A 115,343-nucleotide genomic window follows, 5' to 3' on the forward strand; every position below is an offset into this window, starting at 1 on the left:
AAGAGAAAGTAAATGGTGGGTCGTACTGGACTTGAACCAGTGACCCTCGCCTTGTAAGGGCGATGCTCTCCCAACTGAGCTAACGACCCATTAAGAATTTAGATATGAACACCATTAGGGAATAATGGTGGGTCGTACTGGACTTGAACCAGTGACCCTCGCCTTGTAAGGGCGATGCTCTCCCAACTGAGCTAACGACCCATATCTAAAACAACTCATTGCTGCGTTGTTGTGGGGCGCTATTATAGATAGAGTTGTAAATGTGTCAACACTTGAATGAGTAAAAATGTGTTAGGTGCAGCTTTTATAAACAATCACATGGGCTTTGTGTGTGTTTTGATGAACAATTGCACAGTTTTAGTTATTTATTAGATGCTAAGTAAGCAATAAAAAGATCAACTTTATAGTTTACTTTTTATATATACGAAAAGATCGCTCGGTTATAGCTAGTTTGCCCAAATTATAAAAAATAGTGAGGGCTCTGAAACCAGATAATTTAAGCTGCATTAAAAGTGTTAAGCAGCCCAGTAGGGGAGAGTGCTATTTTAACGGCTATATTTTCTTAATCTTATTTTGCATATAAATGTATACCTTTTATAAGACGAGTAAGAGCATCGACAATGCAAACTCATGCATTGATCATGAAAAGGTATCGATGTTTGTCAAAGTGTTTAAAATATCTTCTCGATGGACTGTTATTTAGTCAGCTTGTTGAAATTTAAATCATTTAAATAAACATCGATAAAAAACAGTTGACTTTATTTGGGGGGCTGCATAGAATGCGCCCCGCACTCAGCGATACACAGCCAAGGTTAATTGGTAGTGTATATGCAAGTCGGGGCTATAGCTCAGCTGGGAGAGCGCTTCGCTGGCAGCGAAGAGGTCTGCGGTTCGATCCCGCATAGCTCCACCAGATTTGCATAGTGTTTGTCCTAGGGTTGCAGTTTTCTGCGTCCCCATCGTCTAGAGGCCTAGGACACCGCCCTTTCACGGCGGTAACAGGGGTTCGAATCCCCTTGGGGACGCCACTTACTCTAAGTAAGTGAGCAATGCCAATAAAATAAATATGTTAGTCTCGAGTACTTGCGTGTTATTTTAGTAACCTTAACTCCGATATGAGTCAAACTATCATTTAATGTCCTAGTGACACATTTTGTGTCCCCATCGTCTAGAGGCCTAGGACACCGCCCTTTCACGGCGGTAACAGGGGTTCGAATCCCCTTGGGGACGCCACTTATTTAAGTAGTTTATGTATAGTGGGGCGGTGAACACCGCGCAATCTATGCACGACGTTATCAAGAGTACGAATCTCTTGGGGACACCACTTACTTTAAGTACTGTGTTATTAAAAACTCGTCTGAATCGAGTCTAACTATTCAGTTGTCCTAGTGACACATTTTGTGTCCCCATCGTCTAGAGGCCTAGGACACCGCCCTTTCACGGCGGTAACAGGGGTTCGAATCCCCTTGGGGACGCCACTTACTAAAGTGTTGTGTTATTAAAAGCTCGTCTGAATCGAGTTTAACTATTCAGTTGTCCTAGTGACACATTTTGTGTCCCCATCGTCTAGAGGCCTAGGACACCGCCCTTTCACGGCGGTAACAGGGGTTCGAATCCCCTTGGGGACGCCACTTATCTAAGTAGGTTATGTGTAGTGGGGCGGTGAACACCGCGCAATCTATGCACGACGTTATCAAGAGTACGAATCTCTTGGGGACGCCACTTACTAAAAGTGTTGTGTTATTAAAAGCTCGTCTGAATCGAGTCTAACTATTCAGTTGTCCTAGTGACACAGAAACTTTCTGTTTAAGCTAAGGCCATTCGCCTCGCAGGCTCGGTCTCATCTTACGCAGAAATAGCAAATCAGTGATTTGCAAACCAATTTCTGCGTCCCCATCGTCTAGAGGCCTAGGACACCGCCCTTTCACGGCGGTAACAGGGGTTCGAATCCCCTTGGGGACGCCACTTATTCAAGTAGGTTATGTGTAGTGGGGCGGTGAACACCGCGCAATCTATGCACGACGTTATCAAGAGTACGAATCTCTTGGGGACGCCACTTATTAAAAGTGTTGTGTTATTAAAAGCTCGTCTGAATCGAGTCTAACTATTCAGTTGTCCTAGTGACACAGAAACTTTCTGTTTAAGCTAAGGCCATTCGCCTCGCAGGCTCGGTCTCATCTCACGCAGAAATAGCAAATCAGTGATTTGCAAACCAATTTCTGCGTCCCCATCGTCTAGAGGCCTAGGACACCGCCCTTTCACGGCGGTAACAGGGGTTCGAATCCCCTTGGGGACGCCACTTACTTTAAGTAAGTTAACGTGTTATCAAGATTATCCTTCATAATCTATCTTCAACGAGAAGATTATTTTTTCAAATTAAAACCACTCATACTCTAATTTATATTCAGAGCATAACTTTTTACACTCCGAATTTTTTAATTCTTACAGATCACTTTTACAGATCATTCTAATACTTTATAATATTTAGCAACTCATCAGCTAACCATAAGGAAATTAAAATGTTAGCTAAACGTGTTGTACTCATACTAATTTCTTTAGTCATTACTGCTTGCTCAGACTCAAATGAGGGGGTAGCGCTAGGAACGCTTGAGCGTGAGCGTGTGATCCATCCTGCAACGACTAACGAAATACTGATCGATTTACCCGTCTCAGCAGGCCAGTTGGTCGAAAAAGGGCAGGTGATTGCAAAGTTCGATGCCGAACTACAACAAGCGATTGTTGCTAAAGCACAAGCTCAATTAGCTCAAGCCACTGCATTTCTTGATAAAACCTTGAATGGTGCTCGCCCCGAAGAAGTTGCTGCCGCATCAGCCAAAGTAGCAGCAGCTAATGCTGCATATACGCAAAGCGAAGCTAATTTTCGCCGTGCAAAAACCTTAGTTAAAGATAAACTCGCAAGCCAAGAAACCTTAGACAGTGCAACCGCTGCACGAGATGAGACTTTCGCTAATTTAGAATCAGCAAAGCAGAACTTAAATGAGTTAACAAATGGTTCTCGCGTTGAAGATATTAATAGTGCTAAAGCGCAAGTTCAGGCGGCAGAAGCAGAACTAAAAGTACAGCAAAAATACCTCTCAGATCTGACAATTAAAGCGATGCGTGCTGGCAGGGTCGATAATTTACCGTGGCACGTAGGTGAGCGAGTTACCAAAGGCAGCCCAGTCGTTATAATTCAAGCAAACAGCGCACCATACGCGCGCGTATATATCCCTGAACCATATCGTGCCAAGCTTAATCAGGGCATGACACTTACGGTTCGTGTCGATGGCATAGATAAAGATATTCAGGGTGAACTGACCTGGATTGCCACAGAGCCAGCGTTCACGCCTTTTTATGCCCTTAATCAGGAAGAACGTGCGCGATTAATGTATCTTGCTGAGGTAACACTACCCACAAGTGAAAATAATTTACCGACAGGCGTACCTGCTCAAGTGATTATGCCATGACTGAATCGGTGATCCATGCCAAAAGTTTGGTAAAACAATTTGGCGATTTAAAAGCGATTGATAACCTTGATCTAGACGTTGAGCAAGGGCAAATTTATGGCTTTTTGGGCCCTAATGGCTGTGGTAAGACGACTGCAATCCGTATGCTTACGGGGCTATTGAAGCCAACCTCAGGTGATGTCAATGTGCTTGGCTTGAGTCTGCCAAAAGATGCTGAAAAGCTCAGAACACAACTCGGTTATATGACGCAAAAGTTTTCACTTTATAGTGACTTGACCGTACTTGAAAACTTAAAGTTCATGGCGGCGCTTTACCCGTTTAAAAAGCAGCAAAAACAACAAAGAATTGACGAATTGCTCCATACCTATGGTCTTGATCAAAGAGTCGATCAAATGGCCGGAAGTATGAGTGGGGGCCAACGGCAGCGCTTAGCATTGGCTGCTGCAGTGATTAATAAACCGAAAATTTTATTTCTTGATGAACCAACATCGGCAGTCGATCCACAAAATCGCCGTGATTTTTGGGAAACACTGTTTGATTTAAGTAATGCCGGTACCACGATATTAGTCACCACTCATTACATGGATGAAGCTGAGCGTTGTCATCGTTTAGCCATTTTAGAATCTGGTATTAAACGCGCGGATGGCTCTCCAAAGCAATTAATGACAGACATGCACGCTCATGTTGTAGAGATCGCAGGGGCGCAAACCAGAGAATTAAAAAAACAACTCGCAACAATCGACCATGTTATCTCGGCAACTCAGTTAGGTGCACAGCTGCGAGTATTAGTGAAAAAAGATGTTCAAGACCCCGTTGAGTTCATAAAACAGCAATCATTCTGTCAGGATACGTGGCAAGTAAATAGTGTGCGTCCAAGCCTTGAAGACGTGTTTGTCACCTGTACAGGGCAGGGCAGACAATGAATATTATGACTTCATTAAGCCGGATAAAAGCAATTGTAAGCAAAGAATTATTACAATTACGCCGCGATAGAATGACATTTGCGATGGTGGTGATGATCCCCCTTATCCAACTGATTCTATTTGGTTACGCAATTAACACCAACGTTAAAGATATCCCTGTTGCTGTGGTCGATCATAGCCAAACCGCCCTCAGTCGCATTTTAGTACAAACAGTATCGGCGACAAATGTAGTTAAAGTGACGGATTATTACGACAGTATAGAGCAGGCACAAACAGCAATCGCCAGTGCGAAAGTGCGTGCTGTGCTGTTTATACCCCACGATGTGGCAAACCGACTTGCTCAGCACCCAACCGTTGGTTTTGGTTTGCCTGATGGCAGTAATGAGTTGTTGGTCAGGCCAATTGCACATTGGTTAGTGGATGGCTCAGATACAATGGTAGCGTCGAGCATAAAATCGCTGCGCAATATGCCGCTTGCAGAGCTTCTCGATAAGCCTGCGAATAGAACGTATCCAACCTTTGAGACGACCTTATTTTATAACCCAGAGCAACGCTCAGCGGTGAATATTGTGCCAGGTTTAGCTGCTGTTATTTTAACCATGACGATGATTATGTTTACTTCTGCTGCCATTGTTAAAGAACAAGAGCGAGGTAATATGGAGCTTTTAATCACCTTACCGTTAAGCTCACTTGAATTAATGATTGGTAAAGTGGTGCCTTATATCTTCATTGGTTTTATTCAGTTATTTATTATATTAGGTATGGGTAAGCTTTTGTTTCATATTCCTTTTGGAGGTGGTTTAGTCGCATTGGTTGTCGCAACCTTTGCTTTTATATGTGCCAGTTTAGTGCTTGGCTTAGTACTTTCGACCATCGCTAAAAACCAGCTTCAAGCAATGCAAATGACAATTTTCATTCTGTTACCCTCGATTTTATTGTCGGGCTTTGTATTTCCTTATGAAGGCATGCCAAAGGTGGCCCAGTGGCTTGCTGAGTGCTTACCTGCAACTCACTATTTAAGGTTAATAAGAGGAATAGTGTTAAAAGATGTCAATTTAATAAGTATGAGCAGCGATTTACTTTGGCTAACAGCTTTCACGTTTTTTGGTTTAGCGGTTGCTGCCTTCCGGTTTAAGAAAACCCTTGATTAAACTAGGCAATTTTTAACAATTGTGCTTAACTAAAGATAATTTTATCTTTTGTAAAGTAGATTTCAGCGTGCAGCAAGTAGTTTGGGGATTGTTATTATTTGCAGTATTTAATAGTCATGCAAAAACCATTAATTTAGCTCATACAATGAAGCATGAAAACTTTAGTCAGTTGTTCGGTAAGCTTGCAGAGCAAAGTGGTTTGACAATTCACTCAGTTTTAGTTGATCAAAAAGCGTTAAAAGTGCGCTTGGTGCAAAATGCACATACTTCTAACATGACTGATGTTATTATTGTACCCGCAGATCACCTAGGGCTTAGTGAGTATGCTAACTTTAGTGAGATCCCTACTTCTTTAATCGCTCAAACAACAGATAAACGAACTTTAGATACAGCAAGGGTGTCAGGAAAGCTAATCGGCATTCCTATAATACAAGGTAACCACCTGCTACTTTTTTATAACTCTAAATTTATAAAATCTCCTGTTACCGATTGGCAAGATATTGAAAAATTGAAACCTACATTGCCAAGCCACGTAAAATTAATAACGTGGAGTTTCATGGAAATGTATTGGTTTATTCCATTTTTAAGTGCTTTTGAAGGTAATTTGATAGCTGACGGCCAAGCTCAACTTAACACACCTTCTATGCATGATGCGCTACGTTTTGTTTGGGGGTTAAATGCGCGAGACATTGTTGATAGTCAGTGTGACTATGCGTGTTCTCATCAAGCATTTCAGCAACAAAAAGCCGCGTTTATTGTTAACGGAGCATGGGCACTCAACACTTATCAGCAAGCACTTGGTGAAAATCTGTCAGTGCAACCTTTGCCTTCTCTCAATGGGCGAGTGATGCAACCTTACTATTCAACCTTTGTTCTTGCCTTTCCAAACGATAGCCTTAATGGCCCAAATAAAGATAATTTACGTAAGTTTGCTAAGTTGGCTCAAGAAGCATCTTTTCAGCGCTTAATCTGGCAGGAAATTAGTGATATACCTGTAAATATGGAGGTGTTAGAGCATCTTAAAAACGAACAAGGGACTGTATTTGGCACTTTAGTTGATGCTTTAAAAGAAACAAAGCCTATGCCCTCAACGGCAACCATGATAATTGTTTGGGAGGTGCTTAATAAAGGTTTTTCACGTTTTGGCAGTGGAGCGTTAACAGCTGAACAAACGGGGCAATTTATGCAAGGCCTTGCTGAACGTTCAATTGCAAATGATGGGGTGCAATGAAAAACCCTCGTTTTAGTCGGGCACTGTTTTTTAGTGTGTTACTACTTGTTATCACCCCATTACTCATACTTGCTGCTTTGATGATAGGGCGTTTCTATTTAAATTCAATCGAGCAAGCAAACACCAGTTTGCAATGGCAAGCAAGAAATAACGCAGCAAGCTTAGAGCAATTATTTTTTAAACTTGAAAAGAATAGCCAGGTACTTAGCAATACAAAGGCAATTGCGGAACTGCCTGACAAAGTAGTTTATTCACAGTTTGCACTCATGCAGTTACAGGGATTTGTGAATACTAACCCGCAAATAAGTGCTGCGATTGTGATAGATAATCAAGGCTTTATAGTCGAAGGTTACCCAATAACATCGCTAACACTTAATTATTCACTGACCAAACAAATTTTAGAAAACAGCCAAATTCTAGATAATCAAAACACGATTCAAGTTTTGGATAACGTACACCTTAATGAACTTTTTACTCAACAAGACACAAAGCATAGTGCCTTGTTAGCGATTACTTCAACACTGTTAAATGAGCAAGACTCACTTAGTGAGCCAATTAAAAAAACAGGTGTCTTAGTATCATTTATTCCTTTGTCAGAGGCCGTTAAGTGGCTTGCGAAACATAATGAACAACCTCTTTATCAAACGGGTAAGCAAGTTCAGTTGAAGGTGAAAGAGCAAGTCTTATACAGCTTAGGGGATGCTTTAGATAAAGCTCAATTGTCATCAGAAGCGACTATTAATCGTGTGATATTTGACAATGCCTTGAGCCCTTTACTTTTTAAGATAAATGAAACTGAATCAGCCTATACAACCGCGGTCAAACAAACCGCTGTGATGGCAGCAGGGTTGATTATCACGTTGTTTATAATCTCATTTCTTCTCGTTCGTTGGTTAACTCTGCGGCTGCATAATCCATTAAATCGTATTGCAGCAATAAGTCGGGAGTTTGCGTTAGGGAATTACAAACAAGTTCAAAATAACTTTCACTATCAAGAGTTTAAAGATATTGCAGATTCCCTCAATAGTATGGCCGAAACTATTGATATACAAATTACGTCATTACAATTAGAGAAAATTAGGGCAGAGCACTCAGAGCAAGTTAAAAGTCAGTTTTTGGCAAACATGAGCCATGAAATTAGAACGCCAATGAATGGGATTGTAGGGTTTTTGCAGTTACTAAATAAAAGTGAGTTAAGCCAAGAGCAAACTGACTTTGTTAGGCAAATTAATAATTGCAGTGATGTTTTACTAACCGTTATTAATGACATTCTTGACTTCTCGAAAATTGAAGCCAATAAAATTGAGCTTGAGCAGCGCCAATGTGATTTAGTCGCTCTGTGCAATGATCTTATTTTATTGTTTAAACCTAGTTGTGATGCCAAAGGGATCGTATGTCGGCTTGATGTCGATAAACTTGAAATTTTAACCGTTGAGTGTGATGAGATACGTGTTAAACAAGTGCTGATCAACTTACTCTCCAATGCAGTAAAATTCACAAAGCAAGGAGAAATCACCTTATCACTTAATGTGGTTCATCAAAGCAATGAAAAAACAAGGGTTGAATTTGCTGTAAAAGACACCGGTATAGGTATTGCTGAAGATAAAATTAACGCGTTATTTAACCCCTTTGTTCAAGCTCAGAGCAATATAACTAGAGAATATGGCGGTACAGGCCTTGGGCTTGCTATAAGCAAAGGCTTAATCGACTTAATGGAAGGGGAAATAAACATTAATAGTGAGCTTGGTAAGGGCACTATTTTTACAATTCAAGTCGATTTTGAAACAGTTTTAGAAGGCCTTAATATACAGCAAGCTGAGCAAACGGCTGATAGGTCAAGGAATGATTTTTCTGTGGTAGAAAAACCACTCCTAATTGCAGAAGACAATCCTATTAACCAAATTGTGATTACAAAATATTTAGCACAATTAGGGCTTAAATATGAACTTGCGGATAACGGACAAGTAGCGTGCGAGAAAGCATCAAATAAAGAGTACGCTTTAATCCTAATGGATATTCAAATGCCTGTAATGGATGGTTTAACGGCAAGCAAGATTTTGCTAAATAAAAAGGGTTTTAATACACCTATTATTGCTGTCAGCGCGAACGCAATGAAAGAGGATATAAATAAAAGCATTGCGATGGGGATCAGTGACCATATTGCTAAACCAATTAACTTTGAGGAATTGGAGCTAGCATTAGCAAAGTGGCTATTTCAGCAAAATTAACAGCAGAAATAGCCATTTCAATTAAAACGCGTTATTGTCTTTTTTCTGAATAAGCTCAATTGCATAGCCATCAGGGTCTTTAACAAAAGCAATTTCAGTTGTGCCACCTTTTACAGGGCCTGGCTCACGGCTAACATTACCGCCAGCAGCTTTAATGTCGTCGCATGCTTTATAAATGTCATCAAACTCGATAGCAATATGGCCATATGCATTACCTAGATCATAGCTATCAGTATCCCAGTTATAAGTAAGCTCAAGCACAGTTGTATCTTTTTCGTCACCATAACCGACAAAAGCAAGGGTGTAGCGGTACTCTTCATTGTCTGCACGGCGCAGTTCTTTCATACCTAATACCTGCGTATAAAATTCAATTGATTTGTCTAAATCAGCAACGCGAAGCATTGTGTGTAATAAGCGCATTTTAAGCATCCTCTTTCTTGTCTTTAGATTCGCACAACTCTAATAACGCAGTAAGGCTGCGTATTAAAACTCTCAAAAATGGATTATAAGTTATTTCGATTGCTTGAACAGTAACATTGAGACAAAGCGTAAAGCGTTTGATACGTAAAGGGTGAAGTTATGCAGCAATGAATAGGTATTGCTGCATAACAATGAGGTATTCGCGGTATAAGCGAAAGCTTAGCTTTTCACTTTACCTTTAAGTACATAAATTTCGCCATCAAAGCTCCCTTGAATTGTCAGACCCTGCCCCGCCAATTCTTTAAGGTATTCGATATGTTCATTAGTGATATGCTGCCCTGGTACTAAAAGTGGGATACCGGGAGGGTAAGGCGTCACTAATCCAGCACAAATTCGGTTGTTACTTTTACTAATTGGTACAGATTCACGTTCGCCATAAAACGCATCACTTGGAATACAGGCTAAGTCTATAGCAGGCAGATTCTCTGGTAAGCGAGCGCGTCTCATTGAGGTGGCAAGTTTTACTTTACCGCTATCCAGTTTCTTAAGCGCATTGTAAAGGCGAATGATCTTCGAGCGCGTGCCGCCAAGAGTCAGTAAAACTAAAATGGTGCTGTGTGTGTATTTTTCGATTTCAAGGCCTATTTCATCTAACAGGAATTTATGAATATCTTTAAGTGAATAAGGTAACTCACTAATATCAATAAGAATTTTTAGGGGGTCATGACCCATGTTATCGCCACTAAAATGTGGGAATATATCCATGAAATCTTGCTTATCGAGCACTTTTATATGTTTTAGTGAAGCCATTTGCTGCTTAAATTCTGCAACGTGATTCAGCAGGGCATTCAGTAATTTATAACCTTCCATCTCTAATTGTTTTTGGCATACATCCAGCGAGGCAATGAGTTGATATTTTGGCGAGGTGCTGGCGTAAATACTGTAGATCTCACGGAAAAAATCGGCATCGAAATCAGGGTCGTTAACATGAATGTAAGACGCCTGAGAGAACGCTGAAACTACTTTATGTGCCGAATGGGTAACATAGTCTGCGCCAGCATTTATAGCTGAGTAGTGGCGTAAACTCGGATGAAAAAGCGAGTAAGCAAACCACGCTTCGTCGATAAACACTTTAATACCGTGCTGATGTGCAAATTCAACCACTTGTTTTAAATCGCTAAGCAGGCCATCGTAGGTACAGCCAGTTAAAACCAATAATTTAGCATCGGTGTTTTGTTCAATCGCTTGTTTGATGTCGGCCAGTGAAGGGGGCGCGAAAATACCATATTTAGGATTTAAAATACTCGACAAATAGATAGGTAAACTAGCCGACTGCAAAATTCCGTAATGTACTGATTTATGGCAGTTTCGGTCGATGATCACCTTGTCGCCTTTACGCAGTAAAGTTTGCAAAATAATCTTATTTGAAGTGGATGAGCCATTAGTTACAAAGTACGTATGTTTTACTTCAAAAGTCGCCGCTGCTGATTCTTGAGAGCGGCCTATGGTGTTGGTGCTGTCTGATAATGAGCCAAGCGAGTCGACAGAAACCGACAGGTCGCCAACAAAGACATTACGACCATAAAACTGATAAAAGTCTTTAATATACGGAGAGTTTCTAAAGCTAGCGCCGCCACTGTGACCAGGTGTGTGCCATGAATCGTTCGATTCACCGACATAACGACGGTAAGCGGTCCAAAATGGGGTTTCTGAACGGTCATCAAAGTCATTGATCATATAGCCCAAGATTGCTTCAGGGTCTGAAATGACCTCGTCTTTAAAAAAGAAAGATTCAATTTCTTCTGACTCGTTGACTATCTCCAAGCCTTTCGTATCGTCACCGATAACATAGACAGGCAGCTCAAGGCGTATGCCTTTTAATTGCTCGATAAAGCGACTATAGGTGCGCTCGCCATTGTTCAGTACATCCCAACTAAGTACCACAGCTTGAATATCGCCATCTTCCTCTACACATTTCAACGCTTGCTTGAGCTCACTGCATTCAATAATGTCGATATCTACATCATTACGCTCAAAATTAGGGATTGTTTTTTCTAGGTTCGTTGAAAGCTCTTGCAAGGTGGCAGGATCTTGCTCAATTAACAAGATACGAAGTAAAGGTAACATAGCAACTCTCATAAAAATTTCACATTACTCAACAGCATAACGAAAGGATTGGAGCTTGTGAAATTAATACTTTGATATTTTTGTTCCGATACAGGTTGTGCTTTTTTGCTAGGGCAATGTTTTACAAAGTGACCTTTTAAAAAAGCGTTATAAGAATCTACAACTATACTTATAGGCTTTTTCCGCGCGTTAGTCGCAGACAGTTGAAATTACATGTTCTTGCTGTAAAAGTAATTGCTTAAGTAAAAGATTAATAAAGCACTGAGTGAATAAAGGGCATTTACTCTGCTAAATAGTAGGATGACTTCCTACTAGAAAAAATGCTCATGTAAAGAGTGAGTGTAAAAGCCACTCAGCCATGTACAGATAAAAATAAAGATAAGCCTGCGAAGGAGAATAAAACATGGCGAATTTTGCCAATTTTAAAACCGTAGTCATCTCAATATTGTTTGCGTTTTATACAAACGCGGTTATTGCAGATGAAATATCAAAATCAAACAACAGTCAGAAGTCGATAGCCAAAGCGACTGAATTCGTTACCCAGCATAAAGGAACCTTTAATGGTAAAAAGCTGAAATACAAAGCTGTAGCCGGTGAAACTTATTTATTAAACAAAAACGAAGAGCCTACTGCAGCTATCTTTTCATTTGATTACATTGCCGCAGACGACAACAAGAACAGACCGATTACATTTATTTGGAATGGTGGCCCAGGCTCATCGTCTAATTGGTTACATATGGGCGCATATGGTCCTAAACGAGTCGTTGTACCAAGTGATGCAACGGATCCTCGGTTGGCTCCTTACGAATTAAAAGATGCGTCAGAGACGATACTTGATGTGACTGATATGGTGTTTGTGGACCCTGTTGGTACAGGTTACTCGCGCGCCTTAGGTGACACTGACAGCAAGGCCTTTTGGGGCTTAAATCAAGATGCAGCCTCTATTGCTGATTTTATTGCCCAGTGGTTAACAAAAGAAAATCGCTGGAATGCGCCAATATTTTTATTGGGAGAGAGCTATGGTACAACTCGAGCAGCAGCGGTTTCTAAAGTACTGATGGATAAACACCTGATTAATGTAAATGGCATTATTTTTGTGTCACAAGCTTTAGACTATCAAGGTTCAAGCCCTTATGTTGATGACAACATCATTTCTTACATTACTTACATACCCACACTTGCTGCAACTGCTTGGCATCATAAAAAAGTAGACACATCTGGAGATTTTGAAGCTTTTATTGATGCGAGCCGACAATTTGCTGTTGATGAATTATTACCAGCATTATTTAAGGGTAATGCGCTTAGTAAAGCTGACAGAAAGCAAATTGTTGACGGCCTTCACCGTTATACAGGGCTAAGCAAACAATATATTGAGCAGGTTGATTTACGTATTAATGCCTTTAGATTCGCTAAAGAGTTATTGCGTGATGAGGGAGTCGCCATCGGCTTTCTTGATGGACGTTATAAGCTTGATGAACGAGACGATTTAACCGCGGCTCCTGAGCAAGATGCGTCAAAAGTGATAGGGCCAGCATATAAAGCGGCACTGATGAAATACATGCGCACAGATTTAAACATACAGTGGAAAAGAAAATACTTAAACCCTGGCGATCCTGAGTTATCAGATAACTGGCGCTGGCGCACTGCTCCTGATGGACAAGGATGGGAGCCAAGATACGTCAATACAGCGCCAGATTTATCTTATGTGCTTCGCAGCAATCCACAAATGAAAGTGATGGTTGCCTCAGGGTATTACGATATTGTCACGCCATTTTTTGATGCAGAATACACCTTGAACAGACACGGTATATACGCTGATAAAATTGACTATCACTATTATCACGGCGGTCACATGATGTATGTTCATGAACCAGCAAGAGTATCGCTGTTAAATGATACGCGAGAGTTTATTAAAAAGCAGGTGAGCCAAAACCCACGATAATGGCTAGGCGCATTGTGCCAAACCCTGTGTTTGGCACAATGTATAAAATGAGCTTATGGAGTGATCGAAAAGGTTAAGAATGTTACACATATAGCGCCTAAAAACGATTAACCATTGGTGCTCACCGACCATATTTGTTGTCAATGTTTGCCAATATCTGCCATAATTAATGACTGTAAATATATAGGAATTAACTATGGCAACTTTAAATATCTCTATTCCAGATGAAATGCGCTCATGGATTGATGCCCAAGTTGAGTCAGGTCGATTCTCAAATGCAAGTGATTATATCCGCGATTTGATCCGCCATAATCAGAGTGAAAAAGATGCTATTAAAATGGCATTAGTAGAGGGTGAACTAAGTGGTGAGAGTAAGTTAACGGTTTTAGATATTATATCTAAATCTAAAAACAAAACTTAAAGCGAATGGCTAAATATACACACTCTAATAAAGCTCAACTACACCGAACTAGCTAATGCAGGTCCGAAATAACATTTAACTATTCCATTTTCTCTTTAAACTCACACAAGTCTTCAATAATACAGCTGCCACATTTAGGTTTACGAGCAGTACACACATAGCGACCATGAAGAATTAACCAGTGGTGCACATCGACTTTAAATTCTTTAGGTACCACTTTTTCTAATTTTTGTTCTACAGCAACTACATCTTTACCCATGGCAAACTTAGTGCGGTTAGATACGCGGAAAATATGAGTGTCGACTGCAATTGTCGGCCAGCCAAAGGCCGTATTTAATACGACATTCGCTGTTTTTCTACCCACACCTGGGAGTGCTTCAAGGGCTTCACGGTTTTCGGGCACTTCTGAGTTATGCTTATTAACCAGAATCTCACACATTTTATAAACGTTGTTGGCTTTTGAGTTAAATAAACCAATTGTTTTAATGTAGTCACGTAGGGCTTCAAGGCCTAAATCTAAAATCGCTTGTGGCGTATTGGCAACAGGAAACAGTTTGCGTGTAGCTTTATTAACACCTACATCCGTTGCTTGTGCTGATAAGGTTACAGCAACCAATAATTCAAACGGGCTTGAGTATTCAAGCTCTGTTTCTGGGTGCGGATTTTGCTCACGAAGACGAGATAAGATCTCATAACGTTTTTCTTTATTCATGGTGAGTGTAAAGCACGCAGTGACGGTGCGTGCTCTCCTTTAGGTTAAACTCGTTACCCGGGCCCGAGGGCCTTTTTCTACTTCTGGAGTAACTACTTGCTTTGGTTTTATTTGGTTATCAATCACATTCTTTGCAGCAATTAACAAACCAAGACCTAAAAAGGCACCTGGGGGTAAAATTGCCAATAAAAATTGATTGTCGAAACTAAACACTTCAATACGCAGTGCTTGTGCCCATGGGCCGAGCAACAAATCAGCACCATCAAAAAGGGTGCCTTGGCCAATTAATTCTCTTATAGCGCCCAGCACAACAAGCACTAGCATAAAACCTAAGCCCATCATTAAGCCGTCAAAGGCTGAAAGGGGGACTGTATTTTTTGACGCAAATGCTTCAGCGCGACCTATAATTGCGCAGTTGGTCACAATAAGTGGAATAAAAATACCAAGGGATTGATAAAGCCCAAATGTATAGGCATTCATCATCAGCTGCACAATCGTTACAAAGCCTGCGATGATCATCACAAAAACAGGAATACGAATATCTTTAGGTACCCAGTTACGCACAATAGATACAGTTACATTAGAACCAACAAGTACCAATAAAGTTGCTAAACCAAGACCTAAAGCGTTTGTTACTGTAGAAGTCACTGCTAGCAGAGGGCACAAGCCTAATAACTGCACAAGGGCGGGGTTATTAGCCCACATTCCATCTTTAAATAAGGTTTTTACTTGGCTCATTCCTGACCTCCTTGGCAAGCATTAGCTGCTGCAAATAGGTTATCAAATTCAGCTTGTGCAAATAGCACAGCTTCTTTAACTGAGCCGACTACAGCGCGTGGTGTAATCGTTGCTCCAGTGAATTGATCAAACTGGCCGCTATCTTTTTTAACAGCCCAACGATTGTCATCTTCACCTAACACAGTCTGACCTTTGAATAAGGTGATCCAGTCAGATTTTTTTACTTCGACCTTGTCGCCAAGCCCAGGTGTTTCTTCGTGTTTTGTAACACGAACTCCAGCAATTTCACCATTAGCAAAAACGGCTGTTAGCAAGTTAATATCGCCGCTATAACCGCTTGGCGTAACATGGCGCATTACAAGAGCGTATGGTTTATCGCTTTTATAAGCTCGATAAATAATTTGTTCGGGTCTAGGTCCTAAACGTTCATCTGTAATAATGACACAATCTTTATACAGCTGATTATCGTAATGGTGAGCGTCAAGCACTTGCTGTAGTTGCTCGGCGAGCTGCTTCTTTTCTTGGTCACTTATACGCTGGGCCGTTAGGCTATGAGTAAGCGCTACAGCTCCTGTAGTAAGTAGTGCAAAAGCGGTTAAGATACCACCGTTTTTAGTCATTGAGGAAAGGATCATTATTTCACTCCATGGCCGTAAGTGCGTGGCTGTGTATAGTAGTCAATTAATGGTACTGCCATGTTTAGCAGAAGCACACTAAAAGCGACAGCATCAGGGTAACCACCAAATGTGCGAATTAAGTAAACAAGTAGACCAATTAAGGCACCATAAATTAAGCGGCCTTTATTTGTGGTTGATGCTGACACAGGATCGGTCGCGATGAAAAACGCCCCTAGCATTGTGGCACCACTGAATAAGTGAAATACCACGCCAGGCTCTGTCCCAGGTGATGCTATATAGCCAATAGCACTACATATAGTTAAAGCACCCAGAAAGCTTACAGGAATATGCCAATTAATGATTTTAGCTTTTAATAAATAAAGACCACCGATTAAAAAGCCTAGGTTAACCCAGCCCCAACCAAGACCAAACCAGTCATTAAAAAGGGGTTTGCTCATGCTCTCAGCTACCGTTAGGTGATGGGCTACGTCCGTTTTAACGGTATCAAGCGGCGTTGCCATCGTTGTGCCATCAATGGATACACGAAGTTGATCTACGCTAAATCCAGCGCTAGTAAAACCATTGAAAATAACAGACAGCTGTTGTGAAAAGCTAATAGGCGATGCAAGTAAATCACTCACAGGTAACCAACTGGTCATTTGCACCGGAAACGATACAAGTAGTAATACATAAGCGGCCATTGCTGGGTTAAATAGGTTGAAGCCAAGTCCACCGTAAAGCTGTTTAACAATAACAATAGCAAACAAACAACCTATAACAATAATCCACCAAGGTGCTAAAGGCGGAATGCTCAGTGCTAGCAATACTGCAGTTAGCCATGCACTGCCATCGCTAAGGGTTGGCCACACCTTTCGCTTACGTAGCAATAAAACTGCCGCTTCACATACACTAACCGTGATTAAAGCGAGTGAAAGCTGAATTAACACAGCGCTACCAAAGAAGAAAACTTGCGCGATTAAACCAGGAATACACGCAGCAATCACGGTGATCATTAAGCGGCTTAATGATTTATGGCTATGATTATGCGGCGAACTCGCCATGGTTAGTTTCATGACTTATCGTTTCCTTCTTGTTGTAACTTTTTCGCTTTAGCTCTTGCAATTGCACGAGCGACAGCGGCTTTTTTCTTATCTTCGTTAGACTCAGGTTCATCAGATTCCGGCTTGGCATCAGCCTTATCATTTGAATCATTTATTTGCTCCGAAGAATCGTCACTCTGTGCTTGCTCTTTAGCGGCTTTTTTCTTATCTTCGCTAGATTCAGGAGCATCAGACTGCGGCTTGGCATCAGCCTCATCACTTAAATCATTTGTTTGCTCTGAAGAATCGTCACTCTGAGCTTGCTCTTTAGCGGCTTTTTTCGCTTTGGCTCGAGCTATGGCAGCTGCAACGGCGGCTTTTTTCTTGTCTTCGTTAGATTCAGGAGCGTCAGCTTGTGGCTGGGCATCAATCTCAGCGCTTGGCTCATTAGTTTGCTGTGAATAGTCGTCACTCTGCGCTTGCTCTTTAGCGGCTTTTTTCGCTTTAGCACGGGCAATGGCAGCAGCGACGGCCGCTTTTTTGTCATCTACAGGTGCGCTACCTTCTTCAGCTTCAGTTTGATTCTCAGCAGCTTGCGCCGCTTTTTTCGCTTTAGCACGAGCAATGGCTGCAGCAACAGCTGCTTTTTTGTCATCGACTGGTGCGCTATCTTCTTCAGCATCGTCTTGATTTTTAGAAGCTTGCGCTGCTTTTTTCGCTTTAGCACGAGCGATAGCAGCAGCGACAGCCGCTTTTTTGTCATCGACTGGTGCGCTGTCTTCTTTAGCGTCATCTTGATTTTCAGTAGCCTGTGCCGCTTTTTTCGCTTTAGCACGAGCAATAGCAGCAGCAACCGCAGACTTTTTATCGTCTTTATCGGTACTTTCTTCACCTTGCTCTTGTGCTTTTTGCTCTTTGTACTTACGTGCCTGTTCTTTGCGTGCTGCACGCTCTTTAGCGACCTCTGAATTATCAGGCTCAAGCTCGGCATCAGGTCCTTGCTTTTTCGCTTTGGCGCGAGCTATAGCAGCTGCCACAGCTGATTTACTATCTTTAGCATCAGATTTGCTCTTCACACGTGCTAACGCATCGGCTACTTTTTGTTTTTCGTCATCTGATTTTGCAGCGGGTTTACGTTTGTGACGGTTTTGGCGCTCTTCTTGCTCACGCTCTAAACGCTCTTTACGTGCTTCAAAACGCTCTTTGGCACGTTCAGCCTTAATTTGCTCAGCTTGTTGCTCTTTAATTTCAGCCTTAGCAACACGGTAATATTGGACCAGTGGAATTTCGCTTGGGCATACATAAGCACAAGCACCACATTCAATGCAGTCGAATAAATTGTGCTCATTTAGCTTGTCGTACTCTTTGGACTTAGCGAACCACTGTAATTGCTGAGGTAATAAAGAGGCTGGGCATGCGTCTGCGCAGGCACTACAGCGAATGCAGGCTTTTTCATCGCCAGGTTCAGCCAACTCTTGATGATCAGGCGCTAAAATACAGTTGGTGGTTTTCACTATACCAATACGCACGGTTGGTAAAGTAAAGCCCATCATCGGACCACCCATAACAACACGTTGTTGTGGGACAGCAGAGAAACCTTGGCAATCCAATAAGTGCTTAATTTCAGTGCCCAGTAAAGCCCACACATTACCTGGTTTATGGATTGTATTACCAGTGACTGTGACAACTCGCTCAATCAATGGTTTGCCTTCAAACACCGCTTGATTAATAGCAAAGAGAGTACCGACATTTTGTACCAGCATACCAATATCTGCTGGAATACTGCCATTTGGCACTTCTTTACCTGTCAGTAACTTTATTAGTTGCTTTTCGCCACCTGACGGATAAACCGTTGGCACTGTTTGCACTATAATATTGTGATTGTGCTGAGCTGCCTTTTTCATAGCAGCAATGGCTTCTGGCTTATTATCTTCAATGCCAATAATTGTTAGCTTAGGGCTTAATAATTGTTGCATTAGCTCAATACCCGCAACAATACCATCCGCATGCTCTCGCATTAACATATCATCAGCCGTAATATAAGGCTCACATTCAACGGCATTAACAATTAAAAAATCGATGTCTTTGCGGCTGTCCGCTTTTACATAGGTTGGAAAGCCTGCTCCGCCCATACCGGCGATACCACTTTGATGAATAATATCGACGAGTTCATCATGAGAGAGGGCGGCAGCATCACTAATAGGTTTCAGTTCACACCAATTATCCAGCCCATCAGGTTCAATAACTACGCTGAGTTCAGGTAAAGCTGAGGGATGCGCTGATGGCATAGGGGATATTTCACAAATGATACCTGAGGTAGGCGCATGCACAGGTACAGACCAGTTACCACTTGGTTTTGTTAATGCTTGGCCTTTAAGGACCTGCTGGCCTTTTTCGACAATCAGTTTGCCGTTTGCGCCAATATGCTGTTTTAACGATACAACCAGCTTTTGTGGCAATGGCAAACGTTGTATTGACTGAGTTGTTGATACGTGTTTTTGACCAGGTGGATGAATCCCACCAGGAAATGGCCACACTTTACCTTGTTTAATTTGTTCGATTAACGTTTCCATTTGTGCTCCTAATCTACTTGAGTCACAGGAATTGCGTTTAATTGCCATTTCCATGTTTGCTTTGTTTCTTTAATTGGCAGCATATCTATACAATCTACAGGGCAAGGTTCTACACATAAATCACAGCCAGTACACTCATCAATAAGCACGGTATGCATTTGACGAGTTGCACCCACAATGGCGTCGACAGGGCAGGCTTGAATACACTTGGTACAGCCAATACACTCATCTTCACGAATATAGGCAACCGTTTTAATAGGGTCTGCTTGTTCGCCACCTGCGAGAGGCTTGGCTTCAACCCCCATTAAATCGGCAAGTTTTTTTACTGTGGCTTCGCCGCCTGGTGGGCATTTATTTATTTCATCCCCGTTGGCAATTGCTTCAGCATAAGGGCGGCAACCAGGGTAACCACATTGGCCACACTGGGTTTGCGGTAAAATAGTATCTATTTGATCGACAATAGGATTGCTTTCAACACGAAAACGTATCGCTGCAAAGCCTAAAATTAAACCAAAGACGAGCGCTAATGAACCAAGCGCTATTAAGGCATAAAACAAGGTCATATTAAAACTTCACTAATCCTGTAAAACCCATAAACGCCATTGACATAAGGCCTGCTGTTATCATTGCGATTGATGCGCCTTTAAATGGAGTAGGGACGTCAGCTGCCGCTAAACGTTCACGTAGTGCGGCAAAAAGAATTAACACCATAGAGAAACCAACTGCTGCGCCAAAGCCATATATCGCAGATTGCAAGAATGAGTGATCTTCTTTGATGTTGAGTAAGGCGACACCTAGTACAGCGCAGTTAGTGGTGATTAAAGGTAGAAATATACCTAGCAGGCGATACAAGGTTGGGCTTGTTTTTCGTACGACCATCTCTGTAAATTGCACCACTACAGCGATGACCAAAATAAAGCTCATGGTACGTAAAAATTCAATATCAAGAGGAATCAAAATATATTGATTCACTAAATAGCTTGTTACAGAGGCAAGAGTAAGCACAAAGGTTGTCGCCAAGGACATACCAATTGCGGTATCCAATTTACCCGATACACCCATAAACGGGCATAAACCTAAAAATTGAACTAATACAAAGTTGTTGACTAGCACGGTGCCAATCAATAACAGGACATACTCTGTCATGCGTGCCTCACAAGAATAAAAACCCCTCCATTATCCTTTTTTCTTGGGGTCGACACAACACATGAGAGACGAATAGCTAAAATAAGCAGGGGAGTTGGGTATGAAAGTGTTAAATTGAGGTTAAAGACCTGATAAATAGTAGGTTTATTAGGTCTTTTAAGGTGAGTTAGATGTCTTTTGGCTTCTCGATATAGTAGCCTTGAACGCCATCTAAACACAGTGTTTCGATAATATGTTTCTCTTCTTGGCTTTCTACACCTTCAGCAAACACACTCACCCCAATGCGGTGTGCAAGGTCAACCATTAAGCGCATGAAATACTGATTATTTTTATCTTCTTCTAAGCCTCGTGTGTAGCTTGCATCCATTTTAATAAAGTCAGGTTTGAGGTCCCTAAAGAATTTAAATGAGGTTAAACCCACACCAAAGCGTTCTACCGTTATACGTGCACCGACACGATGAACCATATCAATAAAGCGTTTACTTGCTTTGATATTTTGCTGTAAGCCGAACTCACTTACCTCAAAAATAAGTTTTGATGCGATATTACTGTCTTTTAAAAGCCGACGTTCTAACCAGATCACAAATTGATCATTATGTGCGCTTGATGCTGTAACATTTATACCAAAGAATTTTTGTGAGAAGTTGCGAGTTTTCACTTTTTCTAAGGTGGTGTCGATGATTAACCGATCAATCTCCATTGCCATATCAAGCTTTTCTGCCATAGCAAGGAAAGAAGCGGTTGGGAGCATCTGATTTTCAGCTGTTTTAAAACGCACTTGAATCTCTGCATAGGCTTTCACGCTTTTGCCGATAGGCATAATATTTTGCATCACCAAATGAACGCGTTTCGATTCTATAACTTCGTTAATAACTTTTCGCCAGTTTTGATTTCCAAATCCTGCGCTCACGTTATTAACCAGGTCTGTTTCTCGTTGCACATGCCATGCATTTGTTTGTTTAGATTGAGCCATGCTCATCGCATTATCAACGATTGATAATAGCTCACCAAGCGGTTTACCTTTCTCATAACCGACAATGCCAGTATTGGCGACAGAACTAAGCTCTTGGTTTTGTTGGTATTGAGTAAACCGAGACTGTAGATTATCACCAAAACGCTCTGCTTCTTTAAGTGGTGTATTAGGTAACACAACGGCAAAGTCAGAGCTATTTAAACGAAACACTTGGCTATTCGTGTAAGTGCCGCTTATATGCTTAATAATATCGGCAACACCCTTAACGTACTCATCTCCTTTTTGATAACCACGAGATTGGTTTATTGCCTGTAGTTCACTACACCTGATCATGGCTAGAGAGCCAAATGTACTCTTTTCAGCATTTTCAATGTGTCTTTCATAGTATTCAACGAACATATTTCGGTTGCCTAAATTTGTCACTACATCTTTATAGGCTTCTTTTTTGATACTCATCGCATTTCTTTGAATATCGTCATGTTTCGTTTGCAAAAAGTGCGAAAGACGATTGAAAGAGGGGATTAAATCTTTACTGAGCTTCTTCAATCGCGATGTGTCCATTGCGTTTTCAAGGTCGCCGTCAACTTGGTTTTGATTGATATAGATATCAATAATATCGGCAATAGTGGTGCTTATCTTCCGGTTGAGGCGTTGGAACATGCTTTTCATATAGAAGATAGGGAGTATTGCAATTAAACCCGAAAATAAAATAATGATGAATAGGGACTGTTGAAGTAATTCAGCAAGGTGGTTTACATTTATAGTAAATTCAACTTTGATATCTGAGGTCGGGTTTACAGCAAATTGTGGACGAATAGAATTAAATGTGCTGTTTACAATACTGGCAAATAATGGCAAAGGCTCTGAGTTTCTCACTGCAAATACTTCATTACCATCTGTGTCGCGTAAAACGAATTTTGAGAAGGTTGCACCATCTGTTAGAGCGCGTTTAATTTTTTCAGGAGCTAGTTCTTCAGCAGTTAAACTATTTATATATGTATTTACTGTAAGTTGTGCTTTTTTTTGGGCATCACTTACTGCGTTGTCAAAGCTTAAGGCAATAAAAGAGCCGCCCAGCAGTGTAAAAAGCAGCCAAGAGATCAATTGCACAAATATAAGTTTTTTAAAACCAGCCATGTTTTCTTATCTTTTAAGAGCCTAAAGGAAGGAATCAATTCCCTGATTGATTTCTTTAAGTACAGTTTATTCTAATTTTATAAGAAATAAAGAGTTAAGCAAAGATAGAGTAGAATATAAGTATTGGAAAGTCTAATACATTTGTTGAGTAAGAATAGGGGAGATAAAGATAATTTTTAGAAATTTGGCTCCCCCTCCCCGACTCGAACGGGGGACCTGCGGATTAACAGTCCGTCGCTCTAACCAACTGAGCTAAGGGGGAACTAATAGAGTAGTGCTTATATGATTTGGCTCCCCCTCCCCGACTCGAACGGGGGACCTGCGGATTAACAGTCCGTCGCTCTAACCAACTGAGCTAAGGGGGAACAATCATATTCATAAACTTGGCTCCCCCTCCCCGACTCGAACGGGGGACCTGCGGATTAACAGTCCGTCGCTCTAACCAACTGAGCTAAGGGGGAAACGTTTATGGCTGAAAAACTTGGCTCCCCCTCCCCGACTCGAACGGGGGACCTGCGGATTAACAGTCCGTCGCTCTAACCAACTGAGCTAAGGGGGAAGCGTCATGCCTTTCAACGGGGCGAAATATTAATGACAGCTTTGCAAAGTGTCAACATAAAAACTTCATAAATTCAAAAAAGAAGGCTATTCGATGTTTTTATGTTCGATCTGAGCAAAATCTGGCTGAAAATCGCGGCGTATTTACTATGAAATACCAACATTCATCTTTTAACAGTGAATTTTTTGCATGGTTTTTATACCCGACGCGATATTTCAAAATTGCGAAAAGTATTCGTTGTATAGATTTTCATCTTCTAAGAGAGAAAACTATCATTTATCTAAGATTTTTTTATCGTGTGGAAAATTCAATCTAATCGATGACGCAATCGGGCTAGAGTGTGCAGTTAAGGGAGTCATTTTTTCTGTCGCGTGGGAATATGATTTGAAAAATGTTAGTTTTTATGACGCGAAACGCAAAGTAACAATATCGATTATTTAATATTTTCTTATTGTTAATCAAGTTGTTATGGGTGTCGTAAAAAAGAGATGAATATTCTAATCGCTTATTTAGCAAGCTAGGTAGGTGAGCTAATTATCGCTTTTATCAATTTCAAGACTAAAAGCGTCAAACACTAAACTTGTCTTGTTTTATTATTTAACTCTGCAACTCTCCTTTAGAAGCCTTGATAAATGCGGCTTCCAGAGAGTTATCCACGGTTTCTGTGGATAACTCTGTTTATTAAACTTTAAGAACAGCTATAGTGCTAGGTTTCTAGGGCGCTACAGCAATTTCAAGTACTAAAATGATTTTTTTTATAGTATTTAAAATCAAATAGTTAGTCTTTTAAACTGAAGTAAGCCTGAATTGGCAGGTAATTTTTTTACAGGCTATTAAATGGTCTATTTTATTGTGTAAAAAAACAGCATTTACTGCATTTTAAATGTAATAAAGCTATTAATAGTGTTTTTATATTGTTTTTTGATGGGGTTGGCGGTTAATTTTGCACCAAAGTGTCAAAAGTAGCACTTTAATAACCTTTAAGTGACATCCTGAAATAATCTTACTGAAATACTCTTTGCTAATACTAAGCGTATAGCTGTTTTAAAAACTAATTTATCAAAGGGTACTTCTTTATAAACGTTGCAAGCGTCTAGCTTTACATTATATAGCAATGGCAGTGAAGCTTTCTTTGAATAAAGCATGGCTTGCAAGGGCAGGATGCTTTAAACTTACAGGTTCAGTAAAAGAGGCTAAAGTATTCCCATGAGCGTGACTTCGCAAAGCAAATCTAAACCTGATCTTTTAAACTCGCCAATCTTACCTACGTTAAAAAAAATGACCATTCCAATGATTTTTGGCATGATCACACTGATGATGTTCAACCTTGTAGATACCTTCTTTATCAGCCTTCTGGGCACAGAACCTCTTGCGGCCGTCAGTTTTACCTTCCCTGTAACATTTACTGTGATTAGCTTAGCAATTGGTTTGGGCATAGGTACTTCAGCCGTAATAGCTAAAGCGTTAGGTAGCGATAAGCTTGATGAAGCACGCTTTGATGCGAGCATTGCATTATTGATCTCTGTCGTGATGGTGTTTTTTTTATCGCTGCTTGGTTATTTACTCATTGCGCCTATTTTCAAGTTACTCGGGGCAGGGCAGCAAGTATTGCCATTAATACATGACTACATGAGCGTGTGGTTTTTAGGAAGTGTCTTTTTGATCACACCGATGGTGGGAAACTCTGTTTTACGTGCAAGTGGTGATACAAAAACACCGAGTATCGTTATGGGGGGGGCTGGCTTAATCAATGCTATTTTAGACCCTATACTTATTTTTGGTTTCGGCCCCGTTCCGGCTCTTGGTATTCAAGGTGCAGCCATTGCAAGTGTCATTGCATGGTCTGTTGCTGTGGTGATTATTCTCTATATTTTAGCGGTTAAGAATGGCTTATTAAGTTTGCACGCAGGTCAACAAACTGTCATAGGCGCAGTGCGTAAAATTCTGAAAATTGGTTTACCCGCAGCAGGCGCAAATATGTTAACGCCAATTGCTATGGCGGTGATGACAGCCCTTGTGGCTAAGCATGGCCCAGAGGCTGTTGCAGCTTTTGGAGTAGGCAGTCGTATAGAATCAATAGCGAGTCTTGTTGTATTGGCACTGTCGATGACATTGCCTCCCTTTGTCAGCCAGAACTTTGGCGCTAGAAAATTTGAACGTGTAAAAGAAGCTTACACCACAACGTTAAAGTTTGTGATGATTTGGCAGTTTGCTATTTATTTATTACTAATTGTGGCATCAGGATTTATTGCTGAGGTATTCGGTAAAGAGCAAGCTGTTATTGATGTTATTAAGCTATTTATTTACATTCTCCCTTTAAGTTACGGCTTGCAAGGGGTCATTATTTTATCTAATTCATCTTTTAATGCGTTACATAAACCTATGAATGCATTAATTTTAAGTGTTGTACGTTTATTTATTTTCTATGTTCCTTTTGCCTATGTAGGTAACCTTATGGCAGGACTGACAGGGTTATTTATTGGTGCTGCTGCTGGTAATTTATTTACAGCTGTTGTTGCTTACAAATGGTTTATAAAGGATGTGGATCTTTTAAGCTCTGCATCGATGAAGGAGTGTCATTCATGAGCGATCATTTTCAACTAGTCTCACAGTTTCAGCCCAGTGGCGATCAGCCAACTGCCATAGCGCAGCTAAAGGATGGGTTAGAAGCCGGCCTTGCACACCAGACCTTATTAGGTGCAACGGGAACAGGTAAAACCTTTACTATGGCTAATATTATCCATGATTTAAACCGCCCCACGATAATCATGGCACATAATAAAACATTAGCAGCACAGCTTTATGGCGAAATGAAAGAGTTTTTCCCACATAATGCGGTTGAGTACTTTGTTTCCTATTATGATTATTATCAGCCCGAAGCCTATGTGGTAGCAAGTGACACCTTTATTGAAAAAGATGCATCTATTAACGAACATATTGAACAAATGCGTTTGAGTGCGACGAAAGCACTATTAGAACGTCGAGATACTATTATTGTTGCCTCAGTATCAGCTATTTATGGTTTGGGTGATCCCGACTCTTACATGAAAATGATGCTGTTATTAAAAGTGGGTGAGACCATTGACCAGCGAGATATGCTGCGCCGTCTAGCTGAGCTGCAATATACACGCAATGATATAGAGTTTAGCCGTGGTACATACCGTGTGCGTGGTGAAGTGATTGATATTTTCCCCGCTGAATCGGATACTTACGCAGTACGAGTTGAAATGTTTGATGATGAAATTGAACGTCTCAGTATTTTTGATCCTCTAACTGGGGCTGTAGAAAAGCATATTGTTCGCGCGACAATTTACCCAAAAACGCACTATGTAACACCTCGCGAAAAAATTCTGGACGCCATTGATAAAATTAAAGATGAGCTTAAAGACCGCCGCTCTCAATTGCTCAGTGCTAATAAATTAGTAGAGGAGCAGCGGATAGCCCAACGTACACAGTACGACATCGAAATGATGACTGAACTGGGGTATTGCTCTGGCATCGAAAACTACAGTCGTTATTTATCAGGCCGCACACCTGGCGATCCACCGCCAACATTATTAGATTATTTACCCGACGATGCATTAATGATCATTGATGAATCTCACGTTACTGTATCGCAAATTGGTGCGATGTATAAAGGTGATAGAAGCCGCAAGGAAAACCTTGTTGAATATGGCTTTCGTTTACCATCGGCATTAGACAACCGGCCATTACGGTTTGAAGAGTTTGAGGCTATTGCGCCGCAAACTATTTATGTATCAGCAACGCCGGGTGATTTTGAACTAGCACGTTCAGCAGGAGAAGTAGCGGAACAGGTGATTCGTCCGACAGGGCTTATAGACCCTGAAATTGAAGTGCGACCTGTAAGTACTCAGGTTGATGATTTATTGTCGGAAATTTACAAGCGTGTAGAGGTTAACGAGCGAGTATTGGTTACCACGTTAACTAAGCGTATGGCTGAGGATTTAACTGACTATCTAAATGATCATGATGTAAAAGTTCGCTATTTGCACTCAGATATCGACACCGTTGAACGGGTTGAAATTATCCGCGATTTACGTGCTGGTGTATTTGATGTGTTAGTAGGCATTAACTTATTGCGAGAAGGTCTTGATATGCCAGAAGTCTCTTTGGTGGCGATACTTGATGCAGATAAAGAGGGCTTTTTGCGATCTACACGTTCATTAATCCAAACCATAGGTCGTGCGGCTCGTCACTTAAATGGTAAAGCAATTTTATATGGTGACCGTATAACAAACTCTATGCGTCAAGCCATTGATGAAACAGACCGTCGTCGTGAAAAACAGCAAGCTTACAACCTTGAACATGGTATTGAGCCACAAGCTCTGGTTAAAAGTATCACCGATATTATGGATGTGGGTGAAGAAGCAGCGCCAAAAGACAATCTTAAATTAGTACGAAAAGAGTCAAAACAGGTATTAAGCGCGAAACAAATAGCTGAGCAGATTAAAAACCTTGAGGCAAAAATGCATGCTTATGCAAGTGACCTTGAGTTTGAAAAGGCAGCCTCTGTGCGTGATGAAATACATGAATTACAACAACAATTAATTAACTAAGTGCAATGACAAATAAATTTTCAGCCATTTTAACTGCGTTAGCAGATGCGCCGCTTGCGGCAAATGAGTTATGCCGAATTTTTCATGGCCGTGGCCACTCAGTGACTGAGCTTAGCCATATTAATCTTGATTTTTATCCACCAGTACTGTTTTTAGTTTCTTATCAAGAAATTGAAAATGATGAACTAACGCAATTAACAGATACAATTTGGCAGTGGGCACAAGAGCATGTTCCTGAGCTTGTAAACACGCTGGTTTATCAACAACGCAGTGGAATTAATACACGCAATACTTTGATCTGCGGTGAGTTACCGCAAGAACATGTCGTAACCGAAAACAGTATTAAGTTTAAAGTTGATTTATTAAGCAGACAAAATACCGGTATTTTTCCGGATATGCGTCGTGGTCGTGAGTTTGTTCAAGCCAATAGTAATAACGCAAAGGTGCTTAATCTGTTTTCATACACCTGTGGTTTTTCTGTCGCTGCAATGCAGGGTGGTGCAGATCAAGTTATTAATATGGACATGAATAAAGGTGTGCTGCGAACTGGCAAGCAAAACCATCAACTGAATGGCTTTACACAAGGGGTGAGTTTTTACCCCCATGATATTTTAAAATCGTTTGGTAAGTTGAAAAAGTCAGCACCGTATGAATTGATCATTGTTGATCCACCTAGCTTCCAAAAAGGGAGCTTTATATTGACCAAGGACTATCAAAAAATCCTGCGTCGATTACCTGAGCTGCTAAACGAAAACACCCAGCTTTTATTGTGCGCTAATAGTCCAGAGCTTTCTGAGCAGGCGTTTAAAGATTTAATTACTGAACATACTCAAGGCGCAATTAGTTTTGTTGAACGCTTGGCGCCTACTGATGGGTTTGTTGAAGTGGATAGTGATAGAAGTTTAAAAGCACTCGTTTATAAATCGGCATAAGAATGGCTCTGAGTAAACGTTTATCTGCTATTGCTTCGATGGTCACAACTGAGTACGACGAAATTTGGGACTGTTGTTGCGATCATGGCTTTTTAGGCATTGAATTACTAAAGCAAAATAAGGCGCCGAAGATTCACTTTGTGGATATTGTGCCAGAGCTAATGCAGTCATTGCGTAATATGCTTGAACGCTTTTCGACAGATAGTCAGCGAACAGCTTGGCAGGTTCATTGTCAAGATGTGGCTAGAATTGACCCCAGCCCTAATAAGCGTCATTTGGTCATAATTGCAGGGGTTGGGGGAGATTTACTCGTGCAGTTTTTATCGCAAATAGTATTGCGTAATCCACACTGTCAAATTGATTTTGTTGTTTGTCCCGTTCATCACAGTTATAAAGTGCGAAGCCATATGCAAACATTAAATATGGGCTTAGTCGATGAACAAATGGTTTGTGAAAATAAGCGCTTTTATGAGGTTATTGCTGTTAGTCCACTGTCATCAGAGCCGCTTTCACGGACAGGCAACAAGATGTGGCAATTGAATAGCAAAGAACACAAAGCATATCTACAGCAATTACGTGCTCACTACGGCCGCATGCTGAATCAAGATGCTGAGTATTATCAAGGTGTGCTCGATGAATATAAAGCGCTAGATTGTTAATTACAGCTTATTAATTTCTTGTTTTACGTTATAGCTTGAATCGGTAACAATCGCTTCAAGTGTTTGTACTCGTTGCTTTAATTCAAGTAATTCAGCGGTAACAGCAGCCACTTGTTCATTTGCTTCTTTGCTGTCTTTTAAGGTACGAGATTTAAACTCGAGGTGTTTTTTATACATATCGTAAATAACACCTGAACTGACTGAAATGAGTACAATTAATACCACCATGGTTGTACCTGACATAATTTATTCTCCTTTTATACTTGTACTTTATTCAATAGAGTATAGCTTGCATTATAAAAAGCAAAGGGGTTTCTGTTACAAGGTATTTCCTGTGTCATGCTATAACGGTGGAGATGATAATAAAAATGAGGAGATAAGTACGGTTAAAGCAGCACAATAAATAAACTGCTTAGGTTAATCTGAAGCTTGTGTTAACTTTTTTTCAAAATCAGATTTTACAATTTCAAGGGCTGCGAGTACATCTTCTGCTGGCACATCGTTTTGTTCTAATAGCATGATTAAATCGACAGCAAGCTTAATATGATTTGGCGCAGCCTCCAATTCACGACTCATTATTGAGTTCCTTCTTCTTTGAAACTTGAGTGATGGCAACATCGATAGCGGTTTGTACTTGTTGTTCCATTAGCATTCGCTCTGATTGTGGCAGATAAAACTCCATATCTACATCATAACGAATATAACGGGCAGGTAACTGATTAAGGACTGTACAGCACAAGTCAGCCATGATGTCTTCATTGTACACTGATTCAAGATTGCGTTTTGCAATATCATCTACAACGAGCTTTTCAAAATAGTTGTGAATATCATCGTGTAACTTCATACATATTAACCCTGATTAATTAGTATTTTTAGTGTATACCAAGCTTTAGAATAAATCGACAGCGGCTTTAAAAAGCTGTTTATGTACATTAACTAAACGTTCGGTGTTGCGTTGATAGCCGCCACCTAATGCTGCAAAAATAGGAATGTTATGCGCCTTGGCTTGGCTTAAAACAAAATGGTCGCGTTGATAAACACCCGATAAACTTACCGAAAAATGGCCTAATTCGTCATCACTAAAAATATCTGCACCTGCGTTGTATAAGATAATATCGGGTTGATGCAGTCTAGTTGTAAGCTCAAAGGCTTGTTGCACAGCTTTTAGGTAGTCACTATCTTTCGTGCCATGTTCAAGAGAAAAGTCGTAATTAGAGCACTGCTTTATGCGAGGAAAATTTTGTTCGCAATGAATAGAGCAACTAATAATCTGCTCGTGTTGATTAATAATCTCGGCAGTGCCGTCACCTTGATGTACATCACAATCAAAAATAACTACGGTGTCAGCTTGTTCAGTTTGTATAAGGTGTGCGGCGGCAATCGCTAAGTCATTAAAAATACAAAAACCACTGCCATGATCACTAAATGCATGATGATAACCACCACTTAAGTTAAATGCTGCACCATGCTTTAAAGCATATTCAGCGCCTTGAATCGCTGCTCCCACTGAATATAAACTACGCTCAACAAGTGATTCAGACCAAGGAAAGCCCATTTTTTTAATGGCTTTTGGTGCAAGCGTACCTGCGAGAAATGCATCTATGTAATGCTGATCGTGGCACAGGGCTAAGTGTTCTTTATTTGCTTGCTTGGGTGTTATAAAAAAATCGTCATCAATAAAGTGATTTAGCTGCTCTTTTAACAATTGGTATTTTTGAATTGGAAAGCGGTGTCGCTCTGGTAAATCAAGTGCAGAGTAGCTAGGGTGGTAGTAGTACATTATTTGAGTTGCTGTTTTTCGACTTGCTGTATTTTATCTTCAGTGGCCGAAATGGCTTTTCGGCACCGGCCAAGCCTCGCATGAAGAGCTAATATTTCTTTGTTTATTTCACTCGCTTGGGCAGTATTAGCAGCATCGAGTTTTAATTTTCTTTCTTCAATCATTAACACCAATCTGCGCTCGAACTCATGATTTTGTTTCAGTTCATCATACAGCTCATGCGATGATTGCATAATCTTTTTAACTGCTTGTTTAAAAATATGCTGTTTTGGTTTTGCTTTATAAGTAAATTTATTCTCTTTTGCCCACACAGGCGTTGATTTCATGACATTAAATACCGCCTGCACCTGTTGAGTTATGCGCTCTAGTGCATATTGATAGGCATGACGATGTTCAGCGGGTGGTAAAGTGGCAAGCTCTTCTTCTATCTCAATGACATAATCGACGAGTTTCATGCTCTTTGTCGAAAAGACCCCTTTATCAAACAAACTTGGTTGCGCTTGCATATAACGGTTTTTAGCAAAGAAGTGGCCGTTATCAAATTGTTCAGCTTGGTGCTTAAGCCTAGCAATTTGTTCATGTAGTTTGTTTAAAGCAGGTGAGTTCATTTATAGGTATGCCTCATAAATTAACTTTAAAGCTAAAATGATTACCACAGTATTAAAAACAGGGCGAATCATTTTACTGCCGAATTTTATTGCAGAATGAGCGCCAATCCACGCACCTAACATAAGAAAAAAGCCCATCGTGATACCAAGTAAAAAGTTAACATGGCCCAGTGCGACAAAGGTGATCAACGAGATAAAATTCGAAACAAAGTTCATTGATCGAGCAAGGCCGCAGTTTAGCAGCAAGCTCATTTTATAAAGTAAGCTGTTTGACGCGGTCCAAAAAGTACCTGTGCCTGGGCCTGCTAGGCCATCAAAAAAGCCCAGCCCTAAACCTTGTATCCATTGTTTAAGTTTTGTTTTTGCATCGAGTTTAGGCAGTTCATTATGCTCGGTCGTGCTTAAACTACCAAAGAGGCTGTAGCATGCGACTAAGATAATAACGATAGGAAGTAACTTGTTTAAAAAGTCGATACTAAGGTAATCAACGATTAAGGTACCTAACAGCGCACCTATGGCTGTGGCCATAATGGAAGCGGCCCAAAACCTAGGGTTAAATAGCTTTTTTCGAAAGTAAGTGACACTTGCAGTTAATGAGCCAAAACTCGCAGCTAACTTATTGGTACCTAGGGTTAGATGAGGAGGAAGGCCTGCGGTCAAAAGTGCAGGTACTGTCAGCATACCGCCACCGCCTGCAATTGCATCAATAAAGCCTGCGGCTAAGGCAACAGCGCAAAGTAGTGCCCATGTGGTTGGATCTAAAGCTAATTCAAACATTAATAATCAATTTGTCTTTTAAAGGGTGGCAAGGTATCAAGCATGGCTTTGCCATACCGCTTGGTCACTAAACGGCGATCAAGTATTGTAATGCGACCTTGATCATTTTCTTTGCGCAGCAGTCTACCACAGCTTTGTACTAATTTCTTCGCTGCATCAGGAACAGTGATCGATAAAAAAGGATTGCCTCCTTTACTTTGTACAAATTCCGCTTGGGCTTCTTCAATTGGTGACGTGGGCACTGCAAATGGGATTTTTGTGATTACTAAGTTTTCGAGGTACTTGCCAGGCAGATCAAGCCCCTCTGAGAGACTTTGTGTGCCAAATAAGTAACTAGCGCGACCAAGATCAACATTCGCTTTGTGTTTTTTGAGTAAGGCTTCACGTGACATCTCGCCTTGTACGAGTACATCAATACCTTTACTGCGTAGCATCTTTACAACGTGATCCATCTGCCAATATGAAGCAAACAGGACTAAGTTGGCTTTTTTATCATCTAGGAATTTGGGTAATTGCTCAGCGAGATGATCACTAAACGATTTATCTGTGGGTTCAATATGGCTGCTTGGAATATGCAACGTCGCCTGTTTTGGGTAGTCAAATGGTGAAGGCACTTTGATGTATTTTACGCCTTCTTCTTTTGCAAGCCCGCATTCGTAAGCAAAATGATCAAATGAACCAAGCGCCGTTAGTGTGGCTGAACAGAGCACTGCACCTGCACATTGGTTCCATAATTTATCTTTTAGGTAATAACCGACTTCAATAGGACAATCGCTGAGTAAATGATCATGATGGTTCTTATACTCTAGGCGTTTTATCCACCGTGCATGGGGAATACCTTCGCCTTTTGTGGCATAACTAAACCATAATTTGTTCAGTAACTCTAAGCGATTAATATACTGACCGCTTTCAGCTAAGATAGGATCGGCTACGTAAGGTTTTATATCACCATCACTGACATCTTGTACCAAGGTGTCATGCATTTTGTTAAGAGCGCGTAGAGCATCTAAAGTGGCATCGCTGATATCTTTTGCTTTGGCATGTAAAGAGGCTGGGATTTCACCGTGCTCAAAACGATAGGTATCGTCACTGTTGTAGTTAAAATCTGCATTATCAAGAATATCACGCACCACTTTTAAATTCTTTGCCGCATCATTGATACTGTCACTGAGCTTGAAGTTTTGTCCAATGGCTTTTTGACCTACCAATACATTTGCCATTTTCCCAGCGAATTTAACCAGCTTATCAAGCCAATCTATAGTGCCTTTGATAGTTGCAGCAGCAGATGAAAAGTCTCGGGTGATGTGGGCTAAGTGATGTGCTTCATCAATAACATAAATAGTGTCATCAGGCTCAGGGAGAATTTTACCGCCGCCAAGGTCTAAATCAGCGAGCAATAAAGAATGGTTAATGACGAGCACGTCCATTTGCATAAGACGCTGACGTGCCATGTGAAAAGGGCATAATTGATGAGCACGCATCTGCCGTTGGCATGAGTGCTTATCACAAGCAATTAAGTTCCACACTTTATCAGGAATTGTATCAGCCCAGCTATCGCGGTCGCCTTGCCATTGTTTTTTAGAGTAAGCATCATAAAGTTGCTTTAAACACTTGGTTTCCATATCAGATAATGGAGATGACAGTGTCGGCATAAACTCCATTTGTGTCTGGCTATCACCATTGACTGCAGCACTAAGCTTTTGTGCGCAAATATAGCGTTGACGACCTTTAACCAAGTCAAATTTTATATCTAGCCCTGAGTGTTCTTTAAAAAATGGCAGTTCTTTATTAATGAGCTGTTCTTGAAGGGCGACTGTTGCGGTTGAAATAACCAGCTTTTTCTTTTTTGCCATTGCCAGAGGGATGGCTCCCAAGCAATAGGCAAGTGATTTCCCTGTACCAGTACCCGCTTCTATAACGCAGATACGTTGCGATTTATGGTATTCGCCAGCCAAAGTTTTAGCGATTTCTGCTACTAAATAATTTTGACTGCTACGAGGGCGATAATCAGTTAGGTTATCAGCAACATGCTTATGAATTTGCCTAATTGTTTTTTTTAAAGAGTCAGAAAGCATGTCCAGATAACCTAAAGTATGTATATAATTACAGTAATGAATTTTAGAGATTTAACGCGGTAACTACAAGCAACTTGTGGTTAATTTTGTCGCTCAGCGTTTGCTTTACTCTTATTTAGGCTAAAAGGTTTTTACATGCAGCTTACTTCTGGCTTTATTCTTTCTACGCAATGTTTTGATAATGCCAAAGGTATATCTATCGTAGTGTGGATCTTGTCAGAGCAAGGGCCTGTTAAACTGATTAGTTCGCCGCAAAAGGCTGTATTTTTTGTTCGTGAGCAAGATCTGAACACTGTCAACCGCCTTTTTAATGAGTACCAAATTCACTGTGAAATTAAACATATATCGTTAAAAACATTTCAACAACACCCTGTTGTAGCCTGTCATTTTTCGTCCTTAAAACATTACTATAAAGCAGCGAAACAACTTAAAGCCCACTTTGTGAATGTCTATGAAGACGATATTAGGCCGGTAGATCGCTTTTTGATGGAGCGTTTTATAAAAGGTGCGGTGTGGGCAAAGGGGCGAGTCGTGCAATCTTCACCGCTTCGCGTGTTAACAGATGTTCAGTTTAAACAAAATAATGATTTCACACCTCAGTTTACAAGTCTCTCATTAGATATTGAGTGTAGTGGGGACGGGGTCTTATTTTCTGTTGGTTTAGTGGGGAACAATGTCGATACTGTTTTAATGATTGGTGAGCCGCTTGATACATCAGAGCGTGATTTTAATATTCAATGGTGTGTTGATGAAATAGACCTGCTTACTAAGCTATGTGAACAAATTCAAACTGTTGACCCTGATGTTATTATTGGTTGGAATGTTATTGAGTTTGATTTCAGTGTGCTGCATGAGCGTGCTGAGGCGCTAGGTGTTGAACTTCCCCTAGGTCGTAATAATGAAAAAATGCAGTTAAGGGTCGGCAATTTCACGCGTGTCACAGTCCCAGGCAGAGTTGTTATTGATGGTATTGATACGCTCAAAAATGCCACGTATCACTATGATAGTTTTAGCTTAGCTAATGTAGCCAGTATTGAGCTTGGTGAAGAAAAGCTAATTAGTACGGATAACCGGTTAGATGAGATTGTTCGTCAATTTAACGAGGATAAACTTTCTCTTGCGGCATACAATCGACAAGATTGTATTTTAGTACAGCGTATTTTCAAAAAATTAAAGTTACTCGAATTTGCTGCCGTTCGCAGTCAAATGACAGGTCTTGAACTCGAGAGGATGGGCGGCTCTGTCGCTGCCTTTACCAACCTTTACCTCCCTTTATTACACCGTAGTGGCTATGTGGCACCGAATTTGGGTGATCATGGCTTAAGCTTTGACAGCCCTGGTGGCTATGTTATGAACTCTGAACCAGGGTTATATAAAAATATTGTGGTGCTTGATTATAAAAGTCTTTACCCGTCAATAATGCGTACTTTTTGCATTGACCCTTTAGGTCTAGTCGAGGGACTAAAGCAACCAGAATTAGCGATTGAAGGGTTTAATCAAGCCTTGTTTTCAAGAACGAAGCACCATTTACCTAAACTAATACGCCAATTAGCCACAACCCGACAAGTTGCTAAAGATAACAATCAACCGATGCTTTCGCAGGCCATTAAAATCATTATGAATAGTTTATATGGCGTTTTAGGCTCTAAAGGTTGCCGGTTTTACGATCCGCGTTTATCAAGTTCGATTACCTTACGCGGGCATGAGATCATGCAGACAACAAAGCAATGGATTGAGCAGTGGGGCTACCAAGTTATTTATGGTGATACAGATTCGACATTTGTTAAGCTAGATGATGAATTAAATCCTGCCAGTTGTCATGAAATAGGTATTGAACTTGCTACGAAAATTAATGCGCGATGGCACGCAGAGCTTGAAAAAAATTATAATATAACCAGCTACTTAGAAATTGAATATGAAACCCACTATAGCCCATTTTTTATGCCAACAATACGTGGTAAAGCAACGGGCTCAAAAAAGCGCTATGTAGGTAAGATAGATAAAAATGGCGCCACACACTTAGTGTTCAAAGGAATGGAGACAGTGCGCAGTGATTGGACGGAGTTAGCTCATAAATTTCAAGTTGAGTTGTTTGAAATATTATTTAGCGACTCATACAGTCAAGAGTTAATCATACAAACATTTGATAAGTATGTAAAAAAGCTCTATAACGGCGAATACGATGAGCTGCTTATTTATCGTAAACGTTTAGGTCAACATTTAACTGATTACCAAAAAAATATCCCTCCTCATGTTAAAGCTGCAAAGCAATACCTAGCTGACAACCCTCACCGTGAAATTAAGCGCGGACAAACTATTGAATATGTGTACACCGCACAGGGGGCTGAATTTTATATCGGCAACCATCAATATGATTATTCTGTTTATGTAAATAAGCAATTATTGCCAATTGCTGAAATGATTGTTGGTAATTTAGTTGCAAAATTTGCGTCAATTGAAGACAGGCAAATACAGCTTTTCTAGTTATTTTTGGTGAGTAGTTGGTTGTAAGTGCCGATTTTACTGGTCGTTTGTTTTTTGAGCGAAAAGGTAAGGTTGTTACAGTATAAATTCATTTTATTAAATAAATGTAAATAAAGTGCTGGAAATTTATTTTCATTTGTTTATTATTCTCTGGCCAAACCAAGTTTGGGTAACAAAAAATAAACATAACTATACTAATTATAACCACTATTGGTGGTCCAGGGAGAATCAAATGTTAAATAATCAAGTTTCAAAAGCGGTGCGCCTTGCGCTTGCTTTTGGCGTTGCTTCTACTTCGACAGGTTTTTCTATGGCTGCAAATGCAGCCGATGACGGTGTTGAAAAAGTTGAGCGCATCCAAGTAACAGGTTCACGTATCAAACGTACAGACCTTGAGACGGTTAGTCCTGTTACTGTAATGACTGCTGAAGAGATTAAATTGAGCGGTTTCTCTCGTGTTGAGGATGTATTAAACCAATTACCACAAATTGAAGCTGCGCAAAGTTCATTTCTTGCGAATGGCGCAACGGGTACCGCAACCGTTGACCTTCGTGGTCTTGGCTCAAACAGAACATTGGTATTGATCAATGGCCGCCGTATGCAGGCTGGTAGTATTACATCTCAGGTTCCTGATATTAACCAAATTCCAGCATCATTAGTTAAGCGTGTTGACGTACTAACAGGTGGTGCGGCGGCAGTTTATGGTGCTGATGCTGTTGCGGGTGTTGTTAACTTTGTGATGAACGATGAGTTTGATGGTATCTCATTCAACATGGGAGCATCAGGCTATCAACATAATAATGATAATGGGTATATTCAAGGCCTGATGGATGATCAAGGCTATGATTATGAAACGGGCAATACGGGAATCGATGGTAAGTCATATAGCTTAGATTTAACGGTGGGTAGTGGCTTTGACTCTGGTAAAGGCCATGCAGTTGGTTACGTAACTTACAACCGTCAAACAGAGCTGTTGCAGGGTAGCCGCGACTATTCGTCATGTGCTTTAAATGGTGCGGGTAACGTGTGTGGTGGTTCAGCAAATACACCAAACCCACACTTTGATATCTTCCCTGTAGTTGATGGCGAAGTGGATTATACACAAGAGTTTTGGGGCTATCTAAACCCAAATGGTCAGGGTTTTATTGAAGATGATGGCTATCGTTATAACTATGCGCCTGTGAATCACTTCTTACGCCCAAATGAGCGCTTTACATTAGGTAGCTTCATTGATTATGAAATCAATGAGCACTTTAGACCATACTTAGAGTTCTCATTTATGCACAATAGAACAGCTGGTCAAATCGCTGAGTCGGGGACGTTCTTCAACGAAGAGTTTTTAATGGATTATAACAACCCATTATTGTCGGACTTACAAAAACAGCAGTTGCAAGAGCTTTTTGGTCAAACAGGAAGTGACCAATTTGTTGCTTACATCGGTAAACGTAATGTTGAAGGTGGCCCGCGTGCAGATAATCTAGAGCATACTTCGTATCGTATCCTAACGGGTATGGAAGGTGAGATTAATGATAACTGGACATATGATGTTAGCTATAACTACTCTGCAACAACATCGAGCTCAGTGTATAAAAATGATTTATTAGCACCAAAAATTGGTCCACGTGTTGGTGCTGTTGGTACATCATGTGAAGAAGCAGATGGTTGTCTTTACTATAATGTATTTGAACTAGATGGCGTAACACCTGAGCAAGCAGCGCAGCTAGCAGGTGTTGGTACGCAAACTGGTTTAGTAACACAAACAATTTATAGTGGTTATGTATCAGGTGAGCTTGATTTGACTCTGCCAAGTGCATCTTTACCTATTGCAGCTGTATTTGGTGTGGAACGCCGTGAGCAAGAATATGAGCGTACATCAGATACGGTTTATGAAGAAGGTCAGCTATTAGGTCAAGGTGGTCCATCACCAAGCTTATATGGCTCGATTGATGTAAATGAAGTGTACGGTGAGCTGCAAATTCCAGTGCTAGATGAGTTTAATATTTCAACGGCTGCACGTTGGTCTGATTACTCAACAACAGGTTCAGATACAACTTACTCAATTGGTGGTGATTATACACTAGCCGATGCGTATAAGTTCCGTGCAAGCTTTGCAAAAGCGGTTCGTGCTCCTAATGTTGGTGAGCTATTCGCAGCACAAAGCATCAGCCTTTGGAGTGGTAGTGACGGTTGTGCAAGTGACAGCCCTGCATATGATTCAGCGCAGTGTGCTAACACGGGTGTAACTGGTTCACAGTATGGTGCCGTTACTGCATCACCTGCAGGTCAATACAATCAATTTGCCGGTGGTAATCCAAACCTAAAACCGGAAGAAGCTGAAACCATTACGATTGGTTTAGTTGCAAACCCATTTGATAACTTCAACTTCTCTGTTGACTATTTCCAAATTGAAATGGAAAAAGTAGTGGGTGTTGTGGGTGCTGAGCGCATCTTAAATAACTGTGCTACAACCGGTGATGCTTTCTTCTGTGATAATATTCAACGAAGTGCATCAGGTAGCCTATGGTTAGGCCAAGATGGTTATGTTGTAAACTTAAGTGACAACATTGGTGGTCGTACGTGGGAAGGTGTTGATTTAACAGCTGCTTACACAATGGAGCTTAACGAAGCAACATTGAAATTTGATATTAATGGTTATTACAGCATCAAAAAAGAAGTGGAGCCAATCCTAGGTGATGAGTCACTGGCTTATGATTGTTCTGGTAATGTAAGTACGGACTGTTTTGCATCACCAAAATGGCGTCACACTGCGAATGTAAATTATATTGCAGATGATTGGCGAGTAGGCCTTAAATGGCGTTACTACGGTGGCGTAGACTATGAAGGTGATGCAGATACATCATTAATTGAAAATGGTGGTATTGATTCTTACAACTTCATCGACCTTTCAGGTAATTACTCTGTCAATGAGCACGTAACGCTGACAGGTGGTATTAATAATATCTTTGATAAAGAGCCTCCTATGGTTGGTAACACTATTTCGTCAAACGCGAATACAGTGGCCGGCTACTATGACACTTTAGGTCGTTTTGTACATATGAGTGTTAACCTTAAGTTCTAATGAACTATTAATATTTTTCCCTACTAAGGCCAAGACATTATGTTTTGGCCTTTTTCTTTGTTGCATTAATTGTTTGTTTCGAGCTATTTGACTGGTCTACTTGTGTAACTGCTTGGTTAAATCAATTTTTACACAACATCTAGCCAGTTGTGCGTAAAGTTATTGTTACCGTATTGCTTTTTGGCCTAATCGTTAAATGCAAGAAGTTAATACACAATAGGTCGTTTTATTGTAGGGGATAACTTATTCTCTTATACTTTAATATGTTGAGTGTTAACTCTGAAGGTTTTTTGTTGAAAAGCTATAAATTAATTATATCTCTAGCGCTTTTATTTTTTTGTACTTTTTTTACGCAAGCCGCACAAGAGGATAAACCAAAGCTCAAAGCAGGTATCGTCAATTACAACTTCTTCCCTTACCATACGCGTACAGAGGAGGGGCAATTCTCAGGAGTCATCGTTGGTTACAGTGATGAAATTGCTCGCCTAACCGATTCAAAGCTAGAGTATCAAGTGTTCGATAGTTTAGATCTTCTCCTCGATGCCCTACAAGCTGGAGAAATAGACTTTACGGTTGGTTTAAATAAAACTGAACAGCGTAAAAAGCATTTCTTATTTTCAGCTCCATTCATGGAAGCACCTCAAGGTATTGTAGCCAACCAATCTATTGCCAATGATGCGTTAAAAAACTTGGCAAGTTTACGCTGGGTTTGTATAACCGGAAGCTCTCATTGTGAATATTTAGCACAAAATGGTGCGTTATTTATCAATCGTTTTATAAAACCCGAAGATGCCTTTGATAAAGTATCAGACGGTACTTTTGATGCTTTTTTGGGGGATTACTCGGTACTTTCCCATTATTTAAAAAAGCGCCCACAAAAGAACTTAAAAATAGTAAGCCCAATTTGGCTTGCCAGTGAAACACTTCATGTCATGTTTAACCAGCAGAAGGTCGTATTGAGAAACCAAGTTAATTCTTTACTTGCCTCTATCTCACCGACAACCAAACAGCTATGGGAAAACTCGGCAAGTGAGGAATATTTAGCATCAAAAGCCTATAGTCAGTTTAAGCGAGACTTTAACCGAATAGGGGGGGATGAAGAAACAAACCTATTACTGACATTTTCGTTTGTAGATGACTTATTTCCAGTCAATTCGACGAATAATAATGGTGAAGCAACGGGTTATCTAAACGATACTATGATGTTACTGGCACAGCGAAGTGGTATTCAATTTAAATATATTCCTGCTGCCAATAGTGATGAGTTGGCAAAGTTGTTTCTTGCTAATAAAATTGATCTTATTCCTACCATGACACCTGATAAACTTGATCATGGTACTCTGATTGCTCTTCCTTCACATTATAGTTTCGAGATGATCTTGGTTTCTAAACAAAGAAACAATGGTTCTCGCATTGGTTATCTTGACGTATTTGCAGATCCTAAACAGAAATTAATCACAAATAAACCTATCGAAACTGTCTCGTTTAACTCAGTCAAAACACTTTTCTATGCCCTAAGAAACGATACCATTGATGGGGTGATGTTACCGCAAAGTATAGCGGCTTATCAGCTTAACCAATTTTATATTGGTGAGTTTTATATAAACCCCCGATATCAATACACACAGCCTATTTATTTTTTAATCAATCAAAATTTGCCAGATTTTGCTACATTGCTTGATAGCTTATTTAAAACATTAACAAGTAATGATTTCACTCATATTGTAAATCGGCATGGGATTTTTAGTATTGAGAGAGGTTATGACAGGCAAACGGTTAATACGACAGCTATTTTGGTTTTAATATTGATTTTTGTCTCTATTGTGTACTTTATTGGCTGGCGCTACACCATCAATCGCGAAATAGCCAAGCGACAAAAAGCAGAGCAAGTCGCGTTGGAGAAGTTAAATTTCACCCAAAAGTTAATTGATGATTTACCTACAATGGTGGTGATACAAGATAAAGATCAAAAACGCCTAATGTGGAATAAGGCTTACCGCGAGAACTTTGCGCATTTATGGGATGAGCAAAAACAATTCTTGCGCGATGATTTACCAGTTGTTAAAGACTTGATTGCACAAAACAAATATAGTTTAGACTCAGGAAAAGCTATTAATCAGCAAATTAAATATACCAACCGACAAGGAAAGCAGCTTGATTTGCTCTATACAAAGAAGCCTTATTTCGGAACTGATGAGCAATTGGCTGGAATTTTGACAGTTATAACGGATGTAACACAGCACCACAATTTACAACGAGAGACACAATCCGTGCAGCGTTTGTTACAAACGATAACAGATACGATTCCGGGCGGTGTATTTCAGTATGAGTATTATGATAATGGAGAGGGCTGCTATACCTATATAAGTAAAGGCGCACAAAGTTTACTCGGGATTACCTCCCGTACAGTCAACCAGCGTGGCATGACCGGTTGTATTTCACCGTATATTGATGATGTTGATCGTATCAAAATAGCCAAAGCGTTTAAGTCAGCCAGTAAATTAAATAAAATAATCGACATAGAATTTCGGGTAAATAACTTAGGTCAACAAATTTGGTGTCGTTACATTGCCAACGCTGAAAGTATGACTACTTCGACAAATGAAGGAATTCGTTGGAATGGAATTTTACTCGATATTAGCTTATTAAAAAGACAGCAAGCCGATTTAAGTAAAGCAAATCAATTAGCGCATCAGGCTGAGCTCGCAAAAAGCCGCTTTATAGCCACAATGAGCCATGAATTACGTACGCCAATATCAGGGGTTAATGGCTTTATTGAACTACTAAAGTCATCTACTTTAACAGATGAACAATTCTATTTATTAGAGCACATCGATAGCTCTATTTCTAAGCTACTAAGCTTAGTGAATGATATCTTGTATTTTGCCAATACCAACTCCGGTAACATTGAATTAAATTATCAAGATGTAGATCTTGAATCACACTTGTGTCGTGTTTTTCGTGCTCATGAATACTTAGCAAAAGAAAAAGGTTTAGACTTTACGCTTTCTTGGCGAACAGCAGCTTATACATCTGCACAAATTGATGTAACTCACTTAATGCAAGTGCTTTCAAATGTTCTTAATAATGCGGTTAAATTTACTGAATCAGGTAGCATTAATTGTGACGTATTATTCGATAAACATAAATTAAAAATTGAGGTGTCGGATACGGGCACAGGAATGACTGCACAGCAACTTGCAGATATTTATACCCCTTTCGAGCAAGCTGATGGCTCCACGCAAAGGCGTTATGGCGGGGCAGGGCTTGGACTTACATTGGCTAAGCAATTAATTGAAGCAATGAAAGGGGAAATTACGATTTCCAGCACTTTCTCAAAAGGGACAAATGTATATATTTCGGTTCCATTAACTAATGTATTCAAAGATAAAAGCCCATTACCATCCCTGTATTGGTCAGTATATAGTAATAACCGTCAATTACTTGATAACTTATCGACTATGGGTATTAACTATAATCAGCTATCTTGGCCGATTGATAAAAATACATTTATCAATACGCAGAACATCCTCATTGATGAGCAGTATATGCAGCAGTTATGGGGGGATGATTGGCAACAAGCTATACCGCACTCAAGCAACAGTTATATTATTGTCGCTATCTCTGGTGAGACAAAACCACAGGTAAAATGCTGTTGTCATACTTTGGGGGTTAGCCCTATATACCCAGATCTATTACGTGAACTGTTCAATAATGTTCATGCCAATACTCAATTTATTTCCTCAAAAGGCACGGGTAGTTTACATGGAAAGATTCTGATAGCTGAGGATAATAAAACTAATCAATTACTATTAGAAAAACAGTGCCAGAAGCTGGGTATTAAAGCTGTGATGGTCGAAGATGGTATTGCAGCATTAAATACTCTGCGTAATGGTCATTTTGATTTGTTATTGACCGATTGCCATATGCCACACCTAGATGGCTTTAAATTAACTGAGCAGCTTCGTGGCATGCCTGAGTTTAAATCCTTACCAATTATTGGGTTTACTGCTGATGACTCTCAAGAGTGTCTTGATAAAGCTATGAAAGTAGGGATGAATTGTGTGTTATTTAAGCCATACAAACTTAACGAGTTATATAACAGGCTAGTAGAGTTTATTGATCTACAAAAAGACAAAAACCAGGTACAAGAAACGAATATAGAGTCATCGTTAGCAGGAATAAAAAGCAAACAGCATTGGTTAAATGTTTTTGGGAATGAGGCAGATGCAAAAATGTTGGCAGATGTCTTTGTAAATAGCCTGCACATTGATTTAAGTACGTTAAACGAACAACTCGAAAATAGCGAATATAGTAAGATTTCTTCAACTATTCATAAGCTTAAAGGAGCTATCGTGATGCTTCAGTATCCAGCACTCTCTGAGCTTATAGTGAATACAGAGCAAGAATTTAGCAAAAACCAAGACCCAGAAATTGTTCGAATGCTTATTGTACAGTTGAATGATATCGTGGATAAAATAAAAGAATGGTCTGAATAAAATAGATAAAGTTAGGGTATATAATAGATTATTTTATATTTTCCTCATATACTGGTTGAGGTTCTATATGTAACTTAACTTTTATAATAAAGAGAGCTTTCAATGAAAGAAATTCGATCTTTTGTAAAAACTGCGTCTTTAAGTGAGCTAGAAAAAGCAAAGCAACTTATTGATACAGCTATCGAGAAAAATACTCAACAGCAAGAAGCTAAAAAAGAAGTACTCGATCTTTTAAAAGAAAAAGGACTTACATTAGAAGATCTACAAGATGTGGTAGGCACTGATAAGCGCACAAAAGTAAAACCTAAATACCGCATTGAGTATAATGGTGAAATCGTTGAGTGGACTGGCCGTGGTAAACGACCTAAAGCATTCCAAGGTGTTGATTTAACTAAACACCTAGCATAATTTCACTTTAAAGATTGAAAAGGGAAGCGTATGCTTCCCTTTTTTGTCGCCATCATACTAGTATGAAATACACACTAAGACCTTATCAGCAAGAAGCCGTAGATAGAACCGTTGCACATTTTCGAAAGACAAATGATGCCGCGTTGATTGTGTTGCCGACAGGAGCGGGTAAAAGCTTAGTCATTGCAGAACTTGCAAGAATAGCTAGGCAAAAAATTTTAGTGCTCGCCCATGTTAAAGAGTTGGTGGAGCAAAATGCGCAAAAATATGCCAGCTTTGGTTTTAAGGCGAGTATCTTCTCGGCAGGTTTAAAGCAAAAATCACTGAGCGAACAAGTGACCTTTGCCAGCGTCCAGTCACTTGCTAGAAATACTGCACAGCTTGACGAAGCCTACTCATTATTAATTATTGATGAGTGCCACCGTGTAAGTGGCGATGATAAAAGCCAATATGGACAGGTGATCAGTGCCTTAAAAAAGCAAAACCCAAAACTCAAAGTGTTAGGGTTGACTGCGACACCATTTAGAATGGGTATGGGTTGGGTTTATCATCATCATTACCATGGATTTGTTCAAGGGGAGCAAACAGCACCATTCAAAAAGTGTATTTTTGAATTACCACTACGCTATATGATTAAACATGGCTATTTAACACCTCCTCATGAAATTGATGCTGCAATTAGTCATTATGACTTTGCTTCATTACCCAGTGACTCTTTTGGTCGCTACAGTGTTGAAAACATGAATGCACTGCTCAAGGACAGTACCCGGGCAACCAAAGCCATTATTAAACAAGTGATTGATTACAGCGAAAATCGCCATGGAGTGATGATTTTTGCAGCCACTGTTATGCATGCAAAAGAAATTGTTGGCTATTTACCTGCTGAGCAAACTGCGTTGATTACAGGGGAGACCGATAACAACGAACGCGACCAAATTATTACTCAATTTAAACAAAAACAGTTAAAGTTTTTGGTCAATGTGTCGGTGTTAACTACAGGGTTTGATGCTCCTCATGTCGACTATATTGCTATTTTACGTCCTACAGAATCAGTGAGTCTATACCAGCAAATAGTGGGTCGTGGACTGCGTTTAAGTGAAGGGAAAAAAGATTGCTTAGTCATTGACTATGCAGGGAATGGTTTTGATCTCTTTTACCCAGAAGTAGGCAGTAAAAAGGGACAAAGTGATAATGAACCAGTGCAGGTACTGTGTCCTAGTTGCGGTTTTGCTAATATTTTTTGGGGCAAAACAGACGATAGCGGTAAAGTGATAGAACATTTTGGACGACGCTGCCAAGGGTTACTTGACGATGGAGACACACAAGAACAATGTGATTATCGCTTTCGCTTCAAAGAGTGTGAGCAATGTGGTGAGCAAAATGATATTGCTGCTAGACAATGTCAGTCATGCGGCGCAATGATGGCTGACCCTGATGATAAACTACGAGAAGCCCTTAATTTAAAAGATGCCTTAGTGCTTCGTTGTAGCGGGCTGTTAGCGAAGGCACTGCCAAATGGGCTTTTAAAAATAAGTTACTTTGATGAAGATGGCGCCAGCTGCGATGAGGTTTTTAATCTAGCGAATGATACTGGGCGATTTATTTTTAATAAACATTTTAAGAGACATAAAGAGGGAGCAGGCAGCAAAAAGTGGCAAACTGCTGAACAAGTTGAATCAGCGCAGCATCTATTAGTTGCACCCGATTTTGTTATAGCGCGTAAAAATAAGAAGTATGGTTGGAAGGTAGCTGAGAAATTGTTTGATTATGAAGGCAGCTTCAGAAAAGCAAATCAATTGTCACATTAGGGCTTTGCGCGATATTGCATCGCGCAACAAACTAAATTAATTAATCTTCAGCCATCAAACCCCAACCATCACCATAGCCATTATGACCGTTGGCAATGCTTTCAAGGTATTGTTCTGTCTGAGAAAGTAAGGTGTGATCTGGCACCATTTTAACGCGAGTAATCACTTCCCATACGCCAGTATCAGGGCATTTATTGAGTTCTGTACTCGGCGCTAACTCGTCACTTTCAATGGCCGTTGCAAACTTTTCTGCATCTGGCTTTTGCTCAAACAAAATATAAAAGTCGACTTCTTGTAAACAGTTTAAATCGACACCGGCAGCCGCAATTTCAGCTAATAATTGACCATTTTCATCGTCTGGGAAATGCATTTAATCGCTCATTCATTTTAAATCTAGTTATTGTTCGCTATTGTAGCGAAAATAATAGCGTTACGTGTACTAATTTTACTATTTCCATTATGTCAGTCATTATTTCACTGTGTTAAAATTAGTTTGTACTCATTTTCGCTTCAGGCATTTCAAAAAGGTAAGGATATTTTTTGTTCTCTCGGCATTTCTTTTTTGTCTTTTTACTTTTGTGCACCGCTTTTAGCTATCCAGCTTTTAGTGCAGCAACAATCATAAAAGAATATAAAATTCAGGGACTCAGTGGTGAACTTGAAAAAAACGTTGAACTTTACGTTAACCAGTTAATCGATGAAAAAGCGTCAAAAGCACTTAAACGCCATGCAAAAAGTCAAGTTGAAACAAGTCTAAAAGCACTTGGCTACTATAAACCCGTCATTAAAATTAATTTCGACCAAGAAAAACAGCTTATTATTGTTGATGTGGAGCGAGGACCTGTTACTCGTATTGCAAATATCAATGTAACCATTAGCGGTGCGGGAAAAAGCGACCCCGAGTTTATGGTGGCAGTTAACAGCATTAAATTAAAGCAAGGTGATGTTCTAAATCATGGTAATTACGAAGCGGCTAGAAAGCGAATTGAAGGCCAGCTCCTTGAACTTGGTTACTTTGATGCAAAGTGGCACCAACACACATTAGCAGTGTCTTTGAAAAAAAACAGTGCAGATATCACGTTTAACGTAGACACAGGTCCTCGTTATCAATTTGGTGAAATTATTATTGGTAATGAGACACCCGCTGAGAAATATATTCGCTCGCTAGCGAGTTTTAAAAATGGCCAACCTTATAAATCTACAGACGTGTCTGATTATAACTTAGCGTTGTCGAGTACGCCGTACTTCGCCAGCGTTAGGGTTTATGCTGATATCGCCAATCGTAAAGATGAACATGTGCCTGTAAAAGTAGATGTCCTTCATAAACCAGCAAATAGTTATGAAGTGGGTGGTGGCTATAGTACTGATCTTGGGCCGAAAGTGCGTTTTAAATGGACAAAGCCTTGGATCACAAGTGATGGTCACTATTTAGAAAGTAATCTGAATGTGTCACAAAGACAACAAGATATTTCACTCGGTTATACCGTGCCTGTTGATGACCCTAATGACGACTTATGGCGTTTTTCTGTGGGTTATAAGTTAGAAGATGAGCTGACAAACGATGTTTACAGTAAAATTTTAACAGGCCAAATACAACGCCAATGGTTAACTGACGATGATTGGGTGCGTACCGCCTTTATTCGTCGTGATCGTGAAACTTATCGTATCGGTGATGAAGAGCAAAGCTCAAAAATGCTGATGCCGGGCATTAGTTACGCAAAAAAAGAAACCGAGGGTGGCACAACACCTTATGAAGGCTATCAATGGCTGATCTCCGCTGAGTTTGGTTTAAAGGATATGTTTTCGACCACCAATATTTTGCGTTTACAGTTGCAAAATGCATGGTTAACGACAGTGGCTGATCGTCATTTATTTTTCGTACGTGCTAATTTGGGAGCCATGTTAGTTGATGACATTGACGATGTGCCTTTCTCACTTCGCTTTTACGCTGGTGGTGATCAAAGCGTGCGCGGCTTTGCGTATCAGTCAATTTCACCTGAAGATGAAAATGGGCGTTTGATTGGCGGTAAATATTTAATGTCTGGGACCATGGAGTATAACTATCAGTTTGCCAAAAACTGGCGTGCAGCTTTGTTTGTTGATAGCGGTACAGCAACCAATGATTTTAGTGATCGAGTAGAAGTGGGGGCTGGTTTTGGTTTGCGGTATTTAACGCCAGTCGGACCGATTCGTATAGACCATGCATGGGGAGTAACAAAAGAGAGTAAAAGCACGCGTTTAAGTATTACCATAGGGCCTGAAATTTAATGACGAAGTTTAAAAAAATAACCTCAGTACTCACGGTAACGCTTTTAAGCATTGGCGTTTTACTTTTTTGTTTGCTATTCACCGCACCTGGTAATCACCTTATTGCATACTCAGCCAATAAGTTGGTGGATGGCTTAGAGATTAAGTTACCTTCAGGTCGTTTTTTATATAATGACCCATTTGATGTGCGCTATGAAAACCAGGCTATAAAGCTAGATGCTAAACAGCTCAAAGTTGATCTTTTTTGGTGGGGATGTAATGGCATCTGCCTTGATAATATTAGTGCGCAGAACATTGATGTAAATGTTAAAAGCCAACAAGCGGTAGCAGATCAACAACCACAACCCGCTCAAGAGCAATTACCACAAGATACCGCCCCCAGCGGTGAGCAAATCACATTGCCGCTGAAAGTAACCGTTAAGCGTGTCGCAATTAATCAATTAACTTTAACGCATCCAAGTGCTGATGTTACTGTTGAAAAGCTAAACCTTTCTGCTGTTGCTGAGCTATCTGATATTCTCGTTGATGCGCTGAAAATTAATACTGTTACAGTGCAACTTCATGACGTTAAAGAACAACCCAAAAGCCAGCCATTAACGGTACTGCCTGCATTACCAACTCTGGACTTAATTTTACCCCTTAATATACAGCTAAATACTTTAAATATCAGTAAAGTAGCGGTGACACCAGTAGCAGCCGAACGTGCTGAAGTTATTAACAATATTGCCCTTTCAGCGACCGCAAAAGGTCATGAAGTGAAAGTTGAAAAGCTTGACGCACAATACAATGATTGGCAGTTAAACACGGATTTATTTGCTGAACTTAATGCGCATAACTCAGTGCAAGGTCATGTTGCTCTAACTCACCCTAATCATCAGTTAAAACTTGATCTAACAGGGACGTTAGCTGATTTAAATGTGACGTTGCTAACACAAGGACAGTACCCTTTAAACGTGGATGCGCAAGTCAACCTGCAAAAAGATAACTTTCCATTTAGTTTAACGGGTCGTGTGGATAAGTGGTCGCTTGATGCAGGCGCTGAACAACTAAATCTTTCAAAGCTTGATTTACATGGGCAAGGGCATGCAAACGACTATAAGGTTAAAGTTGATTTAATTAGCCAACTTGGCGCATATCCTCAGGTGTCAGTTAGTAGCCAATTGCAAGGAAGTTTAACAGGGGCAAAGCTTGAGCAACTAAAGTTAAATGCTAATGAAAGCCAAGCAATTATTCACGCATCGGTTGATTGGTCAAAAGGTGTAAATACTGAATTTAACGGCAAACTTGAACACTTAAAAGCACAGTATTTAACTGATGCTATGAGTAGTGATTTATCAGGTGGCTTCAAAGGATCATTTGGTTTAACAGGAACTGACTGGCAGTTGGCAGTCGAGAATACCACAATTAATGGTACCGTAAACGATGTTCCTGTAAGTCTAGAATCAGACTTTAAACTTGATAGCAGCCTGCATGCGAGCTTCGATAAACTGCAACTAAAAAGTGGCAGTAATGAACTCGCTTTGTCTGGTCAAGTTGATGAAAGTTGGCGTGTTGATGGCAAGCTACGCTTAGATGCCGCCGAGCAAGAAATTTTACCCATGCAAGGCAAAGGGAATGCAGACCTTGTTATTCGTGGCGAGCGCTTAGCCCCTGTGGTTGATTTGAATTTAGCTCTTAATACCTTGAGCTATCAAGATCTTCAAATTGATGGATTAATACTTAAAGGTCAGTTCGACTATGCTGCCGACTGGCAAACAGATATATCGCTTATTCTAGATTCTGCAAACATCGCAGATAATAAGATTAATCAGGTAGAGCTTAATGTGACTGGTGATAAGGTTGATCATCATTTGAGGCTGCTTTTAGATGCGGACCAAGGAAAAGCATCTCTGGATATCAATGGGCAACTTAAAAAAGATAAATGGCAAGGTAGTTTAAGTAATATTTTAATTACCGATAATCATATACGTTTAACCACAGATAAAGCGATTAAAGCAAATGTCGATATAAATACGCTCGACTTTCATATTGCTGATCATTGTTGGCAAAGTGCAAGCTCAAAGCTTTGTATTAATACACTTCAGCAGACTAAGCAGCTTGGTCAGCTAAATGCGCAGTTAGCAGCGTTATCACTCCCAGAGTTTAACCGATTTATACCTGAGAATATTAAAGTCAGCGGTTCAGCAAACGGCGAGTTTGTGGCTAATTGGGCTGATGGCGCGCTTAAAACATTGCGTGCCAATATGAGTACTAGCGAACTTGCAGCTACACTGATAGATGACGCAAGTGTCTATAAACTGCCTATTGAAGCGCTTAACTTGTCGGCGATGAGTGATGCCAGTATTGGCAAATTAGAGGTCACGCTTGACTCTTCGGTACTTGGTAAAGTGACGTCACACCTTAATATTGACGATATACAAGCTAATCAAAATTTATCTGGTGAGCTAGAAATTGAAAAGATCTTGCTGACAAATATTCAGCCGTTTATTGGTTCGCTAGAGCAACTAACCGGAGAAATTAAAGGCAAGTTGAACGTTGCAGGCACACTGAAAGAGCCTTTGCTAAATGGTGAGTTAAATATCGAGCAAGTTAACTTAGATGGTGCGACTTTACCCGTTTCATTGCAAGATTCGCACGTTGATATTGCATTTAATAACCAAAGCGCAGAGATCACTGGCAAGCTGAAAGACGCAGAAGGTGGCTCACTCAATTTGTCGGGTGATATTGATTGGCAAGCTGAGTTGCCAGATGTGAATGTGAAACTAGAGGGGAATGAGTTTTTCGTTCGTGCGCAGCAAGATGTCACATTTAAGGTCTCGCCAGAAATTACTATGTCATTAAAAAATCGTGCATTTAACTTAGATGGTCAGGTTGTCGTGCCATGGGGCAGAATTGAAATAGAAGAGCTTCCCGAAGGTGCTGTGCAAGTGAGTGATGATGAAGTCATCGTAGATATAGAGCAGCAACAAACTGAAAAAGCCCCGTTTGATTACGCTATTAATTTGAAGCTTTTAGTGGAGAATGATGTACGTATCGATTCATTTGGCCTCAAATCAAAAGTAGCAGGTGATATAAATATTAGTATGGATCAAACCACTCCTATGATCGCAACGGGTGAGTTAAATCTAATCGAAGGTACTTATCGTGCATTTGGTCAAGACTTGCAAATTCGTACAGGGCAGGTTGGTTTCAGTGGTTCGATTGATAAACCTTATCTCAATATTAAAGCAATTAGAAATCCAGAAAACACTTCAAATGGGGTTATTGCGGGGATCACGTTAACGGGGAATGTTGAGCAACCCTCCTTGAAAGTTTATTCAGAGCCTGCCATGGACCAAGCACAAGCACTGGCGTATCTTTTGAATGGTCAACCGCTAGACGAAGGGGATAGTTCAACGGATGCAATGCTTACGCAACTTTTGCTAGCTCAAGGGGTGAACCGTAGTGAAGGGGTCGTCTCTAAAATAGGAGAAAGCTTTGGTTTATCTGATGTCAGCTTGAGCTCAAAAGGCAGTGGCGATGATACTAAAGTAGAAATTTCAGGCTATCTAACTCCTGGTATACAAGTAAAATACAGTGTGGGAATTTTTGACTCGTTAAGTGAAGTGGCTGTGCGTTACCAACTGTTGTCGCAACTGTACATCGAAGTAACCAGTGGGCTCTATCAAAACGTTGATATTCTCTATAAGTTTGATTGGGACTAATCCCTCTTAGCATTTTTGTACACTTTTACTTGCGTAATAAAGCAGAAGTTAATAGGCTGAGTTGTCAACAACTTAAAAGATAATAACAATGAAACTAAGTCTATTAACGGTGTGTTTTAGCACACTTTTATCTGTCTCTTTACACGCTGCTGAGCAAGTTGAAAAGCGCTCGGCAGCAGATATCATTAAAACGGCTGATAAGTCACAGTGGCGAACAGTATCAGCAAACAACATTCTCAAACTCACCTTACCGACTGGGGCGGCGTATATAGAGTTAAATGAAATGCTCGCCCCGAAGCACGCAGAAAATATGAAGCTGCTCGCCAGAGAAGGTTTTTACAAAGGCTTGAATGTCTACCGCTTTGTTGAAGGTTTTGTCGCGCAAGGGGGGGATTCAAGTGAAACAAAAACACCCAAAACAGCAAAAACAGCTCTTCCCGCCGAATTTTATTACCAAACAAAAAAACCGTTATCCATTACTCAGCTTCAAGACCCTGACGGCTATGCCAAAAGAACAGGCTTTTTAAATGGTTTTGCTGTTGCTCAGAATGAAGCGCAAACACAAACTTGGCAGGCTCATTGTCCTGGTATTTTTGCGATGGCACGCGATAATGATATCAATAGCGGCGGAACCGAATTTTATGTGACGATAGGTAACGCGCAGCGTTATTTAGACCGAAACACAACGGTGTTTGGCCGTGTTCTGGAGGGTATGGAGCATTTTAACTTGTTGAGTCGAACGCCCACAAAAGGTGAAGTATTTAACCCAATCACTGACATGCAAGTGTTAGCTGATATTAGTGAGGAAGATACAAGCCAATTTAGAGTAATGAAAACTGACTCATCGTCATTTGTGAAACTAATTGAGGCGCGTAAAAACCGGATGGGCGAATGGTTTGTGCAAAGTGCAAATTATATTGATGTATGTGCCATGCCTATTCCTACAGAGCGAGTTAAATAACCCTCTATTCAAATTCTCTTGAGTGCGTTTAATTCTCGCGCACTCAAGTAGTTTGGCTATAAATTGTTTGTTACAATACTCAGTCTACAAGTAGATAAATATAAGGGTATCGGGTGGTTAACCTAGGTCCGCTGTTCGGCGAATTAAAAACATGCTTACGCAAAGATCAATTCATCCTCAAAAAACGCCTGCATGGCATCAAAAAAATCAACGATGAAACAAAGCAAGCGAACATAGCGCAAAAAATCGCAGAAGATATTGCCCGCTCGCAGCAATTACGTGTTCAGCGTGTAGCAGCCTTACCAACAGTAACTTACCCTGAACAGCTGCCTGTTAGCCAAAAGAAAGAGGATATTAAACAGGCGATTGCCAATAACCAAGTGGTGATCATTGCAGGTGAAACCGGCTCAGGTAAAACGACACAAATACCGAAAATGTGCTTAGAGCTAGGCCGTGGGGTTGAGGGTTATATTGGTCATACGCAGCCACGGCGTTTGGCCGCTCGTAGCGTTGCAAACCGTATCGCAGAAGAGATGCAATGCGAGCTTGGTCAGCAAGTCGGTTTTAAAATTCGTTTTAGTGATCAGGTTTCAGACAACAGTTATATCAAGTTGATGACCGATGGTATTTTACTGGCTGAAATCCAACAAGATCGTTATTTAAATCAATATGACACGATTATTATCGATGAGGCGCACGAGCGTAGCCTTAATATTGATTTTATTTTGGGTTATTTAAAGAACTTATTACCAAAACGCCCCGACCTCAAAGTCATTATTACCTCGGCAACTATCGATCCTGAACGATTCTCGAAACATTTTGATGACGCGCCGATAATTGAAGTATCGGGACGTACTTTCCCTGTTGAAGTACGTTATCGCCCAACCACAGATATTAATAAAGACGAGATGGAAGTCGATGGCGACCAGTTGCAAGGCATTTTTGATGCCGTTGATGAGCTGTGTGAAGAAGGCCCCGGTGACATCCTAATTTTTATGAATGGTGAGCGTGAAATTCGCGATACAGCTGATGCGTTATCAAAGCGTAACTTAAAGGGCACCGACGTATTGCCTTTATATTCGCGGCTCTCGAACGCCGAGCAAAACCGTATATTTGCTCCTCATTCTCGCCGCCACATTATTTTAGCGACAAATGTAGCCGAAACATCACTGACTGTACCAGGTATTCGTTATGTTATTGACCCAGGTACTGCACGAATTAGTCGTTACAGCTACCGTACTAAAGTACAACGCTTACCAATAGAGGCAATCTCACAAGCCAGTGCCAACCAGCGTAAGGGCCGTTGTGGTCGTATTGAAGCGGGTATTTGTATTCGCTTATACAGCGAAGATGATTTTAATTCACGACCAGAATTCACTGACCCAGAAATTTTACGTACTAATCTAGCCTCAGTTATTTTGCAAATGCTTGGTCTTGGGCTAGGGGACATGCAGCAGTTTCCGTTTGTACAAGCGCCAGACAGTCGTAACATCAATGATGGTTTAACCTTACTTGAAGAACTTGAAGCAGTTAAACCCGCTAAGCGCCATAAACAAACAGAATTAACTAAATCAGGACGTAGTTTAAGTCGATTACCTGTTGATCCCCGTTTAGCAAAAATGGTGCTTACAGCGGATGGGCTTGGCGCTCTTCGCGAAGTAATTATTATTGTCGCGGCACTGTCAATTCAAGACCCGCGTGAGCGACCGCAAGAAAAGCGTGGCGCAGCCGATGAAAAACATGGCCGTTTTGATGATCCTGATTCAGACTTTATTGCGTTTTTAAATCTGTGGAATTACCTAGAAGAGCAGCAAAGTGAGTTAAGCAATAGTCAATTCAGAAAGCTGTGTCAAAAAGACTTTTTAGCTTATATGCGTATTCGTGAGTGGCAAGATATTGTTTATCAGCTTTCTACTGTGTGTAACGAAATGGGCATGAAAGCCACGACGAACGTAGCTGACAGTGATCGTATTCATCAGTCGCTATTGAGCGGTATGCTAAGTCATATTGGCTTTAAAGACGAAAAACAAGTGTACAAAGGTGCACGTAATAGTCAGTTCCATATTTTTCCAGGCTCAGCGCTATTTAAAAAGAGTCCTAAATGGATCATGGCTGCAGAGCTGGTGGAAACAAGTAAGCTGTATGCTCGTATCAATGCCCGTATCGACCTGAAATGGGTTGAGGGCTTTGCGCAGCATTTAGTCAAGCGCAGCTACAGTGAGCCACATTGGGAGAAAAAACCAGGTGCTGTTATCGCCTTTGAGCAGCAAACATTATATGGCCTCCTCATTGTTAATAAACGTCGTTGTGTATACAGCAATATTGATCCTAAAGTAAGCAGAGAACTGTTTATTCGCAGCGCTTTAGTTGAACAAGAACTTGGTCAAAATGAAGGCTTTTTACAGTACAACCAAGAGCTAATTGACGATATTCAGGTGCTAGAGAATAAGTCTCGCCGTCGCGATATCCTCGTTGATGAGCAAACACTGTATGAGTTTTACGACAAAAAGATTCCTGCGGATGTAAATAATCGTGCCGCGTTTAATAAATGGTGGAAGGGACAAAAGCAAAAAGATAAACGCTTTTTGCATATGTCACGCGATGAGCTAATGCAGCATGGCGCTGATCATGTCACCGAATTTGATTACCCCGATACATGGCAACAAGATAATTTATTATTGCCGTTGACCTATCATTTTGATCCAGGGCAAGCGGTTGATGGTGTGGCGGTTCAAATTCCTGTTGCGTTACTTAACCAAGTTCAAGAAACCGGCTTTGATTGGCATATCCCTGCGTTTAGACATGAACTTATTTGCGCATTAATTAAGTCATTGCCAAAAACACTACGCCGTAATTTTGTACCAGCCCCAAACTACGCTGATGCTGTACTTGCGGCAATTGAGCCAATGCAGGGCAACTTACTTGATGCCATAAGTACGCGTTTATTACGTATGACAGGGGTACGCGTTGACCCTGATGCTTGGGACTTAACAACGCTCGCGCCACATTTACGTTTACAGTTTGAAGTACGTGATGAACACGATAAGTTACTTGCTCGTGGGCTAAATTTAGAGAAGCTGAAAGCGCAATTACAAGGTAAAGTAACCGATACCTTATCGAAAGTAGCTGATAAAGGCATAGAGAAGACGGACTTAACACAGTGGAGCTTTGGTGAATTACCTTCTTCCTATGTTAAAAAGCAAGGTCAATATGAAATCAAGGCGTTTCCTGCTTTGGTTGACAAAAAAGACTCCGCAGCCGTTGAGCTATTCGATAACGAACAAAAAGCGCAACAAGCCCATCAACAGGGCTTGCGTCGTTTAGTGCTTTTAAATGTGCCATCTCCGATTAAATACTTACAACAAAACTTACCAAATAAGTCGAAACTTGGTTTGTACTTTAATCCGTTTGGTAAGGTCAATGACTTAATTGATGACTGTATTGCGGCCGCTGTTGATAGCTTACTAATTAAGTACGGCAATATTCGTACTGAGCAGGCGTTTGAACAAGCCAAAGAGAAAATTCGTGGTGAGCTTGGCGATACGGTTGTAGAAATTGCCACGCAAGTTGAGCAAGTGTTAAGTATTGCTCATGGACTTAATAAGCGCATGAAAGGGCGTGTTGATTTAACCATGATCACAGCTCATGGTGATATTAAAGCACAGCTGCAAAGTTTAGTTTTTAAGGGATTTGTTAGTCAACATGGCGCAGCTAAAATGACTGACTTAATTCGATATTTGAAAGCAATAGAGCGACGTTTAGAGAAGTTGCCTGTTGATCCTAATCGTGATCGTTTATGTGTTCTTGAGCTTGAAAAAGTGGCTGAGCAATATCAAAAACTTGCTAACAAAATTCCAAAGGGGATGCCAATACCACAAGAGATTGTAACGCTTTTTTGGATGCAACAAGAATTACGCGTTTCTTTATTTGCACAAACATTAGGGACGCCTTATCCTGTATCTGCAAAGCGAGTTTTAAACGCAATTAAAGAATCTGAGTTATAATTCATTATAGGCGTGTATGTGCAATAAAGTTTTCTTTATTGCACATATAAACCACAGACATTAACTAAGGAGGTCATGTGGGCATTGAAAAGGAAAAACCGATTGCTGTTCCCGAGCGCTCACAAAGAAAGCAACAGCTTGAAATTTTAGTTGTGGATGATGAGTATTTTAATTTCGAAATGCTCAAAGCATCACTGGGCCTCGAGTTTTCTTTAAGTTATGCAAACTCAGGCACTACTTGTTTATCGTCTGCTATTGCTGATCCGCCAGATGCAATTCTATTAGATGTTTGTATGCCTGGGCTGGATGGCTATGATACATGTCGGCTATTAAAAAACACACCAGAAACTGAGCAGATTCCAGTGGTTATGGTGTCGGGTTTAGAGTCAGAACTTGAGCAAAAAGCAGGCTTTGAGGCTGGTTGCGACGCTTATGTGGTAAAACCTTTCTCTGTGAAAACACTCATTGAGAAAATAAAAACAGTGGTTTAGGAAGGATTATTTATGTTTCATGATGAAAAACGCGATTTTAGACGTATGCAAATCCACACACCTGCCAAACTCATCCCTTTAGAAAGTGGGAATGAAATAGAGGCAACATGTACAGATTTAAGTGCCACAGGACTTGCAGTCAACCTTGATGACGTAGTGGAAGTAGGTAGCATGTTCCGCGTGCTTATTGCTTCAACGAGCACGTCAATTACATCATTTGATGCAACAGCAAAAGTTATTAGAGCAACGAAGGAGCCAGATGGCTCCTTAAGTGCAGGGCTTGAAATTATCAGTTTTAACTAGTGCCTAGTAAACTTTACATATCAAGCCTTTTAGATAAAAACCTTCTGGGTAGCTGCCAGCAATAGGGTGGTCAGCTGCTTGGTTTAATCGCTCCATGATGAGCAGCTCTTTTCCTGCATCGAGGGCTGCATCAGCCACGACTTTTTGAAATAAATTCTGTTCCATTAAACCAGAACACGAGAAAGTGAGTAATGTTCCACCTGGTTTTAGAATTTGCATCGCAATCATATTGATATCTTTATAGCCACGACATGCACCGGTGAGCTGTGCTTTATTATCGGCGAATTTAGGTGGATCCATTACAATGGTATCAAATAGTTTACCTTCATCACGGTATTGGCGTAGTAACTTAAATACATCTTGCTTAACAAAGTCGACTTTATTTAGATCAAGGTTGTTATGCTCTACATTACGCTTAGCTGTATCAAGTGCAGGTTGTGATACATCAACATTGGTTACATGTTTACAACCGCCTCGTAAGGCATAGAGCGAAAATGTGCCCGTGTAGCTAAAGCAGTTGAGAACGGTTTTATCTTTAGAAAAGCGTTCAAGGGCTGCACGGCTATCACGTTGATCTAGGTAAAAGCCTGTTTTATGACCTTCTAAAATATCTACTTCAAGCTTTAGTCCATTCTCTTCAATAAGCACAGGCTCAGTAGGGGCATTACCCCAAAGCACGCCTTTTATTGGATCTAATCCTTCTTTAGTGCGCACGTCTACATCAGAACGCTCGTAGATATCAGAACCTGGAAAAATAGCCATTAACGCAGCTACAATCTCGCCTTTATGACGCTCAGCACCAGCACTCAATAATTGGCATACTAGGACGTTATCAAATTTGTCGATGGTGATACCAGGTAGATAATCAGACTCTGCAGCACATAAACGAAAGCCTGTTAGGCCACCTTCGCTGATCACTTGCTGGCGTGCATCATAAGCACGGCGAAGACGTTTTTCGAAGAAGGCTTGGTCTATAACTTCGTGTTGGTCAAAGCTCCATACACGTGCGCGTATTTGTGATTGTGGGCTATATGCCGCGATTGCGAGAAACTTACCGTCATTATCATAAATAGTAACCGTATCGCCCAGCCCTGGTTTACCTTTTACTTTTTTGATGGCTTTAGAGAACACCCAAGGGTGCTTTCTTTTTAATGATTTTTCTCGTCCAGCTTGTAGGTAAATAGCAGATGACATAGGGATTCTCGCGTCAAACAAAAGGGGGCATAGTTTAATGAAGCACCGGCAAACATACAATGAATGTTTTGAACAAATCCAGTAACCACGGTAAAGTAAGCATAATTTCAATCAGTTAATGGTAACAGCCGCTTTATGCAGCCAAAAATAGACTTTGCAGAACTGGAAACTCAATGTCGAGATTTTATTCTATCTTTACTCCATGCCGATGTGGCACACGATATTAGCCATATTGAGCGAGTGGTGCGAGTTGCAAAACAGTTATGCATTGCTGAAAAGGCCTGTATGGAGGTTGTTCTACCAGCTGCATGGTTACATGATTGTGTAGCGGTGGCAAAAAATCACCCTGATCGCTCAAAAGCATCGACCATGGCGGCGGATAAAGCGTTAAGCTTTCTCAGCTCGATAAATTACCCAGAGCAATATTTCAATGCGATTCACCATGCTATAGCGGCACATAGTTTTAGCGCAAATATTGCTGTTCAAAGTGTTGAGGCACAAATAGTACAAGATGCAGATCGAATGGACGCACTCGGTGCTATTGGCGTTAGCCGCTGTATGAAAGTGGGCGGCTCTATTGGCCGCTATCTTTACCATAAAGATGATCCATTTTGTTTAAATCGCGAGCCAGACGATGGCAAATATACTCTAGATCACTTTTTTATAAAGCTATTACACATCAGTGAGAGCATGAATACCCCCTCCGCGAAAGATGAAGCGAATAGACGAACAGAGTATATGCAGGCTTTTTTAGAGCAGCTTAAATCAGAGATTGGAGAATGACAATGGCAGTTCCTTTACTAAACGGGGTGGATCATTGCCACTTAAATGTTGATGATTTGGCACAAGCTGTGACATGGTATCGAGATGTGTTGGGTTTTTCTGTGGTACCAGAGCTTGCGTTTTGGGATGAGGGAAAAGGCCCATTAACGCTTGAAGATCAAGCAAAAACGATTCGTCTGGCGTTATTTGAAGCATCAGGAAACAGTAAAGGCATTGCTTTTAGTGTAAACGCAGCGCAATTTCTAGCATGGCTTTCGCATCTATCAAAGTTCGATATTAAAACGGTGATTGCTGATCATGACGTGACTTACTCTATGTACTTTAAAGACTGTGCTGGCAACAGCCACGAAATCACCTCTCATGATTACGAGGGGATTAAAAAAGGTCTTGAATAAGTCCTTTAAACCGTCTTTTAGCGAGAATAAGTATTTTTAATTTCGATGATAGAATCAATTTGACCAATAAATAAATCGATGAGTTGTGGGTCAAAGTGTTTGCCTGATTCCGTTTTTAGTAGCTCTACCGCTTTTTCAACTGGCCAAGCATCTTTATAAGGGCGCACCGAGGTGAGTGCATCAAATACATCAGCAATACTCACTATTCGGCCTTCAATACTGATCTCTTCTCCTTTTAAACCATACGGATAACCTGTTCCATCCCATTTTTCGTGGTGCTCAAGAGCAAGCTTGTGCGCGAGTTGTAACAGGGGAGAGGTTGAGTTTTCAAGTATTTTTGCACCAATGATTGCATGTTGTTTCATATGCTCAAACTCTGTGGCATCTAAACGACCTGGCTTTAACAGTACCGAATCAGGGATGCCAATTTTTCCAACATCATGCATGGGAGCTGCTTGCCTTAACTGCTCTGCTTGGTATTCACTCATGCCATATGCTAATGCGAGGACTTTACTATAACGACTCATACGAGCAATGTGCTCACCCGTGTCGGTATCTTTATATTCAGCAGCACGACCCAGACGATTAATAAGATCAATATGCGCTAATTGAAGTTGTTCTGCTTGGATAAGTGATAAGTGTGTTTTAACTCGTGCACGCACAATTGCAGGGCTAATTGGCTTGGTGATGTAATCAACTGCGCCTAACGCAAATCCTTCAGATTCGTCTTGCTCGTGTGCAAGTGCAGTCACAAAAATAACAGGAATATGTGCAGTGTGTTGATTAGACTTTAAAACCTTACATACTTCAAAACCATTCATATCAGGCATCATGATATCGAGTAAAATAAGTTTGGGTGGTTCATTTTCAATGAGTTGTAAGGCTAATTCACCCGATTTAGCAAATGACAACCTGTAATCATTGCCAAGAACTTCACGCATCACTTTTAAATTTGCAGGTTCATCGTCCACGACGAGAATTCTTTCACGTTCAGAAATGTGGCTCATGATAACTCCTTATATTCAGTGATACTCTGTTTTAAACTTGCTAATTCAGTGTTGGCTGCATCAAAGTCGAAATTATCGAAGTGTTTGCAAATGTCAGCAACGGTTTCTTTATACCTAGGCGGTGCTAAAGCGTACACTTGACTGAGTAGCTCATCATCTATTTCAGCATGCTCTGCTTGCGTTTGTAATGTATCAATTAAAGGTAAAAAATCATCGATAGCTACTTCATCATCTAATTGATTATCAGTGTTATCATCCTTCGTTTGTTCAACCATTGCCAAAAGGGTATGCCATTCTGTTTCGCACGGTGCTAGTTGTGATTGAGCTTGGCTATGATCTATTGCTTTTTCTACTTGAGACAGTAAATATACTAGATTCGTTAATGTTAAGTTTCCTGCAACACCTTTTAAAGTGTGCAAAATCATTTGCCGCTCTTTTTTATCCAGTGTGGCTTCTTTTAAACGTAGAACACTGCTTTTATGATTAGCAAGGAATGCACTTATTTCAGTATTGAGTTTTTCCTTGCTGCCCCACATTTGAATGCCTTTCGCGTAATTAATATGCTGTTTTTCTAGTTGTGTACTTTGATTTGAAATTGCATTGATCTCAAGACCAAGCACCTTGGCTATTTCGTGATTTACTTGCTGAATATCGACAGGTTTATTTGCAAAACCGTTCATGCCTGCCTGTTTAGCCGTTAGCTTATCTTGCTGTAAAACACTGGCTGTGAGGGCGATTATCGGTGTCTTTTTATGCTGTTTTTGTTGTTCAATGTCGCGAATTCTTTTAGTGGCAGTGATGCCGTCACATTCAGGCATATGAATATCCATTAAAATGACATCAAAACTCTGCTGGGTAAATAGCTCAATAGCTGCTAAGCCATCACTGGCAGTGGTGACGGTATGTCCTGACTGAGAGAGCAAAATATTAAGTAACTCAACATTTTGTTCTATATCATCAACAACCAGTATACGTAGTGGCGGTAGCGTAAGTTGGTTGTTACTCAGTTTATCTACTTTATCAATTTCACCTTCGCTCAGTGCTAGCGTAAAGAAGAAACAACTACCTTTTCCTTCTGAGCTGACAGCACTAATCGTTCCGCCCATGAGCTCGACGAGCTGCTTACTGATTGTTGTGCCAAGGCCTGTCCCACCAAAACGACGGGTCATAGTGCCATCTGCTTGTTCAAATGGCTGAAATATTGCTTTTAGTCGGCTTTTTGCGATGCCGATACCGGTATCTTGAACCTCAAAAAATAGGTGATCATTTTGAGTTTTACTAACACTAATAGTAACAGAACCTGATTCTGTAAATTTGATAGCATTGCCTATAAGGTTGTTTAATACTTGGCGTAAACGAGCCTCATCACCTATGTATACTGGTGCAATATTGTCCGCAATTCTTAAATCAAGTAGCAGGTTTTTCCTTTTTGCCTCAAGCCAAAAGGTTGAAACAATATTGTCGAGTAGGGCTTGCAGATTGAAATGTTCGTAGTGTATGTCAAGTTTGCCTTTTTCTAGCTTGGCTGAATCGAGTACATCATTGAGTAAATGTAATAACGAACGTGCTGAGCTATTTACGGTCACAATATGTTTTTGCTGCTCTTTATTAAGTGGGCTGTCCATTAATATATCGCTAAAACCGATAATTGCGTTCATCGGTGTGCGGATCTCATGGCTCATATTTGCCATGAAAGATTGCTTGGCTTGTGCAGCGGCTTCTGCTTCATGTTTCGCTTGCATAAGGGATTCTTCATACTCATGGCGATCTGTAATGTCTACAAGTACACCATCAATCCATTTTTCATCAGCACCGGCGGTTTCGTTGATAGAGCCTTGATCTAGAACCCATACTGTTTTACCACTGCGGTGACGAATACGATATTCAACAGCGTATTGATTATTTCTAGCAATAGCTTCGGCCATTACTTCTGAAATATGAGCTTCGTCGTCTTTATTGATGATGTCTGAAAAAGTAATGGCTTGAGATACAAACTCTTGGTGGCTATAACCTGTTAAGTCCATAACTCTTGGACTTATAAACAACATACTCCAATGATCGTCTAATAAACAGCGAAAAACAGCGCCAGGCGTGTTATTCATTAACGTGCGATATTGCTGTTCTTTTTCCTCTAAACTCTTTTGCAGCGCGCGCTGCTGTGTTAAGTCGGTTATGAAGCCTACGAATAATGTTTCTGCATCGGGTTGCTTAGCTTCGCCAAGGCCCAAGCGAATTGGAAATTGGTGGCCATCTTTATGTTTTGCGCATACCTCTCGATTCACACCGATGACTTTTTTCAATTCATGATTTGCGCTGTTAGATAAAAAGCCATCATGTTGATTGGCAATATCATCATTCATGAGCATGTTAACATTTTTGCCTAGTACCTCTTCTTGTTTCCAACCAAAAATACTCTCTGCTGACTTATTAAAGCTCAAGATAATGCCTTTAATATCTATTGTTACAATACCATCTATAGCGGTACTTAATATGGCATCTAAGCGAGACTCCTCTGCTGATTTTTCAGCTAACAGCATGCGATAGCGGATCATTCCGTTAATAATTCCGACGATAGCGGTGAGTAATACGGTTGCAAATGAAACACTGACGGCAATGAAAATCAGGTGTGAGTTATCTTCATTTTCAGAAAGAAAGGGTGAGGTTGCGACAAAACGTGTGGCTGCCATTCCCATATAATGCATTCCCGTAACGGCCAAGCCTAAAATGGTGGCGCAGATGACACGGTTTTGTAATTGACTGAGACGCTTAAAATGATCTCTTAAATGAAAACGGGCATACAAACCAATAAAAGAGAGTAGCACAGCTACAACGATAGAGGCAGCAAACCATAGTGGATCGTAACGAAGCAAAGGGCTTAATTCCATTGCTGCCATACCAGTGTAATGCATCGTGCCAATGCCAGCACCTAACAGTACAGAACTTATCAGTAGCTTTACGGTATGAGGAATATGGCTGACATCTTTGTTACGTAAAAAAGACATACCTGTGTAACACGCTAAAAAGGCAGGTACAAATGAGAAAAAGGTGAGCCCCGGAGAGTAGCTTATTTTAGTACACAGCGAAAAAGCCAGCATACCAATAAAATGCATACTCCAGATACCACCGGAGAGTATTAATGCGCTGGTTGCATTACTTAACTTTTTATAAGAGTCAAAGCGGGTTCTGTCTGCTAGATCAATTAGGTGGAGTGAAAAATAAGCGGCAAATATAGCCGTTGCGATTGAGAGGATGACCAAGCTGGGATCATAAACACCACTAATAATTAAGTTTGGATTTTGGTCAGTAATAAAAAATTTCGCTAGCATAATAACTCTACATCGCCGCATGTAATTACAGTCTAATACAAATCTACATGAATTTAGAGAAAAACCTACTACACAGGTACGTAGGTTTTATTTCATTAGCTATATTTAATTAACAGTTGTGTAGTTATAGGTCCTTTATGCGTAGAACTGAGCAGACATTAGTAGAGCAAATGCACATAAACGATGTTGAAATTCAGCATCGAATGAGCCTTCTTGGTCTTACCTCGCAGAGTCTTAAATCTTTGAGTAATTATAAGGCAGTGATTGAGTCATCAATTGAGAATATGGTGAATGAGTTTTACCAAAAACAAACCGAAGTCGACGAAATATCTTTACTGATTGGTGACGCGGATACACTGACTAGGCTAAGAGATGCGCAGCGGCAGTACATCATTGATTTATTTTGTGGTCAGTATGAGAACGAGTATGTAAACAACCGACTGCGTATTGGTATGGTGCATAAACGAATTGGTGTTGAGCCCAAGCTATACCTTTCGGCAGTGTGTACGCTCAAAGAAATAATTTTTAAGGTTTTGCGAACAACAATAACTGATCAAGCTGAGCTTAGCCTAACATTGCAAACAGTTGATAAATTGATTTACTTTGATACCACGCTGGTTTTCGATACTTATATTGATAGCCTTGTCGGTGAAATAGAAAATGCAAAACGCCGCACAGAGGTTTATGCCAAAGGGCTTGAAGAAAAGGTGGCACAGCGCACACAAGAGCTTGAAAAGTTAGCGAAGTTAGATCCTTTAACCAATCTATATAATCGCAGAGTAATGCAAGAGCTGTTGCAGCGAGACCTCGCCAGAGCCAGACGACATAAATTGCCTTTAACCGTTGTGTATTTTGATTTAGATAACTTTAAAGCAGTAAATGATACGCAAGGCCATTTAAAAGGGGATGAAGTATTAAAATATATAGGACAATATCTTCATGAAAATATTAGAGAAATTGATATTCCATGTCGCTATGGCGGAGATGAGTTTTGTATGATTTTACCTGACTGTGAAATACAAAATGCAATTACCATTTGCGATAAGCTAATAGCATCATTCGAAGCCCGTTACCCAGAACTTCATTTAAGTTTTGGTTTGGTTGCTGCCCCTCTTGATAGCACGGTTGATGCCGAGGAGCTAATTAATCGTGCAGACAAAAAAATGTATGAGGCAAAAAAACATCAAGGCTCGTTTATCGTTCACTAGCGCGTCATTCTTTTTACAAATACCACCACAAACAGCGCAAGAGAGAAACTACCACAAAATGCTTCAATAGCCGCTATCAGTCTTGAAAGGCCAATAGGCGTGATGTCTCCATAGCCTAAGGTGGTAAAGGTAACGACACTAAAATAAATACTATTTAAAAGTGCTGATAAATTTTGTGAAAAGGAGTTATCAAAGTTTAGTTGCAAAACAGTGTTGTCATAGCTCACGCCAAATAAAAAATAACAAATAGCACAACAGATTATCAGTGATAAGCTAAAGCGAATCACATTTTCAGGTTTTTCCCCATACCCACATAACATATCAATAAAGCTGGAGGTAATTTGCTTTGTAGAACCCTTAGGGTACTGTGCATGTCTCATGCGAAGTTCTTTATAAGTAAAGTTACCCGCGAGTTCAAAAAGACCCTGATGTTCCGATGCTTTACGAAGATTTCGATAAATCTCTTCGGATTGTTCAAATAGATCATGTGCTTGACTATGTTGTTTATTTTTTCGCGCTTTAATTGCTTGCGATTCTTGTAATAACTTTTCTCCCAAATCAATATTATCGATGCGGCTATCGTTGAGTTTAACGCCAAGCAAGTTTGTGTCCTTCAAATCACAGTAATGCAGGCTCGCGTTATGCAAATTTGCTTTCATGAGTGAGGCATTGGCAATTTTATTATTGAATAAATGTGCACCAGATAGGTTTGCTCGATAGAAATTGCAGTAAGAGAGATCATAGCCTTCTTCATCATCTTGCTTAATTAAGTTAAGCCCAGATAAGTTAGCTCTTTGTAATTGTAAGCCTTGTAATAACCCACCTTTTTTAGCGTAACGCTCCAATTTCTGCGTTAGTTCAAGCCCAGACTTATCAAATTTATTGTCGTGCCAAAAACAAAAGCCAGATCCCATATCAGTTTCTTGGCACTTTTTTCCTGTGGGAGAGGTATAACTACAACAGGGTTTATCAGGCATAAGAATGAAAACTTATTTGTTAGTCATATTTATAGATTAGCAGGTATTTTACAGGGTAAAATGTAATACCAAGATTTTATGCATTGAATTGGTTTATTTTTTGTTGGATTACACATTAAAACGCAGTAAACGTAGGAAAACAGTAGCGATTAAAGTAGCTCAGCAGCAGCTAACAGTCTACGCGCCTCATTTTGTACCACTAAGTGATATAGAGTCTTGGCTTGTGTCTAAAAAAGACTGGGTACAAGCACAAATTGCTAAGCAAGCTTCACAAGCACAAATGCAGCAGTTTCCATTGGAAACGGGTGTAATAAACTTATTTAACCAACCGTTAGCAATTAAACTTAATAAAGGCAAAAGTAGTCACTGGCAACAAAATGAACGCTCAAGTGAGCTGAGCTTATCAGTGTCATCACGTGTAAAGAATACAGAGAGTAAGTATTTGTCATTACTGGAAGACTTTTTACATCACAAGCTAGAGAGCTACCTTGAAATGCGTATTCACGACTACTGCTTGAAAATGCAGGAGGCATTGCCAGAGCAGTTAAAAGTGCAACATTACAAACGTCGCTGGGGGAGCTGTAATCAACGTCGAGAGTTAACTTTCAACCTACACTTAGCCTGTGCGCCAACGTGGGTAATCGACTATGTAATTGTCCATGAACTTGCGCATTTAAAATATATGAATCACAGTTCTGTATTTTGGCAGCGTGTGAGTCGCTTTTACCCTGATTATAAAAAAGCAAGTCAGTGGTTAAAAGTAAACGGTAGTCAGTTACGATGGCAATGAGATAATAACAAAATAAATATAAAGAGAAGTCATATAGAAAAGTGGTGGAGGGAGCTGGATTCGAACCAGCGAAGGCTGAGCCGTCAGATTTACAGTCTGATCCCTTTGGCCGCTCGGGAACCCCTCCACACTAATTGTTATTGCATTTGGCCCCACTTAACTGAGCGTAGAAAAGTGGTGGAGGGAGCTGGATTCGAACCAGCGAAGGCTGAGCCGTCAGATTTACAGTCTGATCCCTTTGGCCGCTCGGGAACCCCTCCAATGCAACGGCGCTGATAATAGCAAACTGATTATTTAAGTAAAGAAAAAAACTAAAGAAAAATGGATTAATGCCGATAACTGGTTAATCTTGAAACTATTCGGCTAAAGTCTATGCAAATTGATGGTTTGTTACTCAATGAGAGTCAACTTGATAATCGTCTTAATAAAAGTGTTCATGAGCAACGCAGTGGAGAATTTGCTTTACTATTGGCAATGCTCTCTCATGATGTGCTCGACTTTAGTCAGTTTCACCTACCAAAATCAGAGTTAGCTAACACCCAAATATCTGAGCAAGCGCTACGTAATGAATTAGGGGCGGGACCAAAGCAAGCATTAGCACCAGAGCAATTTGACATGCTAATTGGCGAGCAAAATGCATTTCGTCTTCTAAGTGGTGGACTTACAGACATTCGTTTACGTCAATGTTTAAACCCAGAGCCACTGACAATTCGTGATGATAAATGCCATGTGCCATTAAATGTCATTGATAATTGCGAACCTGCGGTTAGAAAACGTTATTACACTAATAATAGTGTTACAGAGCGACCACAAATGGATGCAGCGGCTTTTTATGATGGCTTAAAAGACGAATCAATTCATCAGCCTTTGTACTTAGCGACAGCTTAAATAATTAATTCCATTGTCATAACTTTCTTGTACGCTACAATAGGTAATTATAGGTAAATTTCAGCGTATTATTAAAAACTACAGCTAATTTTAAATGTGCTTGTTATAATGCGACCTAGTGGCTTTATGCCATGACTATTGAATCAAGTTATTAGGACCATAATGAAAAAAACATTCACGCTTAACCATGAGAAAATCAAATATCCTCGTATGGTTGATGCAGCCAAACACGAAGTAAAAAAATACTTAAAACGTGAACGCAACAAAACACTTCCTGAAGGGGCTGATTATTGGGCGTTTGACTGTAAGTTTGGCGAATCTGCAGAAGATGCTCAGGTTGTGCATGTGGCAGAGATCAACAAATGCATTAGCGATATTGAAGCCAAAGGACTTATGACGTTTTATGTTGAAATCTTAGCGCGTCCTGCACAGCGACAATTACAAGAGTTTGACGAAGAGTAAACGTCAAACGAGCGAATCTAAGAGTGGGCCTTATGGCCCATTTTTATTGCCTAGCTATGGATTAGTATGCGCCGTTTTTTATTACTACTCGTTATTTGCGGATGCCAAGTCCAAGCAAATACTATTTATGATGAGCTTCCTAGTAGCTTCAATAGCAATGAGCATTATGTTTTTTATTCTCATGGTTACATCGTCGAAGGTGAGCACACTCGTCCACGTCATCCAAAATATGGCATTTATGATTTTCCTGCAATTAAAAAAGCACTAGCAGATCCAGCCTATAACTTAATTGCATACCACCGAAAAAAAGGCACAGCCCCATTTTTATTTGCTAAAAAGTTAGCTGCTGATGTCGACATCTTATTAAAGGCAGGTGTTCCTGAGTCGCATATTAGTCTGGTCGGTTTTTCACGAGGTGGGGCATTATCGGTACTGGCAGCCAATGAACTTAAACGCACAAATATCAACTTAATAATATTAGCAGGGTGTGCAGGTTTAATTAAAAAGCATCCATCAGTTAGGGCATTCGGTAAGGTTTACTCAATCTTTGAACGTTCAGATCAGGTTGGCTCTTGCCAATTTTTAATTGATAGGAGTGAAGTTACTAAGTTCGAAGAAATAAGCATTAATACAGGACTCTCTCATGGCGCATTTTATGAGCCAAAAGATGAGTGGGTGTTACCCATTAAGAAATGGCTAAAGGATTAACGATGCCTAATATACTTTTTATTTTGATGTTCTGTATTTTTGGGACAAGCTTTACCGCTTGGGCTGAACCCTATACTCTGCCGCGCACTGATACAGTTTTGCTAAAAGATAAACATACAGAAAACGAATACCCCATTACTATCAAACTGCCACGTAACTATCAAAAACAAAGCCAGAAACGTTACCCTGTGGTTTATCTGTTAGACGCCAATTACAGTTTGCCCATAGCCTCAGGTGCTAGCCGTTTTATGATGAATTCAGGCTCCATTGAGGAAGTAATTCTTGTTGCCGTTGGTTATCAAAAGGGCATATCAGGGCTAAATAGCCGAATTCATGATTACACACCGTTTGTTGATAATACATGGAAACGTGCTACAGGGGGCGCAAAGCAACATTTAAATTACTTAAAACACACTGTTATTCCTTATATTAACACCCATTATCGAACTGGCACGCAAAAGACACTTGTCGGTAATTCATTAGGGGGCCTGTTTGCTGCTTATACCTTATTTACCGAGCCGACGCTTTTTTCAAGCTATATAATTGGCAGTCCATCAGTGTGGTTTAAAGAAAACTCAATATTAGCTATGGCTGTAAAACCAGCTGCCAACACAACAAAAGTTTACATTGCAGTGGGTGAGCTTGAAGAGAGTGAAGGTGAAAAAATGGTTTCTGGTACTAAACAATTAGTAGATAAAATTAATAAGCAAAGTGGCGAACACGTGATGACAAATTTATTTGTTATTCCACATGCCCACCACGCAACGGCTTTCCCTACAACGGCCAGTCAAGGTTTAGATTGGCTATATAAAAAGTGAATAGCCGTGATTTAAATTGCGTGACACTTTTTATATTTTTTGCCGCTACCACAAGGGCACTCGTCATTACGGCCAATTTTAATATCTGCAACGGGTGTTATATCACCATCAAGGTAACGCCATAGGCCATCTTCTTTAATAAAACGCGACTTTTCGTGTAACTCACAATACAAGTTTTGGTAAAAGTAATTTGCTTTAAATTCTACAAAACCTTCTTGCTCGTTATATTCAGTATCTAAAACGTTTAGCTTGGTAAAACGACAGCTATTTGCAAAATCTTTAATTTCGCGAACAGGGTTAGCGGCTTGCTGGCTTTGTGCATAGGTACTAAATACATATTTTGCATCTTTTAGCGCGTATGCACTAAAACGAGAACGCATAAGTTGCTCAGGGGTATCAGCTTGGCTTGCACCGGTATGAAAAGGCTGGCAGCAAAGCTCGTAAGTCGATTCGCTGCCACAAGGACAAAGGGGGTGTGTGAGTGATGTCATAACAACTTACCTAAAACTGTAAATTGTTATTTTAACAAGCCTATTGTGGCTGCGGTACTAAATTGTTTAATTGAGCGCTTTTTGTAAAGCAATAAAACTTAGCTGATGCCTGCTCAAGGTTTAAGTTCATCGAATCAAGTTGGTGGTTGTTTACAATATCTGTCCATGTGATAACAGCAGCAAAATTACCGTTATGTAATGCTGAGCTAAGTACGTACTCAAGGTTAACTAAATGCTTTTGTCTGATCACAAGTAGTTTGCTGGTATCAATCGAACACGAATCTAATAATGCTTTGCTAGGTACATGATCAGGGGCAATTAATAGTGTCCATGCATTTTGGCTATTGTAATGATGCAATACTTTTAATAACTCAAAGGTTGCTGATATTTCGTCTTCAATTTGAATTAAATTAACAGACGCTTTGTCGTTATCTTGTTGGTAGCTTTTAACTGTTCTTAATGTAATTGGCTGTAACATAACTTTCACTCACTGGTTGTTTATACAGTATGTGTATACAGTAGTTTATACAGTGTTTTTGCGCAAGTACTTTTTTGCTATTTTTTAACCAATAGTTCAGTTTTATTTTTATTAAAAATATTTAGTTGTTATTAAACATGTAGTTATGATTTTCTTTGAAGAGCTAAAAAGGTGAAAAATCTACCACTAAATTCATACAGTGTTTCGTACAGTACTGGATGAAATACTAAATTTTGCTTGTATACAGGTATTTTGCATAAAAAAGCCGGTATAAAACCGGCCTTTAACCTTTACTGTTTTACTACTTATCTAAGTAGGTATTTAAAAACTCAAGGTATGCGTTTGAGGCTTTAATACGGTTTTCCTTTTTAGTAAAACCATGGCCTTCATCATCAAATAACACATAGTCGACAGGCACACCATTTGCCTTCACAGCGGCAACAAGTTCATCGCTTTCAACTTGTAAAACGCGTGGGTCGTTAGCACCTTGGATCACCATTAATGGCTTAGTGATGTTTTTAGCGTGAAAGAGCGGCGAAATTGCACGGTGACGTTCGCCGTCTGTCGCGGGGTCGCCCATTTCATCATACAGCGCCTTTTTAAAACTCTCCCACCATGGTGGGATCGAGTTTAAGGTTCTAACCCAGTTTGTTACACCAAAGATATTAATACCTACTTTGAATTCTTCAGGTTCGAAAGCAAGTGCTGCAGCAGTCATGAAACCACCGTAACTCCCTCCCATGATGCCAATTTTGTCTGCATCAACCCAATCTAAGCTTTGCAGGTGTTTTTTACCATAAACGATATCTTGTAAATCGTCAGTGCCATGCTTTTTGTCATCTAAATGAAAGAAGGTTTTACCGTAACCTGAACTGCCACGGTTATTGACTGCAAAAATGGCATAACCATGATTGACTAGATGCTGCTGCATTGCACTATAACCTGTGCGGCTTTGTCCGCCTGGGCCGCCATGCACCCAAACCAAAGCTGGTACTTTGTTATTGCTGTTGGCTTGCTTAGGTTTGTATAAAACCCCTGGGATTTCTAAACCATCAAAGCTTTTAAAACGCACAATTGTACTTTCAACTAAGTCATTTTGATCAATCGCATCACTTAGTGTGTTAGTTAACTGTTTCGCTTTCGACTCACCGAGTTGCCACACAAATAAGTTGCTTGGCGAGGTATCTGAATTCAAGTAAAACGCCATGGTCTTTTCATCAGCAGAGAAGTTTACACCACGTAAATTACCAGCAGGCAGCGATGGCATAGCTATGCCTTTACCTGTGGTGGTATCGATTATCGACACCTTAGTGCTTGCGTCAGCATTAACACCACTTACTTGATAACGACCAGATTTAGAGAAGTAAATAAAGCTCACATCCCATTCATCTTTGAGGGCAGGGCTATGCTCGTCAGTCGTTAAATCATAGCGCCAAATTTCTGCAAACTCACCTTTGGCATCGGTTGAGTAATACAGTGATTTACTGTCTCTTGAGAAGGTTTCAGGAGAGTATTTGGCATCGTTGTCATGGCGAGTGATGAGTTCTGGTTTAAGCGTTTTTTTGCGAGTATCAAGAATGAATACATCGCTGTCTTTGTTAGAATTGTTTTTCGATAAAGCAATAAAACGGCCATCAGGGCTGATTGCACCGACATCAAGCCCCATAGTATTTTGATAAACAGGGGTCACTTCATAGCTGTTAGCATCAACGCGGTACAGATCCATAAACTTAGCGTCGCGTTGATTGCTGGTTATAAAGAAGTGTTTACCGTCTTCAGTAAAGCCAGCAAACCCTGCTCTAGTTTCTTCACCTGGGGTGAGATCTTTAACTGTGCCATCGGTTTCGCGCACATAGATGTGATAACGCTCGTTACCGCCTGAGTCTTTAGTAAATAATACGCGCTCATCGTTAGGGAAATAAGCGACTGCATAAGTACTGTCTTCAAAATCTGTTAAACGGGTTTTCTTGGCGGTTTTAATATCGACTTCGTATAAGCTATAAATACCGCTTTCGTCGCTGCTTATTAGTACTTTGTCGCCCTTCGGTGAAAAACTGCTACCCATAATTGAGGTTGTATCAAAAAAGGTCTCAGCATCATATTGTTTAACTGTTTGGACTTGCTGTTGGTTATTAGTATTAGTTGTTGATTGGTTTGACTGTGAACATCCTGCTATTGCAAGGCTGAGCGCACAAGCAATGGCTGCTAATTGGAAACTCGGTTTCATTGTAATTATTCCTTTTTATTTTTCCGCAATAGAGTCTTACTTGTTCAATTTATAAACGCAAGCATTCGAGCGTCGATATTTGTTACAAATCATGTAACTAAATGTGGACACCAGTGTTAGTATTTTTCCACAATTAAAGGAATAATCATGATAGAAATTAAAGATCTCAATAAGCGTTTCGCTTCAGCTCAAGTTTTTAAAAATTATAATAAGCAGTTCAACGGCAAAAAAACCTGCTTACAAGCAGCTAATGGCAAGGGCAAAACAACATTACTGATGATCATTGCAGGCCTCGAAAATCCACAATCAGGGTATGTTTTGTTCAATAGTGAAACAATTGAATCTGTTCAAAGTTATGTTTCGATTGCCAGTGACCGTATTGCGCTGCCCAATTTTTTAACCGCGCGACAAATTATTGAACTTAGTTGTAAGGCGTTAAAGAAAGAAATGCCAGAGCAACTTATTACCGGATTTAGGTTTGATGAGCACCTCAATACCCGTTTTAGTGCTTTGTCGAGTGGTAATCAAAAGAAGTGCCAACTTATTATTGCTTTTTTAAAGCAAGCCCCATTTTTGTTGTTAGATGAACCGAGTGCAGCATTAGACCAAGAAAGCATTCGATTTTTACTCAAATTGCTTAATAGCTACCTCAATGATAAACCTAATGGGCAGATCATCATAACAAGCCATGAACCTGAGGTATTTTTACAGCACGGTTTTGAGTGTTCACCATTATGATTGACTACTTTGCCAGATACATCTCATTCCTCTCTTTTCGATATCTAGCATATACGACTACCCTTAAAAGTATGCTGTCTCAGCTAAAGAGTTTTAGCTTGCTGTTCGCACTCGTACTGGGTCCTGCATTTCTTGGTTTGGCTTTACTGTTGTTTTTAGGGCTTGGAAAAATAGTTGATAGCCATGCAGCACCTGCTTACGGTGCAAAATTAGCAGTGGTTTATCTTTTACTTGAATCTGTGATGTTATGGGCCATGGCCCCAGCCATTAAAAATGCGCAAAACAGGGCATTTCAGCGCAGTTTATTTAAATCTTCTTGGCGAGTGTGCGTTGACTGCAAATTACTATTTTTAAGTAATGCTTGGCTTATTGCGAGTTTATTAATAGCAATGGATCTATCACTAAAGCAATGGCTACAAGTGCCTCATTTTCTTTTGTTCATGTTGTTGCAATGGTTTTGTGGGGTATTTGTTCTTTATAGGCCACTTGCGCTCTTTTATAGCTTCTTAATAAGTTTTGTATTGGTATTACTGCCTGTAAGTTTTACTTCGCTGCAATACTTTTTGGGTTTTGTTGCTATTTTCTGCTGCTCGACTTTGCTCCCACCTGTAAGAATGAGTCATAAATTGAAAGTACAATCGTTTGGTTTATTCTGGCTTAGTTACTTTATACAGCACAGTTGGAGCTTAATTTGGCGTGGAGCAGTACTAGTTGCACTGTTGTTAGCTTTATTGCAGCTAATTACAATTCGTAACGACTTTAGTGACCTGATACAAGCTACTGCTTTTTCAGTATGCGTGTTGCTAGCGAGCTCACTGCAGTTTGATTGCATGGCTGTTTTTAATAAATATCGGTTATTTTTTCAAAGTGTCAGCCTAGGCAAGCAGTTTTATATAAGCCACTTTTTACCTAGCCTAGTATTTTTTGTTCTGGCTCTCGTGGTACTTATAAGCATGCTCGGCACTAACATGCTTTTAATAATTATCGGGGCAGTATGGTGTTTATTACAGCAATATTTAGCGCAAAAAAAACCAGCGCATTATGCGCTGGTTTGGTTTGTTATAACAATTGGAATACTGTTTATTGCTTAAGCGGCATCCGCTTTTTTATTGCCTTCGCCACGAGCAACTTTACCAGCAACTAAGTCAGCAGGGTCAAAGTCGTCAACGTTAATAACGTCAAGACGGGCTTTTTCAACTGCGGCTAGTTTGTCGGCTTCAGCTTGACTTAAAATGCCTGCTTCCAGACCCATTTGCGCTACTTTATCAAGTTGGAAGAAAGGCAGTTTTACGCCTTTTTCACGGCATACCTTATTAAACAACGGTTCAACTTCGAGTACGTCTTTAAGCGTTTGCTCTTGACGACCAACAAGATTAAGCGGCTCGTTTTTAAGGTAAATGTAGTTAGCTAAACGGTTACGAGTTTCGCTTGGTACTTGTAATAAGTGAGCAAGTTTGTGCTCAAGCTTATCAGTAGGTTTACGAACAGGACGACCGAATGGGAATAACATGATTTTTAGCATTGCACGAAGTGGTGCAGATGGCATGTTATTGATTAAGTCAGCAAGTGCACGTTGGCAGTGATAAAGGTGATCTTGGCAGCTCCATTGAACAAGCGCAAAATCTTCTTTTTTACGGCCTTCATCGTTGTAACGTTTAAGTGTTGCAGATACAAGGTATAAGTAGCTTAGTAAGTCACCTAAACGTGCAGAGATACGCTCTTTACGCTTCAATGAACCACCAAATACAGCCATGCTGATATCCGACATTAATGCTAATGACGCACTGAAACGAGATGCAATACGGTAGAATTCCGCTGTTTCGTCTTTGTATGGCGTGCTTGTGAAGCGAGCATTAGTAAAGGCTAACCACTTAGTACGAACTAGGTTCGAAATTGTAAAGCCAATGTGGCCCATTAACGCTTTATCGAATACTGACAATGCTTCTTCACGGTCTTCAATCGCACAAGCACCAAGCTCGGTTAACACGAATGGATGGCAGCGAATCGCACCTTGACCATAGATGATCATGTTACGCGTTAAGATGTTTGCACCTTCTACGGTAATTGCAATTGGCGCACCTTGGTAACCACGACCTAAGTAGTTGTTTGGACCAAGCATAATGCCTTTACCACCATGAACATCCATGCCGTGAATCGTTGCTTCACGCATTTGCTCAGTTAAGTGATATTTGATAATTGCAGATACAACCGATGGCTTTTCACCAAGGTCAACAGCACCTGTAGACATGCTTACAGCTGCATCAGAGCTGTATGCGTAACCTGCCAGTTTTGCTAATGACTCTTCAACACCTTCCATTTGACCAATAGGTAAACGGAATTGACGACGAATACGGCTGTAAGAACCTGTTGCAAGCGCAATTGTTTTAATGCCACCTGTTGAGTTAGACGGCAATGTGATTGCACGACCAACAGATAAACATTCAACAAGCATACGCCAGCCTTGACCAGCCATTTTCGGGCCACCAATGATGTAATCAAGTGGCACGAAAATATCTTTACCACGAGTAGGACCATTCTGGAATGGAACATTTAGCGGGAAGTGACGACGGCCAATTTCTACTCCTGGAGTATCTGTTGGGATAAGCGCACAGGTAATACCTGGTTCTTTATCTTCACCGAGTAAACCGTCTGGATCTTGTAGTTTAAATGCAAGGCCAAGTACAGTCGCAACAGGGGCAAGAGTAATGTAACGCTTGTTCCACGTTAAGCTAATACCAACAACTTCTTCACCGTTCCATTGACCTTTACATACAACACCGTAATCAGGAATTGCACTTGCGTCCGAACCTGCTTCTGGTGATGTTAAAGCAAAACATGGAATTTCTTGACCACTTGCAAGGCGTGGTAAGTAATGATCTTTTTGCTCTTTAGTACCATAGTGCTGAAGTAGCTCACCTGGGCCTAATGAGTTAGGTACACCTACGATAGAAGATAGTAACGTTGATTTACTGGTTAGCTTTTGCAGTACACATGATTGTGCATAAGCAGAAAACTCTAAACCGCCGTATTCTTTTTTGATGATCATGGCAAAGAATTTATTATCTTTTAGGTATTGCCAAACATCTTGCGGTAAATCAGTTAGTTCGTGCGTTGCGTGCCAGTCATCTAGCATACTACACACTTCTTCAACTGGACCATCAATAAACGCTTGCTCTTCGATAGTCAGTTTCGGAGCAGGGTACTGATGTAATTTGTTCCAGTCAGGACGGCCACAAAATAGATCCGCTTCCCACCATGTAGTACCAGCATCAATGGCTGATTTTTCAGTATCCGACATAGTCGGTGTTACTTTTTTAAACGCAGCAAAGATTGGTTTAATGATGTATTGTTGACGAATGCTAGTCACAGAAAGTGGCACAGCAATAAGTAAGAATAGTAGCCAACTAATTGCGCCAAACGCGCCAGCAAATGTGCCAACAAGTAAAGTCGCAATGGCAATACCTAAACAGGTATTCCAGCTTGATCTGTGGTAACTCGCAACGCTAAGCAGCACGAGTAAACCTAGTAAAAATATGAGAGTCATTGATTATTCCTTAATAGAGGTCAGACCACCTCTTTTAGAGTAGCGCTAGAACAAGCAATTATCAAGAGGGGAACAAGGATAAAACAGTAATTACTGCTGTGTTTGTTTGAACAAGTTGTACATTAGATCAAAGTAAGCTGATTTAAGCGGTTATTTTTGAAATTACCATCATATATTTAATAGTTTACCCATCGAGTTTATAAAAAATTAGGGAGCTAGTTGCTAACAGTGCCACTATGTTTAACAATAGCTGCGAGCAAAGCTGCATTGCGATGCAATTCTTTCATTATGTATATAGGTATAGAGTTTTATGTGTGAGTTGCTTGGCATGTCCATTTTTTAGGTTTTATTCAGTATTAAATTGTCGCAATCCGCCATAAGTCCCTGTATTTATTAGCCTGAAGCTGTTCATTCTGTCTGATTCTGTGATTGTTCTCGCATACTAAACTGTGACCAATGTGGTGGTTACAGTTTCAAACGGCATCATATGAACTTTACAGACAAATCAATTAAAGCGCTTAAAGCAAAAAAATAAACGTTACGTATTAACTGAATCAGGTAACTACGGGGAAGGGCGTTTACAAATAAGGGTTAGCGAATCAGGAACTAAAACGTTTCGCGTGCAATATCATTTAAACGATAAACGCAAAGTAATTGGCCTTGGCAATTACCCCGTAGTTGACCTCAAAACAGCGCGTAGTAAACATGCTGAAATATCAGTATTGTTAAGTAACAATATCGACCCGCAAGAACATAAACTAGAACAACAAAAAGCGGAGTTCGCATCATCAGCAATGCGTACTATGTTAGAAATGCTTGATGACTTTAATGTATTTATAAGTACTCGCTGGGCTGAGTCAACAATAGGCCGAACTGAAAAACTAATAAAAAGAAACATCACCCCTTTTATTACAAAAGACTTAATGCCTGACGAGTTCACAATAGACATGGCTCGCGACATTATTTACCACGTATATAATCGTGGAGCAAAAGAACAAGCGCGCTTGGTTCGTAGTACATTAATGAGCATCTTAAAATTTGCGATAGATTTTGATAACTCACCAGAGCAATACAAAAAACCTAACCTTTACGATATTAAAACCAATTTCATCAGAGACATTAATTTTGAAACGCCAAAAAACAAAAGCGAGCGCTGGTTAAGTGAAGTTGAACTTAAAAAAGTGTGGAATGCTGATGACCTACCTTATTATACCCAACAATATATAAAGCTAGCATTGTTACTAGGTGGTCAAAGGGTGAACGAGGTTTATGCCTCTTACGTAAGTGACTTTGACTTAAAGAACAAAACTTTCACCATCCCCGCAAATCGTATCAAAGTAAAACAGCGGGGCGATCACATAGTGCCACTCTGTGAAACCGCAATACCAATCATCAAAGAGCTAATGCAACAAGCTGGTAAAGCAGGGCAGCTATTCCCGCATAGGGATGACCCACAGGCCGTTGCCCATGTTTCAACATTACGCATGGCAATATTGTGTTGGTGCGAAAAACATGAAATGGAACCATTTAACCCACGTGACCTGCGCCGAACCTGTAAAACACTTATGGGCAAAGCGGGTATCGACAAAATAAACCGCGACATACTCCAACAGCACAACAAGTTTGACGTATCAAGTGTGCATTATGATAGGTATGACTATATGAAGGAGAAAAGGCAAAGTATTGAAGTGTGGGAACAGTTTGTGCTAATTAATACTGGAAAGTAACGGAGTAAAAACATTTCCAATATCGCCAATAAACACAATACCTGTAGTTTTGCCTGCTCATTTAATGACTATTTTGGAATGCGAGCAGGATCGATTAGTGTGAATATTAAAAGGCCCAGAATAGGACCTTCCTCAATATTTGGCTAATACCTATTTACAACTAAAATCATCTATATAAGCGGTTGATTGATAGGAATGTTCAGGGTCTCGCCCATGTCTAAGTGTGACAATTTCTGTAAAATTATCACTAAATAGATACTCGGGTCGTGAGACTTTTACTTTCGTAGCATTGTTCTTCCAATGTGGTATACCTATTGTCACTGGGTAACGACTTTGTTTTTTATAAGTAAATCGTTTAGTGACTCTATTACAAGTAACTTTAAAATCTGCTTTGTAAGAGTTGGAATCAAGGAACATAGGCTCAACCGAAACCCATATGATTCCAGCTTCAGCTGGTGTGTAGAATTGATCAAGCACAGTATCCGCAGCAATCACTGAATAGGTAGTTAAAGTAAGTGGTAAGCAGACCATTATGGCTAAAATATTTTTCTTCACAATTAATCCTTAATAGTATGAACATTAGGTTAGTATTAATTAAAGAGTTTTGTAAAGAATAAACTGTATTTGAAAAATAATTGAAATAAAGGTAAAACAATGAGCATATGGAAAAAGTTGGGATTATTATTGTGCGCTTAGTGTTTCTTTGGTGGTCAAGAGCTTGGTGAAAGAGGGGGTAAATCTGACATATATAACTGTATCTATCAAGACGTATCTCATTCGGGAAATGGCGAGCAATGTATTTAGCTATTAATTAATAGCTAAAACAAATTGGAAAAAATTGAGATATTTAAGATGACTGATTTAGTGTTAAACATTATAGAATTGTACCCGAAAGAAAAGGCGCATCCTGCAATAGAAAAACCAGAATACTCAACCACTCTTACTTGCGGTCACTGTGGTGAGGAAGTCCGTAATGTACATGCGTAGGTGAAATTTATATCGTTCGATGCAAAGCAAGAGATGATATCGGACGGTAATGCCTAATTATATTTAAAGTGGTAATCAAAGAGAAATAACGATATTGGAGTAACATACAATGGATGATGGCTTGGTTTACGAATTATCGCTAGCTGATAAAGGTCTAGCTTCAGAGTTAGCAAAACTTTATTTAGATAAGAGTGAGAAAATATCGCCGAAACAACTCGCTGTAATACAACAAGAGCTGGTTAAAGCTTCGTACTGCGATATCTGCGGTACCTTGGCTGGATTTGATGGCGAGGGCGTGTGTGAAGACCACGCAGATTACGAATAGGGAACATATTAAGAACTTAATCGAGATTTTAAACAATAATGGGTTGAAGCTTAGAACTTCAAATAATCAGTCTGGGGAATACTATTTTCAACATCCTAATCATTGTAAAACACTAACTATCTTAACCGGAGATGGGGTGGGTGAAATTACCACAGATTTCGAACAAAAAAATAGCATCCTTTTTTCACAGTTCAAACAGGGAAATGAAAACCAAAAGTATGAGCTAAACGAAAGAATGGAACTGACACGCTGCCAACTAGACCAGCCGAGAGGCTATATTGGAATGACAGAGAGGGATTAAAAATGGAAATTGGGAGCGCCTATAGCCATTCACAAGGCGGCTTTGCTGTAACAATAATACAAGTTAACAGCTTACAAGTTAAAGTGAAGCGGGATGATACTGAAGAAGAGTATTTTGTATCTATTGATGAATTTAACGAACACTATGTAACGTTAATATAAGAGTTACAGATTCTACAACTTAACGTTGGAAAAAGTATGACAGAGAAAGATAAATTAACCGAACAGCTGAAAATTGCAGAGAGCGAATTAGCATCATGGTACGAACGTGATGCACGCAGACAAGATGGTAGCCAAAGGCAAGATCAGATACACGAACGAATAGGCCGAGATTTACAACAAAAAGTTTATGCAATTAAACAAGAAATCAGTAAATTAGATTAATTAGAATAACTTAACAATCCTAAATTTAATCAGGTTAAATTCGACCAGATTAAAAATGAAGCAAGATTTAGTAAACAATAGACCATCACTATGGGCGCTAAAGGAGAATATAATGAAACATTGGTTTGGCTTTAGGTGTGTTGATCTAAATGGTCGCAACCCTGGTTCTAAAATATTGGAAGGGCCATTTGAGAGTTATGATGAGGCGAAAGCTAAAAAGTTAGCTTTGAAAGCAGTAGATACAGAAAGTACTTCGGTTTTTACCGCAACTGATGAACCTCAAGCTAGAGAACTTATGAATACTGAAAGCTTTAACAAACTATAATATTGGAAATAAAATGGAAAAAGAAACCTACTATTTAATCGCTTCATTTATAGGAAGCCTTTCGGCCTTAATAAGTGTTATCGCAGCAATCAGCGCTTTTCGTTTTAGCCTTGCGTCTAAGCAGTCCACAGAAGAAAAATTAAAGCTAGATCGCGCGAAATATGCACCGTACTTCAACGTTAACTTATTGGATTTTAAATACAATAAAACAAAGAAACGATATGAGGGAGAAATACAGATAACAAATTCAGGCGAAGTAACCCAGACAATTAATCGTATAAGTATTGGTGGCAGCGCAGAATTGGTTCCAAAAGGTGCCTATATTATAAGCACCCCTGAGCTTATGGCCTCAAGGTCTACAATCGCTCCCAATGACCATTACACATTTAAGTTTAAAATACATACTTGGGATGTGAGATTTAAAAAGGCAAATATTGAAGTAATTATCGGCGCGTCTAATGCTTATACATCTATAGATTACATGCGCTTAGACTGTGCAGATATAACGGACGAAATAGAAGAATTTAGCGAGGTTTAGGGGTATTCAAGTCTTCCCAAGGATAGAAGCTAGCGTTTTTTGCAGCTTTTAAGTAATATCATCGTGGCTAAGGTAATCGATAATATAAACATTGGAAATTTGAAATGAAAAACAAACTTGAATTACTCGAGCCAGATCAGGGTTGGATTGCTGTTTTCACAATTACTGGCAAGGCTAAGAAAGCTGCATAGTAGTAAAGAAAGAATATTAAAGCCCGCTAAATACGTAATGCCGATCAGTTAAGAATATTTTCATGATCGGTTGACCGATCTTTTAAAGGCTTCAAAATCCGATATCAGAAACTGATATCGGATTTTTTTATGTCTTTACTCACAAACCTCGATGAAACATTTAGTCATGCGGAAGACTTGAAGGCTATCGATAAGCTTATGTCTTTTGTCGACCCTAAACTTCTTCAGCAAGCCTATACACTATCGGGCGTAGCAACTATCAGACGTCGCCGGTTACCTCTGGATTCGGTCGTATTTACTATCGTGGGTATGAGTCTTTTTCGTAATGACCCTGTCTGGGACATCGCAAATAAACTTGATATCTCATTACCAGGTAAAAATCGATTTGTTGCCCCCAGTGCGGTAGTTCAAGCCCGGCAACGACTAGGTGATGAAGCTGTCGGTCACGTCTTTAAGCTGATGGCACAACGGGCCTTTGGTGATTTTGCCTTTGAACAGTGGTGTGGTTTAAATGTGTTAGCAGTTGATGGCGTGATGTTTCGTGCTCAGGATACCGATGAGAACCTTACTGCATTCGGTTGTGACCGTAATGCTAAAGGCGATAATCCGTATCCACAGGTACGCATGTGTAGTCTGATGGAAACCTCCAGCCACCTTCTACTGGCCAGTGAGTTTGACAGTCGGGATGTGGGGGAGATGTCTCTTGCGCAGCGGCTTATTCCTTCGGTTCCCAATAACTCTCTGACTCTTTTCGACAGAGGATATTATTCGCTGGGGTTATTGTACTTATGGATGACTAAAGGCGTTAATACGCACTGGATGCTCCCTCCCGTAAAGATCTACAGTACACAGTAAAACACCGACTAAGCGAACATTATGCTGTTATCACTCTCAAGACTTCGCCTCAGGCTCGGAAAAAATTTGATGGTCTACCAGAAACCATCGACGCGAGGCTAACCAGTTACAAAGTAGACGGGAAAAGCTACCATGTGCTCAGTTCAATGGTCGATGTATTGCAGTTTCCCTACGAAGAAGTTGTTGATGTGTACGTTCAACGCTGGGAAATAGAGCTAGGGTTCAGGGAAATGAAACAGACGCTAAATCAGGCCAAGCTGACACTTCGTAGCAAGAAACCTGAGATGGTACGACAGGAGCTCTGGGGACTACTACTGGCCTACAACCTGATTCGGATGATTATGCTGGATGCCGTTAAAGATATGCCTGAGCTATCCCCATCGCGGCTTAGCTTCGGCCTCTGCATGAGACACATCATCGTGTTCTTCCTAACCACTTTACCGGAAACAGTAACCAAGTTGCCCGTTCACTATGAATACCTGATGGAATCGTTAAGGATGATGAAATTACCTGACAAACGGCCTGACAGGTATTACCCAAGAGTTGTGAGGAAAAGACCGACTAAATACCCCACAAAGAAAAAAGCCAGTCAGCTTAACTGACTGGCATTACGTGTATACGGGCTTTTTTATGTTATTGATCAACCATGTTTCTAAACTTGCAATATTCAAGTATTTGAAGGTTTTGCCCAAAAGCAGATTTAATTAGTTTGCCACTGGAGTCCGTTGAAAGGTACTGGTCGATTTCATCACTAGTCAAATATAGTGTTGGGTTATTTATTATAAAAGTCACAATATTATTGTTATCTAAATTGTAAGTAATATCTAAATGTTCGAGTAACTCAAAGTGAATTACTAGCTTTTTGAATTGGCCATTATCTACATACGAGCACAAGCAATTTAGCAGTAAAAGCGAAAGTTCTTGGTTTGATAGCTGGGCTCGAAGTATATTGCTGTATTTTTTTTGAAGATGCTTGTTGGAAAAGCTGTTTTCTATTAGTTTTAAAATTTGATATAGATTTCTAAAATAGCTACCAAAGTCTTTATTTTTATATGTATAAAAAGCATCAAATACAGAAATAATAAGGGACTCATACTGTTGATTTCTTTGTTGTACACTACTGATTGAATTTAGTATGCGATTTAAAGCATTAGTGCCCTTTTGATTGAGGTCTCTACGTCCATAGTCCGTAAAACCATTGATTCCAATTATTGATGAGATTTCATGGTATGATTCATTTATATCATAATCTATATTTTTCAGTAGTTTATTATGCAATTCTAGCATGTTAAAAAAAGTTGTCTCAAAGCTTTGTACTGCTAATAAATTAGCTTGTTCTTTTAATGCTTCAGATGAGTTGGCAAGTTCGTCACGGGTAAGCTTAAGCTCTTCATTGCTTACTCTAAGCGCTTTTTCATTTTGTTCTATAGCTTCAGTGCCTTGTTTTATTGCCTGCTCACTTTGCTCTAAAGCCTTTTTATTTTGCATTAATGTATAGGCAATTAAGATTAAGCTAAGTAATGCAAATGTAGGGTTTAGAACACCACCAAAAAAATCACCTACCGAGCCCCAATCACCAATAGTTGAAGCAAAGCCAAATCCGAATTTAATAGCGTAAAGCCCGAGTGCAGTTACTGCCGCTACAGCTGCCAAACAAAAAATTATAATGATCATCCGTTTCATATTTTTTATTTTCCTTTAAGTGAAGTAAGCAATTTAGTTATTTGATCCATGCCATCAAATGTACTTGGCAAACTCTCTGCGTAATTGATAATTCTATCAAGTATAAGGTACTCATATATTTCCTTAAATTTGATACTGTTTTATAAGGCATTGAATTTCCTCATTTATCAAATTGATTCTATCTTTGTCATCCTTGAGTTCTTTCATACCATTAAAATCTGTTAAATTCAGGATTAACTCTGTAGCCCACAAAGCATCTATGTATGCAGCAAGAAACTTTAACTTCAAATTATTAAAGTTATTATCAATAGCGACTAGTCGTTGATTAAAGCTTGTTACATGCCCATGAATTTGATTTATAGCTTTTCGCTCTGAGGGAGTAAGTGAGGTATATATATCTTTATAGTAATTCTCATAAACTGGTCGAACAACTTGTTGTGGAGAAGTTACTGCTTCATATCTTGTTTTCTTCAAGCCTGATTTACACCTTTCTTTAGATTCATTTAAATGATCTAATATGTCATCTAACTCAAAGTAAAATGCTTTGAGCATTTTTTTTCGTGCGATATAGCTTTTAAAAAGTTCAGCTCCTTGTCCTAAAAACCAACCAAGAATTACTGCTAGCAATGCTGTTTCAGATTTGGATAGCTCTATCAATTTAAGACCTTTTTCTACTTTTTAAGTTAACTTATGATAACCAAGCAGCACAAAAAAATATAGATAGCAAACCAGTGTTCATATCAACTTGCCTTTACTGTAAGGGTGTTTAACAATAACTCCATCAAAGATATAAAAGTAAATGATAAAGAACACGAAAATCTCAAGTGAAACCAAAACTGTGACCAAAAGCAATTTATCATTTCAATTTTTATATTATACTTATGATTTTAAAGGTTAATTTATTTTATGTGTGAGTTGCTTGGCATGTCGGCCAATGTACCAACGGATATTTGTTTCAGTTTTTCAGGGTTATTAGAACGTGGGGGGAATACTGGGCCGCATAAAGATGGTTGGGGTATTACTTTTTATGAAGGAAAAGGCTGTCGTACGTTTAAAGATCCAGAGCCAAGTTGCCAGTCTGAGATTGCCAAGCTTGTGAAAGCTTACCCAATAAAGAGTATTTCGGTGATAAGCCATATTCGTCAGGGCAATCGTGGTCGTGTATGTCTTGAAAATACCCACCCATTTACTCGTGAGCTATGGGGGCGTGAAATTACGTATGCTCATAATGGTCAACTTTCTAATTATCATGATTTAAAACCTGAGCATTATAGACCTGTTGGAAATACCGACAGTGAATTAGCATTTTGCTGGTTACTTGATAAAGTGCGAGAAAAATACCCTAAACGTCCTTCAAATATGGCATCCGTGTTTCGCTATGTGGCTAAACTTGCGCATACTTTACGTGAAAAGGGCGTGTTTAATATGTTGCTCACTGACGGTGTGTATGTGTTGGCATATTGCACTAATAATCTGCACTGGATCACTCGTCGTGCGCCATTTGGTAAAGCGACTTTGATTGATGCTGATATGGTGGTTGATTTTCAAAAAGAAACCACACCGAACGATGTGGTTACTGTCATTGCAACAAGGCCGCTCACTAATGACGAACGCTGGCAAAAAATGGAGCCAGGTGAGTTTGCGTTGTTTAAAATGGGCGAATTAATCTAAGGTAGCAGCGGGTTCACCCCGCGACTTTTAAAAGATAATTTACCTAAACGCTGACACCTCCGTGTGATGTAAACGCTTTTCGCGATGTAAAATCGCGACTACTTATCATTAGCTACGGTAACAGGTGTTGTGACAGTGAATGAGTTAAGTTGTACTTCAAACTGTTCGACACCTTTTTCACCTTTCCACATGCGAACCAACATGTAGTCCATTTCGGGGGCAAACCAAGCAAGGGCTTGACGTTTATTGTTGTCGTATAAGCGTTTTACTTTAATTGCATCTATATTACCGATTGGTAATGAAATCATTTCTGTGCCAATGACTTCAAAGTCATAATTACGCAGGTTGCCTTTTTTATCGACTAAAGGATAAGAAAGCTGCGTTTTACCTTGCTTTAATTCTTCGCGAACCTGTACTTGATACGATAAAGAGTCTTGGAAATCATCTGACCAATCGAATTTCAGCGGGTATTTACTTTGGTTACTGTTGACCCGCTTGTGAACAGGATCGAACTTGAGCGTATATTCTTTATCTGGCCCTGTTCCTGTTCGCTCCATAGCGTAACTAAGAGGTGATATTTTATGATCTTGGTAACTAAATTCGGAGGTTTCTTTTCGTGAATCAGAAAAAATCATCCATTCAATTTCACTATGATAGGTAAGTACATAGTTGCCATCGTTGATTTTTTTTAGTTCACGTACCGCTTTACCATGGGTTTCACCTTTACGAAGTACATCGTATTTGGCTTGGTATTGAGTGAGGTCGCCAGCTAAAACACTGGTAGGAAGTAATAAAGTGCCCACACATGCGAGTAGGGCACTTCGTTTTTTATTCTGGGTAATGTGCGCCGTGTGCAGGAAGTTTCTTTTTGTCAAAAACTGCATAATCTGCTTCCATCTTGAGTCGTTGTTCACTGAACCACTTGACCACCAAAGGATAGATTATATGTTCTTGTTGATGAACACGTTGCGCAAGTGTGTCTGCGGTATCGTTTTCGAGTACCGGCACTTTGGCCTGAAGCACAACGGGACCGCCGTCTAGCTCTTCAGTTACAAAGTGAACACTTACGCCGTGAACCTCATCTTTTGCATCTATAGCTCTTTGATGGGTATTCAGCCCTTGGTACTTAGGCAACAAAGAAGGATGAATGTTCAACATTTTTCCTTTAAATTTTTGCACTAAGTTAGGTGTTAGAATACGCATAAAACCAGCTAATACAACCAGATTTGGTTCAAAACTTTCAATAATGTCCATTAACTCAGCATCATAGGCCTCACGCGAGTCAAAATCTTTATGGCTAAGTACACGTGTTTGTATACCTGCTTTTTTTGCTCGCTCAAGGCCATAGGCGTCGGCTTTATTACTAATTACAGCGGCGATGTCGGCCTTGATTTCACCGCGCGCGCAGGCGTCGATGATGGCTTGAAGGTTTGAACCGCTACCAGAAATTAATACAACAAGACGACAAGGGGTCATTAGTCACGACCACCTAAAATTTCTACTTGTTCTTCGCCTGCTTTTGCATCTTGGATCTCACCGATGTGCCATGCATTTTCGCCAAGATCTTTAAGAATTGTTAAGCTTTGCTCAAGTTTGTCAGCAGGAACAACTAAAACCATACCTACACCGCAGTTGAATGTACGATACATTTCGTGAGTTGTGATGTTGCCGTTTTCTTGTAACCAGTTGAAAACAACAGGCCATTCCCAGCTGTCGCCTTTGATTACTGCTTTTGCAGACTCAGGAAGTACGCGCGGGATGTTTTCCCAGAAACCACCACCCGTGATGTGCGATAACGCGTGAACGTCAACCTGCTTGAATAACTCAAGTAGTTGTTTAACGTAAATGCGAGTTGGCTCTAAAAGGTGATCGCCAAGTGTTTTGCCTTCAAGCTCTGCGCTTGTGTCTGCACCAGATACTTCAAGTACTTTACGAATTAATGAGAAGCCGTTTGAATGAGGACCGCTTGATGCAAGTGCGATTAATTGGTCGCCTGCAGCCACTTTAGTACCGTCAATAATTTTTGATTTTTCTACAACACCCGTACAGAAACCAGCCATGTCGTAGTCTTCGCCGTCATACATACCAGGCATTTCAGCAGTTTCACCGCCGATTAATGCACAGCCAGATAGCTCACAGCCTTTACCAATGCCTGTTACAACATCAGCCGCAGTATCTACGTCTAATTTACCAGTTGCATAGTAGTCAAGGAAAAATAGTGGCTCAGCACCTTGTACGATAAGGTCGTTTACACACATAGCAACAAGGTCAATACCCACTGTGTCGTGCTTTTTAAGATCAATAGCTAAACGTAGTTTTGTACCAACGCCGTCTGTGCCAGCAACCAGTACAGGCTCTTTATAGCCAGTTGGTAGTTCGCAAAGTGCGCCAAAACCACCGATACCGCCCATTACTTCAGGACGTCTGGTTTTTTTAACTACGCCTTTAATACGCTCAACAAGTGCATTACCGGCATCGATATCTACGCCCGCGTCTTTATAGCTAAGAGACTGTTTTTGTTCGCTCACAGGTTTTCCTCAAAAAAGTTGCATGTGGGTTGCTTAGAAACGCGCGTATTTTACAACAATTGCAATGGCGCGGCTAGTTGAAAAATCACTTTAACCGACTTGACAAGGACAGTTGTCCGCTAAAAAAGGAATTAGCTATTGGGTTTTAGGCTCTTGGTTTGTTCAGAGCCTAAAACCGAGAGCCAAGTTTGGCTTAAGCTTTCGCGGTTAAAATAGCGCGAAGAGGGGCAGGGTAACCTTCGATGGTTTTGCTGGTGTCATTTGGATCTAAAAAGTCGACCAGTGATTCGTTTTCCATCCACTCGGTTTTACGTTGTTCTTCAAGTGTTGTGATTGCGCAGTCTTTAACTTGTACATCTTTAAAGCCAACACGCTCCATCCATAGTTTTAATGCCGCGGTGCTTGGAATAAACCACACATTACGCATTTTGGCATAACGGTCGGTTGGCACTAAGACTGTATGCTCATCACCTTCAACAACCAGGGTTTCAAGTACCAGCTCACCACCTGGGCGAAGCTGCGCTTTTAACTGCGCTAAAAAGTCGATAGGTGAGCGGCGGTGATATAAAACACCCATCGAAAACACGGTATCGAATGCTTTTAGTTCAGGCAGAGCCTCTACACCTAGCGGCAATAAATGCACGTTTTCATCTTGGTGATAGTGTTTAATCGCTTGGAATTGGCATAAGAATAAATCGGATGGATCAATACCTACCACAAAATTGGCGCCTTCACCGCGCATGCGCCATAAGTGGTAACCGGAGCCACAGCCAATATCAAGCACAGTGCGGCCTTTTAACGGTTCGATATGCGGCAGTAAACGATCCCATTTCCAATCACTGCGCCACTCAGTATCAATCTCAATACCGTGCAAGCTAAATGGCCCTTTACGCCATGGCATCATGCGCTTTAATAGATGCGTTAACTGTTTTTGCTGACCTTCAGATAGCTCATCACCGGTGCCAATTTGTACTTTATTCTGAAGGTTTACATGGTTGGTGCTTACTTCAGGCAAGTTTTTCAGCACTTTTTGCCACTTAGGTAAATCGCCGTGGCTGGCTTCTAGTTCCCAGTGCTTTAATTGACCTGGCAAAGTTTCGAGCCAGTGACTAAGCGGGCTTTGTGCAATCGCAGCGTAAAATTGGTTAAACCATTGAGACATGAAATACTCTTTTATATCGTTGTGATGATTACTTGATTGCAATCATCGAGCAGAAGTTAAAACATTGATACCACACTTGCGTTTGGCTAAAACCAATTTCGCTTAATCGGTTTAAGTGGGTAGATAAATGATCAGGGCGCATGACATTTTCGATAGCCGTACGCTTTTGGCTGATCTCAAGCTCCGAATAGCCGTTATGACGCTTAAAATCATGGTGTAAATCAATGAGCAAATTATCGCATTGCTCATCTTCACCTTTAATTTTTTCGCTAAGCAACAAAACGCCGCCAGGTTTTAAATTTGCATAAATCTTTTCAAGCACCGCTTGGCGCTTTTCAGGTGGAATAAACTGTAGAGTAAAGTTCATCGCGACCACAGAGGCATTCTCGATGGCTAAATCGTTTATATCACCCAGCGTAACGGTGACCGGCACGTCAGAGCGAAAACCTTGTAAGTGTAATTTACAGCGTTCAACCATCGCTTGTGAGTTATCGACCGCAATGATATTACAGTTATCGGTGCGAATATTACGGCGCATACTTAACGTTACTGCACCAAGTGAACAGCCTAAGTCGTATAGGTTTGAATTGCTTTGCGCGTACTCGCCAGCCAGCTTACCCATGGTGCTTACTATGGTAGCATAGCCTGGCACCGAGCGCTGGATCATATCAGGGAAAACTTCTACTACATGTTGGTCAAAGCTAAAGTCTTTAACCGCTTGCTCAGTGGCATAAATACTGTCTTTTTGCGTCACGTGAACAGTCTCTTTAAAAAATAATACCGCTATTTTAGCATTTTTAACTGGATAGTCAGTGATAAATTCAGTAGCTTGGCTAGAATTATCAATAACAAGTACAAAAAAGAGAAGTTTAATGACTAAAAGCAAAGTGATCAGTACCGAAGATATCTTATCAACTCTGTGTCATTCAGTAACCGGCGTATTGTCATCAGCAAGTGGTAACAATATTAGTTATTCTGCGATGGTGCAAAAAATTACCCGTACCTGTATGCGCCCAGATATTGGCTGTTTTGTATTGTTCGATGGTGGCTTTACAGGCCTAGTTGTTACTAATTTCACAGCGCAAGCAGCCATGGAAATCTACCATGACTATATGCGTAATATGGGGATGCCAGAAGATGAAATTGCGCAAAGCCATTTATCAGATGATGTTGCTAATGTATTAGGTGAGCTGATGAACCAAATTGTGGGTGACTTTACCTCTAAGGTAAGAGAGCAGCTGCATACATCAATCACTCAAAACCAGCCTAAAATGATGGCGATTAACAAGCAGGTGCAAATCTCTGTTGATACCACCATGGATAGACCACAAGCTCGCCGTGTAACATTCACTACAGCGAAGCAAAATATTTTCTATCTAGAACTAGCGATGGATAAAACTGAATTTATCAAACTACATGACTTTGATATTTCAGAAGCCGTTGACCCAGATGACATCATTGAAAACGAAGCTAAACAAAAAGCTGAAAAGCAAAAAACATCATCACAAGCAGACGATGCAGATGATGATTTTATGGCAGAGTTAGGGCTGTAACCCAACGACTTTGGCTTTCAGCTGTCAGGGAAAATAGAGGCGCGGTTAAACCGCGCTTTTTTGTGTTTTAGAGCAATTGATAACATCTTTGTCTGGGATCCCAATTAACGTAATAGTCTCATCGTCTATTTTTTTGATTTTTGATTTAACTGTCACTGAAGGCCCTCGAGTAAAGCTTTTCACAGACTCTGGTGAAAATAAATTTAGATCATCTTTGATTAGTTTTGTTTTATGGGTATGAGAATCAAAGCTGATCATGATATCACCCTCAAAATCCATTTTTTCTGAGGATTCTACAGAAATAATAGAGGCCAAATTAGGGTTTTGTTTGAAGTAAATTTTAAAAAAGCTTCTTGCGTATGAGTTTAAATCTTCGATTGAAGTATTTATATGGCTATTAACTTCTAGTATTGCATCGTCTGGTAATACTGATTTCATTTTGCAATTCCATTCACCATTAAAAAAACTATAATCTTCAAATGCATTTGCAGTTATACACTTAGAGAGTAATAAAAGCATTATCAAGATCCTATATAACATTCCATTTGTTCCTTTTTGAAAATAATACTTATTGCTTGTTAGCTTCATCTAAATGTCTAACTGCATTGAACTAAAAGCTCGTTTTTAAAGCCTACATTCATCCAATTTATGCTTTAATCACATACTCTTAAACGGATTTTATGATTGCATGAATTACTTAAAAGACTTTATAACAAAATTTGTCATAGCAATGCAAAAGCGCCCTGGTCTGATGGCGGTGTTGGCTTTTTGCAGTGGGGTTGCAAGCTTTATATTCGTTGAGCGAAAAGAGTCATTCTCGCAAGTTATTTCTATACTTTTACTTGTAAGCTGGGTTTGGTTAATTCTAGATAACTGGTTACGGGATAAAGTTGAACAGCAATTTGGTTTGGCTGTGTCTCCCAATTTTATGCGTTTTGCATTACAGGTTGTGCAGCAAGAGAGTTTGTTTTTTGCACTACCGTTTTTTTTAGCGGTGACAACGTGGGATCACCCACAGGCTGCATTTACTGGTTTAATTGCACTGTGCGCATTTATCTCTGTTGTCGATCCGCTTTATTATAAAAAACTCGCTAAACACAGTGTGTTATTTACTGTTTTTCATAACTTTTCGTTATTTGTTGTAATCTCAGTTACTTTACCTATTTTATTCCAACTTACCACCAGCCAGAGCTTTGAAATTGCGCTCATTACAGCTGTTATCTTTACCATACCAAGCTTAGGTAACTTAATGCCTAATGCAAAATGGTGGCGTTTTCCATTACTTGTCTTGCTATTAGGAGCGCTCAGTGCAGGTTTATGGCAGTTACGTAGCTTTGTGCCGCCTGCGGCACTGCGCTTAACCGATATGAGCATGTCGTATCAGCTTGACGAACAAGCCCGTAAACCAATAGAGCCGATTCAAAAATTAACCGAGCATGCTTTACATCAAAAAGGTCTATATAGCTTTAGCGCTGTTAAAGCCCCGAGAGGCTTGAATGAAAAAATTTACCATGTATGGGTGCATAACCGTAAAGAGGTTGAGCGTATTCCATTAGAAATATCGGGTGGACGGGAAAAGGGCTATAGGGCGTGGAGTCATAAAACGAATTTCCCTGCAGATTCATCTGGCAAATGGATAGTTAAAGTGGTTACAGAATCAGGGCAGCTAATTGGTCAAATAAGGTTTGAAGTTGAATAAAGCGCTGCCGATTTCACTTAAACTAGGCACTCTAGTAAGGATTTTTTCCTTCACTGACTAATACACTGAATATTCTTAAATCCAGTTCTAGTTGATGGTATTGCGGCTCCATGTGACAACATAGTTGATAAAATGCTTTGTTGTGGTCTTTCTCTTTAAAATGAGCCAGTTCATGTACGACGAGCGCTTTGAGTAAAGGCTCAGGTGCGCGAAGTAAATCGCTATTAATTGCTAGGTCGTGTTTACGGGTTTTACCTTGCATACGAAAAGTATGGGTACCTAACGCATTGGTGACCATATCGCCTTGTTTTTTGAACGCGGCACGGCCAAAAGGCAGGGCATTTTTAAGATAACGCTTTTTTAGCTCTGTGGCGTAATTGTATAAAGCTTTGTCGCTGGTAATGCTATGTGCGTCAGGGTATTTGCCCTTTAGGTAGTTTGCAGCTTTGTTGCCATTAAATAGCTGTGACACTTGCTCAATAATATGGGGCGGGTAACCTTGAAAATAACGGCTGTAATCTTTCATATGCACTCTGAAATTAAAATAAACTGCTTTGGCTTGCTTCGCGTTCACCTATAAAAGGCGCAAGCACGGGGTGATTGTAACCTAAATCTTGGCAAAACTGTCTTGCTAAAAGTGGTGACTGGCGATTATCTGCGGTATGAAAAAATACATAAGGTGATTTACCTTCTTCGAGCCATTGGTTTATTTTTTTAAGCCAAGGTTGGTAATAGGATTTGTATTCATGCTCTAAGCTTGCAATAACAAAACGCACTAGTGGATTATTGTTTGTAGCGATTGCATGCACAGGTAAATGAGGCTTTTTCTTTTGTGCATCAATCAATGCATCGTTATCGGCGGGTACAGCAAATAAAGCGCGAGTATCCATGCTGATGCGGTCTATATTATTTTCAATCAATAGCTGATTTAAACGAATTTCAGCCTCTCCTTTTTGGAAAAAGGCAGGGTGACGAACTTCTACGCCGTAATTAAGCTGTTTTGGTAACTGGGCAATAAAGTTAGTTAGTAGTGGCAGGGCATTCGGGCCAAAAGCACTGGGTAACTGCAACATAATTTGCCCTGTTTTGGCAAAAATTGGCTCAAATAAGTTTAGCCATGCATTCAGCTCACTATTTATATTAGTCAGTTGTAATTCGTGACTAAAACGCCGATGAAATTTAAAAGTAAATTTAAAGTCTTCGGGTACCGCATCATGCCAGCGTAACAATGACTCATGACTTGGGTCAGCATAAAAACTGGTGTTGCCCTCAACTGAATTAAAGCATTGCGCATACTCACTGAGCATGTCGGCGCTTTTACAGTGACTAGAGAGTAAATTTCCTTTCCATGCGGTGCTAGACCACTGCGGACAACCTAAATACAGCATTAAATCAACCAATAAATTTAAACTTTGCTTAGTGTAACAAAAGAAATGTTTGCTCAGAAGTCGGGGGGGTTATTTAGCCCCTGACAGGCACTGCTGGCACTCGCATTTTGCGATGGTTTGGGTATAATGCTCTGCCTTAAATGATTACTTTGTATAGTGGCTTTTGCTCTCAAAATAGCGAACTCTTAAGAGCAGGCGGCTATAAGTCTTTAACTGACAGGAATACTATGCGCTCTATATATTGCGGACAGCTAAATAAATCTCACGTAGATCAAGAAGTTGAACTATGTGGTTGGATCAACAAACGCCGTGACCTTGGTGGCCTTATTTTCGTCGATTTACGTGACAGAGAAGGTCTAGTACAAGTGGTATTTGATCCGGAAGTAGAAGGATTAATGGATACTGCTAATAAACTACGTCAAGAGTTTTGTGTGCAGTTAAAAGGTGTTGTTCGCGCACGCCCTGATAGCCAAGTAAATAAAGACATGGCAACAGGTGAAGTTGAAATTTTAGGCACAAGCTTAACTATCATCAACCGCTCAGAGCCATTACCACTTGATTTTAATCAGCAAAACTCTGAAGAGCGCCGTTTAAAATACCGTTACCTAGATTTACGTCGTCTTGAAATGAGCGACCGTATTAAACTTCGTGCAAAAGCGAGCAGCTTTGTGCGTCGTTTCTTAGATGACAACGGTTTCTTAGACATTGAAACACCGGTACTGACAAAAGCAACACCAGAAGGTGCGCGTGATTACTTAGTACCTAGCCGTGTTCACAAAGGTAGCTTCTACGCTTTACCTCAGTCGCCACAGTTATTTAAACAATTATTAATGATGTCGGGTTTCGACCGTTACTATCAAATTGTTAAATGTTTCCGTGACGAAGACTTACGTGCTGACCGTCAGCCAGAATTCACGCAAATCGATTTAGAGACGTCATTCATGAGCTCTGACGAAGTGCGTGCAATGACTGAGAAAATGATCCGCGAAATGTGGCAGTCATTATTAGACGTTGACTTAGGCGACTTCCCAGTAATGCCTTACAGCGAAGCAATGCGTTTATATGGTTCTGATAAACCAGACCTACGTAACCCAATGCAACTTGTAGACGTTGCTGATTTAGTAAAAGACGTTGAGTTTAAAGTATTCTCTGGTCCTGCTAATGACGAAAAAGGCCGTGTTGCGGTATTAACTGTACCAGGTGGTGCTGAGCTTTCTCGTAAACAAATCGACGATTACACTAAATTCATCGGTATCTATGGCGCGAAAGGCCTAGCATGGATGAAAGTTAACGACCGTGCTGCGGGCGTTGAAGGTGTACAATCACCAATCGCTAAGTTCTTAAATGAAGAGGTGATCAACCAGTTACTTGAGCGCACTAACGCGCAATCTGGCGATATCATTTTATTCGGTGCTGACAAGCGCAACGTTGTAAACGAAGCGATGGGTGCGCTACGTCTTAAGATTGGTGTTGATTTAGGCGTCACTGATCTTGATAGCTGGAAACCTTTATGGGTTGTTGACTTCCCAATGTTCGAAGAAGACGATGAAGGTACACTGCATGCGGTTCACCACCCATTCACTGCACCAAAAGGTATTTCTGCCCAAGAGCTTGAAGCAAACCCAGCAGGTGCATTATCAGATGCATACGACATGGTCTTAAACGGCTATGAAGTTGGTGGTGGTTCGGTACGTATTCACAATGCAGACATGCAAGAAACAGCATTTAGAATCTTAGGTATCGAAGCGCAAGAGCAACAAGACAAGTTTGGTTTCTTATTGGACGCACTTAAATACGGTACACCACCGCACGCAGGTCTTGCGTTTGGTCTTGACCGTTTAGTTATGCTGTTATGCGGTACTGATAACATTCGTGACGTTATTGCTTTCCCTAAAACTACTCAAGCATCATGTTTATTAACAGATGCACCAAGCAAAGCAAATGCAGATGCATTAACTGAGCTTGCCATTGATGTTGTAGCGAAAGACACTGAATAATTCATAATAAACTGAATTATAAGGTTTAATGAAAACCCTAAGGTGTATGCCTTAGGGTTTTTTTGTGCTTAAATGTTTATAAATATGTTCTTCAAGGAGTGGGCATGAGCGTAAGTGGAAGCTTCATCGGTTTTTTCATTTTGATTTTAATCCCGTTTTTTGCCGTTATTAGCTATTACTTAGGTAAACGTAAAACGACAACACCTGTAATCGTCGCCATAATCGGTGGGCTTTTAGGTTTTATGCCATTATTTGGCCTAATTTTTATTGCTGTACTGGCGCTTAAAAAAGATATTGAGACGAGCGCGTGATCAAAAGTCATTCACTTTATTTTGAACAAACCTTTGAGGTTAATTTAGCGGGAGAAACGTTTTCACATTGCGAGTTTGAGCAATGTGAATTTATTGACTGTGACTTTAGCAGTAGCCAGTTTGAAAATTGCCGATTTATAGAGTGTGAGTTCAAAAACTGCAATTTAGCTGCGCTTGGGCTGAGATACACCTCACTCGAAGAGGTCAGTTTTAAAGAGTGTAAATTAACCAGTGTGCGTTTTACTGATGTTGATTGGCCGCTACTCGCCAGCCGCGCCCCTGTGAGTTTTGTTGGCTGCGAGCTTAGCCACAGCAGCTTTTTTGAGCTTAGTTTAAAGGCTTTAAAAATGCGCAGCTGTTTTGCCAAAGATGTTGATTTTAGGCATGCAGATTTAACATCTGCTGATTTTACTGACACTGATTTTCGTGACAGCTTGTTTCAACAAACAAACCTCAGTAACGCTAATTTTATTGGTGCCAGCCATTTTACCATTGATATAACTGCTAATAATATCAGCAAAGCTAAATTTGAACGTTATGCCGCTTTGGATTTATTAGCAGGGCTCGATATAGAGCTGGTGGATTAAATATTATTGCTAATTAAGGTTAAGAAAAGTTATGGATTTAAGTCCCATCACCTTAGAAGGTCAATTTGTTAAATTAGTGCCGTTAACAAGTGAACATCGCGATGCTTTAGTAAGCGCTGCTTCTGATGGAAAGCTTTGGGAGTTGTGGTTTACCTCGGTGCCCAATGAAGAACGTGTTGACGATTATTTAAGTATGGCGTTTGAACAACAAGTACTTGGTCGCGCATTACCATTTGCTGTCATCGATAAACACACCGATGAGGTGATAGGCTCAACTCGCTTTTGTAATATCGACAGTAAAAACCGCCGTTTAGAAATTGGCTATACCTGGTATGCCAAGCGTTTTCAGCGTACTGGGGTTAATACTGATTGTAAAAAACTGCTGCTGAGTTATGCATTTGAAACACTTAATGTGATTGCCGTTGAGTTTCGTACCCATTGGCATAACCAGGCTTCGCGCAATGCCATTGCCCGCTTAGGAGCGAAACAAGATGGGGTGCTTCGAAATCACCAAATAATGGCCGATGGATGCGTACGTGATACCGTGGTGTTTTCAATTATTGATGGTGAATGGCCTATGGTTAAACGTAGCTTAGAATTCAAATTAGAGCAGTTATAGTATGTTAAATATTAAAAAGGCGGCGCTAATGCTCGCGTTAACCCTTAGCGGGCAAACAGCCTTTGCAAATCAAACAGAGACGCTGTTTGATACTGAGCGGGCGCGCCATATTCCAGTAACTATCACAGCAGCTGATAGCACATGCACGGTAAAGAAAAAATGCCCCGTGGCGTTTATTGGGGCAGGCTATGGTATGGCACATACAGACTATCAATTTGCCCAGCAAGTTTTTCATCAGCATGGTTATTTAACGGTTGAAGTTGCACATGAATTAAAAGGCGACCCGAGTTTAAATCCTGAGCCGCCATACATGACCACACGTATGGAAAACTGGCACCGTGGTGTACAAACCCTTGAGTTTTTAGCCGTAGAACTTGCCAAGTGTTATCCTGCGTATGACTTTAATCAGCTCACTTTATTTGGGCACTCAAATGGAGGTGATATTGCAGCATTATATGCCGCTATATATCCTACTAAGGTTTCTAAGCTGATCACCCTTGATCATCGCCGTATGCTGATACCGCGGAACAAACATATTGCTGTGCTTACGCTACGTGGTAGCGATTACCCAGCGGATGATAGGGTGTTATTAACTGATGAGGAGCTAGCTGTGTATCCTGTAACGCAAACTGTAATTCCTAATTCTCGCCATAACGACATGTATGATGGCGGGCCGAAATGGTTAGTTGAAGAGATGACAAAGCAACTGACGCTTTTCTTACAATAAACAGTTAAGTAGAGTTAGCGCGTTATTTTTTAACGCGCTAATAGGTTATTTATTCACGAGTTCACTAATCACCAATGGATTGTTATGAAGTGTTTTATGCACGGGGCACTTATCTGCTATTTCGAGCAAACGCTGTCGTTGTTCATCCGTAAGGTCACCTACTAGTGTAATCTTACGTGTGATTGCTTCTAGCTTATTGTTGTGTTCACAATCATCGCAATCTTGGTGGTAGTCACGTGTATGATTAAGCTCAACTTTAATATGTTCTAACGGTAAGTTTTTGCGACTAGCGTACATTCTAAGAGTCATTGATGTGCAAGCGCCAAGGCCTGCAAGTAAGTGGTGGTAAGGGTCGGGCCCTAAGTTACTACCCCCTACCTTTAATGGTTCATCAGCAAGCCAAGTATGATCTTTTGTACTGACATATTGAGTAAAAACGTGATCTTTTTCTTCAACAAGTACACTCCCATTTAATAATTGAGCTGTGTAACTTTCTTTTTCATAATCAATATAACGCGTTGCCCATGATGCGATTACCCCTGCAGCATAATCAGCATCCACTTTGTTGCTGAGTAGGTGGTCGGCGTTATCTAAGCTTATAAAGCTTTTAGGGTGTTTCGCTGAGGCGTAAATTTTTTCTGCCTCGCTAATATCAACGGTTGTATCGATAGGGGAGTGCATCACTAATAAAGCACGTTTTAATTTACTGATATGGCTTCGATCATACTGTGCTATGTCATCCAAAAATTGCTTTTTAATGGTAAATTCACGACCTGCCAAGTTTACTTTTGCTTTTCCTTGGCTGTTAATTTCATCTATTTGGGCTGCAAAGTTATGACTTACATGTTGAGCATCCGATGGCGCACCAATAGTCACAATGGCTTGTACTTCATTAATTTTATCAGCGGCTGCAAGCACTGCAGCACCTCCCAAGCTATGGCCAATGAGTAACTGTGGTGCTTTAAAGTTTTCACGTAAATGCTCTGCGGCGGCGATCAAGTCTTGGATGTTGGAGGAGAAATTGCTGTTAGCAAAATCACCATCGCTATTACCTAAACCGGTAAAGTCAAAACGTAACACGGCAATACCTTGTTGAACTAGTGCGCGGCTTATTCTGGTTGCAGCTGCTATATCTTTTCCACATGTAAAGCAGTGAGCAAATAGAGCGTAAAACTTTACATCGTTTGCAGGGTACTCAAGTTGTCCTGCAAGTGTTAGCTCACCGCTTTGAAATGTTATTTTTTTGCGCATGATATAAACCCTACCTTTATTTAATATTTAAGAATAGACCCGTTGAACTTGTTTTTACTTTTGAACTTTACCTTAAATTTTTGAAGTGGTTGATCTGTATCAAAACTAAGGCGTTAACAAAACAGGAGCGGACATAAGTCCTTATGTTTTTACTTGTGTTTCTCTATCCTCGCGAAGCGCTATAATGAAGAAATGCTAAGCTTAGCACAGACTTCTAGAACCTTATTCACTGGAAAAGACAATGCAACATTTACCTACCGTTGATTATAAAGCGAGCGATGCGGCCGCTCAATTTGTTGAGTCACTAAGAAACACAGGTTTCGGTGTATTAAAAAATCACCCAATTCCTCAGTCATTAGTTGAGTCTATTTACAAAAATTGGCAAGAATTCTTTAATTCTGAGCAAAAGCACGAGTTTTTATTTTCAAAAGAAACACAAGATGGTTATTTTCCACCATCAGTGTCAGAAGTTGCAAAAGGCTTTACCGTTAAAGATATTAAAGAGTATTACCACGTTTATCCAAAAGGCCGTGTTCCAGCACAGTTAGAAGAAGAAATCCGTGAGTACTACCGTTTAGCTAATGAGTTTGCAGCTACATTATTAAGCTGGGTTCAAGCTGAAGCACCAGAAGATGTGCGCGCTAAGTTCTCTATCGACCTTAAAGATATGATTGCTAACTCTGAGCAAACACTTTTGCGTATTCTTCACTACCCACCAATGACAGGTGATGAAGAGCCAGGCGCAATTCGTGCTGCGGCACACGGTGACATCAACTTATTAACTGTTTTACCTGCGGCCAATGAGCCAGGTTTACAAGTACAAAAAACAGATGGTGGTTGGTTAGACGTACCATGTGATTTTGGTAACTTGATCATCAATATTGGTGACATGCTACAAGAAGCGTCAGGTGGTTACTTCCCATCAACGATTCACCGCGTAATCAACCCAACAGGTAAAGCATCTACGAAATCACGTATTTCGTTACCATTGTTCTTACACCCGCGCCCTGATGTTGTACTTTCTGAGCGCTACACAGCCGACAGCTACTTACAAGAGCGCTTACGTGAGCTAGGCGTAAAGTAATTGTTTAAATTTAAAAAGGTGGATTAAATAATCCACCTTTTTATTAAATGAGACCGTTTTAGAATTTTGCGCTCAGACCAAAATATAGATTACGTTCAGGTGCTGGCTCAAAGTAACCGCGTTGGCTCACATCTCTATTAGCATTTGCGTTAATACGTACATTTGCAAAATAATCTTTTGAGAATAAGTTACGTATCCCCGCTTTTATCGATACAGAAGGTGATAGCGAGTAGGAAGCGCGTGTGTTAAATAGCCAATTTTGTTTTATTTGTGTGTCGTTACTATTTTCGGCATAGAACCGACCGGTATAACTCGACTCAAGTTCAATTCGCCATTTATTATACTGCCAGTTAATTTGACTGACCCACTGTTGCCTTGGTAAGCCAGGCATACGATTTCCGTTTACATTATCACCGCTTAGTGGAGTGAAGTTATCGAATTGATAGCGAGCCAATGTCAGCGCATTTCGCCATTGCCATTGTTCATTGAGTTGCCACTCAAAAGCTAACTCAAGGCCTTTTCGGTCGGTTTTGCCAGCATTTTCAAAAAATCTTAGACCGTCAATTTCATAGGGAATTATTTCATCAGTCACTTTGGTTGCAAACAAAGTGATGTCGTATTGAATGTCACTCAACTCACCTCGAACACCTAACTCACGGCTTAAAGAATCTTGAGGTTTTAAAAATGGGTTAAAGCCTGTACCTTGTGGGTTGGCAAACTCTGTAAAGGTTGGTGATTCATAAGAGGTGGCTAAATTAGCATACCACTGATGCCTTAAACCCAGCCGGTAGCTAAGCCCTAAATTGCCATTCCACTCATGATAGTTACGTTGACCTGAACCAACACCACTTTGCGCTAAGTGAGCGTCAATTGACATTTTTAAATCATCGTAGCGTACCCCAGTGGTTAAAATTACAGCGTCGTTAAGGTGCCAATCTACAATACTAAAGGCACTCATTGACCTTGCTTCTTGTAGTTCATCAACCGTTTGCCTTGTTATTTCAGCGTTAGGGGAGACGCTAAAGCGTTGCCGGTCATCCTCTTGCTTACGTATTTCAATACCCGATGTATGGCGAATCGGTCGTTTATTTGCTCGTAAGTCTTGGGTTATTTCAAAACTACTTCCATAAAACCAGCGATCGTAGGCAATTAAACTACTGCCAGGAAATGGCAGTTGTTGTTCAAAATCGCGATGGGTTGCAAATAGATTAATCATCCACTGGGTATTTTCGAACGAACTATCTCGTAAAGTTAAACCTAGGGTTTGTTGCTCTACCTGCTGTCCGCTGTCTAATCGTTTAGCCATAAAAGTGGCTTGACGTTGATCTTCATTAACTTGGGTTCTTGTTAGCCCGCCTGGGTCTTCGGATGTTGGCATATCCATGAGTGATGTGATTACGGTGAGTGTTTTACTGTCGTTAATATTCCAAATAAACTTACCGCGCAAAGTGGTTTTTTCAACCTGACTTTGCTCTCGATAGCCATTAAAGTTGAGATGGCTTGCACTGATATAGGCACTGCCAGTGTTGTTGCTGGTTCCTGCTTGTGCGTTTAACTTATATAAGTCATCACTACCGACATCAAGGTTTAGAGTGACACCTTTGAATGTTTCGCCATTTTTTGTACTGATATTAATTGCCCCTCCTGCGCCGTTACCGTATTGGACGGTTGCTGCGCCGCGAGTCACATGTAATTGGTCTATACCGTTAAGTTCAATATCATCTACTTGAGTTTGCCCATCGGGTAAAGTGTAGGGGATATTATCTACTTGTAATTGCATTCCTCTTACACCGAACGGTGCGCGAGAACCAAAGCCACGAATAGAAATACGTAGATTTTGCGCAAAATTATAGCGGTTTTGAAAGTACACACCAGGCACAAATTGCAGAGCTTCATCCAACTGTAAAGCTTCTTGTAGTTGAAATTCACGTTGCCCATCAACAAGTGTGACAGCTGCGGGAGTGTTGTAAAGCTCCCTTGGTAATCGTGACGCGGTGACATCAATAATTTCCAATGGCAGGGTGTGTGGTTGATTAGCTGCAAAAGCATCGACGGGTATTGACCAAGCGCAGATTATCGCTGATAAATACAAAGGTATTTTTTTATAATTAAGGGCCATGGTTGACCTCCTTTGTGTAAATCTTGTTGTATTTGGGTGTTTTATTAGCGTCGAAATTTAACGTGATGTCGTTGTAATTGACTGATGTTGGTGCAGCCCATGAGTTTCATATCTCGCTCAATTTCACTTTGCATCAAACCAAGTACTCGCTCAACGCCTGGTTGGCCTGCAGCCGCAAGTGCATAAAGATACATTCGACCAATCCCAACCGCTTTCGCACCAATCGACAACGCTTTGAGTACGTGTGAGCCCCGTTGTACGCCGCTGTCAAATAACACATCAATGTCATTGCCAACCGCATCTACAATCTCAGCCAGTTGATCAAACGAGCTGCGTGAGCCATCTAATTGTCGCCCGCCATGATTTGATACCACAATACCCGTGCAGCCTATTTCAACAGCGCGCTTAGCATCTTCGACGCTGATAATACCTTTAAGGCAAAATTGACCATTCCAATACTTGACCATATCTGCGACATCTTGCCAGTTCATTGAAGGGTCTAGCATATTGGTAAAGTAGTCACCGATTGAAGAGCTATTTCCTTTCATATCTATGTGCTCTTGTAGTTGCGGGAGCGAAAACTTTTCATGTAGTAAATAGTTTATAGCCCAGTTCGGCTTACGAATAAACTCCCACATACCAGACATAGTTAACCTGAAAGGAATTGAAAACCCTGTGCGTAAATCCCGCTCTCTATTTCCACCTGTAATTGAGTCAACAGTCAGCATCATGACTTCAACACCACAGGCTTTTGCACGGTCCATCATTGCTTTGTTTAAATCGCGATTTTTATGAAAATAAAACTGATAAACTTGAGGAATATCAAAATCTTTTGCTATTTTCTCCATTGATACGGTGCCTAGGGATGACACGCCAAATAGGGTGCCAAATTTTTCAGCTGCACCCGCTACAGCATGTTCGCCTTGGTGATGAAATAAGCGTTGCAATGCTGTTGGAGAACAATAAATAGGTAGTTTAAGTTTTTGCCCCATAACTTCGGTGCTAAGGTCAACGTGCTGAACGCCTCTGAGTACATTGGGCACTAAATCACACTGATTAAATGCTTCAGTGTTGCGTCGCATGGTTACTTCATCATCGGCACCCCCCGCAATATAGTTATAAATAGGGCTAGGTAGGCGTTGTTTAGCGAGTTTTTCAAAATCATGATAGTTAACACATTGGTTTAAATTCATATTTATCAATTCCTTTTTATTTTCGATACTTTTTAAGGTTAGCTGTTAAGTCGGTAGTGATATAAATAAATTGATTGGCAGGTACATTTGTAAAAGTACTAACTGTGTTTGTTTTATCAGGCCATACAACTTTGATCGTGTCAGCTTGCGAGGCCTGTCCTAAACCAAAGTGCAGGGTGGAAGGGGCGCCACTTAGAAAGCTTCCGCCTGCTTGAACTTCCTGTAATTGAGTTGTTTCGCCAACGGTTACGTACACTTTAGCGCCTAGTGCGCGCGTATTTTTTGTTGTATCGCGCAAGCTAATAGAAAGGTAACTGTCTTTACTTTCATCATTATGTCGATTTTTATAGAGCAAAGGAGCCTGTTGATGATTACTAATTACAATATCGATATCACCATCCCGATCATAGTCGACACACGCAACGCCTCGGCCTGAGAGTTGATCGCCAATCCCCCAAAGCTTACTTTGTTCTGTAAAGGTGCCATCTTGATTTGAAATGAATAAGCGGCTGTGTGTTTTTTCAAACTCAGCCATAGCGAGTTTTAGTTTTTGATAAGCGCGAGGGTTAGCAAAGCGTTTGCTTAGCTGTTTTGGCAGATCAAAACTATTAACATGAAATAGGTCTAGCCAGCCATCGTTGTTAAAATCGGCAAAGCATGCTCCCCAAGCCCATAACCCTTTGTCTACACCCGCTTGTTCAGTGATATCTATAAACTGATTGTTTTGGTTACTGTATAGACGATTACCTATCACTCCCCAGCTACCTTCAGGCTGACCATTTGGATCCCAAATACTGCTTACAAACCAGTCTAATGAGCCATTGTTATCAAAATCAGCTATGGCTGCGCCCATTCCATTTTGATCATGAATAGTGTGTTCATGCGTCACTTTTTCAAACCGCCCATTTTGCAGGTTTTTATAGACTTGGCTGGTTTCAAAGTCCGCAGTAAATAATAAATCTAGCCAACCGTCATTATTAAAATCCGAAAAATTAGAGGTAAAAGTAAAGTCGGTGCTTCCTATCAAATCAAGCAAACCTGCTGTCTCATCTTGCGCTTGAAATGTCAGCGTATTTGCTTGGCTTGTGTTTTCCCATAAGTGATTAGGAAGCTGGCCACCAAGGCCAGGCCCACGCCAATGGTTGGTTAGCATATCGACATCCCCGTCTTTATCATAGTCGGCAAAAGCGAAAGACCAGCTAGTAAGCTGGGTATTCAAACCAATATCATGACTTACAATAAAGCCGTGTTGCTGCTCATTAAGATAGAGAGTGGGGCTTTGATGGTGAGGGTGTTTGCTTACTTGACTGTTAACGGAAGGTAGATGAGGGTGAAGCAAGTTTGAGGTGAAAATATCTAAATCACCATCGCCATCAATATCCACCATCGCTGCGCCATTGGATAGCTCCTTTTTGGTAATACCCCAAGAGCGAGTAATATCTGAAAAATGCCCATTACGCTGATTTTGATATAGTTTATCAGGGGCACCGTCACCCGTAGGAAAGAAGATGTCAGGCCAGCAGTCACCATCTATGTCACCCATAGCAACGCCGCCACTAAAAAGTAGCCGCTGCGCTGATGATAGGGTGTAGTTTTGCCAAGTTATATGGTGTTGATGACTTATGCCAGCATCCAGTGATACTTCATCAAAACGTTTTGCAGCGCTCGTGTTTTGTGGTGGGATTGAAGTACGGGATTTACAGCCAAATTCCATATCACTTAATAATAACGCCGGCTTAATATTCGCGTTGTCGAATGACATTTGCGGTAAATTACTTTCTGTGTGAGATATTCTGCTTATTGGCTGAGGCGGTGCTGTAAAAGGTTTAAACCGTGCGTTTAAACGGTGTATATCTGGCGCTTTATCCGTTTCAGTGGGGACCCATTTAGACATACACTCTCGACTATTGATGCAAGGGTCGGTGAGGCTATTTAAAAAGGCAATTAAATCAGAGAGCTGAGTATCAGATAAGGTAATGCCTGATGCCAGTAGACTGACCCCTTTTTGTTGTTCATTTTGTAATTGCTCTAGTGCACGTTGAGAATTGAGTTTGCTATTTGATAATAAGCTCGCGACATAACTTAGTTGTGGGTTGTCAGCAAAGCTGTAATCAAAATTTTGCAACGACTTGGCAGGATCAAGGTGGTGCTTAATGACCGACTCTAAATTTATAAACGCACCAGAGTGAGTGTAGGGTGCTGTTGCTGCAACATTTAACAGAGATGGTGTTCTAAATTTATAACGATCGTCGTCTTTTTGTGTAACCCCTCGCCGACCGTAGTCCTCACCACTTGGCTGTTTGCCGCGACCGACCTGTACCGCAGCAATATTGTGAAATTTCTCGTCAGAAAAAATAGGGAGCGTATGACATTCTATACAGCCAGCACCACCTTGTTTAGCTGACTTCAAGAATAACTGTGCCCCCCGTTTTTGGCTGGGAGTCATTGCATCACTCTCTCCGTTAAGGTAATTAAACCATGGAGTGTTAATTAATAGTTGGGTTGATTGGTAGTAAGAAATTGCGGTTGCAATATTCTCAAAGGTAAAAAGCTGCTCTGGTGAGGCATGTAAATCATTAAAGGCATTGCGAAATAGCTTAAGCCATTGTTGGTTTTTATCGTGTTGCTGTAAGCGTTTTGTTAATTTGTGTCGGGTGTCTTCATTGGTGCTGGCAGCTGCGAATGTATAGCCTCGCATTTCATCACTTGAAACAACAGGGAAACGAGCTTGTGTTGCAAGTAAGTTTTTTCCTGCTAACTGATCTCCTTGCCATAAATTACTGTCAGGGGTGCGGTGAGGTAGGGGGGTATCCGCTTTGTTAGTATCATTTTCAAGTACAAAAATACGGCCATCATAGAACATGGCTTCTTTGTACAAAGAAGCATTAATAATTGTTTGTGAATGCCGTGCTACATTCGGGGCGCCATCTGCTTTTGGATCTGCTGAGCGTTGCCAGTCATGCCAGCGGCCAGGGCCAATTATATCCTCATCATAGGGAGCTTCACCTATGGGTAAGCTAAGGCTGTCACCGCCTGCTAGAAATGGGTGGTGACAGCTTGCACAGGCTACATCTTGATTGCCACTCAACGTTTTGCTAAAAAATAGCTCCATGCCTAGTGTAAACATGGGAGTATTTAAATGAGGAGCGGTGACGTCAATTGTTAACTTATAGCTATCATTTAGGGTGTTTAGCAGTTGCTTAAGTGCTTGTTCTTCTACATTGTCTTTGTTACTAGCCGCTGAGTAATTAAACAAACAAGCTGCTGCTAAAGCGCTTAGCGTGAAAGCAAGATAATAACGTGTGTCTTTCATTGCTTACTCGCTTTGCATCGCAAGATCAGTACAGCTATTGCTACTGAAAAGTGCATTGTTAGCAAGACGTATTTTTAGGCTTTTAGGTGTTGCTTGTATGTGATTTATTTTAACTTCACCTTGATAAATGCTTTTTGTTTCACCTACTTCTGTGCCAATATTCCTACAATTAGGGCTGTAATAAGCGCTATAGTGGGGTGTTTGCAATTGTTTGTTTTCAAATACTGTTATTACACCTGTGCCACACTCAGCCATGGCATAAATATCGTTACCTTCAGAATAAACAAGCGTGCGCTCTTTTTGTTGATCCCTTATCCAATGAATATGTTTATCTGGTGTAAGGATATAAAAGCCTTCTTGGCAGCTCACACCTGTTATAGGTTTAGCCGCACTAAGCGCTTTCATGGGCATTAAAATAATGATGATTAGGGTTATTAAATTGAGTAAACCTTTTTGAATATTCATGATGCTTCTCCATTATTTGGGTCTTTTGCCAAAACCAATCCAGCTATTAAATGTATTGGTTAGGATAATTTCATCGGCTTCAATTTTTAGCCCAATTGCAGGTAACCCTCGTGTAGCAGGACCTGACACAACCACGCCGCTATCTTTAGGATTAAAAACAGATTGGTGGCAAGGGCACATGTAGTTTTTTTCATCAGCCACCCAGCCGGTGACAGGGCAACCGGCATGTGTGCAAATTGCTGAATAAGCGATAACACCTTGGTCTGAACGTTTTTTTGTTTCTGCTGAGAGTAATTCACTGGGTAACTTTTGAAGCAGTATTTGGTTGTAGCGAGAGCCATCTTTAACCACATTATTTTCAACATCGAAAGGAACAACCAGCAGAGGTTTATCTAATTCTTTTAAATCCGACAGCTTAATAATCTGCCCACGTTTTGATTTTTGGAAATACGTGAGTCGATCTCCTGCTTGAGGAGGACGTCGTTCAGGTTTAGTGGTTGCATTTACCCCAGAGCTTAAAGGAAGATTCATTATTGGGATTGCGACAGCGAGATATTTTACAAAATCACGACGAAAATAGTTGTCAGGGTGGTTTTGAGCTACATCGTCGTCGTTAGTTTTTTGTGAGCATGGCAAATCGATGATTTTCTTTGAAGATGCATTTTGTGTCATAAGATACCTTTATTTTTATAAGATTAGCGTCTTTGTTATTAATATGTGAAAGCGAAAAGCACGCGTGCTTTTCGCTTAGTTGGTAAATTAATTAGGTAAAGCGAATACCCAAATCACGCCACCTTCAGGTACATCAGCAATCCACTCGCCTGATTTATCTTTTTCTGCCAGCACGCTATTTGTCCAATGTGCATCCACACCGTAACCTGCGGTAATGGCAATGTATTGTTTACCGTCGACTTCATAGCTCACTGGTGGGGCAATAGCTGTCGAGTTAAGAGGGAACTCCCACAGCACATCGCCAGTTTGCGAATCAAACGCGCGTAAAATACGATCGTTAGTACCTGCGTTAAATACAATGCCACCAGCAGTGGATAGCACAGAGCCCCAATTCATGGTTTTGCCAAAGTCATGTTGCCAAACTTTTTTACGTGTATTGATATTCCACGCTTGCAGTTGACCTACTCCTTTTTTAGGATTGTCTAGGTAAACATCTAGATCGGGTATGTCGATACCAGCCCAGAACTGTCCTGAAGCAGGCTCGACATCATCTTGAAATTTACCAATAAAAGAATTACAAAGATTGTTGTTGGCAGGAACGTAGATGATGCCTGTTTCGGGGTTATAGGCTTCATATGGCCAGTTTTTACCGCCCCATAGACTTGGGCAATAATCAACGCGTTTGCCTGTTACAGGCACATGTTTGTAATCATAAGTAGGACGTCCAGTTTCTTTATCTAATGATTTAAATGCGTTATTTTTTACAAACGGCTGTCCTTCGACATAGCTAATTTTTCCCTCGTTGCTACGCTCTAGCCAATATAAATAACCATTTCGCTGGGGAGAGACTAAGCCTTTAACCGTCTTATTACCCTTTTTGAAATTAACGAGCATAGGCGCATTCATGGCTGCCCAATCCCACGAATCATTGTGATGATATTGGAAATGACCAACAATTTTGCCACTGTCGGGGTTCATAGCAATGGAGGAGGCAACGTATAAATTGTCCCCTGGGCGTTGATCACCTAACCAAGGTGAACCGTTACCCACTCCCCAATAAAGTACATCCGCTTCTGGATCATAGTTACCAGGCATCCACATGCTGCCACCACCATACTTCCATGCATCTGGGCGCTTACCTTCTTTTTTCCATGTTTCGTGTCCTGCCTCTCCAGGGCCTGGTACACTGTATGTGCGCCAGGCTTGTTTACATGTTTTAGCGTCCATTGCTTCCAAAAAACCACGGACACCATATTCACCACCCGAGGGGCCCACAAGAATCTTGCCCTTTACAGGTGTAGGTGCAGAGGTGATATATGCACCTGTACTCCAGTCGCCGATTTGTGCTTGGCAAACTCGCTCACCGGTTTTTGCATCAAGGGCATTTAACGTGCCATCAAGTCCTGCTACGTAAACCTTATCATCCCACAGAGCGATGCCGCGGCTAGTATTGTGCATAACTGATAAATCATAAGGGTTGTCGTGCGTATAGCGCCAAAAAACTTGCCCTGTTTTAGCGTCTAACGCAATTACATGATTGTAAGGCGTAGAAACAAACATAACGCCATTGTTTACTTGGGCAGGGGCTTCGTGACCAGAATCTAAGTTTGTTGAGTACGTCCATACAGGCTTTAAAGACTTAACATTCTTTTTGTTTATTTGCGTCAGCTTGCTATACATCCATCCTTCGTAATTGCCTTTGGGTAGTAGCCAGTCTTTTGGGTCTGCTTCATTCAGCCTTTTTTGCGTAACTGGTTTATAGTTTTTAATTTCTTTTGTGAGCTTAGTTAAACTGGCCGCTGATGCGTGTGTGTTGATCAACATCCCAGTGAATATTAAACAGCAATTTAGGTAAGTCAGATTCAAATTTGTCATTTTTTTCATTGTAACCTCTGAAGGTGTTTTAGTTTGAATGACCTTAGTACCAAATTATATGCCAACAGTTTTTAGTAATTTCAAAGTCGGTAACTATTTGATATTTAGTTGATATTTTTATTTTAGTGGTTATTGAGTGTATTTTTTCGTACGAAAAGAGAAACAGGTGTCGCAACTTAAATGCAACAATGAGACACCTATATGCAGAATAATTTATAGCTTGAAGAGAAGATGCTAAGAGTTTGACACTTGTCTCAAAAATAAATCAATGTGAGCGGCTTTTTTAACCGAGATACATGTTTTTGTATTGCAAAATTATCATGAATAAAAATTAAAATAGGGTAAAAGGCGTATTGTTAGATTAAATTTCTGTGATAGTTTTAGAAACAAAGACTGAGGCTTTTATAGTTCCAGCCTAATGCTGCTACTTAAATTGCCCGACAACAATAGAACGGAGTAGCAAGGTGATGAAACACACTCCACAACCTATGGACGTTAGTAGTGCTCAGTCGTTTATGTCCACAGAATTTCAACTACGTAACATTCAACCATCTAAATATATCGCGCGATCATGGAAGCGAAGTTTGCTCAATTATGGCTTAGATCCCTATGCGTCTAATGAAGTTGAGGTACTTTCTTCCAGCGAAATGCGATCGCAACTCCAGCTTAGAGAGACCTTTTTAAATACGGGGAAGTGCGGCCTTGTTGGTTTAGCTAATCGTATTGCCGATGCCGGCTACTCTGCAATTTTAACTGATGCCACAGGCTTAACCTTAGCAACGAGTTTATCTACTCAAGAGGAAAGTTTGAGTAAGCAATCAGGCCTACTTATTGGTGCAAGGTGGGCTGAAAACCAAGTAGGTACAAATGGTATTGGCACATGTCTTATTGAAAAAGCCCCTTTGATCATTCATAAGGCTGAACATTTTTATGCAAGTCATAAAGAGTTAAGTTGCTCCGTTACACCTATTTTTGATCCCATGGGAGAGTTGCTGGGTTGCTTAAACGCGTCGTGTATTGGCGCTGACCAAAATAAGCACCATCAGCTCATGACACTCAAAATGGTGATGTTATATGGGCGCATGATTGAAAATAGCTATTTGCATACAAGCTATAAAAACCAACTTATATTAAGTATTAAGTCGGCTGAAAGTTTTTTTGATATCACCCAAGAGCAACTCATCGCGATTAATGAGAAAGGTACAATTATTGGTGCAAATCACGCAGCGTTTTTTTGTTTTATGTCTCATTTTCAATCGCATCAATCGTTGCTCGGTATTAATGTTGAGCAATTTATTGGTTTGTCTCTTGATAGTTTACTAAGTAAAACAAATGGAGGAAATAATGCGGTTAATGTGCAACTTCCATTGCTGTCAGAAAATGTCGAAATAACCTTAAAGGTGCCAAAAAGTAAGGCATTGCCATTGGCACAAGCAGAGCCAAAAGTGCAGAGTAAAACATTCACTAAACACCCGCCGATTAATGAATTGAATGGTGAAGATGCCTCTATGCAGCAGCTTGTTCGTAGGGCACTTTTGGTCGCTGATAAAGACATACCTATTATGATTACCGGTGAGACAGGAACAGGCAAAGAGGCGTTTGCGCGCGCTATTCATGAATCGAGCCCTCGTGCTGATAAACCATTTGTGGCGCTAAACTGTGCCGCGATACCTGAAACATTAATAGAAAGTGAGCTGTTTGGTTACCTAGGCGGTAGCTTTACGGGGGCACACAAAAAAGGTATGAAAGGTAAGCTTGAGCAGGCAAATGGCGGCACACTTTTCTTAGATGAAATAGGTGATATGCCGGTACAACTTCAAACTCGGCTATTACGAGTTTTAGCTGAGCGCGAAACTATGCCTCTTGGAGGGATTGAGCCTATCGCATTAGATTTACAAGTGATTTCTGCAACACACCAAGATCTAAAAACACTTATTGAATTAAAAGAGTTTAGAGAGGATTTTTATTATCGTCTTAACGGTATGGTTTTAAAGTTACCAGCACTTCGAGAACGGTCTGATAAATCGTTTATTATTGACAACATACTCGAACGAGAATGCATGGCGGTGCATGGTTTGAGCATAGCCGATGATGCTAAAAGAGCACTCGAATCTTATTTTTGGCCTGGCAATATAAGACAACTGATCAGCGTAATTAAGTATGCGGTAGCTGTGTGTGAAGGAGCTGAAATAACCATTAATTGCTTTCCAGATGATTTAATCGAACACTTTTCTTCACTAACAGATCATAAAACGGCGGGCTCTTTTAAAAAGGAAAAAGCCTTAGCTAAATTTACTGCCTGCCATGAAGAGCAATTACTAATTGAAACGCTTAAAAAACATCGTTGGAATATAACGTCTGTTTCTGAAGAGCTTAATGTGTGTCGCTCTACAGTGTATAGGAAAATGGAAAAGTATAAGATTGTTCAGCCTAATAATGCTTGCTAATAGAAGTAGGCATATTTGGATGCTGTGAGCCTTTGTCAAAAGGAGCTTGAAATGTTAATACAAGAATCAAACTAAAAAATGATTAAATAAGGAAAACACATACGAAAAACATTGAGAGAAACTTGAAAGATTTACTAATGATTGAAAAAATAAAACAGAATTAAAATGTTACAGTAATAAATTGTACGCAATAAGTTGGACTAGCTCAGACTTTAACATTAAAGCGAATATTCGTATTATGTACTATGTCGAGTGCATTAAGGTGGACTTCTTTTCTGAACATTGCTCTTGTATCATAAGGTTTCATAATAATATTTTCTTCAGTTATTCTAATTCTCTCGGCTGATCTTTTTTCAGCTTGTTCGATAATTTCTCTTAGGTGAATTCGCCCGATTGCATCTTCTTTGCTGTATTTTTCATTATTTTTTGATGTTTGTGTTTTCTCTCTAGCTAGGTCAATATTTAAAAAGTCAGTGGCTTTAATTAGTTTATCACTCGCGTTGAGCCTAGC

The 115,343-nt window shown here is 40.3% G+C and carries 95 protein-coding genes and 15 tRNA genes (1 of these 110 running past the window's edge); 57 read left to right on the forward strand and 53 right to left on the reverse strand.

Translation table 11 applies throughout. The annotated features are described in order from the left end of the window. Positions 1-13 precede the first annotated feature (13 nt). Both L3V38_RS02685 and L3V38_RS02690 read right to left on the reverse strand, forming a co-directional pair. Positions 14-89 (reverse strand) — tRNA-Val (locus L3V38_RS02685). 36 nt (positions 90-125) lie between these two features. Then, a tRNA-Val gene (locus L3V38_RS02690) sits at positions 126-201 on the reverse strand. A 636-nt stretch (positions 202-837) separates the two neighbouring features. Between L3V38_RS02690 and L3V38_RS02695 the strand changes: the two genes are divergently transcribed. The 12 genes from L3V38_RS02695 (at position 838) to L3V38_RS02750 (ending at position 9,000) form a co-directional block, all read left to right on the forward strand. Then, positions 838-913 (forward strand) — tRNA-Ala (locus L3V38_RS02695). Between the two features lie 39 nt (positions 914-952). Continuing rightward, positions 953-1,028, forward strand: a tRNA-Glu gene (locus L3V38_RS02700). Positions 1,029-1,157: 129 nt separating this feature from the next. After that, positions 1,158-1,233 (forward strand) — tRNA-Glu (locus tag L3V38_RS02705). Positions 1,234-1,402: 169 nt separating this feature from the next. Then, positions 1,403-1,478, forward strand: a tRNA-Glu gene (locus L3V38_RS02710). 77 nt (positions 1,479-1,555) lie between these two features. Next, a tRNA-Glu gene (locus L3V38_RS02715) sits at positions 1,556-1,631 on the forward strand. Positions 1,632-1,889: 258 nt separating this feature from the next. Further along, positions 1,890-1,965: transfer RNA gene (locus L3V38_RS02720), tRNA-Glu, on the forward strand. A gap of 258 nt (positions 1,966-2,223) precedes the next feature. Continuing rightward, a tRNA-Glu gene (locus L3V38_RS02725) sits at positions 2,224-2,299 on the forward strand. A 220-nt stretch (positions 2,300-2,519) separates the two neighbouring features. Further along, complete coding sequence (locus L3V38_RS02730; protein ID WP_237118268.1) at positions 2,520-3,467, forward strand: HlyD family efflux transporter periplasmic adaptor subunit; 948 nt, start codon at positions 2,520-2,522, stop codon at positions 3,465-3,467. Next, positions 3,464-4,390, forward strand: a complete 927-nt coding sequence (locus tag L3V38_RS02735) for an ABC transporter ATP-binding protein (RefSeq protein ID WP_237118269.1) — start codon at positions 3,464-3,466, stop codon at positions 4,388-4,390. The genes L3V38_RS02730 and L3V38_RS02735 overlap by 4 nt, the downstream gene beginning before the upstream one ends. A gap of 5 nt (positions 4,391-4,395) precedes the next feature. Further along, the gene (locus L3V38_RS02740) at positions 4,396-5,541 is read left to right on the forward strand and encodes an ABC transporter permease (RefSeq protein ID WP_237118754.1); all 1,146 of its coding nucleotides are present in this window, start codon (positions 4,396-4,398) and stop codon (positions 5,539-5,541) included. 67 nt (positions 5,542-5,608) lie between these two features. After that, positions 5,609-6,772, forward strand: coding sequence for an extracellular solute-binding protein (locus L3V38_RS02745; RefSeq protein WP_237118270.1), 1,164 nt, complete (start codon positions 5,609-5,611; stop codon positions 6,770-6,772). Further along, complete coding sequence (locus tag L3V38_RS02750; RefSeq protein ID WP_237118271.1) at positions 6,769-9,000, forward strand: ATP-binding protein; 2,232 nt, start codon at positions 6,769-6,771, stop codon at positions 8,998-9,000. Before L3V38_RS02745 ends, L3V38_RS02750 begins: the two co-directional genes overlap by 4 nt. Before the next feature lie 21 nt (positions 9,001-9,021). Here the strand turns inward: L3V38_RS02750 and gloA are convergent, their stop codons facing one another. After that, positions 9,022-9,420, reverse strand: coding sequence for a lactoylglutathione lyase (gene gloA, locus L3V38_RS02755; RefSeq protein WP_130150690.1), 399 nt, complete (start codon positions 9,418-9,420; stop codon positions 9,022-9,024). Positions 9,421-9,639: 219 nt separating this feature from the next. Beyond that, complete coding sequence (locus tag L3V38_RS02760; RefSeq protein WP_237118272.1) at positions 9,640-11,547, reverse strand: aminotransferase class V-fold PLP-dependent enzyme; 1,908 nt, start codon at positions 11,545-11,547, stop codon at positions 9,640-9,642. A gap of 403 nt (positions 11,548-11,950) precedes the next feature. Between L3V38_RS02760 and L3V38_RS02765 the strand changes: the two genes are divergently transcribed. Next, positions 11,951-13,489 carry a serine carboxypeptidase gene (locus L3V38_RS02765; protein ID WP_237118273.1) on the forward strand — a complete coding sequence of 513 codons (1,539 nt, stop codon included), beginning with the start codon at positions 11,951-11,953 and terminating at the stop codon, positions 13,487-13,489. A gap of 196 nt (positions 13,490-13,685) precedes the next feature. Beyond that, entirely contained in the window at positions 13,686-13,910 is a 225-nt protein-coding gene (locus tag L3V38_RS02770; protein ID WP_237114231.1) for a type II toxin-antitoxin system ParD family antitoxin, read from the forward strand. 79 nt (positions 13,911-13,989) lie between these two features. Here the strand turns inward: L3V38_RS02770 and nth are convergent, their stop codons facing one another. From nth to L3V38_RS02830, 12 genes are all read right to left on the reverse strand, one after another. Beyond that, entirely contained in the window at positions 13,990-14,622 is a 633-nt protein-coding gene (nth, locus tag L3V38_RS02775; protein ID WP_237114230.1) for an endonuclease III, read from the reverse strand. Between the two features lie 39 nt (positions 14,623-14,661). Next, entirely contained in the window at positions 14,662-15,360 is a 699-nt protein-coding gene (locus L3V38_RS02780; RefSeq protein ID WP_237118274.1) for an electron transport complex subunit E, read from the reverse strand. Further along, a complete protein-coding gene (gene rsxG / locus L3V38_RS02785) occupies positions 15,357-15,995 on the reverse strand; it encodes an electron transport complex subunit RsxG (protein WP_237118275.1) in 639 nt (212 codons plus the stop codon). The genes L3V38_RS02780 and rsxG overlap by 4 nt, the downstream gene beginning before the upstream one ends. Then, positions 15,995-17,050 (reverse strand): electron transport complex subunit RsxD, encoded by a 1,056-nt coding sequence (rsxD, locus tag L3V38_RS02790; RefSeq protein WP_237118276.1) that lies wholly within the window; start codon positions 17,048-17,050, stop codon positions 15,995-15,997. The genes rsxG and rsxD overlap by 1 nt, the downstream gene beginning before the upstream one ends. Beyond that, the gene (rsxC, locus tag L3V38_RS02795) at positions 17,047-19,590 is read right to left on the reverse strand and encodes an electron transport complex subunit RsxC (protein ID WP_237118277.1); all 2,544 of its coding nucleotides are present in this window, start codon (positions 19,588-19,590) and stop codon (positions 17,047-17,049) included. Before rsxC ends, rsxD begins: the two co-directional genes overlap by 4 nt. Before the next feature lie 8 nt (positions 19,591-19,598). Beyond that, positions 19,599-20,153, reverse strand: a complete 555-nt coding sequence (gene rsxB / locus L3V38_RS02800) for an electron transport complex subunit RsxB (RefSeq protein ID WP_062569984.1) — start codon at positions 20,151-20,153, stop codon at positions 19,599-19,601. 1 nt (position 20,154) lies between these two features. After that, entirely contained in the window at positions 20,155-20,736 is a 582-nt protein-coding gene (gene rsxA, locus L3V38_RS02805) for an electron transport complex subunit RsxA (RefSeq protein WP_237118278.1), read from the reverse strand. Between the two features lie 166 nt (positions 20,737-20,902). Continuing rightward, positions 20,903-22,846 carry a GGDEF domain-containing protein gene (locus L3V38_RS02810; protein ID WP_237118279.1) on the reverse strand — a complete coding sequence of 648 codons (1,944 nt, stop codon included), beginning with the start codon at positions 22,844-22,846 and terminating at the stop codon, positions 20,903-20,905. 185 nt (positions 22,847-23,031) lie between these two features. Then, positions 23,032-23,108: transfer RNA gene (locus tag L3V38_RS02815), tRNA-Asn, on the reverse strand. A 26-nt stretch (positions 23,109-23,134) separates the two neighbouring features. Beyond that, positions 23,135-23,211 (reverse strand) — tRNA-Asn (locus tag L3V38_RS02820). Between the two features lie 19 nt (positions 23,212-23,230). After that, positions 23,231-23,307 (reverse strand) — tRNA-Asn (locus L3V38_RS02825). 21 nt (positions 23,308-23,328) lie between these two features. After that, a tRNA-Asn gene (locus tag L3V38_RS02830) sits at positions 23,329-23,405 on the reverse strand. Positions 23,406-24,611: 1,206 nt separating this feature from the next. Between L3V38_RS02830 and L3V38_RS02835 the strand changes: the two genes are divergently transcribed. From L3V38_RS02835 to L3V38_RS02850, 4 genes are read left to right on the forward strand one after another with little or no spacing between them, the layout of a single operon-like run. Continuing rightward, positions 24,612-25,991, forward strand: a complete 1,380-nt coding sequence (locus L3V38_RS02835; RefSeq protein ID WP_237118280.1) for an MATE family efflux transporter — start codon at positions 24,612-24,614, stop codon at positions 25,989-25,991. Continuing rightward, on the forward strand, positions 25,988-27,982 hold the full coding sequence (gene uvrB, locus L3V38_RS02840; RefSeq protein WP_237118281.1) for an excinuclease ABC subunit UvrB: 1,995 nt from the start codon (positions 25,988-25,990) through the stop codon (positions 27,980-27,982). The genes L3V38_RS02835 and uvrB overlap by 4 nt, the downstream gene beginning before the upstream one ends. A 5-nt stretch (positions 27,983-27,987) precedes the next feature. Then, positions 27,988-28,914: a class I SAM-dependent methyltransferase gene (locus L3V38_RS02845; RefSeq protein WP_237118282.1), complete on the forward strand. Its 927-nt coding sequence runs from the start codon at positions 27,988-27,990 to the stop codon at positions 28,912-28,914. Positions 28,915-28,916: 2 nt separating this feature from the next. Further along, positions 28,917-29,573 (forward strand): tRNA (adenine(22)-N(1))-methyltransferase TrmK, encoded by a 657-nt coding sequence (locus L3V38_RS02850; RefSeq protein WP_237118283.1) that lies wholly within the window; start codon positions 28,917-28,919, stop codon positions 29,571-29,573. On the opposite strand, the gene L3V38_RS02855 is transcribed toward L3V38_RS02850, so the two are convergent. The 7 genes from L3V38_RS02855 to dinG all read right to left on the reverse strand — a co-directional run bounded on the left by L3V38_RS02855 (position 29,574) and on the right by dinG (position 34,813). Further along, positions 29,574-29,816 carry a hypothetical protein gene (locus tag L3V38_RS02855; RefSeq protein WP_062569991.1) on the reverse strand — a complete coding sequence of 81 codons (243 nt, stop codon included), beginning with the start codon at positions 29,814-29,816 and terminating at the stop codon, positions 29,574-29,576. 174 nt (positions 29,817-29,990) lie between these two features. Beyond that, a complete protein-coding gene (locus tag L3V38_RS02860) occupies positions 29,991-30,149 on the reverse strand; it encodes a YbaM family protein (RefSeq protein WP_130150218.1) in 159 nt (52 codons plus the stop codon). Further along, positions 30,139-30,417: a late competence development ComFB family protein gene (locus L3V38_RS02865; protein WP_062569992.1), complete on the reverse strand. Its 279-nt coding sequence runs from the start codon at positions 30,415-30,417 to the stop codon at positions 30,139-30,141. The genes L3V38_RS02860 and L3V38_RS02865 overlap by 11 nt, the downstream gene beginning before the upstream one ends. Positions 30,418-30,462: 45 nt before the next feature. Then, positions 30,463-31,356 (reverse strand): histone deacetylase, encoded by an 894-nt coding sequence (locus L3V38_RS02870; protein WP_237118755.1) that lies wholly within the window; start codon positions 31,354-31,356, stop codon positions 30,463-30,465. Further along, the gene (locus tag L3V38_RS02875) at positions 31,353-31,961 is read right to left on the reverse strand and encodes a primosomal replication protein (protein ID WP_237118284.1); all 609 of its coding nucleotides are present in this window, start codon (positions 31,959-31,961) and stop codon (positions 31,353-31,355) included. The genes L3V38_RS02870 and L3V38_RS02875 overlap by 4 nt, the downstream gene beginning before the upstream one ends. Then, a complete protein-coding gene (locus L3V38_RS02880; RefSeq protein ID WP_062569995.1) occupies positions 31,962-32,738 on the reverse strand; it encodes a TSUP family transporter in 777 nt (258 codons plus the stop codon). It abuts the gene before it with no gap. After that, positions 32,738-34,813, reverse strand: a complete 2,076-nt coding sequence (dinG, locus tag L3V38_RS02885) for an ATP-dependent DNA helicase DinG (protein WP_237118285.1) — start codon at positions 34,811-34,813, stop codon at positions 32,738-32,740. Before dinG ends, L3V38_RS02880 begins: the two co-directional genes overlap by 1 nt. Before the next feature lie 135 nt (positions 34,814-34,948). On the opposite strand from dinG, the gene L3V38_RS02890 reads away from it, so the two are divergent. The 5 genes from L3V38_RS02890 to L3V38_RS02910 all read left to right on the forward strand — a co-directional run bounded on the left by L3V38_RS02890 (position 34,949) and on the right by L3V38_RS02910 (position 47,091). Further along, positions 34,949-37,297: a DNA polymerase II gene (locus tag L3V38_RS02890; RefSeq protein ID WP_237118286.1), complete on the forward strand. Its 2,349-nt coding sequence runs from the start codon at positions 34,949-34,951 to the stop codon at positions 37,295-37,297. A 232-nt stretch (positions 37,298-37,529) separates the two neighbouring features. Next, complete coding sequence (locus L3V38_RS02895) at positions 37,530-40,376, forward strand: TonB-dependent receptor (protein WP_237118287.1); 2,847 nt, start codon at positions 37,530-37,532, stop codon at positions 40,374-40,376. A 293-nt stretch (positions 40,377-40,669) separates the two neighbouring features. Beyond that, entirely contained in the window at positions 40,670-44,875 is a 4,206-nt protein-coding gene (locus L3V38_RS02900) for a transporter substrate-binding domain-containing protein (protein ID WP_237118288.1), read from the forward strand. Positions 44,876-44,977: 102 nt separating this feature from the next. Continuing rightward, positions 44,978-45,283 (forward strand): H-NS histone family protein, encoded by a 306-nt coding sequence (locus L3V38_RS02905; protein WP_062570000.1) that lies wholly within the window; start codon positions 44,978-44,980, stop codon positions 45,281-45,283. Between the two features lie 62 nt (positions 45,284-45,345). Beyond that, the gene (locus L3V38_RS02910) at positions 45,346-47,091 is read left to right on the forward strand and encodes a DEAD/DEAH box helicase (protein WP_237118289.1); all 1,746 of its coding nucleotides are present in this window, start codon (positions 45,346-45,348) and stop codon (positions 47,089-47,091) included. A gap of 40 nt (positions 47,092-47,131) precedes the next feature. Here the strand turns inward: L3V38_RS02910 and L3V38_RS02915 are convergent, their stop codons facing one another. Then, positions 47,132-47,461: a ribonuclease E inhibitor RraB gene (locus L3V38_RS02915; protein WP_062570001.1), complete on the reverse strand. Its 330-nt coding sequence runs from the start codon at positions 47,459-47,461 to the stop codon at positions 47,132-47,134. Between the two features lie 170 nt (positions 47,462-47,631). On the opposite strand from L3V38_RS02915, the gene L3V38_RS02920 reads away from it, so the two are divergent. The 6 genes from L3V38_RS02920 (at position 47,632) to L3V38_RS02945 (ending at position 58,822) form a co-directional block, all read left to right on the forward strand. Next, positions 47,632-49,359 carry an autotransporter assembly complex family protein gene (locus L3V38_RS02920; protein ID WP_237118290.1) on the forward strand — a complete coding sequence of 576 codons (1,728 nt, stop codon included), beginning with the start codon at positions 47,632-47,634 and terminating at the stop codon, positions 49,357-49,359. Then, a complete protein-coding gene (locus L3V38_RS02925; protein WP_237118291.1) occupies positions 49,359-53,063 on the forward strand; it encodes a translocation/assembly module TamB domain-containing protein in 3,705 nt (1,234 codons plus the stop codon). The genes L3V38_RS02920 and L3V38_RS02925 overlap by 1 nt, the downstream gene beginning before the upstream one ends. Before the next feature lie 88 nt (positions 53,064-53,151). Beyond that, positions 53,152-54,024, forward strand: coding sequence for a peptidylprolyl isomerase (locus L3V38_RS02930; protein ID WP_237118292.1), 873 nt, complete (start codon positions 53,152-53,154; stop codon positions 54,022-54,024). A gap of 113 nt (positions 54,025-54,137) precedes the next feature. Then, positions 54,138-58,028, forward strand: coding sequence for an ATP-dependent RNA helicase HrpA (gene hrpA, locus L3V38_RS02935; protein WP_237118293.1), 3,891 nt, complete (start codon positions 54,138-54,140; stop codon positions 58,026-58,028). Positions 58,029-58,111: 83 nt separating this feature from the next. Beyond that, positions 58,112-58,519 (forward strand): response regulator, encoded by a 408-nt coding sequence (locus L3V38_RS02940; protein ID WP_267145289.1) that lies wholly within the window; start codon positions 58,112-58,114, stop codon positions 58,517-58,519. Between the two features lie 12 nt (positions 58,520-58,531). After that, entirely contained in the window at positions 58,532-58,822 is a 291-nt protein-coding gene (locus L3V38_RS02945; protein WP_130150197.1) for a PilZ domain-containing protein, read from the forward strand. Between the two features lie 3 nt (positions 58,823-58,825). On the opposite strand, the gene L3V38_RS02950 is transcribed toward L3V38_RS02945, so the two are convergent. Next, positions 58,826-60,016 (reverse strand): class I SAM-dependent methyltransferase, encoded by a 1,191-nt coding sequence (locus L3V38_RS02950; RefSeq protein WP_237118294.1) that lies wholly within the window; start codon positions 60,014-60,016, stop codon positions 58,826-58,828. Between the two features lie 135 nt (positions 60,017-60,151). Between L3V38_RS02950 and L3V38_RS02955 the strand changes: the two genes are divergently transcribed. Further along, positions 60,152-60,799, forward strand: a complete 648-nt coding sequence (locus L3V38_RS02955; RefSeq protein WP_237118295.1) for an HD domain-containing protein — start codon at positions 60,152-60,154, stop codon at positions 60,797-60,799. A 2-nt stretch (positions 60,800-60,801) separates the two neighbouring features. Then, complete coding sequence (locus L3V38_RS02960) at positions 60,802-61,194, forward strand: VOC family protein (protein ID WP_062570009.1); 393 nt, start codon at positions 60,802-60,804, stop codon at positions 61,192-61,194. Between the two features lie 17 nt (positions 61,195-61,211). Here L3V38_RS02960 and L3V38_RS02965 read toward each other — a convergent pair whose 3' ends face one another. Next, a complete protein-coding gene (locus tag L3V38_RS02965) occupies positions 61,212-62,201 on the reverse strand; it encodes a two-component system response regulator (RefSeq protein ID WP_130150191.1) in 990 nt (329 codons plus the stop codon). Continuing rightward, complete coding sequence (locus L3V38_RS02970; RefSeq protein ID WP_237118296.1) at positions 62,198-65,527, reverse strand: PAS domain S-box protein; 3,330 nt, start codon at positions 65,525-65,527, stop codon at positions 62,198-62,200. The genes L3V38_RS02965 and L3V38_RS02970 overlap by 4 nt, the downstream gene beginning before the upstream one ends. 137 nt (positions 65,528-65,664) lie before the next feature. On the opposite strand from L3V38_RS02970, the gene L3V38_RS02975 reads away from it, so the two are divergent. Further along, entirely contained in the window at positions 65,665-66,735 is a 1,071-nt protein-coding gene (locus L3V38_RS02975) for a GGDEF domain-containing protein (protein ID WP_237118297.1), read from the forward strand. Here the strand turns inward: L3V38_RS02975 and L3V38_RS02980 are convergent. Then, positions 66,732-67,712, reverse strand: a complete 981-nt coding sequence (locus L3V38_RS02980) for an ion channel (protein ID WP_130150186.1) — start codon at positions 67,710-67,712, stop codon at positions 66,732-66,734. The genes L3V38_RS02975 and L3V38_RS02980 overlap by 4 nt on opposite strands. Positions 67,713-67,815: 103 nt before the next feature. On the opposite strand from L3V38_RS02980, the gene L3V38_RS02985 reads away from it, so the two are divergent. Further along, the gene (locus L3V38_RS02985; RefSeq protein WP_237118756.1) at positions 67,816-68,502 is read left to right on the forward strand and encodes a SprT family zinc-dependent metalloprotease; all 687 of its coding nucleotides are present in this window, start codon (positions 67,816-67,818) and stop codon (positions 68,500-68,502) included. Between the two features lie 42 nt (positions 68,503-68,544). Here the strand turns inward: L3V38_RS02985 and L3V38_RS02990 are convergent. Then, positions 68,545-68,629, reverse strand: a tRNA-Tyr gene (locus L3V38_RS02990). A 48-nt stretch (positions 68,630-68,677) separates the two neighbouring features. Beyond that, positions 68,678-68,762: transfer RNA gene (locus L3V38_RS02995), tRNA-Tyr, on the reverse strand. Between the two features lie 112 nt (positions 68,763-68,874). Here L3V38_RS02995 and L3V38_RS03000 point away from each other — a divergent pair. From L3V38_RS03000 to L3V38_RS03015, 4 genes are all read left to right on the forward strand, one after another. Continuing rightward, the gene (locus L3V38_RS03000) at positions 68,875-69,390 is read left to right on the forward strand and encodes a VC2046/SO_2500 family protein (protein ID WP_062570015.1); all 516 of its coding nucleotides are present in this window, start codon (positions 68,875-68,877) and stop codon (positions 69,388-69,390) included. 162 nt (positions 69,391-69,552) lie between these two features. After that, positions 69,553-69,852: a DUF6172 family protein gene (locus L3V38_RS03005; protein ID WP_062570016.1), complete on the forward strand. Its 300-nt coding sequence runs from the start codon at positions 69,553-69,555 to the stop codon at positions 69,850-69,852. A 66-nt stretch (positions 69,853-69,918) separates the two neighbouring features. Next, entirely contained in the window at positions 69,919-70,560 is a 642-nt protein-coding gene (locus L3V38_RS03010) for an alpha/beta hydrolase (protein ID WP_237118298.1), read from the forward strand. Between the two features lie 2 nt (positions 70,561-70,562). Next, the gene (locus L3V38_RS03015; protein ID WP_237118299.1) at positions 70,563-71,378 is read left to right on the forward strand and encodes an alpha/beta hydrolase-fold protein; all 816 of its coding nucleotides are present in this window, start codon (positions 70,563-70,565) and stop codon (positions 71,376-71,378) included. Positions 71,379-71,389: 11 nt separating this feature from the next. Here L3V38_RS03015 and L3V38_RS03020 read toward each other — a convergent pair whose 3' ends face one another. The 3 genes from L3V38_RS03020 to L3V38_RS03030 form a co-directional block, all read right to left on the reverse strand. Continuing rightward, positions 71,390-71,869 (reverse strand): YchJ family protein, encoded by a 480-nt coding sequence (locus L3V38_RS03020; protein ID WP_237118300.1) that lies wholly within the window; start codon positions 71,867-71,869, stop codon positions 71,390-71,392. Between the two features lie 40 nt (positions 71,870-71,909). Further along, positions 71,910-72,347, reverse strand: a complete 438-nt coding sequence (locus tag L3V38_RS03025) for a SulA-like leucine-rich domain-containing protein (RefSeq protein ID WP_054551944.1) — start codon at positions 72,345-72,347, stop codon at positions 71,910-71,912. Between the two features lie 301 nt (positions 72,348-72,648). Continuing rightward, positions 72,649-74,574 carry a S9 family peptidase gene (locus L3V38_RS03030; RefSeq protein WP_237118301.1) on the reverse strand — a complete coding sequence of 642 codons (1,926 nt, stop codon included), beginning with the start codon at positions 74,572-74,574 and terminating at the stop codon, positions 72,649-72,651. Between the two features lie 147 nt (positions 74,575-74,721). Here L3V38_RS03030 and L3V38_RS03035 point away from each other — a divergent pair, with 147 nt between their 5' ends. Together L3V38_RS03035 and L3V38_RS03040 are read left to right on the forward strand one after the other, a co-directional pair. Then, entirely contained in the window at positions 74,722-75,312 is a 591-nt protein-coding gene (locus tag L3V38_RS03035; RefSeq protein WP_237118302.1) for an ATP-binding cassette domain-containing protein, read from the forward strand. Next, the gene (locus L3V38_RS03040; protein WP_237118757.1) at positions 75,309-76,403 is read left to right on the forward strand and encodes a DUF6136 family protein; all 1,095 of its coding nucleotides are present in this window, start codon (positions 75,309-75,311) and stop codon (positions 76,401-76,403) included. Before L3V38_RS03035 ends, L3V38_RS03040 begins: the two co-directional genes overlap by 4 nt. On the opposite strand, the gene fadE is transcribed toward L3V38_RS03040, so the two are convergent. Then, positions 76,400-78,856 carry an acyl-CoA dehydrogenase FadE gene (gene fadE / locus L3V38_RS03045; protein WP_130150166.1) on the reverse strand — a complete coding sequence of 819 codons (2,457 nt, stop codon included), beginning with the start codon at positions 78,854-78,856 and terminating at the stop codon, positions 76,400-76,402. The genes L3V38_RS03040 and fadE overlap by 4 nt on opposite strands. Before the next feature lie 620 nt (positions 78,857-79,476). On the opposite strand from fadE, the gene L3V38_RS20260 reads away from it, so the two are divergent. Then, positions 79,477-80,583, forward strand: a complete 1,107-nt coding sequence (locus L3V38_RS20260; RefSeq protein ID WP_346729894.1) for a site-specific integrase — start codon at positions 79,477-79,479, stop codon at positions 80,581-80,583. Between the two features lie 150 nt (positions 80,584-80,733). Here the strand turns inward: L3V38_RS20260 and L3V38_RS03060 are convergent, their stop codons facing one another. After that, positions 80,734-81,138: a hypothetical protein gene (locus tag L3V38_RS03060; RefSeq protein WP_237118303.1), complete on the reverse strand. Its 405-nt coding sequence runs from the start codon at positions 81,136-81,138 to the stop codon at positions 80,734-80,736. A gap of 541 nt (positions 81,139-81,679) precedes the next feature. Here L3V38_RS03060 and L3V38_RS03065 point away from each other — a divergent pair. The 7 genes from L3V38_RS03065 (at position 81,680) to L3V38_RS03095 (ending at position 85,090) form a co-directional block, all read left to right on the forward strand. Next, a complete protein-coding gene (locus L3V38_RS03065; RefSeq protein WP_237118304.1) occupies positions 81,680-81,895 on the forward strand; it encodes a hypothetical protein in 216 nt (71 codons plus the stop codon). A 303-nt stretch (positions 81,896-82,198) separates the two neighbouring features. Continuing rightward, a complete protein-coding gene (locus L3V38_RS03070) occupies positions 82,199-82,357 on the forward strand; it encodes a hypothetical protein (protein ID WP_237118305.1) in 159 nt (52 codons plus the stop codon). A 36-nt stretch (positions 82,358-82,393) separates the two neighbouring features. Further along, positions 82,394-82,579 carry a hypothetical protein gene (locus tag L3V38_RS03075; RefSeq protein ID WP_237118306.1) on the forward strand — a complete coding sequence of 62 codons (186 nt, stop codon included), beginning with the start codon at positions 82,394-82,396 and terminating at the stop codon, positions 82,577-82,579. A 112-nt stretch (positions 82,580-82,691) separates the two neighbouring features. Next, positions 82,692-82,904: a hypothetical protein gene (locus L3V38_RS03080; protein WP_237118307.1), complete on the forward strand. Its 213-nt coding sequence runs from the start codon at positions 82,692-82,694 to the stop codon at positions 82,902-82,904. A 13-nt stretch (positions 82,905-82,917) separates the two neighbouring features. Then, positions 82,918-83,442 (forward strand): hypothetical protein, encoded by a 525-nt coding sequence (locus tag L3V38_RS03085; protein ID WP_237118308.1) that lies wholly within the window; start codon positions 82,918-82,920, stop codon positions 83,440-83,442. Between the two features lie 320 nt (positions 83,443-83,762). After that, positions 83,763-84,488: an IS4 family transposase gene (locus L3V38_RS03090; protein WP_237118309.1), complete on the forward strand. Its 726-nt coding sequence runs from the start codon at positions 83,763-83,765 to the stop codon at positions 84,486-84,488. An 86-nt stretch (positions 84,489-84,574) separates the two neighbouring features. Next, on the forward strand, positions 84,575-85,090 hold the full coding sequence (locus L3V38_RS03095; RefSeq protein ID WP_237118759.1) for a transposase: 516 nt from the start codon (positions 84,575-84,577) through the stop codon (positions 85,088-85,090). A gap of 31 nt (positions 85,091-85,121) precedes the next feature. On the opposite strand, the gene L3V38_RS03100 is transcribed toward L3V38_RS03095, so the two are convergent. Together L3V38_RS03100 and L3V38_RS03105 are read right to left on the reverse strand one after the other, a co-directional pair. Next, positions 85,122-86,171 (reverse strand): putative phage abortive infection protein, encoded by a 1,050-nt coding sequence (locus L3V38_RS03100; RefSeq protein WP_237118310.1) that lies wholly within the window; start codon positions 86,169-86,171, stop codon positions 85,122-85,124. 123 nt (positions 86,172-86,294) lie between these two features. Continuing rightward, a complete protein-coding gene (locus L3V38_RS03105; RefSeq protein ID WP_237118311.1) occupies positions 86,295-86,828 on the reverse strand; it encodes a hypothetical protein in 534 nt (177 codons plus the stop codon). A 249-nt stretch (positions 86,829-87,077) separates the two neighbouring features. Here L3V38_RS03105 and L3V38_RS03110 point away from each other — a divergent pair, with 249 nt between their 5' ends. Beyond that, positions 87,078-87,842: a class II glutamine amidotransferase gene (locus L3V38_RS03110; protein ID WP_130150165.1), complete on the forward strand. Its 765-nt coding sequence runs from the start codon at positions 87,078-87,080 to the stop codon at positions 87,840-87,842. A gap of 98 nt (positions 87,843-87,940) precedes the next feature. On the opposite strand, the gene L3V38_RS03115 is transcribed toward L3V38_RS03110, so the two are convergent. The 5 genes from L3V38_RS03115 to cmoA all read right to left on the reverse strand — a co-directional run bounded on the left by L3V38_RS03115 (position 87,941) and on the right by cmoA (position 92,286). Next, entirely contained in the window at positions 87,941-88,726 is a 786-nt protein-coding gene (locus tag L3V38_RS03115) for a DUF3108 domain-containing protein (RefSeq protein ID WP_237118312.1), read from the reverse strand. Further along, the gene (gene purN / locus L3V38_RS03120) at positions 88,671-89,318 is read right to left on the reverse strand and encodes a phosphoribosylglycinamide formyltransferase (RefSeq protein WP_237118313.1); all 648 of its coding nucleotides are present in this window, start codon (positions 89,316-89,318) and stop codon (positions 88,671-88,673) included. Before purN ends, L3V38_RS03115 begins: the two co-directional genes overlap by 56 nt. Further along, the gene (gene purM, locus L3V38_RS03125) at positions 89,318-90,370 is read right to left on the reverse strand and encodes a phosphoribosylformylglycinamidine cyclo-ligase (protein ID WP_054551593.1); all 1,053 of its coding nucleotides are present in this window, start codon (positions 90,368-90,370) and stop codon (positions 89,318-89,320) included. Before purM ends, purN begins: the two co-directional genes overlap by 1 nt. Positions 90,371-90,563: 193 nt before the next feature. Beyond that, complete coding sequence (gene cmoB, locus L3V38_RS03130) at positions 90,564-91,532, reverse strand: tRNA 5-methoxyuridine(34)/uridine 5-oxyacetic acid(34) synthase CmoB (RefSeq protein WP_237118314.1); 969 nt, start codon at positions 91,530-91,532, stop codon at positions 90,564-90,566. Positions 91,533-91,560: 28 nt separating this feature from the next. Next, entirely contained in the window at positions 91,561-92,286 is a 726-nt protein-coding gene (cmoA, locus tag L3V38_RS03135) for a carboxy-S-adenosyl-L-methionine synthase CmoA (RefSeq protein WP_193988968.1), read from the reverse strand. 118 nt (positions 92,287-92,404) lie between these two features. Between cmoA and L3V38_RS03140 the strand changes: the two genes are divergently transcribed. Next, the gene (locus tag L3V38_RS03140; RefSeq protein WP_237118315.1) at positions 92,405-93,085 is read left to right on the forward strand and encodes a DUF3334 family protein; all 681 of its coding nucleotides are present in this window, start codon (positions 92,405-92,407) and stop codon (positions 93,083-93,085) included. A gap of 45 nt (positions 93,086-93,130) precedes the next feature. On the opposite strand, the gene L3V38_RS03145 is transcribed toward L3V38_RS03140, so the two are convergent. Then, complete coding sequence (locus L3V38_RS03145; RefSeq protein WP_237118316.1) at positions 93,131-93,523, reverse strand: hypothetical protein; 393 nt, start codon at positions 93,521-93,523, stop codon at positions 93,131-93,133. 250 nt (positions 93,524-93,773) lie between these two features. On the opposite strand from L3V38_RS03145, the gene L3V38_RS03150 reads away from it, so the two are divergent. After that, positions 93,774-94,784 carry a DUF5924 family protein gene (locus L3V38_RS03150; RefSeq protein ID WP_062569376.1) on the forward strand — a complete coding sequence of 337 codons (1,011 nt, stop codon included), beginning with the start codon at positions 93,774-93,776 and terminating at the stop codon, positions 94,782-94,784. A 31-nt stretch (positions 94,785-94,815) separates the two neighbouring features. Here the strand turns inward: L3V38_RS03150 and L3V38_RS03155 are convergent, their stop codons facing one another. Then, the gene (locus L3V38_RS03155; protein WP_237118317.1) at positions 94,816-95,310 is read right to left on the reverse strand and encodes a YgjP-like metallopeptidase domain-containing protein; all 495 of its coding nucleotides are present in this window, start codon (positions 95,308-95,310) and stop codon (positions 94,816-94,818) included. Positions 95,311-95,323: 13 nt separating this feature from the next. Beyond that, entirely contained in the window at positions 95,324-96,172 is an 849-nt protein-coding gene (locus tag L3V38_RS03160) for a DUF72 domain-containing protein (protein ID WP_237118318.1), read from the reverse strand. Between the two features lie 227 nt (positions 96,173-96,399). Between L3V38_RS03160 and aspS the strand changes: the two genes are divergently transcribed. The 5 genes from aspS to L3V38_RS03185 all read left to right on the forward strand — a co-directional run bounded on the left by aspS (position 96,400) and on the right by L3V38_RS03185 (position 100,413). Next, positions 96,400-98,169 carry an aspartate--tRNA ligase gene (gene aspS / locus L3V38_RS03165; protein WP_237118319.1) on the forward strand — a complete coding sequence of 590 codons (1,770 nt, stop codon included), beginning with the start codon at positions 96,400-96,402 and terminating at the stop codon, positions 98,167-98,169. 104 nt (positions 98,170-98,273) lie between these two features. Further along, entirely contained in the window at positions 98,274-98,480 is a 207-nt protein-coding gene (locus tag L3V38_RS03170) for a hypothetical protein (protein ID WP_130150156.1), read from the forward strand. Further along, positions 98,477-99,067 (forward strand): pentapeptide repeat-containing protein, encoded by a 591-nt coding sequence (locus tag L3V38_RS03175; RefSeq protein WP_237118320.1) that lies wholly within the window; start codon positions 98,477-98,479, stop codon positions 99,065-99,067. The genes L3V38_RS03170 and L3V38_RS03175 overlap by 4 nt, the downstream gene beginning before the upstream one ends. 31 nt (positions 99,068-99,098) lie before the next feature. After that, positions 99,099-99,686, forward strand: coding sequence for a GNAT family protein (locus L3V38_RS03180; RefSeq protein ID WP_237118321.1), 588 nt, complete (start codon positions 99,099-99,101; stop codon positions 99,684-99,686). A 1-nt stretch (position 99,687) separates the two neighbouring features. After that, positions 99,688-100,413: an alpha/beta hydrolase gene (locus L3V38_RS03185; RefSeq protein WP_237118322.1), complete on the forward strand. Its 726-nt coding sequence runs from the start codon at positions 99,688-99,690 to the stop codon at positions 100,411-100,413. A 45-nt stretch (positions 100,414-100,458) separates the two neighbouring features. On the opposite strand, the gene L3V38_RS03190 is transcribed toward L3V38_RS03185, so the two are convergent. After that, positions 100,459-101,664, reverse strand: a complete 1,206-nt coding sequence (locus L3V38_RS03190; protein ID WP_237118323.1) for a bifunctional alpha/beta hydrolase/OsmC family protein — start codon at positions 101,662-101,664, stop codon at positions 100,459-100,461. 241 nt (positions 101,665-101,905) lie between these two features. Here L3V38_RS03190 and L3V38_RS03195 point away from each other — a divergent pair, with 241 nt between their 5' ends. Continuing rightward, positions 101,906-102,748, forward strand: a complete 843-nt coding sequence (locus L3V38_RS03195; protein WP_062569368.1) for a 2OG-Fe(II) oxygenase family protein — start codon at positions 101,906-101,908, stop codon at positions 102,746-102,748. Between the two features lie 58 nt (positions 102,749-102,806). On the opposite strand, the gene L3V38_RS03200 is transcribed toward L3V38_RS03195, so the two are convergent. The 6 genes from L3V38_RS03200 to L3V38_RS03225 all read right to left on the reverse strand — a co-directional run bounded on the left by L3V38_RS03200 (position 102,807) and on the right by L3V38_RS03225 (position 112,385). Beyond that, positions 102,807-104,867, reverse strand: a complete 2,061-nt coding sequence (locus L3V38_RS03200; RefSeq protein WP_237118324.1) for a TonB-dependent receptor — start codon at positions 104,865-104,867, stop codon at positions 102,807-102,809. Between the two features lie 44 nt (positions 104,868-104,911). Then, a complete protein-coding gene (locus L3V38_RS03205; protein WP_237118325.1) occupies positions 104,912-106,060 on the reverse strand; it encodes an alpha-hydroxy acid oxidase in 1,149 nt (382 codons plus the stop codon). Positions 106,061-106,076: 16 nt separating this feature from the next. Continuing rightward, positions 106,077-109,373 carry an FG-GAP-like repeat-containing protein gene (locus tag L3V38_RS03210; RefSeq protein ID WP_237118326.1) on the reverse strand — a complete coding sequence of 1,099 codons (3,297 nt, stop codon included), beginning with the start codon at positions 109,371-109,373 and terminating at the stop codon, positions 106,077-106,079. A 3-nt stretch (positions 109,374-109,376) separates the two neighbouring features. Continuing rightward, complete coding sequence (locus L3V38_RS03215) at positions 109,377-109,838, reverse strand: hypothetical protein (protein ID WP_237118327.1); 462 nt, start codon at positions 109,836-109,838, stop codon at positions 109,377-109,379. A 12-nt stretch (positions 109,839-109,850) separates the two neighbouring features. Then, entirely contained in the window at positions 109,851-110,510 is a 660-nt protein-coding gene (locus L3V38_RS03220) for a Rieske (2Fe-2S) protein (RefSeq protein ID WP_237118328.1), read from the reverse strand. Positions 110,511-110,597: 87 nt separating this feature from the next. Continuing rightward, positions 110,598-112,385, reverse strand: a complete 1,788-nt coding sequence (locus L3V38_RS03225; protein WP_237118329.1) for a PQQ-dependent dehydrogenase, methanol/ethanol family — start codon at positions 112,383-112,385, stop codon at positions 110,598-110,600. 467 nt (positions 112,386-112,852) lie between these two features. Between L3V38_RS03225 and L3V38_RS03230 the strand changes: the two genes are divergently transcribed. Further along, the gene (locus tag L3V38_RS03230) at positions 112,853-114,832 is read left to right on the forward strand and encodes a sigma-54-dependent Fis family transcriptional regulator (RefSeq protein WP_237118760.1); all 1,980 of its coding nucleotides are present in this window, start codon (positions 112,853-112,855) and stop codon (positions 114,830-114,832) included. Between the two features lie 205 nt (positions 114,833-115,037). Here the strand turns inward: L3V38_RS03230 and L3V38_RS03235 are convergent, their stop codons facing one another. Next, positions 115,038-115,343: the final stretch of a hypothetical protein gene (locus L3V38_RS03235; RefSeq protein ID WP_237118330.1), read on the reverse strand. Its footprint extends 396 nt past the window's final position; the window shows 306 of its 702 coding nt (coding positions 397-702); its start codon lies beyond the right edge, outside the window — the gene reads right to left on this strand; its stop codon occupies positions 115,038-115,040.

It is taken from the genome of Pseudoalteromonas sp. L1 (assembly GCF_021728095.1).
Classification (GTDB): Bacteria; Pseudomonadota; Gammaproteobacteria; order Enterobacterales; family Alteromonadaceae; genus Pseudoalteromonas.

Excerpts from the sequence above, each read along its gene's own strand:
- L3V38_RS02730 (WP_237118268.1), top strand. The coding sequence starts at position 2,520 with ATGTTAGCTAAACGTGTTGTACTCATACTAATTTCTTTAGTCATTACT.
- L3V38_RS02735 (WP_237118269.1), top strand. The coding sequence starts at position 3,464 with ATGACTGAATCGGTGATCCATGCCAAAAGTTTGGTAAAACAATTTGGC.
- L3V38_RS02740 (WP_237118754.1), top strand. The coding sequence starts at position 4,396 with ATGACTTCATTAAGCCGGATAAAAGCAATTGTAAGCAAAGAATTATTA.
- L3V38_RS02750 (WP_237118271.1), top strand. The coding sequence starts at position 6,769 with ATGAAAAACCCTCGTTTTAGTCGGGCACTGTTTTTTAGTGTGTTACTA.
- gloA (WP_130150690.1), bottom strand. The coding sequence starts at position 9,420 with ATGCGCTTATTACACACAATGCTTCGCGTTGCTGATTTAGACAAATCA.
- L3V38_RS02760 (WP_237118272.1), bottom strand. The coding sequence starts at position 11,547 with ATGTTACCTTTACTTCGTATCTTGTTAATTGAGCAAGATCCTGCCACC.
- L3V38_RS02765 (WP_237118273.1), top strand. The coding sequence starts at position 11,951 with ATGGCGAATTTTGCCAATTTTAAAACCGTAGTCATCTCAATATTGTTT.
- L3V38_RS02770 (WP_237114231.1), top strand. The coding sequence starts at position 13,686 with ATGGCAACTTTAAATATCTCTATTCCAGATGAAATGCGCTCATGGATT.
- nth (WP_237114230.1), bottom strand. The coding sequence starts at position 14,622 with ATGAATAAAGAAAAACGTTATGAGATCTTATCTCGTCTTCGTGAGCAA.
- L3V38_RS02780 (WP_237118274.1), bottom strand. The coding sequence starts at position 15,360 with ATGAGCCAAGTAAAAACCTTATTTAAAGATGGAATGTGGGCTAATAAC.
- rsxG (WP_237118275.1), bottom strand. The coding sequence starts at position 15,995 with ATGATCCTTTCCTCAATGACTAAAAACGGTGGTATCTTAACCGCTTTT.
- rsxD (WP_237118276.1), bottom strand. The coding sequence starts at position 17,050 with ATGAAACTAACCATGGCGAGTTCGCCGCATAATCATAGCCATAAATCA.
- rsxC (WP_237118277.1), bottom strand. The coding sequence starts at position 19,590 with ATGGAAACGTTAATCGAACAAATTAAACAAGGTAAAGTGTGGCCATTT.
- rsxB (WP_062569984.1), bottom strand. The coding sequence starts at position 20,153 with ATGACCTTGTTTTATGCCTTAATAGCGCTTGGTTCATTAGCGCTCGTC.
- rsxA (WP_237118278.1), bottom strand. The coding sequence starts at position 20,736 with ATGACAGAGTATGTCCTGTTATTGATTGGCACCGTGCTAGTCAACAAC.
- L3V38_RS02810 (WP_237118279.1), bottom strand. The coding sequence starts at position 22,846 with ATGGCTGGTTTTAAAAAACTTATATTTGTGCAATTGATCTCTTGGCTG.
- L3V38_RS02835 (WP_237118280.1), top strand. The coding sequence starts at position 24,612 with ATGAGCGTGACTTCGCAAAGCAAATCTAAACCTGATCTTTTAAACTCG.
- uvrB (WP_237118281.1), top strand. The coding sequence starts at position 25,988 with ATGAGCGATCATTTTCAACTAGTCTCACAGTTTCAGCCCAGTGGCGAT.
- L3V38_RS02845 (WP_237118282.1), top strand. The coding sequence starts at position 27,988 with ATGACAAATAAATTTTCAGCCATTTTAACTGCGTTAGCAGATGCGCCG.
- L3V38_RS02850 (WP_237118283.1), top strand. The coding sequence starts at position 28,917 with ATGGCTCTGAGTAAACGTTTATCTGCTATTGCTTCGATGGTCACAACT.
- L3V38_RS02855 (WP_062569991.1), bottom strand. The coding sequence starts at position 29,816 with ATGTCAGGTACAACCATGGTGGTATTAATTGTACTCATTTCAGTCAGT.
- L3V38_RS02860 (WP_130150218.1), bottom strand. The coding sequence starts at position 30,149 with ATGAGTCGTGAATTGGAGGCTGCGCCAAATCATATTAAGCTTGCTGTC.
- L3V38_RS02865 (WP_062569992.1), bottom strand. The coding sequence starts at position 30,417 with ATGAAGTTACACGATGATATTCACAACTATTTTGAAAAGCTCGTTGTA.
- L3V38_RS02875 (WP_237118284.1), bottom strand. The coding sequence starts at position 31,961 with ATGAACTCACCTGCTTTAAACAAACTACATGAACAAATTGCTAGGCTT.
- L3V38_RS02880 (WP_062569995.1), bottom strand. The coding sequence starts at position 32,738 with ATGTTTGAATTAGCTTTAGATCCAACCACATGGGCACTACTTTGCGCT.
- dinG (WP_237118285.1), bottom strand. The coding sequence starts at position 34,813 with ATGCTTTCTGACTCTTTAAAAAAAACAATTAGGCAAATTCATAAGCAT.
- L3V38_RS02890 (WP_237118286.1), top strand. The coding sequence starts at position 34,949 with ATGCAGCTTACTTCTGGCTTTATTCTTTCTACGCAATGTTTTGATAAT.
- L3V38_RS02895 (WP_237118287.1), top strand. The coding sequence starts at position 37,530 with ATGTTAAATAATCAAGTTTCAAAAGCGGTGCGCCTTGCGCTTGCTTTT.
- L3V38_RS02905 (WP_062570000.1), top strand. The coding sequence starts at position 44,978 with ATGAAAGAAATTCGATCTTTTGTAAAAACTGCGTCTTTAAGTGAGCTA.
- L3V38_RS02910 (WP_237118289.1), top strand. The coding sequence starts at position 45,346 with ATGAAATACACACTAAGACCTTATCAGCAAGAAGCCGTAGATAGAACC.
- L3V38_RS02915 (WP_062570001.1), bottom strand. The coding sequence starts at position 47,461 with ATGCATTTCCCAGACGATGAAAATGGTCAATTATTAGCTGAAATTGCG.
- L3V38_RS02925 (WP_237118291.1), top strand. The coding sequence starts at position 49,359 with ATGACGAAGTTTAAAAAAATAACCTCAGTACTCACGGTAACGCTTTTA.
- L3V38_RS02930 (WP_237118292.1), top strand. The coding sequence starts at position 53,152 with ATGAAACTAAGTCTATTAACGGTGTGTTTTAGCACACTTTTATCTGTC.
- L3V38_RS02945 (WP_130150197.1), top strand. The coding sequence starts at position 58,532 with ATGTTTCATGATGAAAAACGCGATTTTAGACGTATGCAAATCCACACA.
- L3V38_RS02950 (WP_237118294.1), bottom strand. The coding sequence starts at position 60,016 with ATGTCATCTGCTATTTACCTACAAGCTGGACGAGAAAAATCATTAAAA.
- L3V38_RS02955 (WP_237118295.1), top strand. The coding sequence starts at position 60,152 with ATGCAGCCAAAAATAGACTTTGCAGAACTGGAAACTCAATGTCGAGAT.
- L3V38_RS02960 (WP_062570009.1), top strand. The coding sequence starts at position 60,802 with ATGGCAGTTCCTTTACTAAACGGGGTGGATCATTGCCACTTAAATGTT.
- L3V38_RS02965 (WP_130150191.1), bottom strand. The coding sequence starts at position 62,201 with ATGAGCCACATTTCTGAACGTGAAAGAATTCTCGTCGTGGACGATGAA.
- L3V38_RS02970 (WP_237118296.1), bottom strand. The coding sequence starts at position 65,527 with ATGCTAGCGAAATTTTTTATTACTGACCAAAATCCAAACTTAATTATT.
- L3V38_RS02975 (WP_237118297.1), top strand. The coding sequence starts at position 65,665 with ATGCGTAGAACTGAGCAGACATTAGTAGAGCAAATGCACATAAACGAT.
- L3V38_RS02980 (WP_130150186.1), bottom strand. The coding sequence starts at position 67,712 with ATGCCTGATAAACCCTGTTGTAGTTATACCTCTCCCACAGGAAAAAAG.
- L3V38_RS03000 (WP_062570015.1), top strand. The coding sequence starts at position 68,875 with ATGCAAATTGATGGTTTGTTACTCAATGAGAGTCAACTTGATAATCGT.
- L3V38_RS03005 (WP_062570016.1), top strand. The coding sequence starts at position 69,553 with ATGAAAAAAACATTCACGCTTAACCATGAGAAAATCAAATATCCTCGT.
- L3V38_RS03010 (WP_237118298.1), top strand. The coding sequence starts at position 69,919 with ATGCGCCGTTTTTTATTACTACTCGTTATTTGCGGATGCCAAGTCCAA.
- L3V38_RS03015 (WP_237118299.1), top strand. The coding sequence starts at position 70,563 with ATGCCTAATATACTTTTTATTTTGATGTTCTGTATTTTTGGGACAAGC.
- L3V38_RS03020 (WP_237118300.1), bottom strand. The coding sequence starts at position 71,869 with ATGACATCACTCACACACCCCCTTTGTCCTTGTGGCAGCGAATCGACT.
- L3V38_RS03025 (WP_054551944.1), bottom strand. The coding sequence starts at position 72,347 with ATGTTACAGCCAATTACATTAAGAACAGTTAAAAGCTACCAACAAGAT.
- L3V38_RS03030 (WP_237118301.1), bottom strand. The coding sequence starts at position 74,574 with ATGAAACCGAGTTTCCAATTAGCAGCCATTGCTTGTGCGCTCAGCCTT.
- L3V38_RS03035 (WP_237118302.1), top strand. The coding sequence starts at position 74,722 with ATGATAGAAATTAAAGATCTCAATAAGCGTTTCGCTTCAGCTCAAGTT.
- L3V38_RS03040 (WP_237118757.1), top strand. The coding sequence starts at position 75,309 with ATGATTGACTACTTTGCCAGATACATCTCATTCCTCTCTTTTCGATAT.
- fadE (WP_130150166.1), bottom strand. The coding sequence starts at position 78,856 with ATGACTCTCATATTTTTACTAGGTTTACTCGTGCTGCTTAGCGTTGCG.
- L3V38_RS03065 (WP_237118304.1), top strand. The coding sequence starts at position 81,680 with ATGGATGATGGCTTGGTTTACGAATTATCGCTAGCTGATAAAGGTCTA.
- L3V38_RS03070 (WP_237118305.1), top strand. The coding sequence starts at position 82,199 with ATGGAAATTGGGAGCGCCTATAGCCATTCACAAGGCGGCTTTGCTGTA.
- L3V38_RS03075 (WP_237118306.1), top strand. The coding sequence starts at position 82,394 with ATGACAGAGAAAGATAAATTAACCGAACAGCTGAAAATTGCAGAGAGC.
- L3V38_RS03080 (WP_237118307.1), top strand. The coding sequence starts at position 82,692 with ATGAAACATTGGTTTGGCTTTAGGTGTGTTGATCTAAATGGTCGCAAC.
- L3V38_RS03085 (WP_237118308.1), top strand. The coding sequence starts at position 82,918 with ATGGAAAAAGAAACCTACTATTTAATCGCTTCATTTATAGGAAGCCTT.
- L3V38_RS03090 (WP_237118309.1), top strand. The coding sequence starts at position 83,763 with ATGTCTTTACTCACAAACCTCGATGAAACATTTAGTCATGCGGAAGAC.
- L3V38_RS03100 (WP_237118310.1), bottom strand. The coding sequence starts at position 86,171 with ATGAAACGGATGATCATTATAATTTTTTGTTTGGCAGCTGTAGCGGCA.
- L3V38_RS03110 (WP_130150165.1), top strand. The coding sequence starts at position 87,078 with ATGTGTGAGTTGCTTGGCATGTCGGCCAATGTACCAACGGATATTTGT.
- L3V38_RS03115 (WP_237118312.1), bottom strand. The coding sequence starts at position 88,726 with ATGCAGTTTTTGACAAAAAGAAACTTCCTGCACACGGCGCACATTACC.
- purN (WP_237118313.1), bottom strand. The coding sequence starts at position 89,318 with ATGACCCCTTGTCGTCTTGTTGTATTAATTTCTGGTAGCGGTTCAAAC.
- cmoB (WP_237118314.1), bottom strand. The coding sequence starts at position 91,532 with ATGTCTCAATGGTTTAACCAATTTTACGCTGCGATTGCACAAAGCCCG.
- L3V38_RS03140 (WP_237118315.1), top strand. The coding sequence starts at position 92,405 with ATGACTAAAAGCAAAGTGATCAGTACCGAAGATATCTTATCAACTCTG.
- L3V38_RS03145 (WP_237118316.1), bottom strand. The coding sequence starts at position 93,523 with ATGAAATCAGTATTACCAGACGATGCAATACTAGAAGTTAATAGCCAT.
- L3V38_RS03150 (WP_062569376.1), top strand. The coding sequence starts at position 93,774 with ATGAATTACTTAAAAGACTTTATAACAAAATTTGTCATAGCAATGCAA.
- L3V38_RS03155 (WP_237118317.1), bottom strand. The coding sequence starts at position 95,310 with ATGAAAGATTACAGCCGTTATTTTCAAGGTTACCCGCCCCATATTATT.
- L3V38_RS03160 (WP_237118318.1), bottom strand. The coding sequence starts at position 96,172 with ATGCTGTATTTAGGTTGTCCGCAGTGGTCTAGCACCGCATGGAAAGGA.
- aspS (WP_237118319.1), top strand. The coding sequence starts at position 96,400 with ATGCGCTCTATATATTGCGGACAGCTAAATAAATCTCACGTAGATCAA.
- L3V38_RS03170 (WP_130150156.1), top strand. The coding sequence starts at position 98,274 with ATGAGCGTAAGTGGAAGCTTCATCGGTTTTTTCATTTTGATTTTAATC.
- L3V38_RS03180 (WP_237118321.1), top strand. The coding sequence starts at position 99,099 with ATGGATTTAAGTCCCATCACCTTAGAAGGTCAATTTGTTAAATTAGTG.
- L3V38_RS03185 (WP_237118322.1), top strand. The coding sequence starts at position 99,688 with ATGTTAAATATTAAAAAGGCGGCGCTAATGCTCGCGTTAACCCTTAGC.
- L3V38_RS03190 (WP_237118323.1), bottom strand. The coding sequence starts at position 101,664 with ATGCGCAAAAAAATAACATTTCAAAGCGGTGAGCTAACACTTGCAGGA.
- L3V38_RS03195 (WP_062569368.1), top strand. The coding sequence starts at position 101,906 with ATGCAACATTTACCTACCGTTGATTATAAAGCGAGCGATGCGGCCGCT.
- L3V38_RS03200 (WP_237118324.1), bottom strand. The coding sequence starts at position 104,867 with ATGGCCCTTAATTATAAAAAAATACCTTTGTATTTATCAGCGATAATC.
- L3V38_RS03205 (WP_237118325.1), bottom strand. The coding sequence starts at position 106,060 with ATGAATTTAAACCAATGTGTTAACTATCATGATTTTGAAAAACTCGCT.
- L3V38_RS03210 (WP_237118326.1), bottom strand. The coding sequence starts at position 109,373 with ATGAAAGACACACGTTATTATCTTGCTTTCACGCTAAGCGCTTTAGCA.
- L3V38_RS03215 (WP_237118327.1), bottom strand. The coding sequence starts at position 109,838 with ATGAATATTCAAAAAGGTTTACTCAATTTAATAACCCTAATCATCATT.
- L3V38_RS03220 (WP_237118328.1), bottom strand. The coding sequence starts at position 110,510 with ATGACACAAAATGCATCTTCAAAGAAAATCATCGATTTGCCATGCTCA.
- L3V38_RS03225 (WP_237118329.1), bottom strand. The coding sequence starts at position 112,385 with ATGACAAATTTGAATCTGACTTACCTAAATTGCTGTTTAATATTCACT.
- L3V38_RS03230 (WP_237118760.1), top strand. The coding sequence starts at position 112,853 with ATGAAACACACTCCACAACCTATGGACGTTAGTAGTGCTCAGTCGTTT.